This is a genomic window from Megasphaera sp. AM44-1BH, from assembly GCF_003467125.1.
Taxonomy (GTDB): Bacteria; Bacillota; Negativicutes; order Veillonellales; family Megasphaeraceae; genus Megasphaera.
This window is the reverse complement of record NZ_QSFA01000001.1, coordinates 230,685-346,027: the sequence shown is the minus strand read 5'-3', so window position 1 is coordinate 346,027 and position 115,343 is coordinate 230,685. Positions and strand designations below refer to the sequence as shown.

General features: G+C 52.7%; 105 protein-coding genes, 4 tRNA genes, 1 riboswitch and 1 other annotated feature (2 of these 111 cut by a window edge). Of the genes, 85 read left to right on the top strand and 24 right to left on the bottom strand.

What is annotated here, in order from left to right; translation table 11 throughout:
* The 12 genes from DW949_RS01610 to DW949_RS01555 all read left to right on the top strand — a co-directional run.
* Nucleotides 1-182 carry the end of an NAD(P)-dependent oxidoreductase gene (locus DW949_RS01610; RefSeq protein WP_118021524.1) on the top strand. Its footprint begins 715 nt before the window's first position, so the window shows 182 of its 897 coding nt (coding positions 716-897); its start codon lies off the left edge, out of view; it ends in the stop codon at nt 180-182.
* A gap of 9 nt (nt 183-191) precedes the next feature.
* Complete coding sequence (locus tag DW949_RS01605) at nt 192-962, top strand: MBL fold metallo-hydrolase (protein ID WP_118021523.1); 771 nt, start codon at nt 192-194, stop codon at nt 960-962.
* A 73-nt stretch (nt 963-1,035) separates the two neighbouring features.
* Complete coding sequence (locus DW949_RS01600; RefSeq protein ID WP_118021522.1) at nt 1,036-2,007, top strand: thiamine pyrophosphate-dependent dehydrogenase E1 component subunit alpha; 972 nt, start codon at nt 1,036-1,038, stop codon at nt 2,005-2,007.
* 36 nt (nt 2,008-2,043) lie between these two features.
* The gene (locus DW949_RS01595; protein ID WP_118021521.1) at nt 2,044-3,021 is read left to right on the top strand and encodes an alpha-ketoacid dehydrogenase subunit beta; all 978 of its coding nucleotides are present in this window, start codon (nt 2,044-2,046) and stop codon (nt 3,019-3,021) included.
* Between the two features lie 38 nt (nt 3,022-3,059).
* Entirely contained in the window at nt 3,060-4,373 is a 1,314-nt protein-coding gene (locus tag DW949_RS01590; RefSeq protein ID WP_118021520.1) for an MFS transporter, read from the top strand.
* A 78-nt stretch (nt 4,374-4,451) separates the two neighbouring features.
* The gene (locus tag DW949_RS01585) at nt 4,452-5,816 is read left to right on the top strand and encodes a dihydrolipoamide acetyltransferase family protein (protein ID WP_118021519.1); all 1,365 of its coding nucleotides are present in this window, start codon (nt 4,452-4,454) and stop codon (nt 5,814-5,816) included.
* A gap of 62 nt (nt 5,817-5,878) precedes the next feature.
* Nucleotides 5,879-7,600, top strand: a complete 1,722-nt coding sequence (gene lpdA / locus DW949_RS01580; protein ID WP_233539447.1) for a dihydrolipoyl dehydrogenase — start codon at nt 5,879-5,881, stop codon at nt 7,598-7,600.
* An 87-nt stretch (nt 7,601-7,687) separates the two neighbouring features.
* Nucleotides 7,688-8,569, top strand: a complete 882-nt coding sequence (gene lipA, locus DW949_RS01575; RefSeq protein WP_199595677.1) for a lipoyl synthase — start codon at nt 7,688-7,690, stop codon at nt 8,567-8,569.
* Nucleotides 8,570-8,651: 82 nt separating this feature from the next.
* Complete coding sequence (locus DW949_RS01570; protein ID WP_118021518.1) at nt 8,652-9,638, top strand: lipoate--protein ligase; 987 nt, start codon at nt 8,652-8,654, stop codon at nt 9,636-9,638.
* Nucleotides 9,639-9,709: 71 nt separating this feature from the next.
* Nucleotides 9,710-10,696, top strand: a complete 987-nt coding sequence (locus tag DW949_RS01565; RefSeq protein ID WP_118021517.1) for a lipoate--protein ligase — start codon at nt 9,710-9,712, stop codon at nt 10,694-10,696.
* Nucleotides 10,697-10,734: 38 nt separating this feature from the next.
* A complete protein-coding gene (locus tag DW949_RS01560) occupies nt 10,735-11,790 on the top strand; it encodes an alcohol dehydrogenase catalytic domain-containing protein (protein ID WP_118021516.1) in 1,056 nt (351 codons plus the stop codon).
* A 193-nt stretch (nt 11,791-11,983) separates the two neighbouring features.
* Nucleotides 11,984-13,297: an MFS transporter gene (locus DW949_RS01555; protein ID WP_118021515.1), complete on the top strand. Its 1,314-nt coding sequence runs from the start codon at nt 11,984-11,986 to the stop codon at nt 13,295-13,297.
* Nucleotides 13,298-13,798: 501 nt separating this feature from the next.
* On the opposite strand, the gene DW949_RS13905 is transcribed toward DW949_RS01555, so the two are convergent.
* Together DW949_RS13905 and DW949_RS01545 are read right to left on the bottom strand one after the other, a co-directional pair.
* On the bottom strand, nt 13,799-13,876 hold the full coding sequence (locus DW949_RS13905) for a putative holin-like toxin (RefSeq protein ID WP_370448702.1): 78 nt from the start codon (nt 13,874-13,876) through the stop codon (nt 13,799-13,801).
* A gap of 451 nt (nt 13,877-14,327) precedes the next feature.
* A complete protein-coding gene (locus DW949_RS01545) occupies nt 14,328-16,568 on the bottom strand; it encodes a pyruvate formate lyase family protein (protein ID WP_118021514.1) in 2,241 nt (746 codons plus the stop codon).
* Between the two features lie 223 nt (nt 16,569-16,791).
* Here DW949_RS01545 and DW949_RS01540 point away from each other — a divergent pair, with 223 nt between their 5' ends.
* From DW949_RS01540 to DW949_RS01505, 8 genes are all read left to right on the top strand, one after another.
* The gene (locus DW949_RS01540) at nt 16,792-18,237 is read left to right on the top strand and encodes a sigma-54-dependent Fis family transcriptional regulator (RefSeq protein ID WP_118021513.1); all 1,446 of its coding nucleotides are present in this window, start codon (nt 16,792-16,794) and stop codon (nt 18,235-18,237) included.
* A gap of 228 nt (nt 18,238-18,465) precedes the next feature.
* The gene (locus tag DW949_RS01535) at nt 18,466-19,827 is read left to right on the top strand and encodes an acyclic terpene utilization AtuA family protein (RefSeq protein ID WP_118021512.1); all 1,362 of its coding nucleotides are present in this window, start codon (nt 18,466-18,468) and stop codon (nt 19,825-19,827) included.
* A gap of 4 nt (nt 19,828-19,831) precedes the next feature.
* Nucleotides 19,832-20,152 carry a hypothetical protein gene (locus DW949_RS01530; RefSeq protein ID WP_199595676.1) on the top strand — a complete coding sequence of 107 codons (321 nt, stop codon included), beginning with the start codon at nt 19,832-19,834 and terminating at the stop codon, nt 20,150-20,152.
* A gap of 61 nt (nt 20,153-20,213) precedes the next feature.
* Nucleotides 20,214-21,473: a hydroxymethylglutaryl-CoA reductase, degradative gene (locus tag DW949_RS01525; protein WP_118021511.1), complete on the top strand. Its 1,260-nt coding sequence runs from the start codon at nt 20,214-20,216 to the stop codon at nt 21,471-21,473.
* Between the two features lie 18 nt (nt 21,474-21,491).
* Nucleotides 21,492-21,941: a hypothetical protein gene (locus DW949_RS01520; protein ID WP_118021510.1), complete on the top strand. Its 450-nt coding sequence runs from the start codon at nt 21,492-21,494 to the stop codon at nt 21,939-21,941.
* Complete coding sequence (locus DW949_RS01515; RefSeq protein ID WP_199595675.1) at nt 21,938-23,314, top strand: tripartite tricarboxylate transporter permease; 1,377 nt, start codon at nt 21,938-21,940, stop codon at nt 23,312-23,314. The genes DW949_RS01520 and DW949_RS01515 overlap by 4 nt, the downstream gene beginning before the upstream one ends.
* 88 nt (nt 23,315-23,402) lie before the next feature.
* Nucleotides 23,403-24,695: a CitMHS family transporter gene (locus tag DW949_RS01510; RefSeq protein ID WP_118021509.1), complete on the top strand. Its 1,293-nt coding sequence runs from the start codon at nt 23,403-23,405 to the stop codon at nt 24,693-24,695.
* Between the two features lie 174 nt (nt 24,696-24,869).
* Nucleotides 24,870-25,457 (top strand): DNA-3-methyladenine glycosylase I, encoded by a 588-nt coding sequence (locus DW949_RS01505; RefSeq protein ID WP_199595674.1) that lies wholly within the window; start codon nt 24,870-24,872, stop codon nt 25,455-25,457.
* Between the two features lie 64 nt (nt 25,458-25,521).
* Here the strand turns inward: DW949_RS01505 and ychF are convergent, their stop codons facing one another.
* The 5 genes from ychF to DW949_RS01480 all read right to left on the bottom strand — a co-directional run bounded on the left by ychF (nt 25,522) and on the right by DW949_RS01480 (nt 31,207).
* Nucleotides 25,522-26,628, bottom strand: coding sequence for a redox-regulated ATPase YchF (gene ychF, locus DW949_RS01500; RefSeq protein WP_118021508.1), 1,107 nt, complete (start codon nt 26,626-26,628; stop codon nt 25,522-25,524).
* 25 nt (nt 26,629-26,653) lie between these two features.
* Entirely contained in the window at nt 26,654-27,895 is a 1,242-nt protein-coding gene (locus DW949_RS01495) for an LL-diaminopimelate aminotransferase (protein WP_118021507.1), read from the bottom strand.
* A gap of 245 nt (nt 27,896-28,140) precedes the next feature.
* Nucleotides 28,141-29,358 carry an ABC transporter permease gene (locus DW949_RS01490; RefSeq protein WP_118021506.1) on the bottom strand — a complete coding sequence of 406 codons (1,218 nt, stop codon included), beginning with the start codon at nt 29,356-29,358 and terminating at the stop codon, nt 28,141-28,143.
* On the bottom strand, nt 29,348-30,052 hold the full coding sequence (locus DW949_RS01485; protein ID WP_118021505.1) for an ABC transporter ATP-binding protein: 705 nt from the start codon (nt 30,050-30,052) through the stop codon (nt 29,348-29,350). The genes DW949_RS01490 and DW949_RS01485 overlap by 11 nt, the downstream gene beginning before the upstream one ends.
* 15 nt (nt 30,053-30,067) lie before the next feature.
* Nucleotides 30,068-31,207: an efflux RND transporter periplasmic adaptor subunit gene (locus DW949_RS01480; protein ID WP_118021504.1), complete on the bottom strand. Its 1,140-nt coding sequence runs from the start codon at nt 31,205-31,207 to the stop codon at nt 30,068-30,070.
* 228 nt (nt 31,208-31,435) lie between these two features.
* On the opposite strand from DW949_RS01480, the gene DW949_RS01475 reads away from it, so the two are divergent.
* The 7 genes from DW949_RS01475 to DW949_RS01445 all read left to right on the top strand — a co-directional run bounded on the left by DW949_RS01475 (nt 31,436) and on the right by DW949_RS01445 (nt 38,425).
* Nucleotides 31,436-33,157 carry a subtype B tannase gene (locus DW949_RS01475; RefSeq protein ID WP_118021503.1) on the top strand — a complete coding sequence of 574 codons (1,722 nt, stop codon included), beginning with the start codon at nt 31,436-31,438 and terminating at the stop codon, nt 33,155-33,157.
* A gap of 256 nt (nt 33,158-33,413) precedes the next feature.
* A complete protein-coding gene (asrA, locus tag DW949_RS01470) occupies nt 33,414-34,436 on the top strand; it encodes an anaerobic sulfite reductase subunit AsrA (RefSeq protein WP_118021502.1) in 1,023 nt (340 codons plus the stop codon).
* A complete protein-coding gene (gene asrB, locus DW949_RS01465; protein WP_118021501.1) occupies nt 34,426-35,235 on the top strand; it encodes an anaerobic sulfite reductase subunit AsrB in 810 nt (269 codons plus the stop codon). The genes asrA and asrB overlap by 11 nt, the downstream gene beginning before the upstream one ends.
* 13 nt (nt 35,236-35,248) lie before the next feature.
* Complete coding sequence (gene asrC / locus DW949_RS01460) at nt 35,249-36,298, top strand: sulfite reductase subunit C (RefSeq protein WP_118021500.1); 1,050 nt, start codon at nt 35,249-35,251, stop codon at nt 36,296-36,298.
* A gap of 10 nt (nt 36,299-36,308) precedes the next feature.
* Nucleotides 36,309-37,070 (top strand): formate/nitrite transporter family protein, encoded by a 762-nt coding sequence (locus DW949_RS01455; RefSeq protein WP_118021499.1) that lies wholly within the window; start codon nt 36,309-36,311, stop codon nt 37,068-37,070.
* 103 nt (nt 37,071-37,173) lie between these two features.
* A complete protein-coding gene (locus tag DW949_RS01450; protein ID WP_147349037.1) occupies nt 37,174-37,917 on the top strand; it encodes a hypothetical protein in 744 nt (247 codons plus the stop codon).
* 178 nt (nt 37,918-38,095) lie between these two features.
* The gene (locus DW949_RS01445; RefSeq protein WP_118021497.1) at nt 38,096-38,425 is read left to right on the top strand and encodes a helix-turn-helix transcriptional regulator; all 330 of its coding nucleotides are present in this window, start codon (nt 38,096-38,098) and stop codon (nt 38,423-38,425) included.
* A gap of 103 nt (nt 38,426-38,528) precedes the next feature.
* On the opposite strand, the gene DW949_RS01440 is transcribed toward DW949_RS01445, so the two are convergent.
* The 4 genes from DW949_RS01440 to cysK form a co-directional block, all read right to left on the bottom strand.
* Nucleotides 38,529-39,188: a Crp/Fnr family transcriptional regulator gene (locus tag DW949_RS01440; protein ID WP_118021496.1), complete on the bottom strand. Its 660-nt coding sequence runs from the start codon at nt 39,186-39,188 to the stop codon at nt 38,529-38,531.
* Between the two features lie 5 nt (nt 39,189-39,193).
* Nucleotides 39,194-40,504 (bottom strand): glutamate-1-semialdehyde 2,1-aminomutase, encoded by a 1,311-nt coding sequence (hemL, locus tag DW949_RS01435; protein ID WP_118021495.1) that lies wholly within the window; start codon nt 40,502-40,504, stop codon nt 39,194-39,196.
* 21 nt (nt 40,505-40,525) lie between these two features.
* The gene (gene hemA, locus DW949_RS01430) at nt 40,526-41,782 is read right to left on the bottom strand and encodes a glutamyl-tRNA reductase (RefSeq protein WP_118021494.1); all 1,257 of its coding nucleotides are present in this window, start codon (nt 41,780-41,782) and stop codon (nt 40,526-40,528) included.
* Between the two features lie 163 nt (nt 41,783-41,945).
* Nucleotides 41,946-42,878, bottom strand: a complete 933-nt coding sequence (gene cysK, locus DW949_RS01425) for a cysteine synthase A (RefSeq protein WP_118021493.1) — start codon at nt 42,876-42,878, stop codon at nt 41,946-41,948.
* A gap of 304 nt (nt 42,879-43,182) precedes the next feature.
* Between cysK and DW949_RS01420 the strand changes: the two genes are divergently transcribed.
* The 7 genes from DW949_RS01420 to DW949_RS01390 are packed head-to-tail and all read left to right on the top strand — an operon-like array spanning nt 43,183 to nt 47,483.
* Nucleotides 43,183-44,661, top strand: a complete 1,479-nt coding sequence (locus DW949_RS01420) for a putative sulfate exporter family transporter (RefSeq protein WP_118021492.1) — start codon at nt 43,183-43,185, stop codon at nt 44,659-44,661.
* A gap of 46 nt (nt 44,662-44,707) precedes the next feature.
* Nucleotides 44,708-44,929 (top strand): hypothetical protein, encoded by a 222-nt coding sequence (locus DW949_RS01415; RefSeq protein ID WP_118021491.1) that lies wholly within the window; start codon nt 44,708-44,710, stop codon nt 44,927-44,929.
* An 11-nt stretch (nt 44,930-44,940) separates the two neighbouring features.
* Entirely contained in the window at nt 44,941-45,150 is a 210-nt protein-coding gene (gene thiS / locus DW949_RS01410) for a sulfur carrier protein ThiS (RefSeq protein WP_118021490.1), read from the top strand.
* On the top strand, nt 45,147-45,968 hold the full coding sequence (locus DW949_RS01405) for a molybdopterin-synthase adenylyltransferase MoeB (protein ID WP_118021489.1): 822 nt from the start codon (nt 45,147-45,149) through the stop codon (nt 45,966-45,968). The genes thiS and DW949_RS01405 overlap by 4 nt, the downstream gene beginning before the upstream one ends.
* On the top strand, nt 45,965-46,381 hold the full coding sequence (locus DW949_RS01400; protein WP_118021488.1) for a M67 family metallopeptidase: 417 nt from the start codon (nt 45,965-45,967) through the stop codon (nt 46,379-46,381). Before DW949_RS01405 ends, DW949_RS01400 begins: the two co-directional genes overlap by 4 nt.
* A gap of 2 nt (nt 46,382-46,383) precedes the next feature.
* Complete coding sequence (locus DW949_RS01395; RefSeq protein ID WP_118021487.1) at nt 46,384-47,247, top strand: 4Fe-4S binding protein; 864 nt, start codon at nt 46,384-46,386, stop codon at nt 47,245-47,247.
* Complete coding sequence (locus DW949_RS01390) at nt 47,244-47,483, top strand: sulfurtransferase TusA family protein (protein WP_118021486.1); 240 nt, start codon at nt 47,244-47,246, stop codon at nt 47,481-47,483. The genes DW949_RS01395 and DW949_RS01390 overlap by 4 nt, the downstream gene beginning before the upstream one ends.
* Nucleotides 47,484-47,571: 88 nt before the next feature.
* Here the strand turns inward: DW949_RS01390 and hemB are convergent, their stop codons facing one another.
* Genes hemB through DW949_RS01370 form a run of 4 tightly spaced genes read right to left on the bottom strand, consistent with a single transcriptional unit; the run spans nt 47,572 to nt 51,676 of the window.
* Nucleotides 47,572-48,570 carry a porphobilinogen synthase gene (gene hemB, locus DW949_RS01385; RefSeq protein ID WP_118021485.1) on the bottom strand — a complete coding sequence of 333 codons (999 nt, stop codon included), beginning with the start codon at nt 48,568-48,570 and terminating at the stop codon, nt 47,572-47,574.
* Nucleotides 48,560-50,086 carry a uroporphyrinogen-III C-methyltransferase gene (cobA, locus tag DW949_RS01380; RefSeq protein WP_118021484.1) on the bottom strand — a complete coding sequence of 509 codons (1,527 nt, stop codon included), beginning with the start codon at nt 50,084-50,086 and terminating at the stop codon, nt 48,560-48,562. The genes hemB and cobA overlap by 11 nt, the downstream gene beginning before the upstream one ends.
* Nucleotides 50,083-51,030, bottom strand: coding sequence for a hydroxymethylbilane synthase (gene hemC / locus DW949_RS01375; RefSeq protein ID WP_118021483.1), 948 nt, complete (start codon nt 51,028-51,030; stop codon nt 50,083-50,085). Before hemC ends, cobA begins: the two co-directional genes overlap by 4 nt.
* Nucleotides 51,020-51,676, bottom strand: coding sequence for a bifunctional precorrin-2 dehydrogenase/sirohydrochlorin ferrochelatase (locus tag DW949_RS01370; RefSeq protein WP_118021482.1), 657 nt, complete (start codon nt 51,674-51,676; stop codon nt 51,020-51,022). The genes hemC and DW949_RS01370 overlap by 11 nt, the downstream gene beginning before the upstream one ends.
* Before the next feature lie 299 nt (nt 51,677-51,975).
* Between DW949_RS01370 and DW949_RS01365 the strand changes: the two genes are divergently transcribed.
* From DW949_RS01365 to DW949_RS01355, 3 genes are read left to right on the top strand one after another with little or no spacing between them, the layout of a single operon-like run.
* Entirely contained in the window at nt 51,976-52,815 is an 840-nt protein-coding gene (locus DW949_RS01365; RefSeq protein WP_118021481.1) for a D-alanyl-D-alanine carboxypeptidase family protein, read from the top strand.
* Nucleotides 52,816-52,840: 25 nt separating this feature from the next.
* Entirely contained in the window at nt 52,841-53,548 is a 708-nt protein-coding gene (locus tag DW949_RS01360; RefSeq protein ID WP_118021480.1) for a response regulator transcription factor, read from the top strand.
* Between the two features lie 23 nt (nt 53,549-53,571).
* Nucleotides 53,572-54,450, top strand: a complete 879-nt coding sequence (locus DW949_RS01355; RefSeq protein ID WP_118021479.1) for a DMT family transporter — start codon at nt 53,572-53,574, stop codon at nt 54,448-54,450.
* A gap of 590 nt (nt 54,451-55,040) precedes the next feature.
* On the opposite strand, the gene DW949_RS01350 is transcribed toward DW949_RS01355, so the two are convergent.
* Genes DW949_RS01350 through DW949_RS01340 form a run of 3 tightly spaced genes read right to left on the bottom strand, consistent with a single transcriptional unit; the run spans nt 55,041 to nt 56,562 of the window.
* A complete protein-coding gene (locus DW949_RS01350) occupies nt 55,041-55,484 on the bottom strand; it encodes a hypothetical protein (protein WP_118021478.1) in 444 nt (147 codons plus the stop codon).
* A 3-nt stretch (nt 55,485-55,487) separates the two neighbouring features.
* On the bottom strand, nt 55,488-56,273 hold the full coding sequence (locus tag DW949_RS01345) for a DUF1700 domain-containing protein (RefSeq protein ID WP_118021477.1): 786 nt from the start codon (nt 56,271-56,273) through the stop codon (nt 55,488-55,490).
* A gap of 7 nt (nt 56,274-56,280) precedes the next feature.
* Nucleotides 56,281-56,562 (bottom strand): hypothetical protein, encoded by a 282-nt coding sequence (locus DW949_RS01340; protein WP_118021476.1) that lies wholly within the window; start codon nt 56,560-56,562, stop codon nt 56,281-56,283.
* A 245-nt stretch (nt 56,563-56,807) separates the two neighbouring features.
* On the opposite strand from DW949_RS01340, the gene DW949_RS01335 reads away from it, so the two are divergent.
* The 14 genes from DW949_RS01335 to DW949_RS01265 all read left to right on the top strand — a co-directional run bounded on the left by DW949_RS01335 (nt 56,808) and on the right by DW949_RS01265 (nt 69,775).
* Entirely contained in the window at nt 56,808-57,020 is a 213-nt protein-coding gene (locus tag DW949_RS01335) for a DUF951 domain-containing protein (protein WP_118021475.1), read from the top strand.
* A 131-nt stretch (nt 57,021-57,151) separates the two neighbouring features.
* Nucleotides 57,152-58,369: an ATP phosphoribosyltransferase regulatory subunit gene (locus tag DW949_RS01330; RefSeq protein WP_118021474.1), complete on the top strand. Its 1,218-nt coding sequence runs from the start codon at nt 57,152-57,154 to the stop codon at nt 58,367-58,369.
* Nucleotide 58,370: 1 nt separating this feature from the next.
* Entirely contained in the window at nt 58,371-59,003 is a 633-nt protein-coding gene (hisG, locus tag DW949_RS01325; RefSeq protein WP_118021473.1) for an ATP phosphoribosyltransferase, read from the top strand.
* A 26-nt stretch (nt 59,004-59,029) separates the two neighbouring features.
* Nucleotides 59,030-60,322 carry a histidinol dehydrogenase gene (gene hisD / locus DW949_RS01320; RefSeq protein WP_118021472.1) on the top strand — a complete coding sequence of 431 codons (1,293 nt, stop codon included), beginning with the start codon at nt 59,030-59,032 and terminating at the stop codon, nt 60,320-60,322.
* Nucleotides 60,312-61,397 carry a histidinol-phosphate transaminase gene (hisC, locus tag DW949_RS01315; protein WP_118021471.1) on the top strand — a complete coding sequence of 362 codons (1,086 nt, stop codon included), beginning with the start codon at nt 60,312-60,314 and terminating at the stop codon, nt 61,395-61,397. Before hisD ends, hisC begins: the two co-directional genes overlap by 11 nt.
* Nucleotides 61,333-61,974 carry an imidazoleglycerol-phosphate dehydratase HisB gene (hisB, locus tag DW949_RS01310; RefSeq protein ID WP_370448698.1) on the top strand — a complete coding sequence of 214 codons (642 nt, stop codon included), beginning with the start codon at nt 61,333-61,335 and terminating at the stop codon, nt 61,972-61,974. Before hisC ends, hisB begins: the two co-directional genes overlap by 65 nt.
* Before the next feature lies 1 nt (nt 61,975).
* The gene (gene hisH / locus DW949_RS01305; protein ID WP_118021469.1) at nt 61,976-62,590 is read left to right on the top strand and encodes an imidazole glycerol phosphate synthase subunit HisH; all 615 of its coding nucleotides are present in this window, start codon (nt 61,976-61,978) and stop codon (nt 62,588-62,590) included.
* 4 nt (nt 62,591-62,594) lie between these two features.
* Nucleotides 62,595-63,311, top strand: a complete 717-nt coding sequence (hisA, locus tag DW949_RS01300) for a 1-(5-phosphoribosyl)-5-[(5-phosphoribosylamino)methylideneamino]imidazole-4-carboxamide isomerase (RefSeq protein WP_118021468.1) — start codon at nt 62,595-62,597, stop codon at nt 63,309-63,311.
* Nucleotides 63,312-64,076, top strand: a complete 765-nt coding sequence (gene hisF, locus DW949_RS01295; protein ID WP_059076076.1) for an imidazole glycerol phosphate synthase subunit HisF — start codon at nt 63,312-63,314, stop codon at nt 64,074-64,076.
* Nucleotides 64,076-64,792 (top strand): bifunctional phosphoribosyl-AMP cyclohydrolase/phosphoribosyl-ATP diphosphatase HisIE, encoded by a 717-nt coding sequence (gene hisIE / locus DW949_RS01290; protein WP_118021467.1) that lies wholly within the window; start codon nt 64,076-64,078, stop codon nt 64,790-64,792. The genes hisF and hisIE overlap by 1 nt, the downstream gene beginning before the upstream one ends.
* A 15-nt stretch (nt 64,793-64,807) precedes the next feature.
* Complete coding sequence (locus DW949_RS01285; RefSeq protein ID WP_118021466.1) at nt 64,808-65,932, top strand: HAD family hydrolase; 1,125 nt, start codon at nt 64,808-64,810, stop codon at nt 65,930-65,932.
* A gap of 418 nt (nt 65,933-66,350) precedes the next feature.
* The gene (locus DW949_RS01280; RefSeq protein ID WP_118021465.1) at nt 66,351-67,532 is read left to right on the top strand and encodes an amidohydrolase; all 1,182 of its coding nucleotides are present in this window, start codon (nt 66,351-66,353) and stop codon (nt 67,530-67,532) included.
* A gap of 197 nt (nt 67,533-67,729) precedes the next feature.
* Nucleotides 67,730-67,973: a binding site (T-box leader), on the top strand.
* Nucleotides 67,974-68,009: 36 nt separating this feature from the next.
* On the top strand, nt 68,010-68,864 hold the full coding sequence (locus tag DW949_RS01270) for a 4Fe-4S dicluster domain-containing protein (protein ID WP_199595672.1): 855 nt from the start codon (nt 68,010-68,012) through the stop codon (nt 68,862-68,864).
* Nucleotides 68,865-68,950: 86 nt separating this feature from the next.
* The gene (locus DW949_RS01265) at nt 68,951-69,775 is read left to right on the top strand and encodes a MetQ/NlpA family ABC transporter substrate-binding protein (protein ID WP_118021462.1); all 825 of its coding nucleotides are present in this window, start codon (nt 68,951-68,953) and stop codon (nt 69,773-69,775) included.
* Nucleotides 69,776-69,971: 196 nt separating this feature from the next.
* Here the strand turns inward: DW949_RS01265 and DW949_RS01260 are convergent, their stop codons facing one another.
* Nucleotides 69,972-71,021 (bottom strand): Fic family protein, encoded by a 1,050-nt coding sequence (locus DW949_RS01260; protein ID WP_118021461.1) that lies wholly within the window; start codon nt 71,019-71,021, stop codon nt 69,972-69,974.
* Between the two features lie 446 nt (nt 71,022-71,467).
* On the opposite strand from DW949_RS01260, the gene DW949_RS01255 reads away from it, so the two are divergent.
* The 6 genes from DW949_RS01255 to DW949_RS01230 all read left to right on the top strand — a co-directional run bounded on the left by DW949_RS01255 (nt 71,468) and on the right by DW949_RS01230 (nt 76,863).
* On the top strand, nt 71,468-71,806 hold the full coding sequence (locus tag DW949_RS01255) for a hypothetical protein (RefSeq protein WP_118021460.1): 339 nt from the start codon (nt 71,468-71,470) through the stop codon (nt 71,804-71,806).
* Nucleotides 71,807-71,989: 183 nt separating this feature from the next.
* Complete coding sequence (gene trmB / locus DW949_RS01250; protein ID WP_118021459.1) at nt 71,990-72,664, top strand: tRNA (guanosine(46)-N7)-methyltransferase TrmB; 675 nt, start codon at nt 71,990-71,992, stop codon at nt 72,662-72,664.
* On the top strand, nt 72,648-73,904 hold the full coding sequence (locus DW949_RS01245) for an FtsW/RodA/SpoVE family cell cycle protein (RefSeq protein ID WP_118021458.1): 1,257 nt from the start codon (nt 72,648-72,650) through the stop codon (nt 73,902-73,904). The genes trmB and DW949_RS01245 overlap by 17 nt, the downstream gene beginning before the upstream one ends.
* A gap of 21 nt (nt 73,905-73,925) precedes the next feature.
* Entirely contained in the window at nt 73,926-75,191 is a 1,266-nt protein-coding gene (gene uraA / locus DW949_RS01240) for a uracil permease (protein WP_118021457.1), read from the top strand.
* Nucleotides 75,192-75,203: 12 nt separating this feature from the next.
* The gene (gene hydE / locus DW949_RS01235) at nt 75,204-76,313 is read left to right on the top strand and encodes a [FeFe] hydrogenase H-cluster radical SAM maturase HydE (protein WP_118021456.1); all 1,110 of its coding nucleotides are present in this window, start codon (nt 75,204-75,206) and stop codon (nt 76,311-76,313) included.
* A 461-nt stretch (nt 76,314-76,774) separates the two neighbouring features.
* A tRNA-Ser gene (locus DW949_RS01230) sits at nt 76,775-76,863 on the top strand.
* A 55-nt stretch (nt 76,864-76,918) separates the two neighbouring features.
* Here the strand turns inward: DW949_RS01230 and DW949_RS01225 are convergent.
* Complete coding sequence (locus tag DW949_RS01225) at nt 76,919-77,524, bottom strand: TetR/AcrR family transcriptional regulator (RefSeq protein ID WP_118021455.1); 606 nt, start codon at nt 77,522-77,524, stop codon at nt 76,919-76,921.
* Nucleotides 77,525-77,684: 160 nt separating this feature from the next.
* On the opposite strand from DW949_RS01225, the gene DW949_RS01220 reads away from it, so the two are divergent.
* A complete protein-coding gene (locus DW949_RS01220; protein WP_118021454.1) occupies nt 77,685-78,479 on the top strand; it encodes an MBL fold metallo-hydrolase in 795 nt (264 codons plus the stop codon).
* Here the strand turns inward: DW949_RS01220 and DW949_RS01215 are convergent.
* Nucleotides 78,476-79,387, bottom strand: coding sequence for a helix-turn-helix transcriptional regulator (locus DW949_RS01215; protein WP_059076644.1), 912 nt, complete (start codon nt 79,385-79,387; stop codon nt 78,476-78,478). The genes DW949_RS01220 and DW949_RS01215 overlap by 4 nt on opposite strands.
* A 160-nt stretch (nt 79,388-79,547) precedes the next feature.
* On the opposite strand from DW949_RS01215, the gene DW949_RS01210 reads away from it, so the two are divergent.
* From DW949_RS01210 to DW949_RS01180, 7 genes are all read left to right on the top strand, one after another.
* The gene (locus tag DW949_RS01210) at nt 79,548-79,772 is read left to right on the top strand and encodes a cation transporter (RefSeq protein WP_118021453.1); all 225 of its coding nucleotides are present in this window, start codon (nt 79,548-79,550) and stop codon (nt 79,770-79,772) included.
* Between the two features lie 21 nt (nt 79,773-79,793).
* Entirely contained in the window at nt 79,794-81,728 is a 1,935-nt protein-coding gene (locus DW949_RS01205) for a heavy metal translocating P-type ATPase (RefSeq protein ID WP_118021452.1), read from the top strand.
* 47 nt (nt 81,729-81,775) lie between these two features.
* Nucleotides 81,776-82,192 (top strand): C-GCAxxG-C-C family protein, encoded by a 417-nt coding sequence (locus DW949_RS01200; protein ID WP_118021451.1) that lies wholly within the window; start codon nt 81,776-81,778, stop codon nt 82,190-82,192.
* Between the two features lie 60 nt (nt 82,193-82,252).
* Nucleotides 82,253-82,329 (top strand) — tRNA-Pro (locus DW949_RS01195).
* Nucleotides 82,330-82,383: 54 nt separating this feature from the next.
* Nucleotides 82,384-82,475: transfer RNA gene (locus tag DW949_RS01190), tRNA-Ser, on the top strand.
* 23 nt (nt 82,476-82,498) lie between these two features.
* Nucleotides 82,499-82,786, top strand: coding sequence for a hypothetical protein (locus DW949_RS01185; RefSeq protein ID WP_118021450.1), 288 nt, complete (start codon nt 82,499-82,501; stop codon nt 82,784-82,786).
* Between the two features lie 138 nt (nt 82,787-82,924).
* Nucleotides 82,925-84,430 (top strand): IMP dehydrogenase, encoded by a 1,506-nt coding sequence (locus DW949_RS01180; RefSeq protein ID WP_118021449.1) that lies wholly within the window; start codon nt 82,925-82,927, stop codon nt 84,428-84,430.
* 325 nt (nt 84,431-84,755) lie between these two features.
* Here the strand turns inward: DW949_RS01180 and DW949_RS01175 are convergent, their stop codons facing one another.
* Together DW949_RS01175 and DW949_RS01170 are read right to left on the bottom strand one after the other, a co-directional pair.
* On the bottom strand, nt 84,756-85,856 hold the full coding sequence (locus tag DW949_RS01175) for a metallophosphoesterase (protein ID WP_118021448.1): 1,101 nt from the start codon (nt 85,854-85,856) through the stop codon (nt 84,756-84,758).
* 224 nt (nt 85,857-86,080) lie between these two features.
* Entirely contained in the window at nt 86,081-88,096 is a 2,016-nt protein-coding gene (locus tag DW949_RS01170) for a transglycosylase domain-containing protein (RefSeq protein WP_118021447.1), read from the bottom strand.
* A gap of 379 nt (nt 88,097-88,475) precedes the next feature.
* Between DW949_RS01170 and ppsA the strand changes: the two genes are divergently transcribed.
* The 6 genes from ppsA to DW949_RS01140 all read left to right on the top strand — a co-directional run bounded on the left by ppsA (nt 88,476) and on the right by DW949_RS01140 (nt 99,507).
* On the top strand, nt 88,476-90,878 hold the full coding sequence (ppsA, locus tag DW949_RS01165) for a phosphoenolpyruvate synthase (protein ID WP_118021446.1): 2,403 nt from the start codon (nt 88,476-88,478) through the stop codon (nt 90,876-90,878).
* A 158-nt stretch (nt 90,879-91,036) separates the two neighbouring features.
* Nucleotides 91,037-91,678, top strand: coding sequence for a helix-turn-helix transcriptional regulator (locus DW949_RS01160; RefSeq protein ID WP_118021445.1), 642 nt, complete (start codon nt 91,037-91,039; stop codon nt 91,676-91,678).
* Entirely contained in the window at nt 91,679-92,500 is an 822-nt protein-coding gene (locus DW949_RS01155) for a pyruvate, water dikinase regulatory protein (RefSeq protein WP_118021444.1), read from the top strand.
* Nucleotides 92,501-92,554: 54 nt separating this feature from the next.
* Entirely contained in the window at nt 92,555-97,417 is a 4,863-nt protein-coding gene (locus tag DW949_RS01150) for a phosphohydrolase (protein WP_118021443.1), read from the top strand.
* Between the two features lie 13 nt (nt 97,418-97,430).
* On the top strand, nt 97,431-98,423 hold the full coding sequence (locus tag DW949_RS01145) for a lactate dehydrogenase (RefSeq protein ID WP_118021442.1): 993 nt from the start codon (nt 97,431-97,433) through the stop codon (nt 98,421-98,423).
* A gap of 13 nt (nt 98,424-98,436) precedes the next feature.
* Nucleotides 98,437-99,507, top strand: a complete 1,071-nt coding sequence (locus tag DW949_RS01140; protein WP_118021441.1) for a flavodoxin family protein — start codon at nt 98,437-98,439, stop codon at nt 99,505-99,507.
* A gap of 65 nt (nt 99,508-99,572) precedes the next feature.
* Here the strand turns inward: DW949_RS01140 and rpmB are convergent, their stop codons facing one another.
* On the bottom strand, nt 99,573-99,764 hold the full coding sequence (gene rpmB / locus DW949_RS01135; protein WP_059076660.1) for a 50S ribosomal protein L28: 192 nt from the start codon (nt 99,762-99,764) through the stop codon (nt 99,573-99,575).
* Nucleotides 99,765-99,899: 135 nt separating this feature from the next.
* On the opposite strand from rpmB, the gene recG reads away from it, so the two are divergent.
* From recG to DW949_RS01065, 14 genes are all read left to right on the top strand, one after another.
* The gene (gene recG, locus DW949_RS01130) at nt 99,900-101,933 is read left to right on the top strand and encodes an ATP-dependent DNA helicase RecG (RefSeq protein ID WP_118021440.1); all 2,034 of its coding nucleotides are present in this window, start codon (nt 99,900-99,902) and stop codon (nt 101,931-101,933) included.
* Between the two features lie 139 nt (nt 101,934-102,072).
* Nucleotides 102,073-102,801: a WecB/TagA/CpsF family glycosyltransferase gene (locus DW949_RS01125; RefSeq protein ID WP_199595670.1), complete on the top strand. Its 729-nt coding sequence runs from the start codon at nt 102,073-102,075 to the stop codon at nt 102,799-102,801.
* A gap of 16 nt (nt 102,802-102,817) precedes the next feature.
* Nucleotides 102,818-103,456, top strand: coding sequence for a phosphatidylserine decarboxylase (locus DW949_RS01120; RefSeq protein ID WP_118021439.1), 639 nt, complete (start codon nt 102,818-102,820; stop codon nt 103,454-103,456).
* Nucleotides 103,453-104,127 carry a CDP-diacylglycerol--serine O-phosphatidyltransferase gene (gene pssA, locus DW949_RS01115; RefSeq protein ID WP_118021438.1) on the top strand — a complete coding sequence of 225 codons (675 nt, stop codon included), beginning with the start codon at nt 103,453-103,455 and terminating at the stop codon, nt 104,125-104,127. The genes DW949_RS01120 and pssA overlap by 4 nt, the downstream gene beginning before the upstream one ends.
* A 21-nt stretch (nt 104,128-104,148) precedes the next feature.
* Nucleotides 104,149-105,399 carry a glycosyltransferase family 2 protein gene (locus DW949_RS01110; RefSeq protein WP_118021437.1) on the top strand — a complete coding sequence of 417 codons (1,251 nt, stop codon included), beginning with the start codon at nt 104,149-104,151 and terminating at the stop codon, nt 105,397-105,399.
* Nucleotides 105,400-105,407: 8 nt separating this feature from the next.
* Nucleotides 105,408-106,163, top strand: a complete 756-nt coding sequence (gene surE, locus DW949_RS01105) for a 5'/3'-nucleotidase SurE (RefSeq protein ID WP_118021436.1) — start codon at nt 105,408-105,410, stop codon at nt 106,161-106,163.
* A gap of 196 nt (nt 106,164-106,359) precedes the next feature.
* Nucleotides 106,360-106,447: riboswitch (glycine riboswitch) on the top strand.
* 130 nt (nt 106,448-106,577) lie between these two features.
* Complete coding sequence (locus DW949_RS01100) at nt 106,578-107,963, top strand: sodium:alanine symporter family protein (RefSeq protein ID WP_118021435.1); 1,386 nt, start codon at nt 106,578-106,580, stop codon at nt 107,961-107,963.
* A 157-nt stretch (nt 107,964-108,120) separates the two neighbouring features.
* Nucleotides 108,121-108,204: transfer RNA gene (locus DW949_RS01095), tRNA-Leu, on the top strand.
* Between the two features lie 678 nt (nt 108,205-108,882).
* Nucleotides 108,883-111,348 carry an S-layer homology domain-containing protein gene (locus DW949_RS01090; protein ID WP_118021434.1) on the top strand — a complete coding sequence of 822 codons (2,466 nt, stop codon included), beginning with the start codon at nt 108,883-108,885 and terminating at the stop codon, nt 111,346-111,348.
* 140 nt (nt 111,349-111,488) lie between these two features.
* On the top strand, nt 111,489-111,704 hold the full coding sequence (locus DW949_RS01085) for a helix-turn-helix domain-containing protein (protein WP_118021636.1): 216 nt from the start codon (nt 111,489-111,491) through the stop codon (nt 111,702-111,704).
* 94 nt (nt 111,705-111,798) lie between these two features.
* Entirely contained in the window at nt 111,799-112,302 is a 504-nt protein-coding gene (locus DW949_RS01080; RefSeq protein ID WP_118021433.1) for a nitroreductase family protein, read from the top strand.
* 61 nt (nt 112,303-112,363) lie between these two features.
* Nucleotides 112,364-112,567, top strand: coding sequence for a Sec-independent protein translocase protein TatB (tatB, locus tag DW949_RS01075; protein ID WP_118021432.1), 204 nt, complete (start codon nt 112,364-112,366; stop codon nt 112,565-112,567).
* Entirely contained in the window at nt 112,542-113,273 is a 732-nt protein-coding gene (gene tatC, locus DW949_RS01070; protein WP_118021431.1) for a twin-arginine translocase subunit TatC, read from the top strand. Before tatB ends, tatC begins: the two co-directional genes overlap by 26 nt.
* A gap of 168 nt (nt 113,274-113,441) precedes the next feature.
* Nucleotides 113,442-115,343 carry the 5' portion of a pyruvate carboxylase gene (locus DW949_RS01065; RefSeq protein WP_118021430.1) on the top strand. Its footprint extends 1,536 nt past the window's final position, so 1,902 of the gene's 3,438 nt are visible here — the first part of the coding sequence; the start codon lies at nt 113,442-113,444; its stop codon lies off the right edge, out of view.

Sequence of the window (115,343 nt, the reverse complement as noted above, 5' to 3'; positions counted from 1 at the left end):
ATCGAAAAGATATTCTCAATGCCAAGAGCTATGCACACAAACTGGGAATTGACCTGCCAGTGACGGATGTGACGTTGCGTATCATGGACTGGATGAATGATAACGGTTATATCGATATCGATCAGGCCGGTATGATTAAATATTTTGAAGATAAAATGGATGTTACTGTTGGGAAAAAGTAGTGAGGATATATGCAGATTGTAAATGTAGGAAATGCCGGAATTTATCTGACCGATGAGAAACAGTCCATTTTAATCGACGGGCTGTACGGCGTCAATGAATTCTTTCATGACCGGCCGCAATTACTTTTGAAAGCGGCATCGGGGCAGACGCGCAGTTTCCGGAACATTGATAATCTGCTGTTTACTCATCGCCATCAGGATCATTTTGATAGCCAGCTGGTTAATGCGTATATAAAAAACAACCAGGTTGGACATGTATATGTTCCAGCTCCCTGCCAGCCCGGACGGTCTTATGAAGATACAAAGCCCGTCGGGACGGCAGGAAATACGGAACTGTTTACCGTCGGTGCCAGTGATGAAGAAATCTTCTATCATCCTCTGAATGACACCATGTGGGCTGTCTTCTTCAAGACACGGCACATGGGAGCAGATATCTTTTCTGTCCGTCATTACAGTCTGGCTCTCGTGGGCAATGGCGAAAGCTACCTGTTCATGAGCGATGCCGATTGGAGTTGTTCTGTCCGGAATGTACAGGAAATCATCAAGGGAACAAAATTGAAAGCCTTATTCGTCAATCCCCTTTCCTATATTGATCAGGCTGGGAAATCGTGGATGCGGCGTATTCAGCCGGAATCAGTGATTGTATACCACATACCGTATACAGACCGGGGGCAGACCGGTATACGGGCTCTTGCAGAAGAGATAGCCCGTTGCCATCATACAATGCCCTGGAAACTGCACATACTGGAACACCGGCTGCAACGATTGATTATTAATTAGGCGTCAGCCTATGTGATAATACAAGCTAAACTTTTTTGAACTTCATTTTTTTGAAAAAGGAGAGAGATGTATTATGGAAAAAACGTACGACAAGAATTTGCTTTTGGAAGCATACCGGAAAATGACGACGATCCGGGCTTACGAATCAAAAGTTGAAGAAATCTTTCTTGCCGGGGAACTGCCGGGATTTACCCATCTGTATATCGGCGAAGAAGCCTGCGGTGTCGGGGTCTGCTCTAATTTAAATAATGATGATTATATTGAAAGTACACACCGCGGCCATGGCCATTGTATCGCAAAAGGTGCTGATGTCAAAAAGATGATGGCAGAATTGTACGGGAAAGAAACCGGGTATTGCCATGGCAAAGGCGGGTCCATGCATATCGCTGATTTCTCTATCGGTATGCTCGGTGCCAACGGAGTTGTCGGTGCTGGTTACAACCTGGCAATGGGCGCAGCTCTGGCAGCCAAACTGAGAGGCACGAAACAGGTTGCTGTTGCATTCTTCGGTGATGGTGCATCTAACCGTGGTACATTCCATGAATCGGTCAATATGGCGGCTGTATGGAAACTGCCGGTCCTGTACGTATGCGAAATGAACCAGTGGGCTTCGACGACACCGTATCTGACAACGACATCTGTCAAAGATATTTCTGATCGTGCCCATGGATATGGCATTCCGGGTAAACATGTCAACGGCAATGATTTCTTTGCTGTATATGATGCTGCCAAAGAAGCTATCGATTACGTCCGCAGTGGCAAAGGCCCGTATCTCCTCGAACTAAAAACCTATCGTATCAAAGGCCATTACGTAGGCGATCCGGAAAAATATCGTACAAAAGAAGAAGTACAGGAACATTTCCAGAACGATGATCCCATTAAGAATTTCCGCAAGACCGTTCTCGCCAAGAAATGGCTGACAGAAGAAGAAATGGATAAGATGGATCAGGATGCCAAAGACCTGGTACTGGAAGCTGTAAAAGAAGCAGAAGCGGCTCCGTATCCTGATGAATCGGAACTGATGCAGAACTATTATTGCGAATAATGGCAGCGAGATATTCTCCAAGGAGGTCAATATATCATGAGAAAAATTACTTTTTCCGTAGCAACGCAGGAAGCGATGAAAGAAGAAATGCAGCGTGATAAAAATGTATTCCTGATGGGTGAAGATATTGCCCGTCAGGGTGGGATTTTCGGTCAGTTTGCAGGTCTGGCTGACGAATTCGGCAAAGAACGTGTCCGTGATACGCCGATTTCGGAAACGGCTATCATCGGCGGCGGCGTCGGTGCAGCTCTGGCCGGTATGCGTCCTGTCGTCGATATGCATTTTGCTGACTTTATCGGCGTACCGATGGATGAAATCTTCAATCAGATGGCAAAGGCCCGTTACATGTTTGGCGGACAGGCCAAGGTACCTATTGTCCTGCGTGCTCCTGATGGCATGACCCGTGGTGGCGCTGCCCAGCATTCCCAGTGCGTTGAAGCCTGGTTTATGCATATTCCTGGTTTAAAAGTCGTTATCCCATCCAATCCGGCAGATGCCAAAGGTCTCCTGAAATCGGCTATCCGCAGTGATGATCCGGTTATCTATTTTGAACATAAGAAATTATTCTCCATGAAGGGCGAAGTACCGGAAGGCGAACTCCTCGTTCCTATCGGAAAAGCAAAAGTTGCCAAAGAAGGCACGGATCTGACGATTGTTTCCTATTCCTTCTATATGACCAATGTCCTCAAAGCAGCGGCCCAGCTCGATAAAGAAGGCATCCACGTAGAATGCATCGATCTGCGTACTATTTCGCCTCTCGACATGGATACCATTTATGAATCCCTGAAAAAGACGAAGAAACTCATGATTGTACACGAAGCTGTTAAACAGGGTGGCGTCGGTGCTGAAGTAGCAGCCCGTACGGCAGAAGAAATGATTGATTACCTCGACGCACCTATCGTACGTCTCGGTGCTCCGTTTGTACCCATTCCGTATACTCCGCCTCTGGAACGGCTGGTCAAGATTGAACCGGAAGATATCATCAAAGCCGTCAAAGAAATGCTTGGCCGGTAAATTAACAAATCATTCCTTTTACAGAAAGGGGTATTTATATGGATGCAAAGTATGAAAGTATTGATTTTGCACACTTGGACCGGATGAGAAAATGGCATATTATATTCCCCGTTTTCCTCGTATCCGTTATCGCGTTCCTCGACCGTGTCAACATTGCCTATGCCGGCATGACTATGACACAGCAACTGGACTGGCTGACACCGGAAGTATTCGGTGCCGGTTCCGGGATGTTCTTCCTCGGATATTTCTTCTTTGAAATTCCTGGGTCCCTTGTTGCGGCCCGGTTTGATGCCTGCAAGTGGATTGCCCGTATCATGTTTACCTGGGGCCTCGTCTGCGGCCTGCTGGCATTCATGCAGAATTCCTGGCAGTTCTATCTGTTTCGTTTCCTCTTAGGTGCTTGCGAAGCCAGCTTGTACCCCGTTATCTACGCCGTACTCTTCCCCCGCTGGTTCCTTGCCAAAGAACGGGCTGCCGCTATTTCTCTGATGCTCACATCGCTGCTCATCGCCGCTATCATCGGTTCGCCTATCGCCGGTATCCTGCTTGAATTCCGGATTTTAGGGTTTGAAGGATGGCAGTGCCTGTTCCTCATCGAAGCGGTTCCGGCTCTGGTATTCACGTTCGTATTCCTCTTCTGGGTTAAAGATCGTCCCGATAAAGTATCCTATCTGACACCGCTTGAAAAAGAATATCTGAATACGACCATCGCTGCTGAAGAAGCCGCGAAAGAAAGCGTCAAGAAGTATACTATCTGGCAGTCTCTTACAGATAAACAAGTATGGCGTCTGTGTGTCATTTATTTCACCTGGATCACTGGTTTCTGGGGTTTCAATTTCTGGATGCCCCAGGTACTGAAAGGTGTATCCGGCTGGTCCCCGTCCCTTGTCGGCTTTGCCATTATCTTCCCCATGGGCGCAGCCCTCATCGCACAGGTTCTGGTTGGTAAGAGTTCCTCCAAGACAGGTGAAAAACGTTGGCACGTAGCAGGATGCATGTTCCTCGGTGCTGTCGGTCTCATTTGTGCTCCCTTTATACATGATGGTCTTCTCAGCTTGATTTTCGTCAGCATCACGGCTATCGGCGTATATGCCCCGATGGGTACCTGGTGGTCTGTACCGACAACGTTCCTCACTGGTGCAGCTGCTGCAGGTGCTACGGCACTGATCAACTCCATCGCTAACCTCGGCGGGTATGTAGGACCGTATATGCTCGGTGTTATCAAACAGAATACGGGTTCTACTGACGGCGGCTACTTTGCCCTCGGCGCAATGCTCATTATTTCCGGTCTGGTTATGCTGACACTGCCGAAGAAGACGGCTATTGAAGAAGCAACAGAAAAAGAAAAATAATACTACTGACATGATGATTTCCGGGGCAGGCCTGTCCTGCTCCGGGAATGGATACGCATAGTAAGGAGGTTATAGCTGATGGCCACTGAAATCACGATGCCCCAATTAGGCCTGACCATGACAGAAGGTACCGTATCTTCCTGGCTGAAGCAGGAAGGCGATCCCGTCAAAAAAGGCGATGAAATCGTTGAAATCGAAACAGATAAAATCAGTAACGTTGTAGAAGCCCATGAAGATGGCGTGCTCCTGAAAATTGTTGCCCAGGAAGGCGATACGCTTCCTGTAAAAGGTGTGCTCGGCTATATCGGCCAGCCCGGTGAAAGCGTAGGAGCCCCGGCAGCCCCGGCAGCAGCTCCCGCAGCAGAAGAAAGCCCGGCCGTGCAGGCTGTACCGGCCGTAGCCGATACGACGCCGGCTGTCTCGACAGCCATTCCGGTACAGAATGTCAGCGTCAATGGCTGGGTACTGGCTACCCCGTATGCCCGCAAACTGGCGCGTGAAGCCGGCATTGATCTGGCTCTCGTATCGGGAACCGGCCCGAAGGGACGGGTAACCGGAAAAGACGTAGAAGAATATAAAGAAGATACGCATGTCCGTATATCCCCGACAGCCGCCAAAGTGGCAGCCAATCTGGGAGTAGATCCGGCCACCATTACGGCCGACGGCCGTATCATGAAAGCGGATGTACTGAAGGCAGCCGGTGTAGAACCGGCTCCGGCAGCTGTAGCAGCCCCGGCACCGGCAGTACCGGTCAAGGAAGAAAAACCGGCACCGGCCAATGGCGTCAAACTCAAAGGTATGCGCAAGGTCATTGCCCAGCGCCTGGGCGATTGCTGGCGGAATACCCCGCATGTTCATCATACCGTAGAAGTCAATATGACCGAAGCGACAGAACTGCGGAAGAAATTCATTGCCATGGACAAGAAGTTCTCCTTTACAGACCTCATCATCAAAGCGATGGCCAAAGTACTGGAAGAATACACGAATGCAAATGACAGCCTTGTAGATGGCTATCTGATTCATAATGAAGAAATCAATATGGGCGTGGCCGTTGCGATTGACAGCGGACTGATTGTACCGGTCATCCGCAATGCCAACCACCTGGGACTGATGGACATCCATAAGAAAGTAGGCGAACTGGCACATGCAGCCCGCGATGGAAAACTGTCGCCGGATCAGCTGCAGGGCGGAACGTGCACGATCAGCAATCTGGGGATGTATGGATGCGATCACTTTACCCCGATAGTCAATCCGCCGGAAGCAACCATACTCGGTGTATGCCGTACGGTAGAAAAACCGATAGTCGTCGATCATCAGATCGTCATTGCGCCGATGATGAACGTCGTCCTCGGGTATGATCACCGGGTCATCGATGGAGCGACTGCCGGACTGGTTACGACACGGCTTCGCGAATATCTGGAAAACCCGCTGCTTCTCTTATAATAGGTATGTAATGAGACCGGCCGCCAGAGCGGCGGCCGGTTATCCATAGGAGGTAATACGTGATGGCTACTGAAATTACGATGCCCCAGCTGGGTCTGACCATGACTGAGGGGACAGTATCTTCCTGGCTGAAACAAGAAGGAGATACCGTCAAAAAAGGCGACGAAATCGTTGAAATCGAAACGGATAAAATCAGCAATGTAGTAGAAGCTCATGAAGATGGCGTACTGCTCAAGATTGTTGCCCAGGAAGGCGATACGCTTCCTGTAAAGGGCGTGCTCGGCTATATCGGACAGCCCGGCGAAAGCGTAGGAGAACCGGCTGCCCAGGCTGCACCAGCAGCTCCCGCTCCTACTACACCGGCACCGGCTGCTCCTGCTGCTCCGGCGCAGGCGGGCAAGAAACGCATCGTCGTCATTGGCGCAGGCCCTGGCGGATATGTTACGGCTATCAAGGCAGCTCAGCTGGGGGCAGATGTATCTATCGTAGAAAATGACAAAGTAGGCGGTACCTGCCTTAATGTCGGATGTATCCCGACAAAAGCACTGATTCACGCCAGCTCTTTATATGAAGCGGTCATCAACGATGCTGAAAAAGTCGGTGTAAGCTTTACCGGTGTCAGTGTAGACTGGGGCAAAGCACAGCAGTTCAAAAAATCCATCGTCAATCGTCTGGTCGGCGGCGTAGAAGGGCTGCTGAAGGCCAACGGCGTAAAGAAATACGTAGGAAAAGGCATCGTCAAAGATGCGCATACGGTACAGGTCGGTGACCAGCTTATCCCCGCTGATGACATCATTCTGGCTGTAGGCTCTGAACCGGTTCATCTCCGTTTCCCCGGTGCCGATTTACCGGGTGTCATTGACAGTACGGGCGCGCTGGCCCTGGATAAGATTCCTGCTTCGCTGGTTATCATCGGTGGCGGCGTTATCGGCATCGAATTTGCTTCCATGTTTGCTTCGGTAGGTACCAAATGCACTATCGTAGAAGCGTTGCCCAATATCCTGCCACCTATCGATAAAGAAATCGTCGGCATTGTACAGGCAGATCTGGAAAAACGAGGTATTACGATCCTGACGAGTGCCAAAGTAGAATCTATCAGCCAGGCTGCGGGCGGACTGGAAGTCCATATGGATTATAAGGGACAGAAACAGTCTGTACAGGGAGAAAAAGTCATCATGGCAGTAGGACGCAGAGCTATGACTGCCGGTATCGGCCTGGAAGAATTGGGCGTTGCCATGAATCGTGGCAAGATTGTAACGGATGATCATTTCCAGACCAATATCCCAAGTATTTATGCAATCGGTGATTGCAATGGTAAATTGATGCTGGCTCACGCTGCATCGGCCCAGGGCGTAGCTGCTGTAGAATACATCCTCACAGGCAAAGGCGAATATCATGCAGAAACGGTTCCGTCCTGCATCTATCTCAACCCGGAAGTTGCCAGTGTTGGGATGAAAGAAGAACAGTTAATTGAAAAAGGCATTGCTTATAAGGCTGGTAAATTCCCGCTTTCCGGCAATGGCAAGACTCTCATCGAAAATGGCGGCAAAGGCATCATCAAGATTCTTGCCGATACGAAGTATGGACAGGTACTGGGCGTACACATGTATGGCCCGCGGGTTACCGATTTGATCGCAGCCTGCGCACTGGCTATCCGACTGGAAGCTACTGTCGATGAATTGATTACCACAGTGTGGGCGCATCCGACAGTAGGCGAAGCCATTGGTGAAGCAGCTCTGGATGTATTCCAGAATCCGATTCACTGGCCGCCCAAGAAAAAATAACATGGTATCCTTTGTCTTTGGCAAAAGCGTCCTGCAGATATATACGGGGCGCTTTTGCTTCACAAAGACAGGTAAGGGGGAATCCGTATGAATCCAATGACACAGAAAAAGCCTGTATGGCTGAAACAACATGTATGCAATGACGAAACGTATAATCAGGTACGGGAAATGGTCAAAGATCTGCGTCTCCATACGGTCTGTGAAAGTGCAGATTGCCCGAATATCGGCGAATGCTTTGGGCATAAAACGGCGACATTCCTGATTCTTGGGGGCACTTGTACACGGGCCTGCCGGTATTGTGCCGTTCATAAAGGACAGCCGGAACCGTTGTCTCCTGACGAACCCCGGCACCTGGCAATGGCGGCAGCACATCTGAAACTGAAGCACGTAGTTATTACATCTGTTACACGTGATGATCTGCCTGATGGCGGCGCAGGACAGTTCGCGGCCTGTATCCGTGAAGTGCGTAAATTCCTGCCTCAGGCAACGATTGAAATACTCATACCTGATTTTAAAGGACAACAATCGGCACTGGATACCGTACTACGCAGCCATCCGACTGTATTTAATCATAATATAGAAACGGTGGCCCGCCTGTTTCCGACGGTCCGTCCTATTGGCAGCTATGATTTGTCCCTTCAGGTCCTCCAGTATGCATCCCGATATGCCGTGCGGCCTCTCGTCAAGAGCGGCATCATGGTCGGCCTGGGAGAAACGGAAGATGACCTGATTCAGACCTTTACAGACCTGAAACAAGCGGGGTGCGATATTGTCACTATCGGGCAGTATCTCCGGCCATCTAAATTCCATCTGCCAGTTGCAGAATATGTGACTCCGGAAAAATTTGCGTATTATAAGACACTGGCTGAAAAAATCGGGATTGCCCACGTAGTCAGCGGTCCGCTGGTCCGCAGCTCATACCGCGCAGGCCTGGCTATCGAAGAAATAGAGAAATCAAAGAAACTATAAAAAGAGGTGGCATTCATGCCTGAACGTACGGGCTGACATATATCCAGGCAACCGTGCCTGGACAGGAAGGAAGGGAAATTATATGAAGTATTTAGAATTGTCTACGACGGATCCATATTGGAATCTGGCACTGGAAGCCTACGTATTTACTCATATGGATCCGGATGAATTGTATTTCCTGCTCTGGCAGATAGAAAATTCCATTTTGATCGGCAAACATCAGAATACGATAGAAGAAATCAATCAGGAATTTGTCGATGCCCATCATATCCATGTATTACGGCGTCTGACTGGTGGGGGAGCCGTCTATCATGATATGGGAAATCTGAATTTTTCTTTTATTGTCAGACAAAACACGGAAAATTCATATAATTTCCGCTTTTTTGTCGAACCCGTACTGGAAGTGCTCCATAGCCTGGGTGTACCTGCTGAATTTACAGGACGGAATGATCTGACCATCCATGGCCTCAAGTTTTCCGGCAATGCCCAATGCGCCTGGCATGGCCGTTTGCTGCATCATGGGTGCCTGATGCTCGATGCCAATGTCGATTATTTATCAGAAGCACTGCGTGTAAAAAAAGTGAAATACGAATCGCGGGGAATCAAATCGGTCCACAGCCGCGTCACCTGCATCAATGATCATCTGGAACAGAAGCTGACGATGGAGGAATTTAAGAAAAAATTACGCGATGCTGTCCTTTCCCGGGAGGACGTACAGTCATTGACGCTGCGGGAAGAAGATTATCGCGGTATCCGGAAAATCCGGGACGAACAGTTTGCTACCTGGGAATGGAATTATGGCAGGTCCCCGTCGTATAACCTGAAACGGGAACGGAAATTCCCGGCCGGACTGGTTACTGCCTATCTGCAGGTCCAGGCAGGTCATATTCAGTCGGTACGGTTTTTTGGCGATTTTTTTGGCAATCAGAATTTATCCCAGTTGGAACAAGCTATGCGGCATCTTCCTCTGGATAATCAGTTACCGGTTCTTCTCGCCCGTCTGCATCCGGAACGGTACATGAAAGGAATCGCCGCAGATGAAGTAGCATCGCTTATTTTGAATGAATAAATGACATTTTATTCTATATATAATATGTATTATATAGAATAATGCCGGGAGTACGGTTGGGAGGTAAGAGAATGAAATATATAGAAATGACCAGTACAGATCCGTATATGAATCTGGCAACGGAAGAATATGTATTTGAAAATATGGATCGACACGAATCGTATTTTATGCTGTGGCAAAATGATAATGCCATCATTATTGGCAAACATCAGAATACAGTAGAAGAAATCAATCAGGAATTTGTAGATGCCCACGGTATCCGCGTTGCACGACGCCTGACTGGTGGTGGAGCCGTTTATCATGATAAAGGAAATCTGAATTTTACCTTTATCGTCGATGAAGGTGCGGCAGAGGATTTTAACTTTCACGTTTTTGTAGAACCCGTATTGAAAGTACTCCATAAATATGATATTCCTGCTGATTTTACTGGCCGCAATGACCTGACCATTGATGGAATGAAGTTTTCCGGTAATTCCCAGTATGCCAAACATGGCCGCCTTCTCGTCCATGGCTGTGTGATGCTGGATGCCAATGCCGATTATCTGACACAGGCTCTCAAGGTGAAACAAAAAAAATACGAATCACGGGGAATTAAATCCGTACGCAGCCGTGTCACTTGCATCAATGATCATTTCAGGGAACCCATGCCTATGACGATGTTTAAGCAATTACTCCTGAAACAAGTATTTGCCGGCAACGATATAGAACAGTATATACTGAATGAAACGGATCTGGCAGCAATACAGAAATTGCGTGATGAAAAATATGCCACCTGGGAATGGAATTATGGCAAGTCCCCGGCCTACAACATGAAACGGGAAAAGAAGTTCCCTGCCGGCCTGGTAACGATATATATGCAGGCTAATAAAGGGCGTATTGAAGACATTCATTTTTATGGTGATTTCTTTGGCAGTCGTGATTTGAAGGAACTGGAAAATAAATTTACAGGTCTGCCTTTGGACGACCAACTCCTCGAAAAGATGAAATCTATGGATATTGGTTCGTACATGAATGGCATTTCTGCGGAGGACATTTATCAACTTATCCGCTATGAATAATGTACTGTGTAGTATATGGGAAAAGGAGGTAATTTATTATGCAACCGTATATGTGCGGCATTACGAAAGAAAAAGCCGGCCCCGGACTTACGTATCGTACAGATCTTCCGGTGCCACAGATTAATGATGATGAAGTTCTCATCAAAGTACATGTGACGGCTATCTGTGGTACGGACGTTCATATTTACGATTGGGATCCTTGGTCTGCCTGCCGCGTAGTACCGCCGATGATTGTCGGTCATGAAACGGCCGGAGACGTTGTTGCCATAGGCCGCAATGTAACCCAGGTCCAGGTGGGGGACCGCGTATCTGTAGAAACGCATATTCCCTGCAATCACTGCTATTTCTGCCAGCACGATCACAAGGAAATTTGCCAGCATGTGGCACTTTTTGGATGCACCCAGGATGGGGCCTTTGCCGAATATGCCAAAGTACGGGCGGATTCGGTCTTTAAACTGGATGACGGGCTCACCTACGAACAGGGATGTATGTTTGAACCTATGGGCGCAGGCGTCCATGGTGTGGAAGCAGCGGAAGTAGCCGGGAAAACAGTTCTTATCAGCGGCTGTGGCCCTATCGGACTGACGGCGATAACAGCGTCCAAGGTGTTTGGCGCGACGAAAGTCATAGCCTGTGATTTATTTGATGAAAAACTTGAAATTGCCAAAGAAATGGGCGCTGATGCTGTAATCAACAGCGCTTCCTACGATCTCGTTGCAGAAGTACATAAGCTGACAGATGACCTGGGGGTTGATGCGGCTATTGATATTACCGGAGCAGGGGCTGCCATTAACAACAGCCTTCGTTCCGTGCGCTCCGGTGGTCGTCTTGTTTGCGTAGGTCTTCCCAGTAAACCGGTCACGATGAATCTCACAGAAGACCTCATTTATCGCGAAGTAGAAATGACGGGGGTTTCGGGCCGTCTTATCTGGCGGACATGGGAAGATTTTTCCAAGGTCATGAAAGACCCACGCTATCATATGGAACTCATCATGGGGCATCGTTTTCTCATGAAGGATTTCGAGCAGGCTTTTGCTGAAATCCGCAGTGGCGTACCAGGGAAAATGATGCTCTATCCCAAGGTGATTGAATAAGACATAAGTTTATGCAAACAGGCAGATTTTGACGCTGACATCGGAGAGGTTGCTTCACTGCGTGGGACCGCCTCTTTTATGCAAGGCCGGGAAAACAACATACAACAGGGCGATACTAAGATGAGTTATCAGGCATGGCCTGATGATACGAACGTTACGTTAGTAATCTTCTCTTTCAGAAAGGAGTATAACTATGGATGCGAGATTTGAAAGTATCGATTTTTCCCACCTGAACCGGATGAGAAAGTGGCATATCATCTTCCCTGTATTCCTCGTTTCTGTTATTGCCTTCCTCGACCGTGTCAACATTGCTTATGCCGGCATGACTATGACACAACAGCTGGACTGGCTCACGCCGGAAGTATTCGGCGCTGGATCTGGCATGTTCTTCCTTGGGTATTTCTTCTTTGAAATCCCTGGTTCTCTGGTAGCTGCCAAATTTGATGCCTGCAAGTGGATTGCCCGTATCATGTTTACCTGGGGTCTGGTCTGTGGCCTGCTGGCATTCATGAAAGCTCCGTGGCAGTTCTATTTATTCCGCTTCCTCTTAGGGGCTTGTGAAGCCAGCTTGTATCCGGTTATTTATGCCGTACTCTTCCCCCGCTGGTTCCTTGCCAAAGAACGGGCAGCTGCTATTTCCCTCATGCTTACATCGTTGCTTATTGCTGCCATCATTGGTTCACCTATTGCCGGCGTACTGCTTGAATTACGGATTCTGGGATTTGAAGGATGGCAATGCTTGTTCCTCATCGAAGCGGTACCGGCATTGGTCTTCACGTTTGTCTTCATCTTCTGGGTCAAAGACCGCCCTAATAAAGTTTCCTATCTGACGCCCCTTGAAAAAGAATACCTGAATACGGCGATTGCCGAAGAAGAAGCGGCGAAAGAAAGTGTCAAAAAGTATTCCATCAAACAGTCTCTGACGGATAAACAGGTATGGCGGCTGTGTGCTATTTATTTTTGCTGGTGCACTGGTTTCTGGGGATTCAATTTCTGGATGCCACAGGTATTGAAAGGCGTGTCCGGCTGGTCTCCGTCTCTCGTCGGTTTCGCCATTATCATTCCTATGGGTACTGCGCTCATTGCCCAGGTCCTCGTCGGCAGAAGCTCATCCCGGACAGGTGAAAAACGCTGGCATGTGGCAGGATGCATGTTCCTCGGTGCTATTGGACTTCTTTGTGCTCCCTTTATCCACAGCGGGGCCCTGAGCCTGTTTTTAGTTACCCTGACCTGTATCGGAGTATATGCTCCCATGGGTACCTGGTGGTCCGTGCCGACTACATTCCTTACTGGTGCCGCTGCGGCAGGTGCTACAGCACTGATTAACTCCGTTGCCAACCTAGGCGGCTATGTTGGTCCGTATATGCTCGGCGTGATTAAACAGAATACAGGATCAACGGATGGCGGCTATTTCGTCTTGGGAGGAATGCTTTTCCTGGCAGGCCTGATTATGCTGACGCTGCCAAAAAAGACAGCTATTGATCGTGCAAAGGAACAAGAAGACTAGCAAAGAATTCCAATATTCCATTTTGGCATATAAAGTATAGAAAAACGATTTACTTGATTTTATTGACAGGTAATATATGTGAGCCTAAAATGTACTTAGTTGAGGTGTAGTATATCATCTAAGGAGGGGTTCACATGAGCGAACAGAAAAAAGGTTTGATTGCAAAAGACTATTATCGTTATTTCCCTGTAGGTATGTTGATGGTAGTTGTAGCTTGTGCTGCATTTGCTCTCTAAGAGTAATCGAGATAAAAGGGCTTGTCGTATGTGCGACAGGCCCTTTTTAGAGTGCGCTTGGAATGGATAATCTCTAATGGATGAAAGTTTCTGGACCGCCAGGCGGAGAAACTTAGGTAATGGTATATCGTTTCTCTATCTTTTTTTCCTTTCGTGTGATATACTAAAAAGGAGATAGCCCGGTGGCAGCACATCGGCGCTCCTCTATTGATGTTGATTGAAGAAGACCGTGTACCGCGAGGTATGCGGTTTTTTTCAGTTTATATTATTTGCGTACTGAAATAATCAGCACGATTAATGTAGCAAAAGCAATTATCAAAGATAACGCTTCATATACCCTCATGCTGATCACCTCACTTTCGTGAGGAAAAACCGAACACACCAGACTATCTCGCATGTCTAGTGTATCAGAAAAGAAAGAGAACTTCAATGTTTTAATATCAAACAAAATAATTTAAAAAATAGACAATGAATGTGTTTTTTATAAAAAAGAAAGAATCCCTGTCATGTGATTCGAAATTATAAGCTTCAATATATAGCGTTGAAATAGAACAAATAAAACATTTTAATATGAAATGTTTTGTTAAAAAATAAAGGCAAGAATAATATTAATGAATAAGATTATGTAAAAATATGATGAGTTATAGTAATGATATGTATATATTACATTAAATACATATACAGTATCCTATAGAAGCACTATGCACCATATGTAGATACAAATAGAAAAATAAATAGGGCTGTATATGTAGTTTTTATGAGAAGAATGAGAAATCTGCAGAGTTATTCCTGCATTACATACTATCCAGTTCAGAACGGCTGATGATTTCGTCCTGTACATCCTTGCACAGTTCTACAAAAAAGGCGGAATATCCGGCAACGCGGACGATGAGGTCGCGATATTGTCCGGGATGCTGCTGGGCTGCGCGGAGTGTTTCGTTATCGACGCAGTTGAACTGCATCTGTCCGTTGCCCAGTAGGGAAGCTGTTTTCAAAAGGCTGATTACGGCATGCTGTCCTTCGGCTGTTTCCAGGAACCGCGGGAGCAGTTTGAAGTTGTGGGTCATTCCCAGGCTCATGGATTCTACGTTGAGTTTGGAAACGGATTTGATGATAGCTGTCGGTCCTTTTTTGTCCATTCCCTGAGAAGGGCTCATGCCATCGGACAAGGGTTTCCCCGCTTTTCTGCCGTCCGGGGTTGCGCCTATCATGGCGCCCAGCGGGGTATTGAACGATTGGGACAGGGTGCCGTGTATATGGCGGGCATACAGGGACGGGTAAGAATTCATTATTTGTTCCGTATAGTCGATGCTGTCGCGGGCGATGAAATCGGCTTCATCACAGTCATTTCCGTATTTGGCAGCCTGCAGGCAGTCCCGGCGGATGTCATCGTAGCCGTCGAAGTCGGCATCGAGTGCTGTGATGAGTTCGGGCAAGGTATATTTTTTATCTTCATACACCAGGCGACGGACCGCGGCCATGCTGTCCGCATACGTTGCCAGACCGGCAAAGATGGTTCCTGGTCCTTCGTATAATACGGCACCGCCATTCATGACGTCGCGGCCTTTTTCCATGCAGCCATCGATGAACAGTGACATGTATGGTGTTGGATTCACGTCGCAGAATACGCGTTCGATGATGTTGGAACCGCGGCAGTTCATTTCAATCAGATAATCCAGCTGTGCTTTGACGGTTTTTTCAAATTCCTCATAGGTCCTGAAAGAGGCCGGATCACCGCTGGCCAGCCACTGTTTGGGACCGTAACGTGGCAATACGCCATTGTGCAGAGCCAGTTCGATACAGATGGGCCACTGGGTAAACCCGCCGGCAGTCCATTGATGGATGCGTCCGCTTTTTTGTGGTTCCACACAGCCCATGAGACTGTGATCCCGGGCATCTTCAAAAGAATATCCTTTGCGCAGCATCATGCGGATATGGGCGTCGTCAAAATGACAGGCCGGCATGCCTCCTCCGGCACGGATGACGGTGATGATTTTTTCCAGATACTCCTGGGGGGACATATTATGGATACGGCATGCCAGGGTCGGCTGATACAGCTTCATCCGGGCCACGGCATCCATGAAGAGCAGGGTCAGTTCATTGGTGGCATCCCCGCCATGACGGCCCACGCCGCCGACACACATATTGATAAAGGGCATATATCCGGCAAAGTACGTAGCCGTGGCTCCCGGCGTATACCAGATGACTTCGGAGCACTTGATTATAAAACAGCCGATGAGCTCGAATGCTTTCTGACGGGACAGCCGGCCTGTTTCTATGTCCTGCTTGTAGAGCGGGTACATGTACTGGTCTGCACGGCTCAGGGATGTACTGCACTGATTCCCTTCCAGCATGAATAAGGACAGAATCGTCCATACCGACTGCAGTGCTTCGTGAAATGTCCGGGGCGGATTGGCCGGAACCCGCTCATTGATATCGGCTATTCCCAGCAATTCCCTGCGTCGCTGTGGGTCTGATTCTTTGGCTGCCAGTTCGCGGGCGTACCGGGCCAGACGTCTGGCGTATATAAGTACACCGTCATACGTGTCGAGGGCGCCGAGATAATATTCGTGGCGGGTATCATAGCCCGGATCAGAAGGGGGCAGTGTTTTTAGATGCTGCAGTGCTTCTTCACAATGTTCTGAAAGAGATTTTCCTTTCCAGAACGGGAACAGCGTGCGCGTCATGACTTCTTTATCGGTGTCGCTGATTTCATACGGATCCTGGGGCCGGGTGCCAATATCATCCAGTTCGTCTTTTACCCATTGCCATGCTATATCCGGCGAAAACGCACCGGCACGGGCTTTGCCACAGGGATGGCCAATAATCAGTTCACCGGGCTGAATCAGCAGAGGCGCCGTTTCACAGGCCCGTTTGAAACTTCTGGCAATCCGCCGCTGCGGGGATAGGGCCGGGTACTTCCGGGCGATTTCGGTAAATGCCAGCGCCCTGTCTATGGTGATGGAAGGCACGGCTTTTAAGTAGCGCTCTTTTAATACGCGAAGGCGCTCCGTCATACCGGATGATGTATCCATAGTATCCTTCTGTGATTCGTAACGTAGTTCAAGTGTATCCCAGATAAACTCTATATGAATAGTATACGTACGAACCGCTCTCCTGTATTGAATTTTAGTTGTATGTTATTGTAGAAAATAAACTTTATGCCAGCCGGTAAAATGCCATACAACGTCCTGTCACGGCATAAATGCCATGAAAGATATGATATAATGGTAAAAAGATCTATCGGAGGTGGTCGCCGTGGCAGGAAAAGGGACTGTGCAGCGTGTCAGTCCGGATATGCTCATGGAAGCAATGGATGCCGTAACCGATGGCGTCGTCATTGTCGATACGGATTCGCGGATTGTGTATTTAAATGAAGCGTACACGCATATTTTGAATGTAAAGAGGGAAAAAGTATTGTACCGGCGCATGGCCGAAATCGAGCCGGGAGCGGTCATACTGGATACGCTCATGGACCATAAGCCCCGGCTGCACCAGTTCGTTGAGGTACGGACACGGGGAAAGAAGATTCTCGTCAATATTACACCTATTTTTAAAGAAGGTGTCTTTTGTGGTGCCGTGTCGGTGTTCAAAGATATTACAGAAATTACGGTAGTACAACGGGAACTGGAAAAGACCCAGCGCCTGAGTCATTCTATATTTAAGGCCCTGTCGGCGGAAAAGCCGTCACTACCCCGTGAGTTTTCCCATATCGTCGGCGAAGACCCGGCCTTTCTGCGCTGCCTGAAAATGGCGGAGATCGTAGCGCCTACCGATGCGACGGTCCTCATAGAAGGAGAAAGCGGAGCCGGAAAGGAAGTTTTCGTACAGGCCATCCGCATTCTGAGCGGCAAACGGAGCCGTACTTTTGTCAGCATGAACTGTTCGGCTATTCCGGAAACGCTGATTGAAAGCGAGCTTTTTGGCTATACGGCAGGATCCTTTACCGGCGCGTCCCGGGGCGGAAAAGCCGGAAAGTTTGAGTTAGCCGATGGCGGTACGATCTTTCTCGATGAAATCGGGGAAATGCCTTTATTTATGCAGTCCAAGCTGCTGCGGGTCCTTCAATCGGGGGAAATCCAGAAAATAGGGTCTGACAAAGTGCAGAAAGTCGATGTCCGGGTCATTGCGGCGACGAATCGGGATTTGAAGCAGATGGTAGCCGATGGGAAATTCCGGGAAGACCTGTATTTCCGCCTCAATACCTTTAAAATCGTCATACCACCCCTGCGGAAACGGCCCGGGGATATTCTGCTTCTGGCCAATCATTTTCTCGATATCTTTTCAGAAAAATATCACAAGCGCCTGTCTTTTTCCCCGGGCACGGCAGCTGTACTGCAGAAGAGTCCCTGGTCGGGAAACGTCCGCCAGCTGGAAAGCTGTGTGGAATATGCCGTCATCGTTGCCGGAGGGAATGTCATCCTGCCGGAAGATCTGCCGGATGAGCTGTTACAGGGACAGGATGGGGACGGATATCCGGCAGAATTACCGGAAAAAGAACAGGAAGCCCCGTCCGGCCGGGAGCGGGATGTCTCGTCGCTGCGGATGGATATTCAGCAGATTGAACGGGAACGGATGCGGGAAGCCCTGGAAAAAGCACAGGGTAATAAAACGAGAGCCATGGAACTATTGGGCATCAGCCGGCGGACCTTTTATAAGAAATATAAATTGTATGGGTTTTCAAACAACGTGTATACTAAGTAAACAATATATGTATACCTAGTATACAAAGGAAACAGCCAGTGTATACAACGGAGAGTGTATACACTGGCTGTCTGTGTGTCTGAAGGGCATATTACGCATGTTTTTCCCGTATACTACTAAAACTTAATTTTGGCATTATAATTTCATATAAAATAGTGAAAGCAATGTGTTACAGTCATGACTCGCATATACTTATGTACCAAAACTATTCAGGAAAAGAGGTTACTTATGATGAAAACAATCCGGATCGGCGGAGGCCAGGGATTCTGGGGGGATCTGAGCGATGCCCCCATTACGATGGCACGGGAAGACAATCTTGATTATATCTGCTGCGATTATCTGGCAGAACTTACACTTTCTATTATGCGGCGTCAGCAGGAAAAACGCCCGGAAGCAGGCTATGCCCGTGATTTTATTACGGCTCTCAAAGGCATGCTGCCCTACATTGCCGAAAAAGGGACCAAGGTCATTACCAATGCCGGCGGCATGAATGTCAAAGCCTGCGTGGAAAAAGCAAAAGAAGCTATCCGTGAAGGCGGCTATCATCTGAAAGTTGGCTATGTCCTCGGCGATGACGTACGCGAACTGATTCCCCAGCTGCGGGCCCAGGGCATCACCATGAAGCACATGGATACGGGTGAAGACATCGACCGCATCCTGCCCAACATGGTAAACGCCAACGTGTATTATGGGGTAGAACCGATCGTCAAATGCCTGGAAGACGGGGCAGACATCATCATTCTCGGCCGCTCGACCGATACGGCTATGTTTGAAGCGCCCCTTATTTATGAATTTGGCTGGAAACTCGATGACTGGACGGCGAAAGCAACGGGTATCCTGGCCGGTCATCTCTGCGAATGCGGGGCCCAGGCGACCGGTGGTAATTACGATTACGACTGGGAACACGTACCGAGCCCGGAAAATCTGGGATATCCCATTGCAGAAATCAGTGAAAAAGGCAGCCTTGTCCTGACAAAGACGAAGAACACTGGCGGTCTGGTTACGCCCCAGTCGGTCAAAGAACAGCTGCTCTATGAAATCCATGACCCGTCAAAATATATCACTCCCGATGTGGTCGCCGATTTCAGCAAGATTACCCTGGAAGAAATCGAACGGGATCACGTTGCCGTCCGGGGCGTTACAGGTACGCCTGCACCGGATACGCTGAAACTCTGCGTCGGCTATCTGGAAGGATACCGTACTATTGCCTACCTGCCCTATTCCTGGCCCCGCGCTTACGATAAGGCAAAGATGGCTGCCGATATCCTCGACAAACGGCTGGCTATGAAGAACGCCAAAATTATCCGTAAGAATATCAGTTATCTCGGCGTCAATGCACTCCATGGTCCGCTGGCCCCGGAAATCCAGGCGGATCTCAACGAAGTCGTTCTCCGCTACGCCATCATGACCGAATCGAAAAAAGAAGGCCTGAAACTGACGCCGGAAGTAGCGGCTGTCAGCAATCTGAACGGCCCGGCACAGGGCTGCTTCTTCGGCGGCCGCAGCCGTCCCAGTGAAGTATTCGCTCTCTGGCCGACACTGATTCCCCGTGATGCTATCAAACTTACGACATTTGTTGAGGAGGTCTGAAATCATGAAAGTACAATTAAAAGATATCGCCCATGGTCGCTGCGGCGATAAAAGCGATACATCCAATATCTGCATCTATGCACGGAAACCCCAGTATTATAAAGCCATGGAAAAACAGCTGACGGCTGATGCCGTGCGCCGTCATTTCGAAGGCCTCGTATTCGGCGATGTCGTGCGCTATGATGTGCCCCAGCTCGATGGCTTCAATTTCGTCATGCATCACGCCCTCGACGGCGGTGCCACCCGCTCCCTGCGCCTGGATACACTGGGGAAATGCATGGAAGCCGCCCTTTTACGGATGTATATTGAAATTGATGATGAATAATTAGTATACTACAAATATATCGATATGAATTTAACTTTATAACTAAAAGGAGATATGTATCATGAAAACAAATCAGTATTCCGGATTTCATAAACTTACCATGGAACAGAGAGCACAGGAAGTTGCCGAATTTGCAGGATTGACACCAGAAGAACTGGAACATATTACGAAACCTGGTGCACTTTCGGATAACGTAGCTGATAAATGCATTGAAAATGTCATCGGAACATATCAGCTGCCAATGGGTGTGGCTATGAACTTTGTCATTGATGGACAGGAACGTCTCATCCCCATGGTCGTAGAAGAAGCCTCTATCGTAGCGGCTGCTTCCAATGCCGCTAAAATGGCCAGACCCAGCGGTGGTTTTTATACGAGCTATACGGGAAATATCATGATTGCACAGGTACAGGTTGTTGGCGTTTCTAATCCGCATTTTGCCTGCCACTCTATTCTGCATCATAAAGAAGAAATTCTTGAAACTGCAAATGCCAAAGACCCGGTACTGGTCAAAATTACGGGTGGGGCCAAAGATGTAGAAGTACGGGTTATTGACACACTGATCGGACCTATGGTTATTGTACATCTGATTGTTGATACGGGTGATGCGATGGGAGCGAATGCCGTTAATACCATGGCAGAAGCAGTAGCTCCACTCATTGAACAGATTACGCATGGTACGGTCAAACTGCGGATTTTATCCAACCTGGCTGCGTACAGGCTGGCACGGGCGACAGCTACCTTTTATAAAGATGCTATTGGCGGAGAGTCTGTTGTTGATGGAATCATTGCTGCTTATGCATTTGCTGAAGCCGATCCGTTCCGTGCGGCAACGAGTAATAAAGGCATTATGAACGGCATGGATCCCGTCGTAGTTGCTACAGGGAATGACTGGCGCGGTATGGAAGCAGCGGCACATTCTTATATGTATTATAAGTACGGAAAATATACATCTATGACACGATGGGAAAAAGATTCTGATGGCAATCTGACCGGGGCGATTGAAATTCCTATGATGGTGGGCCTTGTCGGTGGTGCAACCAAGATTCATCCGGCAGCACAGGCTGCTATCAAGATTCTTGGTGTCAAGACAGCTGAAGAATTAGCCCGTATCATTGCAGCAGTAGGCCTGGCACAGAACTTTGCGGCTATGCGGGCGCTGGCAACAGATGGCATCCAGAAGGGGCATATGAAATTACATGCCAGAAATATTGCAACCGTAGCGGGGGCTACTGGTGATATGCTGGATAAAGTAGTAGCCAGAATGGTATCTGATAAAAAGATTTCTGTTGAATATGCAAAAGAGCTGATTACAAAATTGTAAAATAAGGAGGCTCCTGCAATGAAACAAGTATACTTAGCTGATATATGGGGAGATACGGTTGATCTGCATGATTTAGGCAAGGGGATTATTATTGGGATTATTATCAGCCTCAGTTGCTATTTAGGTGCCAATAAAATGATTGCGATGCAGGCGCCGGATATGGCTGAAAAATTAGTTTCTGCATATTCCCTGCTGTTTGGAATTGGGGGATGTGTCATTTCTGCCATTGTGTCTGCCAATTTGTTTAAACCGAAACGGACACTGAATGAAGAACAGTTTTCTGAGCAGGATAGAGATCGTGTATTAAAAGAACTGAATATTGATATTAAGAAGGAAAAAGAAGAATTAAAATATGCAGATCCAAAGGTACTTCAGGAAATGAAAGATTTAAAGTTATATGAATTATTTTATGGGCCGGAACGTACTGAACAAACCCCGAGCAGCCCGCCAAAAGGAGATGAGACATGATGGATGGCTTTATATTCAATGATTTGCTCTGGGCCCTGGGGATGGCCTTGGCCGGTGGGATTATATTCTCTGGTGTAGGGTTGATTTCAGGTACGGATGAAACATCAACTATTGCTCCACTAACGTTATTAATCGTATTGCTGGGGGTGCCACCTGTTGCCATTTTTTCCTGGTTCATGGCGGCTGCTATATCGAAGCATATGATCCATGCCATTCCGACAGCCCTCATGGGCGTCCCCGGTGATACTATGGCTGTTCCTATGCTGGAAGATGCATCGGTTTTGCGGAAACTAGGCGTTCCTCACATGGCACTCCGGAAGATGATATCCGGTGGTATCATCGCCGCGTTTCTGGCATTGCCTATCAGCGTTGGTTTTGCTTCTCTGCTGGCACCGTTTGCGGATATTGTTAAAGCCTGGGCTCCTGTCGTATTTACCGTAGCAGCCATCATTATTGCCTATACTTCTGGTGGGAAATGGGCGAGCCTGTTTGCATTGATTCCGTTTGCTTTCTTTGTGCAGGGATTAAATAAGATGGCTATTGCCAGCATTGGACACGGTGTATTTATCAGCATGTTCCTGGGAATTGCCATTGGTCCCATGTTTGCTGACTTGATGACTATATTGTCTCCTGGTTCCCGGCATATCCTTCAGAGAAAATCGTCACGGGAATTCTGGCTGGCTCCCGAATTAAAAACCTGGAAAGGATATTTCCCGAATCCCTTTAAAATCCTGTCCAGACATCAGCTTTTGTACAATGCTCTGACAGCCGCTGTTTCAGCACTTACATTTACCTTCAGTCCTGTAGGTATGACGGTTATGATGGGTGAGTTTGTAGGCGCTCGTATCAAGGGATTATATCAGAGAATGACATCGACTCTGGCTGTCATGAATGGCACGACGGAAGCCACCTATATTGCAGAAACGGTTATTCCTCTGCTGGCATTTGGTATTCCGCTCAGCCCTGTCGGATTGGGCCCAGCGGCGCCGCTCTTTAATGCCCCTCCTGTTTTTTCTGCACAGCCGGTGCATAATCTGCATAATTTTCTGACACCTGTAGATTATCTGTTTTATGGGTATATCGGCCTTATCGTAGCGTTTCTGGTCGCCTATCCATTCTCTATGAATTATGCCAGAAAAGCCAGTGCATGGGTCTTAAAACATGTCAGTCAGGAAGCAATCATCAGTATGTTCTCTGGTCTGATTGTAGTGATATCTTATTTCGAAGCAGGTCCGGTCGGCATAGCTATCGCCGTAACCATAGCTGTATTTGGCGGCATTTTGAATCGTTATTTCGGTGTACATACAGGTGTGCAATATATGGTATACTATGCGTCGCCATGGCTCATGTTGACATTATTGGGGATTAAGTAAAATATTTAAATGATTTAAAAGCAAATAAAGCCAGCGATCTTATCTCAAGTGGGCCAGATCGTTGGCTTTTGCTGCAGGGAGGGTTCAGATGACAGCTATTCTGGGATTTGCTACTATTTTTATTACGGTGTTACTTATTCTGAAAAAACTCATGAATCCCCTTCCTGCCTTTATTCTTGTACCTGTCATATGTGCTGCCATAGGAGGATACGGAGGGGAGATATCAGAATTTATTATAAAAGGACTATATATTGTAGCACCTATTGGTATTATGTTTATTTTTGCTACATTATTTTTCGGTGTTATCCTGACGGCAGGTACGTTAAAACCATATATACATTTTTTTGTCCGCATGGCTGGCGGGAATCCTGTGCGGATTTGTACCGGGCTGGGTTTGCTGACTTTTCTGGCTCATGTCAGTGGGAGTGGCGCTGTCACGTATATGTTGCTGATTCCAGCTATGATTCCTGTATTTGATGGACTTGGAATGAAAAGGACAACTATGACGACGATTATTGGACTTAGTGCCGGGTTGCAAAATACACAGCCATGGGGAGCAACAGCCCAGCGATGCATGGCAGCTTTTCAAATAGGTATACATGAATTATGGATTCCTTTACTCATTCCACTGGGGATAGGAATGATCTGCATCATTGGAATTGATTATTTTTTGGGGTGGCAGGAAAAAAACAGGATTTCCAGACTATCAGGTCAGGCCGTCTGTCATACTGATGAAATAAGTTCGTATGCTGATTATGAACGGCCTGGAAAGGTATATGTAAACTCATTTCTTGTTTTCTGTACAGTTGCAATCCTTGTCAGCGGGTATATGCCATCGGCTGCAGTATTTCTGATTGCATTCTCTGTTGCCCTTCTAATTAATTATCCAGATTCAAAAGATCAGAAATTTATTATAGCATTGTATGCCAAAAATGCGCTGATGATGTCGGGAGTTGTCTTTGCGACGGGCGTATTAGCGGGATTTTTAAATGAGACAGGAATGATTTCGGCGATGGCGTATGCTATGGCGGATATTATACCAGCATGGTTGGGAATACATCTTGCTCTCACAGTAGGTATTCTGTCTGTTCCCGCCAGTCTTATTTTTGATCCATCTTCTTTTTATTTTGGTGTATTGCCAGTATTGGCTGAAACGGGAAATATGTATGGTCTGGACCCTGATACTATAGTGAGGGCAGCTTTTTTAGGACAAATGAACATGGGCTTTTCGTTTAGTCCGCTTACGGGGAGTACGTTTGTATTGCTGGCATTAAGTAAAGTTAATTTGACAGATCATCAGAAATATACACTGCCATGGGCTTTTTTAGTTACGTTTGTCATGCTGATTTCAGCCGGGATAACAGGTGCAGTACAGCTTTAGATGATATATGAACGTCAGCTGTTATCAGGAATAGAATGAGTTTGATTGATTTATGTTGGTAATGAAAGGGCATCCGGTTTGAACCCGTGACCCGTTTATGAGAATTTCAGTCAGCGACAAAAAATATGGGATGTGTTACAATATAGCCATTATGTAGATGGAGGAAAATGGAAGATGGCTGTTGATACTACGTTGACCTGGCCTGACGGCAGACAGCGGTGCCGGTGGTGCAATCCACAGAATCCGCTGTATATTGCCTATCATGATGCGGAGTGGGGCGTGCCCTGTCATGACGATCACCGGTTATTTGAGATGCTGGTTCTGGAAGGGTTTCAGGCCGGGCTTTCCTGGGAATGTGTCCTCAATAAGAGGGACGGGTTCCGGCAGGCCTTTGATGGGCTCGATGCTTCGGTGATAGCCCGGTATCCCGATGAAAAGTTAGAGGCGCTACGGCAGGATTCCCGGATTATACGGAATAAGCTGAAAATCAGGGCGGCCAGGACGAATGCCCGCGTCTTTCTGGCCATCCAGGAGGAGTGGGGCAGTTTTGATGCCTATCTGTGGCACTGGACGGATGGAAAGGTCATATACGAACGGGATTGTACCCGGTCTCTTCTGTCGGATCAGATTTCGGCAGATCTCAAGAAACGGGGCATGACCTTTGTCGGTACGACCATCATCTATGCCTATCTGCAGGCTATGGGCGTCATCTATAGTCATGACGAAGGATGTTTTAAATCGATACCGCCGTCTGCCTACTAAAAAAAGAAGCTGTCGCATTATGCGTTTTTTTGCATAATGCGACAGCTTCTTTGTTCACTATGTATTACACGTTAAACCGGAAGTAGGTGACATCGCCATCCTGCATGACGTAGTCTTTGCCTTCCAGGCGGACGAGGCCTTTTTCCTTGGCGGCCTGTTCACTGCCGCAGGCAATGAGGTCATCATAGGAAACGATTTCGGCGCGGATGAAACCCCGTTCGATATCAGTATGGATTTTACCGGCTGCTTTCTGGGCTTTCGTGCCCTTGACGATGGTCCAGGCACGGACTTCGTCAGCCCCGGCAGTAAAGAAGTTGATCAGTCCCAGCATGGCGTAGCTGGCTTTGATCAGCTTATCGAGGCCGGCTTCAGGAAGTCCCAGTTCTTCCAGAAATACTTCTGCTTCATCATCGGGAAGTTCGGCGATTTCCGCTTCAATCTTGGCGGAAACGGCGACGACTTCCGCCCCTTCTTTTTCGGCAAAAGCCCGCAGTGCCTGTACGTGGGGATTGGCATCGGGATCCGATGCTTCGTCTTCGGCCACATTGGCAATATACAGGATGGGTTTGAGCGTCAGCAGATTGAGGTCGTGGACCTGGGGCAGTTCGTCCTTGGTGAGCCCTGCCTTGCGGGCCGGTTCGCCATTTTCCAGGCAGGCCAGTACTTTCTTCAGTACGTCGTATTCGGCTTTGGCTGTTTTGTCGCCGCACTGGGCGACTTTTGCGATGCGGTCGGCCCGCTTCTGTGTCGTTTCGATATCGGCCAGGCACAGTTCCGTATTGATGACATCGACGTCGCGGACAGGATCAATCGAGCCCGATACGTGGGTGATATTGCTGTCTTCAAAGCAGCGGACGACTTCGGCAATGGCGTCGGTTTCGCGGATATGGCTGAGGAATTTGTTCCCCAGACCTTCCCCTTTGGAAGCACCGGCGACGAGTCCGGCAATATCGACGAAACGGGTGACGGCCGGAATGGTGCGTTTGGGATGATACATGTCGGTCAGGACCTGGATGCGGTTATCCGGGACTTCGACGACACCGACATTGGGTTCAATCGTGCAGAACGGATAATTAGCCGCTTCTGCTCCGGCTTTGGTAATGGCATTGAACAGCGTACTCTTGCCGACGTTCGGCAGTCCGACAATGCCTATTTCCAGATTGGTACTCATGGGTGAGCAGTCCTTTCTATAATACTTATTTTATGAGGTGCAGGTCGGCAATGCGTTTTACCGCAGCGAGGGTGTTTTCCCGCGTGCCGAATGCCGTAAGGCGGAGGTAGCCTTCACCGTGGGGGCCGAATCCGGAACCCGGCGTGGTGACGACGTGGGCTTTTTCCAGGAGGAGATCGAAGAAATCCCAGCTCTTCATGCCATTTGGTGTCTGGACCCAGGCGTAGGGGGAGTTGGTTGCGCCGTATACGGTGTAGCCGGCTTCGGTCAGGCCGTCGCGGATGATGTGGGCGTTTTCCATGTAGTAATCGACATCAGCCAGGCACTGTTTCTGTCCTTCCGGGCTGTAGTACGCTTCGGCTGCGCGCTGGATGATGTACGGCGTACCGTTAAAGAAGGTGCACTGACGACGGTTCCAGAGCGGATTCAGTTCAACAGCGGAGCCATCGGCTTTATAGGCTTTGCAGGCATGGGGGACGACGACATAGGAGCAGCGCGTACCAGTGAAACCGGCGCATTTGGAATAGGAGCGCAGTTCGATAGCCACGTCTTTAGCGCCTTCCACTTCAAAAATGCTGTGGGGAACGTCCGGTTCGGTGATATACGTTTCATAGGCCGAATCGTAGATGATGACGAAATTGTTTTCTTTGGCGGCGCGGACCCAGTTTTCCAGTTCTGCCTTGCTCATGGCCGTACCGGTCGGGTTGGACGGGTTGCAGAGGTAGACCATATCGACGTTTTCTGTCGGCGGCTGGGCTTTGAAGCCGTTTTCCGGCGTGCAGGGCAGATAGACGACGCCGGCATAGCGGCCCGTGCTGGCATTGTAAAGGCCCGTGTGGCCGCACATGACGTTGGAATCGAGATATACAGGATATACAGGATCGGCTACGGCGAAGGTCAGATCGCTGCCGAAAATTTCCTGGATGCAGGCTGCATCTGTTTTGGAACCATCGCCGATGAAGACTTCGTCCAGTTCCAGATCGATGCCCCGTGTTTTATAATCGCCGTCAATGATGGCCTGACGGAGAAAATCGTAACCTTGTTCCGGACCATAGCCGCGGAAGGTTTCGGCCTTGCCCATTTCATCGACGGCTTTATGCATCGCTTCGATGATGGCCGGGGCCAGCGGACGGGTGACGTCGCCAATGCCGAGACGGATGATGTCCGCATCGGGATGGGCCTTGGAATAGGCGGCAACTTTTTTGGCAATGGTAGCAAAGAGATAATTGCCGGGAAGTTTTAAATAATTTTCATTTACGTGAGCCATAAAATGACCTCCTTTTATATGCGATAATGAGTATATATTGGCTATACAACACTATTCATTGTACTACATCCGTCACCTCTTGAAAAGGACATAGAACGCCTGCGGACGATGAGAAATTAAAATGACTATGATTTGTCCTGGTGTTCAATGAAAAACGCTGCCACACAAAGGACTCTCTGCTTCGTGTGACAGCGTTGTTTGCCGCTTGTCGTTCGTCGTGGCCCGGGCAGGTACTATATCATGCCTTATTCGTAGCGCAGGGCCTCGATGGGATCGAGCCGGGCTGCTTTCCGTGCCGGATAGATGCCGAAAAACAAGCCGATGCCGACGGAGAAACTGAAGGAAATGATAATCGGCGCTGCCGTGATGACCGTCTGGAAGAGCCCCGCTTTGGCAATGGCCAGGGCGATGCCGACACCGCAGGCGATACCCAGGAGGCCGCCGATGACACCGATGACGACCGATTCGATGAGGAACTGCATCATGATATTCTGGAAGGTGGCCCCGAGAGCCTTGCGGATGCCGATTTCCCGTGTCCGTTCCGTTACCGACACCATCATGATATTCATGATGCCGATACCGCCGACGATGAGGGAAATGGCGGCGATGCTCCCCAGAAACAGTGTCAGCATGGTCGTCGTGCTGGTCATGGTTTCCATGAGGCTGGTCAGATTGCGGACCGTGAAGTCGTCTTCTTTATCGCCCGTGATGTGGTGGCGCTGTCGCAGCAGCGTTTCCACTTCGCTCTGGACCTGTTCGATTTTATCGGAGCTTGAGACCTGGATGTTGATGGACCGTACGTAGGTGATGCCCATGAGGCGTTCCTGGGCCGTCGTGAGAGGGACGATGACCATATCATCCTGGTCCTGCCCCATGGATGACTGGCCCTTGCTTTCCAGGACGCCGACAATCCGGTAGGGCTGGTTGTTGATGCGGATCGTTTTGCCTACGGGATTGGATGTATCGAACAGATTGGAAGCGACGGTCGTTCCGATGACCGCCACGCGGTTCCGCGATTTCAGGTCGCTGTCGGTGATGAACGAACCGCTCTGGACGCTGAGAGACCGGATGTGGAGATATTCCGGCGTCACGCCGTATACAGAAGTATTCCAGTTTTGGTTGCCGTTGACAATCTGATAGGAGCTGTTGACCGTCGGCGAGACGTAATCGATGTTCTTGATTTTCTTCTTGATGGCCTCGGCATCATCATATTTCAGCTTCTGGCTGGAACCAGCTGCGGAACGGACGCCGCCCTGATTGGTCGAACCCGGCGTGACGATGAGCATATTGCTGCCCAGGCTGGCAATGGAATTGGTGACGTTCTGGCGTACGCCCATGCCGATGGAAATCATGGCGATGACGGCGCCAACGCCGATGATAATGCCCAGCATGGTAAGAATGGAGCGCAGCTTGTTGGACAGGAGTGCCGTAATGGCAATCTGTACGCTTTCACTAAACAACATCCATGACGACCCCCTTTCCGGCATCCTTGGTAATCATGCCGTCGCACAAGAGGAGCTGCCGGCTGGCACAGGCGGCAATTTCCGGTTCGTGCGTGACCAGGATGATGGTCTTGTGTTCTTCATGAAGGGCTTCGAAGAGTCCCATAATATCACGCGTCGATTTCGTATCGAGATTGCCCGTCGGTTCGTCGGCCATGATGATATGGGGATTGTTCACCAGGGCCCTGGCAATGGCGACGCGCTGGCGCTGGCCGCCGGAGAGCTCATTGGGCTTGTGATGGGCCCAGGTCTCCAGCCCCACGGCTTTCAGTTTTTCCATGGCCCGCCGGGTCCGTTCTTTGTGGCCTACACCGGCATAGACCAGCGGCAGCGCTACGTTGTCGAGGGCGGAAATGCGGGAGAGGAGATTGAAATTCTGGAAGACGAAACCGATGTGTTCGTTGCGGACCGAGGCCAGTTCGTCGTCGCTTAGATTGGCTACTTCTTTGCCGCCCAGTTTGTATGAACCGGACGTAGGCCTGTCGAGGCAGCCGAGAATATTCATGAGCGTCGATTTACCGGAACCCGACGGTCCCATGAGGGCAGCGAATTCCCCTTCCTTGATATTCAGGGTAATCCCTGCCAGGGCTGCAAAATCCTCTCCGCCGATATGATATATCTTTTTGATGTCCTGTAATTCAATGACATATTTCATGGGCGTGACTCCTCGTTACATGGGCGGCGGTCCCTGTCGTCTGTTGGAACTGGATGATTTGGAAGAGGACTTGGATGTGGCGTTATAGGAAACGGAAACGCGGTCCCCTTCGGAAAGGCCCGACAGGATTTCTACGTATTCATCGCTGTAGATCCCCGTCGTGACCGGCACCTGTTCGGTCTGGCCGCTGGCATTGACGCGCAGTACATAGGAACCGTTGTCATTGGTCTTGAGGGCGGCAATGGGGACGACCAGGGCATCTTCTTTTTCGGCCGTATTGATTTCTACCCGGGCGGTCATGCCGAGACGCAGCACGTCATCGGGATCATCGACGTCGAGGGTAACGTAGTAATAAATGACGCTGGCCGACGATGAGGAAGACGAGCTGGATGAGGTACTGGTACCGTTCGTATCCCACGTATTGCTCGTATCGGTCTGGGAAATCTTGGATACGTGGGCCGTAAAGGTCCGGTTCGTATAGGTATCGACGGTGAAAGTGGCATCCTGGCCGACCTTGATATTGCCGATATCCGTTTCGTCGATCTTGGCCATAATCTGCTTCTGGCTCGTGTCGGCGATGCGCATGATGACCGTCGGATTGCTGTTGCCCTGGACGGCCATGGTGCCGGCAGGCTTTGGTTCGCCGACGACGATGCCGCTCATGGGGGCCGTAATCGTCGTTTCTGCCAGGTCCGATTCGGCGGCAGTCAGGTTGGAAAGGGCTGTGTTATACTCGTATTCGGCGTTGTCCAGGGTCTGCTTGGTGCCGGCGCCCTGGTCGTAGAGCATCTTATACCGTTCGTAGTCGAGGCGCGTATTGGTGACTTTATACTGTGCCTGATCGTACTTGGCCTGATAGTCCTTGCCATCCAGTGTGGCGACGGTCTGGCCCGCTGTGACCCGATCATTTTCCTTTACAAGGACCTGACTGATACGGGCCGTGATTTTTGGTGAGACTTCGACGGAATCGACAGGGCGGATCGTACCGGTCGCAGAGACTTTGGACGTGAGATTCATGCGTTCTACCTGGGCCGTTTCGACGGCGGCTGCCTGCTGGGCCTGCTGCTGTGTCTGGTGGTAATACCAGCCGCCGCCGGCACAGGCGGCGATGACGATGACAGCGATGGCGGCTGTGATTTTTTTATTCAGCTTCATGGGATCACCTTTTGAAAATAGGAATGAGTTACGATATAACAGAAACATACGTGGTTACTGTATGTTTTACTAAGTATATCATAGAAAAAAGCAGTAAAAAAGACAGAACAGGCTGTATGGAAAAGATTACTAAAAATTGTGACAAACCTGTCTTTTTTCTATGGTATACTACATCATGGAACGAATTAAATATAATTCTCAATATATAAAATACATGGAGGAATAGGTATGAAGAAACAACTTACGGCAGCCGTGATGGCAGCGATGCTGTGCACCGGGGCCGTATACGCAGCCGATACGACCGGGGCCGTCGCCGTTCCGGCGCAACAGCCAAAACAGATACAGCAGGCACAGCAGACTGCGCAGCAACAGGCAGATCAGACGACGCAGCCATCGCAGCAGACATACAGCCTGAATCTGGACGTGTCGGACTATGCCGTCGATACGATGCAGTACGAAGGGAAAAGCGTCGTGTTCCGGGCCTATGAAAACAAAGTCTACGTCGCACACCCCGTCGATACGACGTATCAGTCTATGAATATCTACGTGCCGGAAGAATATTTTGAAGGAAAATCCGTTCATGGATACACGGCACAGACGGCCCCCATATTCCTGCCCAATACCGTCGGTGGCTATATGCCTGGCAAGGCCGGCCAGCCGTCGGAATACGATCAGCGGCAGGGCGGTCCCAATGCCATACTGGCCGCACTGGCCCGGGGCTGTGTCGTAGCGGCTCCAGGTGCCCGAGGCCGGACGAATCAGGCTGCCGATGGCACCTATACGGGCAAGGCACCGGCTCTTATCGTCGATATGAAAGCCGCCATCCGCTACCTGCGTCACAATAAGGGGGTCATTCCCGGCGATACGGAAAAAATCATTTCCAACGGTACCAGTGCCGGCGGCGCCCTTTCGGCCCTCATCGGGGCGACGGGGAACAGCAAAGAGTACGAACCGTATCTCAAAGCTCTGGGGGCGGCAGACGAACGGGACGATATCTTTGCCTCCAGCGATTACTGCCCCATTACCGATCTGGAACATGCCGATATGGCCTATGAATGGGTCTTTGGCGATGTGACGGACTATCATCAGAATAACGCCATAGGGGCGATGCCGGCATTTCTCCGGGCTGGTGGCCAGACGATCCCCATGGGGCCAGGACCGGTCGTTGCCAGCCCGGGCAGTACGGACAGCAATAATCAGAATATGCTCGTCATGGACCGGCCTGCCGATGCCCCGGCAGAAGAACAGAAGGGCACGGAAATGAGCGACCAGCAGAAGGCCGTTTCTGCCGTCCTGCGCAAGGCCTTTCCTGCCTACGTGAACAGCCTGCACCTTACAGCTCCTGACGGAACGGCCCTCACACTGGACAAGAACGGCGAAGGGACGTTCAAGGATTACATTAAGAAATTATACATGAAATCTGCCCAGACGGCTCTCGATTCGGGAACGGACCTGTCCGGTATGGACTGGCTGATCATCCAGAGTGGCACCGTAACCGATATGGATCTGGGAAAATACGCCGTGTACGCAACCCGTCTCAAGGCGGCGCCTGCCTTCGACGCGCTGGATCTTTCGGCCGGGGAAAACAGCGAATTCGGTAGTGAAATCATCAATGCCCGTCATTTCACTTCCTGGGGGAAGAAATATAATACGGCCGGCAAGGCGTATCAGGCGGATAGTAAACTCATCCATCTCCTGAATCCGCTCTATTTCATCGGCAAAAAAGATGTCACCACTGCTCCCCACTGGCGGATCCGCCACGGCAGCAAAGACCGCGACACGTCTCTGGTCGTACCGGCCATCCTGGCCCTGCGTCTGCAGCAGACCGGACATGACGTAGATTTTGCCGTTCCCTGGAATCGGGGCCACGCCGGGGACTATGACCTGGACGAACTCTTTGCCTGGATCGACACCATTTGCGGGAACACACGGATTGTAAATAAATCGTAAAATAATATAATCTGCCTGCCGGATAAATCAATAAGAAATAAAGATTACCTATACGCAAATTAAAATGGTTAAATATGAAATATAGATATAGGTAAATAGCAAAATGAGCTCTTTTCGTTGCCATAGCAACAGAAGGAGCTCATTTTTTCTGATAGCATAAGCTTGTCAATAGGATAAAGTACTATTACAACATAGTATGTGAAAAATTTCTTTTGGTTATGATTTCTTGTACGTACAAGAGAAAGAAGGTAACAGAATGGGGTATCAATTGAGCAGACAGGCTCTGGCCGACGCCTTTAAATCCTGGTCCGGGAAGTACGATGTGTACGCGCCCACCGTCTTTGCCGGTACAGGGCGTTTTTCCGAAACCGATGTCATCCGCTATGGCAAAGTGACCGACCCTGCTGATATTGTCTGGGACGCACGTTCCGATTATTCTTTTAAGGAAATCCTGACACCTATATGCCAGGTATTGTTTTACTTTACGGAGCACAGTGTACGGGAATCGGAATTTCCTGAAAAAGGAGCTGTCATCTTCCTGCGCAGCTGCGACCTTCACGCCGTGAAGCGCCTCGATTACATGTTCCTCCAGAACGGGCCGGAAGATTACTATTATAAAACGCTGCGGGATAAAGTAAAGTTTGTCCTCATGGGTTGTGACCATCCCTTTGAGGGCTGCTTCTGTGTGTCCATGGGGACAAACGTCAGCACCAATTATGATGCGGCCGTCAATTTCAAGGATGGCACGTACTATGTGGACTGTCCCGATGCCGATCTGGCCGCTGCCCTGAAAGACCACGCCGAAGGCACCTGCGACGTAACGGCCGATCATGTGGAAAAAGACGCCGTGGAAGTCCATATCCCGGAAAATCTGACATCGGCGATTGCTAAAAGCTCTATCTGGGACGAATACGACAAGCGCTGCATCAAATGCGGCCGCTGTACCCTGGCCTGCCCGACCTGCACCTGCTGGTCCATGCAGGATCTGTTCTACACGGAAGACGGCAAGGCCGGTGAACGGCGCCGTGTCCAGACCAGCTGCATGTTCGACGACTATACGCTCGTTGCCGGCGGCGGCTGTTTCCGTCAGAAAGCGGGCGAACGGATGCGCTTCAAGGTACTGCATAAAGTCCTCGATTTCAAAAAGCGGGCCGGTTTCCAGATGTGCGTAGGCTGTGGCCGCTGCGATGCTATCTGTCCGGAATATATTTCGCTTACCCACTGCATTAATGAAAAGCTGCCCCAGGGCATGAAGGAGGTACTGGAAAATGGTAAATAATGAATATATGCCCTTCCGTTCTGAAATTCTGGAAGTCATCAAACATGCCGAACTGGAATACACATTCCGTATGTCCTATGACCGTGGCGACGAACATCCGGTCAAACCGGGCCAGTTTTTTGAAATCTCCATCCCGAAATATGGGGAAGCGCCTATTTCTGTCAGTGGCATTACCGACCACTCTCTGGACTTTACCATCCGCCGCGTCGGTTCGCTGACCGATGAAATCTTTGAAAATTACGTCGGTGATTATTTCTTCATGCGCGGGCCCTATGGCAACGGCTTCGATGTCAATATGTTCAAAGGCAAGGAAATCATCCTCGTCGCCGGCGGGTCGGGACTGTCGCCAATCCACGGCGTCATCGATTACTTTGCCGATCACATGGACGAATGTAAGAAGCTGACCGTCATCGTCGGCTTTAAATCGCCGGACGACATCCTCTTTAAGGAAGACCAGAAACGCTGGGCGGAAAAAGGGATTTCCCTCATCACCACCGTCGATCACGCACCCGAAGGGTACACGGGCCACGTCGGCATGGTCACCAAATACATTCCCGATCTTACCTTTGAAGATATGCCTAATGCCATTTCCGTCGTCGTAGGTCCGCCGCCGATGATCAAGTTCTCTATCCTGGAATTGAAGAAAATCGGCTTCGACGTGGAAAATATCTGGCTGTCCGAATCGCGCAAGATGTGCTGCGGCCTGGGAAAATGCGGTCACTGCCGCATCGGCGACATTTATATCTGCCAGGACGGACCGGTGTTCAAATATACGAAAATCAGCTCGATGATTGACTAGGAGGGATAGAGCCATGGATATGAATTGTGGTAAGTTAAAGAAATACGCTTTCCGGGTAACAAAACACCGTAATGTGGCTTCGGCCCGTGTACGTGTCCCCGGTGGCTCCCTGAATGCCAAGGTATTGGGCCAGGTCCAGTATATTGCAGAAACATACGGCAATGGCGAAGTCCATCTGACCATCCGTCAGGGTTTTGAAATCATGGGGATTCCCTTTGATAAAGTAGAAGAAGTCAAGAAAGCACTGCAGCCGATCATTGATGAACTCGACATCAATCAGAGCGAACGGGGCGCCGGTTTTGAAGCTTCCGGTACACGGAACGTCATGGCCTGTGTAGGCAACCGCGTCTGTCCCTTTGGCAATTACGACACGACGGCTCTGGCTAAACGCATCGAAAAGGCCATTTTCCCCAACGACCTCCACGTCAAGGTCGCTCTTACGGGCTGTCCTAACGATTGTGACAAAGTGCGTATGCATGACTTCGGCGTCATGGGCATGACCGAACCCCAGTTCGACGCCACGCGATGCGTCAGCTGCGGCATGTGTGTCCGCAAGTGCAAACAGCTTTCCGTCGAAGCCCTGCAGATGAAGAATTTCCGCCCGGTCCGCAATGTGGAAAAATGCATCGGCTGTGGCGTATGTGCCTGGGCCTGCCCGAACCGTGCCTGGACGCGCAGCAAGGAACAGTATTTCCGCATTACTCTCCTTGGACGGACCGGCAAGAAGAACCCGCGCATGGGCATCGACTTCATTAAATGGGCCGATGCGGACAGCGTCGTAAAAATTGTCTCCAACGTATATGCCTTTGCCAAGAAATATATTGATCCGACGGCTCCCGGCGGCAAGGAACACATTGGTTACATGGTAGACCGTACGGGTCCGGAAGAATTCATCAAATTCATCCTCCAGGACGTGAATTTACCGAAAAAGGCAGAAATTTACCGTCCCCTCAACTGGTCCGGTATCCGCTATGTCGGCCTGAAATCGGAACCGTTCTATGTCGGCAAAGATGTAAACCCGGCTGATTTAGCCGTATTCCAGAAGCCGCTGCCGCTCAAATAAGGAGAAACGTATGTACAACGACGAATACACTGCATCGGCTGCCGGTGCGGCAGCGAAAGCGTCTATGCTGCGGAAGAATCCCCTGGGATATTTCCTGCTTTCGGCACTGGCCGGAGCTTACATCGGATTTGGCATCCTCTTATCCTTTACTGTAAGCGGCACCTTAGGGGCCATGCCATTTACCAAAGTCGCCATGGGCCTGTCCTTCGGCGTCGCCCTGAGTCTGGTCGTCATTGCCGGGGCAGAACTCTTTACAGGAAATGCCTTCGTCATGTTCAATGGCCTGCGTCTCAAGACGGTGACGGCCGGTGAAGTCGTGAAGTTGTGGATCGTCTGCTTCCTGGGCAACTGGTTCGGCGCCATCGTCCTGTCGCTGCTGTTTCTGGCGGCTGCCGGACCGGTGGGGGCGACGGGAAAGGCTCTGGCTGGTGCCGCTGCCATGAAGATGGGCCTGCCGCCACTGGTGCTATTTACCAGAGGCATCCTGTGCAATGTCCTCGTGTGTCTGGCTGTCTGGTGCGGTTTCCGGACCAAAAACGATGTGGCCAAACTCATCATGGTATTCTGGTGCCTCTATGCATTCTTTACCTGCGGATTTGAACACAGCATCGCCAACATGACCGTCCTCACCGTCGGCGTGCTGGCACCGTTCGATGCTGCCGTCAGCCTCAGCGGGTATGCCTATAATCTGTTTTTCGTTACGCTGGGAAATATCGTCGGGGCCGTCCTGTTCCTGTCCATCCCTTATGGAATCGGGGCGCTTAAGAAATAAATCCCTTTGGGCAGTGCTGCTGGTGCAGTACTGCCCTGTTTGTTTACTCTGAACAGGCGTCGTGCCTGCAGGGCCTTATGGTCTTCCTGTCAAAGGAGGTTTTATGATGAACACGTATTATATTGCCAGTTGTGTTTTTACCTGGCATTATCCGGAACTGAGCCAGATGATCCAGCAGTATATGACGGCCCACGGCATCCAGGTCGTGCGCTGCTGCGTGCCGAAATACAAGCTGCCCCATTTTACCGGCCTCATGCCCGATTCGTACAAAGAGCAGTGGCAGAGCCTGCCGGACTGCGCTGATTTCCAGCCCGGCGATATGGTGTATTCACTCTGCCACAACTGTTCGGCCATTCTGGAAGAATCGAAGCCCGGCGTCACCGTTACGTCCCTCTGGGAATACATCGCATCTGACGGGGCATTCCCTCTGCCGGACCTTACGGGCCGGACGATGATCCTTCAGGACTGCTGGCGGGCCTTCGACCGCCGGGGAGAACAGGATGCGGTCCGGTCGCTGCTCCGGCGTATGGGCATTTCCATAGAAGAACTGCCCGACAACCGGGAACAGACGAACTTCTGTGGCGTATCAGTCCTGCGCCCGGCGCCACCGCGCAACCTGAAACTGGCACCGCAGCGTTTTTCGCGCAATGCCAATGCCAAAGACAAGTTCCGCGATTGTACGCCGGATGAACAGAAACAGCTGATGACGGAATACTGCCAGCGCTTCCATGGAAATGAAATTGTATCCTATTGTCATTATTGCATGGAAGGACTGCTCCTAGGCGGTGCCCGGGCTGTCCATCTGGCAGAACTGCTGTTCCAGCACCGGGAATCTTTCCGTACGTAAGGACGGGGATTCCGGCAGTTGTTATAGAACGAGGAGCGTTTCCATACGGATCAGACACCGTATGGAAACGCTCCTCGTTTTCTCTTTATATTGACAAATATATTCAATAATAGTACACTACAGATAAAAGAAGTTATAAGTATCAATATCATTTATGCGTAGCGGGAGGCCGTGTGACATGGAGTATGGAGAGACAGCGAAATTATTCAAGGCATTGGGCGATGAGAACCGCCTGCGTATTCTCTCGATGCTGCAGTCTGGGGAACGCTGTGCCTGCGTCCTTCTGGAATACATCCATCTGTCCCAGCCCACCTTGTCCCATCATATGAAGATATTGTGCGAAGCCGGTCTGGTGACAGGCCGGAAAGAGGGAAAATGGGTGTATTACTCCCTGAACCGCGTCCGGGCCGGACTGGCAGAACAGGCACTCAAAGAATTATTCCAGGAAAAAGAGCCCATAGCCGATGACTGCCACTGCCAGAAAGAACGTCTGCCAGAAACAGACTAACCACATCAAACCTCAAACATCAAATACCAACCCAAAACATCAAACATACCACAAAGGCTGTCCCATAGCGATTTTTTTGCTCAATGGGGACAGCCTCTGCTTTTTATAAAAGCGTAAAGGTGTTTTTGTCGAAGTCGATGCGGCCTTCCTGTTTCATCCGGGCTAGTTCCCGCGAGACAGCCGTGCGGTCGGCGCAGAGGTAGTCTGCCAGCTGGGTGCGGCTCATGGGCAGTTCAAAGGTCCGGCTGTCCTGATGCTCTGCCTGAAAGGACAGGTAGGTCAGGATTTTGCGGCGCAGCGTCTTCTTGGAGACGATTTCCAGCTTTTCCATGAGCTGGGCATTTTTGTCGGCTGCCATATACAGCATATTTTCGATGAGCCGGTAGTGGAAGGGGCAGGAATTCTGGCACGTATGCAGGACTTTGTGGAACGGCAGCGCCAGGATGCGCGTTTCCCGGACAGCCTGGAAGGTGACCGACGACCGGCGCATAGCTCCACAGGCAAAGGTTTCGCCAAATAAATGGCCCGGCCCCAGATCGGACAATATAGCCGTATCGCCCCAGGCATCTTCATGGATCATGTGGATCCGCCCTTTGAGGATGATGCCTACGTAGGGGACTTCGTCCTTGGCCAGTATGGGAAATTCCCCTTTGTGGAGTGTCTGGAACCAGCTGCCGAGGCATTGCAGCATGACTTGTACGTTTTCGGCACTGATTCCGGAAAACAGGGGGAGCCGGGATAGCATGTCATAATCGGAATGCATGGCCATCACCTGCTTTGCCGGTACGATGCGACGGCGGTAAAGGCCGTGCCGGCGGCTTCGATGGTCCGTCTGATGTCATCATCCGTATGGGCGCCGGAGACGAAACACGTTTCAAACTGGGATGGCGGCAAGTAGATGCCCTGTTCCAGCATGGACTGGAAATAGACGGCGAAGGCCTCCTGATCAGCCGCGGACGAATCGGCGAAATTCTTCACGTCTTTGTCCGTAAAGAACAGGCTGAACATAGATCCCGACTGGTGAACGCAGACTGGTACGCCTGCTCCGGCCGCTTTCTGGCGCAGCCCTTCTGTAAGGGCTGTCGTATGGGCCGTCACCCGGACCGTATAGGACGGGTCTTCGGTGATGATACGCAGTGTTTCGATGCCGGCCGTCATGGCCAGAGGGTTGCCCGAAAGGGTCCCGGCCTGATAGATGGGGCCGGCCGGGGAGACGCAGTCCATGAGATAGGCTTTGCCGCCATAGGCCGCCGCCGGCAGGCCGCCGCCGATGATTTTGCCGAGGCAGGTCATGTCCGGTGTAATGCCGTAATAGGCCTGGGCACCGTGGAGGGCCGTACGGAATCCGCACATGACTTCATCGAAAATGAGGATGGTGCCGTGGGCCTGGGTCTGGTTGCGCAGGGCCTGCAGGAACGATTCCTCCGGCAGGACCAGCCCCATATTGCCGGCGACGGGTTCGACGATGACGGCGGCGATGTCGTTGCCGAAGCCGTCCATGATGCGGTTGAAGGACTTGCTGTCATTATAGGGAAGAGTAATCGTGTCGGCAGCCGTCGCAGCGGGGACGCCGGGGCTGTCGGGCCGGCCGAAGGTGGCGGCACCGCTGCCGGCGCTGACCAGGAGACTGTCGGCGTGGCCGTGGTAGCAGCCCTGGAATTTGATGATTTTATCGCGGCCTGTAAATCCGCGGGCGACGCGCAGGGCGCTCATGGTAGCTTCCGTGCCGGAATTGACCATGCGCAGCTTTTCGATAGAAGGATAGATGGTTTTGATGAGACGGGCGATTTCCGATTCAAGCAGGGTCGGCGCGCCGTAACTCGTGCCGCGGGCAGCCGCTTCCTGCAGGGCCTTGACGACGCGGGGATGGGCGTGGCCGGCGATCATTGGTCCCCAGGAACCGACGTAATCGATATAGGTATTGCCGTCGATATCGGTGATGGAAGAGCCTTTGGCCGATGCGATGAATGGCGGCGTACAGTGGACGCGCCCATACGAACGGACGGGACTGTTGACGCCGCCGGGCATGAGGGCCTGGGCGTCCTTGAATGCGGCTTCCGAATGAGTCAGTGTAAGCATGAGTAAAGCCTCCTTGATCGGTTATAGTTTGAATAAATCTGAAAGAGAGCGGACCGTTTCTTCTTCTTTATCGGTCCGGGCCGCGCCGACGGTCTGCATCATAGGATCGCGCAGGAGCTTGCGCACAATCATATGGGTCATGGTTTCGATGATGCGGTACTGGTCGTCTGTGAGCCCCGGCAGCTTGTTCATGGCCCGGCGGAATTCCCGTTTCCGGGCCTTTTCGGCTTTTTCCGACAGGCGCAGGAGTGCCGGCCGGACCGGCAGATAACGGAAGCGCTGCAACAGTGCCTGCGTGTCTTCCCGGACGATGTTTGCAGCCAGTGCCGCTTCGCGCTGCCGGGATTTTTCATTTTCTTCTACCGTCGTCGTCAGGTCGTCGATATTATACAGGGAAATACCGGGAAGATCTGCGGCTGACGGCTCGATATCCCGGGGAACGGCGATATCGATGAGAAGAAGCGGGCGCCCTTTACGGGCCTTCATGATGGCAGCCAGCCGTTCCTCCGTCAAGACGTAATGGGGCGCTCCGGTCGAAGTGACGATGATATCGGCCAGGGCGGCGGCGTCATCGCCCTTCTGGTAATGGACGGCCGTGCCGGAAAGAAGAGAGGCCAGCTTCTGCGCCCGTTCGATGTGACGGTTGACAATATACAGCCGGGTAAGACCTTTCCCTAAAAAATTGCGGGCTGCCAGTTCGGCCATCTGTCCGGCGCCGAAGAGGAGCAGTGTCTTTCCTGACACGTCCCCTAAGAGACGCTCTGCCAGCTGGACGGCGGCATAGCTTACGGAAACGGCGTTATAGGCGATGTGCGTATCCGTCCGGACCCGTTTGCCCGTGGCGATGGCCTGATGGAAGAGGAGATTGAGGACAATCCCCGTGGCACCGCAGTCGTGGGCCAGCAGATAGGCCTGCTTGACCTGGCTGAGAATCTGGCCCTCGCCGATGATCTGGGAATCGAGACTGGAAGCGACGCGCAGCAGGTGGACCATGCAGTCTTTCCCTTTGTACGTATAGAAATAATCCGGCCGGACGTCAGGCTTTTTGTCCAGCAGGGACAGGAAGAAATCCTTCAGCACGTCTCCTGTCGTACCGTCGGGACAGACTGCATAGATTTCACTGCGGTTGCACGTAGAGAGGATGACCGCTTCCTGGATTGTATTGTATTGGCTGCTTTGCGACAAGGCAGCGCCGATGCGTTCCGGCGGTACAGCGAACTGCTCCCGCACGGAAACAGGGACCGTCTTGTGATTCAGGCCCCAGACGAGTAATTCCATATTGGTACTCCTTATAGTTGTTCTCAGTATTAGTGTAGACAATTCTCTATAACAATACAAGAGGGAAATAGAAAATGAGGCTGGCCTATTACGTATTTTTACTTAATGCGTAATGGGACAGCCTTTTTTGTTTGATGTTTGAAGTTTGGTGTTTGAGGTTTGATTATCGCAGGAATCCGGGGATGGTCAGGTAACGGTTTCCTGAGTCGGGCAAGAGGGTGACGATGGTCTTTCCGCGGTATGCATCCTGCCGGGCATACGAGACGGCGGCGGCCAGAGCGGCTCCCCCGGAAATGCCCGTCAGGATGCCTTCCGTGCGGGAGAACTGCCGGGCAGCCGTAAAGGCCTCTTCGGTGGTGATAGTCTTTATATCATCGTATACGTGCGTATCCAGCGTGTCGGGGATGAAATTGGCCCCGATGCCCTGGAGCATGTGCGGCCCGGCATGGCCCTCGGAGAGCAGGGGCGAGTCGGCCGGTTCGATGGCGACGATGTGCACCGACGGGATGACCCGTTTCAGATAATGGCCGATGCCGCTCAGGGTGCCTCCCGTACCGACGCCGGCGAGGAACACATCGACCTTGCCGTCTGTGTCCTCAAAGATTTCAGGGCCCGTCGTTTCTTCATGGATCCTGGGATTGACGGGGTTGGTAAACTGGCCGGGGATGAAGGCATGAGGGATTTCCCGGGCCAGTTCCTTTGCCTTTTCGATGGAGCCGGTCATGCCCTTATAACCTTCAGTCAGGACGATTTCCGCTCCGTAGGCCGCCATGAGGTTCCGCCGTTCGATACTCATCGTATCTGGCATGACGAAAATGGCCCGGTATCCCTTGGCGGCAGCGGCAGCAGCCAGGCCGATTCCCGTATTGCCACTGGTCGGTTCGATGAGGACTGAGTCCGGCTGGAGGATGCCCTGCTGTTCCGCATCTTCGATCATGGCCAGGGCGACCCGGTCTTTGACGCTGCCGGCGGGGTTCAGGTATTCCAGTTTTACGAGAAGGCGGGCGGCCAGATTGTGGCTTTTGTTGAAGCGGACCGGTTCCAGCAGGGGCGTATGACCTACGAGGCCGGTCATGCCAGTGTACACTTTTTTCATAGTATATTATTCTCCTTTGTAAAATGTATAAATTAGGTATTGATTTAATTAAGCCCATTATAACTCAATTTTATCGCCTGTCAAACAATTAGAATTAAATTCTAAAATTTTTATTTCAAAGGGGCGGATTTCCTTGACAGGAGAAAAATTAAAGTGTACTATTTGCGTAAACATTGCAGTGCTTTTACTCATTCTGTATTTCCTGACATCAGACGGTGAGGGAAATCTAAAGGGAACCGTTTTCCTGATGACGGGGCGGTCTCCTGTTCCATCATTTCGTATTTTCATGTCAGAGGTGATTTGCATGACCGATACACAACTACATACGCGGAGCCGTTCGGCCTTTCTTTCCAGCGAGGACTGGTGGGCCGTGTGGCTGGGATTGTTCATTTTTGCCCTCGGTGCCGGACGCATCTGGGATGCCAACCTTCTGGGCTGGGCTGCCAAATTCGGCGTCTGGATGGACCCGGCCAAAGCCGCGGCGGCCAATTCCCCGGCCTTTGCCTGGCTTGGCGGTGCCGGAGCCGTCGTCGTTACCTATCTGTTTGTCCTTATTCTTACGACCATAGGCGCCTGGTTCATGGGGGCCCGGATCAAACGGTTCATAGCCGGTTTCTCCGTTCTCTACTGGCTTACCGTTGCAGCCAATATACTCGGCAATTATGCTTATCTGGCAGCGACGCCGGATAAACGGGCGGCTTTTCACATCACCTGGTCCCTGAGCCTGGGTGAACTGGGCTTCGTCTTTGCCCTTGTGGCAGGACTCATCATCGGAAATTTCTTCCCGTCGGCGGCCCGCTTCCTTTCCGTGGCAGCTAAACCGGAATGGTATATCAAGACGGGCATCGTCATCCTCGGCGCCAATATCGGCATCCAGGCTATCAGCGCCATGAGTCTGGCCGGGACGGTCATCGTCCGGGGACTGTGCGCTGTCGTCGAAGCCTATCTCATCTACTGGCCGGTAGTCTATATCATCGCACGCAAGTTTTTCCATTTCACGCCGGAATGGGCGGCACCCATGGCCTCCGGTATTTCCATCTGTGGCGTAGCTGCCGCTATTGCTACGGGCAGTGCCATCCGGGCCCGGCAAATCATCCCGGCTATACTGGCTTCGGTCATTATCGTATTCGTCGCCGTGGAACTGCTGATTCTGCCCTTTGCCGCCGCTTTCTTCCTTTCCGGTGAACCGATGGTAGCCGGCTCCTGGCTGGGACTGGTCGTCAAGAGTGATGGTGGTGCCGTCGCTTCCGGGGCCATTGCCGATTCGCTCATCCGCAGCCAGGTACTGGAACAGACCGGGGTAGCCTATCAGGAAGGGTGGATCCTCATGGCGACGACGACGGCCAAAGTCTTCATCGACATCTTTATCGGTGTCTGGTCCTTTATTCTGGCCGTCGTCTGGTCGGTGTGGCACCTGAGCAGCTGCGATGGCGTGAGCCGTCCTGCCGGCAGTGTTTCCAAACGGGAAATCTGGAACCGGTTCCCGAAATTCATCATCGGCTTCGTAGGACTCCTGGCAGTGGTCTTTTTCTCCGGCCTCGTCCGTCCTGACCTGATTGCCGGACTCAAAGCCGGCGCCGGCCAGGCCAATCTCCTGCGGGCGGTTTTCTTCGGACTCTGCTTTTTCTCCATCGGTCTGGTGACCAATGTCCGCAAATTATGGAATGCCGGGCTGGGCCGCGTGACCGGTGTCTATGCCGTGGCACTTCTGGGATTCATCATCTGGGTCGGCCTCGGTATTTCCTGGCTCTTTTATCAGGGCATCGTCCCGCCGACCATATAAGTGTATATGGGATATGTATCGTGATATAGGAAAGGTGTGATCGTATATGGCAACAGAACTGACATCGCGTCAGCTGCCACAGGCTGACGAATATTATTACAAACAGACGAACAATCATATCAGCCGCAAGGATAACGAAACGGAAATAGGGGCCGATGCCGACGCCTACTTCCCCCTCCAGCCCATCGAAAAGAAACTCTGCGCCTATACATTCGGATTGGGTATCGTCCTGCTCTTTGTGTTCGTAATTCTTTTTAAAGTCCTGTAGGAGGGATAACTATGACGATTCAGGTAAATGGTGACCCATTTCAGACAGAAAAGCCGCTCAGTGTGACGGAACTGCTGAAAGAGGCCCGGGTGGAAGCCCCGGAATATGTGACGGTCCAGCTCAACCAGCAGTTCATCCGCCGGGACGATTTTGATACGACCGTTCTCCACGATGGCGACGCCGTCGATTTCCTGTATTATATGGGAGGCGGTTCCCGGTGAAACTGACAAATGAGCAACTGGAACGGTATTCCCGGAATATCATTCTCTTCGGCGGCAAAGGACAGAAGAAGCTCCTGGCCGGCAAGGTGCTGGTCATCGGTGCCGGCGGACTGGGTGCACCGGCTGCTCTCTATCTGGCAGCAGCCGGCGTCGGCACCATCGGCATCGTCGATTACGACGTGGTCGATCTTTCCAATCTGCAGCGCCAGATTATCCATTCCACGGCATCGGTAGGGCAGCGCAAGGTCGATTCGGCCCGCCATACCCTGGAAGGACTCAATCCCGACGTCCATGTCGTCACCTATAATGAATGGGTCAATTCCCAGACACTGCCCCAGATCATCGACGACCAGCACTACGATTTCATCATCGACGCGACGGATAATTTCCCGGCCAAATTCCTCATCAACGATGCCTGCGTACTGGGGGGACATCCCTTTTCCCATGCCGGCATCATCCGCTTTGGTGGTCAGACCCTGACCTATGTGCCGGGAAAAGGGCCGTGCTACCGCTGCATCTTCGACACCATGCCGCCGGCCGGAGCCGTGCCGTCGTGCAAGGAAGCGGGCATACTGGGCGCCGTCGGCGGCGTCATCGGCTGCATACAGGCCACAGAGGCCATCAAGTATCTCCTCGGCCAGGGTGAGCTGCTCACGGGGGCTCTTCTCACCTATGACGCGCTGACCATGCGCTTCCGCAAGATTCCCATCGGCCATAATCCCCATTGCGCCATCTGCGGCGATGACCCGGCCATTCATGAGCTCATCGATTATGAGCAGCCTGTCTGTGAAAGCAAAGTGGGGAAGGGGTCGCTATGATACATCTGACACGGTCTGATTATGAGGCCATGACGGCCTATGCCAGAGACGGGCTGCCCAATGAATGCTGCGGCCTTCTGGCGGGAAAACAAAATGGTGACGACGCATTCGTTGAGAAGGTATATTACCTGAACAATACTGATGCCAGCCCGGAACATTTTTCCATGGATCCGGCAGAGCAGTTTGCCGTCCTGCGGGATATACGCCGGCGGAATCTGGCCCTCATCGGCAATTTCCACAGCCACCCGGAAACGCCGTCCCGGCCGTCGGACGAAGACAAACGGCTGGCCTTCGACCCGTCCCTGCGCTATCTGATCCTGTCGCTGGCGGAAGAAAAGCCGGTCCTGCGCAGTTTCCGTATCCGCGACGGTGAGGCCACAGCAGAGCCACTACACATCGAAGAGGAGGAGTAACATTGGCAGATGCAAATTTCAAGGAACTGAAAAAAGGCGGCTTCATGAAACAGAAGCAGAAAGACCGTTTCTCCATGAGGTTGAAAACCATAGGCGGACAGGTGACAATCCAGCAGCTGGAAACCATCCGCCACGTCGCCGGGACCTATGGGCACGGGTATATCCATCTCACGTCCCGGCAGGGCATTGAAATCCCCTTTATCGCCCTGGAAGACATCGATACGGTAAAAAAAGAACTGGCAAAAGGGGGCGTACAGAACGGCGTCTGCGGCGCCCGGCTGCGCACCATTACGGCCTGTCAGGGCAATGCCGTCTGTCCGTCGGGGCTGATCGATACGCAGCACATAGCAAAAGAATGTGAAGCCCGCTATGGCGGACGGGAATTTCCGGCCAAATTCAAAATAGGCATCACGGGCTGCCCCAATAACTGCCTGAAGACCGAAGAAAATGACCTGGGCATCAAAGGCGGCATCGAACCGCAATGGCATCACGACGACTGTATTTTCTGCGGTCTCTGTCAGGCCGTCTGCCCTTCTTCGGCCATTACAGTGAATAAAAAGGAAAAGACTCTTTCCTTTTCCAAAGACCAGTGCATCTTCTGCGGCAAGTGCGTGACCACCTGCCCGACGTCGGCCTGGACGGGACAGGCCGGGTACAACGTGTCCCTGGGAGGTCTCTATGGCAAGCAGATCACCATCGGGCGCCATTTCCTGCCACTCCTTCACTCGGAAGACGAATTATACCGCGTCATCGATGTGGTCCTCGACTTTTTTGAAAGCCACGCCAAACCGGGGGAACGCTTTGCCAGAACGGTAGAGCGGATAGGCTGGGACAAAGTGGAACAACTCGTTCGGGAGGTATTATGAACATAGACAACACCATCGATATTACCGATGTCGTCTGCCCCGTGACCTACGTCAAGGTAAAGGTCGAACTGGAAGATATGGAACCGGGACAGGTCCTGTCTGTCCGGCTCAACAGCGGCGACGCCATGCAGAACGTTCCGCGGAGCCTGAAAAACGACGGACACCGCGTCTTCGACGTGACAGACAACGAAGACGGAACCTATACGATCCTCGTCGAACGGGGACAGGACGACTAAAAAAACGGATTCTCCTATGAAACAGATGATTTCAAAGGAGAATCCGTTTTTTGTCAAACGAAAAACATCAAACACTAAACACCAAACATCAAATTTCAAACTCCAGACTATCTTTTTCACCAAGCCAGCGGGCTACGTCCAGGGCGTGATAGGTGATGATGATATCGGCACCGGCCCGTTTCATGGACAAAAGCGATTCCAGTACGATACGCTTTTCGTCGATCCATCCGTTCCGGGCGGCGGCCTTGACCATGGCGTATTCGCCGCTGACGTTGTAGACGGCAATGGGGCGGTCGATGCGGTCCCGGGCCTGACGGACGATGTCGAGGTAGGTCATGGCCGGTTTGATCATGATGATGTCGGCTCCTTCGTCGAGGTCGAGGCCGATTTCCTTCATGGCTTCCCGGGAATTGGCCGGATCCATCTGATACTGGCGGCGGTTACCGAACTGCGGGGCCGAGTTGGCGGCATCGCGGAAGGGACCGTAAAAAGCCGAGGCGTATTTGACGGTGTAGGACATGATGGATACGTTCTGGAAGCCGTTTTCATCGAGGGCCGTGCGGATGGCGGCGACACGGCCGTCCATCATATCCGAAGGGGCGATGATATCGGCGCCGGCCTTTGCCTGGCTGACGGCCGTCCGGGCCAGAAGGGGCAGGGTCGCGTCGTTATCGACGTAATGGCCGCAGAGCTTGCCGCAATGGCCGTGGCTGGTGTACTGGCAAAGACAGACATCGCCGACGATGACCAGACCGGGCAGTTCCTTCTTGATGGCTTCCATGGCCCGCTGTACCGGGCTCTTTGGGTCCCAGGCCGACGAGCCCGTTTCGTCCTTGTATTCAGGCAGACCGAAGATTTCGATGGCCGGGATGCCGAGGGATGCGGCAAGGCGCGCCGTTTTTACGGCTTCATCGACAGACAGGTGGTAACAGCCGGGCAGGCTGGGGATTTCTTCCCTTACATGGCTGCCGGGAACGACGAAGATAGGATAAATCAGGTCCGATACGGACAGGTGGTTTTCCCGTACCATGGCGCGGACCGGGGCAGAAATGCGCAGACGGCGCGGACGTAAAGCGTTATATTTCATGATGAGTTCGTCTCCAATCGAGTATGTTCTGAGTAAGGCCTTCTATGGTATAGGTAGAAGCAACGAGGGCCGGCGTGAGCCCTTCGCGGGTGCAGGTGGCGGCGGTCACGGGGCCGATACAGGCCAGTGATACCCCTTCCAGAAGGCCGCGGCGGTCTCCCAGCAGATCCAGCAGGGACGTAACCGTCGAAGAACTGGTGCAGGTAATGAGGTCCAGAGCGTGTTCTTCCAGAAGCGGTATGAGGCGGTCTCTGGTTTCCCTGTCGGGCAGGGTCCGGTAGGCCGGGGCGATGGTCACTCTGGCACCGGCACTGCGCAGGCGGTCGGGCAGGACGTTGCGCGCCTGTTCGGCCCGGACGAGCAGAATTTTAGAGGGCCGGGAAAGGTGGGGAATGAGGCTGTCTGCCAGCGATTCGGCACGGTACTCGGGGGGAATCAGGTCTGCCCGCAGTCCGTAGGTGCTGAGGGCCTCTGCCGTGGCGCTTCCGATGACGCCCAGCCGGATGCCTCCCAGGGACCGGCTGTCTTCCTTAAATTCACAGAGGCGGTGGAAGAAACGGTGGACGCCGTTACTGCTGGTAAAAAGCAGCCAGTTATAGGAGGACAGATGGTAAATGGCCTGATCGAGGACGGCGTAGTGGTCCGATGGTTCGTCCAGGCGGATGGTCGGAATTTCGATGCACGATGCGCCGAGTTCTTCCAGCCGGGCCGAAAGGGCCGATGCCTGACGGCGCGTGCGCGTGATGCCGATGGTAAGGCCCGAAAGCGGCCGGTTTTCAAACCAGCTCAGGCGGCTGCGGCAGCGGACGACGTCGCCGACGATGAAGATGGCCGGCGGCGTGATGCCCTTGCGGGCGGCTTCATAGGCGGCACTGCCCAGGGTCGTCACGATGGTCGTCTGGTCGCTGCGGGTGCCCCAGCGGATGATGGCCGCCGGCGTTTCGGCACTGCGGCCACTGGTCATGAGCCGGGCCGTGATGTAGGGCAGGTTGCGGACGCCCATGACGAAGACCAGCGTGTCTGTGCCGGTCGCCAGTTTTTCCCAGTCGATGGCCGATTCTTTCTTCTGCGGGTCTTCGTGACCGGTAACGACGGCAAAGGACGAGGCCATGCCCCGTTCGGTCACAGGAATGCCGGCATAAGCCGGTACGGCAATGGCCGAGGAAATGCCCGGAACAACTTCAAAGGGAATGCCGGCCCGGGACAGGGCGGCACCTTCCTCCCCGCCACGGCCGAAAACGAATGGGTCGCCTCCTTTGAGGCGTACGACCGTGCGGCCTTCCCTGGCTTTTGCGATGAGCAGTTCGTTGATTTCTTCCTGAGGCAACGTATGATGGCCTGCCGTTTTTCCTACATAGATGCGTTCGGCCTCCGGTGGGGCAAAGGCCAGAAGCCGGTCGTCGGCCAGATGGTCCGTGACGACCGTATCGGCCCGTTCCAGCAATTCTTTTCCCCTGAGGGTGAGCAGCCGCCAGTCTCCGGGACCGGCGCCGACGAGATAGACGGTTCCTGTCATAATATATCTCCTTTTATGGTAGTTCGAAGTGACCGCAGCAGGGCTTCGCCGCCGCCTTTCAGCATATCTTTTCCGAGCTCATAGCCGAGCTTCTGGGCATCTGCTGCCGGAGACGATGCGCTGCGGCTCAGGCAGGTGCGGCCGTCGGGGGATGCGATGAAGGCCCGGAGGAGCAAGTCGTCTCCCTGCCAGGAGGCAAAGGCCCCGGCCGGGATCTGACAGCTGCCGCCGATGGCCGCAGCATAGGCCCGTTCGGCCGTGACGGCCGCCGCTGTCCGGGCGTCATGAATGGTCCGGAGCAGCGTAAGTACCGGTTCGTCGCCTTCCCGGGCTTCGATGGCAAGAGCGCCCTGTCCGGCAGCGGGCAGGAACTCGTCCGGCGGAAGAAGGGAGGTGATACGGCTTTCCAGGCCCAGGCGTATGAGGCCGGCGGCGGCCAGGATGATGGCATCGTATTTCCCTTCATCGAGACGGGAAAGGCGCGTATCGACGTTGCCCCGGAGGTCTAAGACCACAAGGTCCGGCCGCAGGTGCAGCAGCTGGGCTTTACGGCGCAGACTGGACGTACCGACGACGGCGCCTTCGGGAAGGTCAGCAAGACTCTGGTAGCGGACGGAGACGAAGGCGTCTTTTTCGTTTCCCCGCTCCGGGACAGCACCCAGAATCAGGCCGCGGGGGAGTTCTGACGGCATATCTTTCAGGCTGTGTACGGCCAGATCCAGCGTGTGACCATAGAGGTCGCGTTCGATTTCTTCTGTAAACAGCCCTTTGCCGCCGATGGCGCTGAGGGGCCGGTTGGTGATGCGGTCGCCGCGGGTGGTGACGCACTGCAGGGTAATGGTAAGACCGGGACAGGCCTTTTGCAGGAGCTGGCGGACGTATCCGGCCTGCCACAGGGCCAGACGGCTGCGGCGGGTCCCGATGACGAGAGAATCAGGAAGCATGGGGGCCTCCTTTCCCGATGAGCCAGAAGGCCAGTTTCTGCCAGAGTACCTGTTCGGCTTCTTCCATCTGTCCGCCCAGGGCCTGTTCCATGAGCTCGTCCGTAAGGGACGAACGCCAGAAGGCCTGCCGGTCTTTGCTGGACGGAATCTGGGAGCGCACTTCTGCCCGGATGACGGCCAGACGGTCCAGCCACTGGCTCCAGGCCGGCGTGATTTCCTGTTCCAGATGGTGCCGCAGCCAGCGGGTAAAGGCCGGCGATTTCCCGTTGCTCGATACGCTGCAGAGAATATCGCCGCGGCGGACGACGGACGGCGTCGTCCAGTTGCTTTCCGAAGGGGCGTCGCAGACATTGACCAGCTTGTGCTGGCTGAGGGCCGCTGCGGCACAGGCGCTGTTGGCTTCGTTGTCGCCGGAAGCGCAGATAATCAGGTAAAAGGGGCTTTCATCGCCGTCTTCATATAATTTCTTCAGCCACGTAATGTCCCCCTGATCGGCCAGTTCCTGAAGGGACGGGCAGAGTGACGGGGACAGGACAGTAATGACTGCACCGGCGTCGAGCAGGCCCTTTGCCTTCTGCGCGGCTACGGCCCCACCGCCCAGGATGAGGCATTCTTTGTCATCGAGAATCAGATTTATGGGGTACATGAACTACGGTCCTTTCTCTATATTTTATAGTTGATTTATATGGAAAATGGCATATACACCTTATTATAGCACATCTTTATAGACATAGGCGTTGCCGGAACAACAATCCATGAAAATAATGACACCGGACAGGAGCAGGGAATAGATATTTTTTATTGACAATCCTCCCGATTTGCATAATAATATGTGAGAGATTATAAAAAATATAAACTGAGCCGGAATAATTTCTAACGTTGGAAAAATCATTTTGTTAGAGTCCGGATACAATCAGACACAAAACGATTTAAAGGAGAGATTGGATGTTTTCTGCATGTAAAAAATTAATATTTTCGTTATTTGTCATCCTGCTCGTTTCCATCAGCGGTACGGCAGGTTCCGTCCAGGCCGATGTGCCGCCTACGTCGGCAGAGGCAGCCTGTCTCATCGATGCCGATACGGGGCGCATCCTGTACCGGGTCAATCCCGATAAATGGGTCCACCCGGCCAGTACGACAAAAATCGTGACTATGATCACCGCCCTCGACCAGGGAAAAGACAAGCTCGACAAACCGCTGCACATATCCTGGGAAGCGGCCAATACGGAACCGTCCAGCCTGGGCATTGCCCCGGGCGACCAGATTACCCTGAAAGAAGCGTTGCGGGGGATGATGGTTGTTTCCGGCAATGATGCGGCCGTAGCCGTAGCGGAAACGGTCGGCGGCTCGGTTGCCGGGTTCGCCGATATGATGAATGCTGAAGCCGTCAAGATGGGGGCGACACATTCCCACTTCGTCAACCCAAACGGATTGACGGCGGCGGGACATCATACGACGGCCGTCGATATGGCCCGTATGGCAGCTTATGGGCTGAAACATTATCCGGAATTTGCCTATACGGTGGCCCTGCCGTCGTATCAGATGCGGTACATCGATGGTCATACTAAATACGTCACGACGACCAATCATTTCCTGACCAGCGGCTACGAGGGAGCCAGCGGAGTCAAGACGGGATATACCCAGGCCGCCGGGGACTGCCTGGTCGCATCGGCGACCCGCAATGGCCATACGCTGGTCGTGGCCCTTTTTAATGATGACGACCGCTGGGAAGATGCGCCGGCCATTCTGGACTATGGCTTCCGCCGGATCCAGACCGGGCGCTGATACGTAAAACAGAGGGGGAGAGACTATGAGTCGCATATTAGTCATAGAAGATGATGAATTGATTGCCGCGCTGGAGCGGGATTTTCTGCAGAATAATGGATTTGAGGTCACGGTGGCCCGCGAAGGCCGGCCGGGACTGCGGGCACTGGAACAGATGGCCATCGACGCCGTGGTCCTCGACGTCCATCTGCCCGATGTCAGCGGTTTTTCCCTGTGCCGTGCCATCCGGGAAAAATACGATATACCGATTATTTTTGTGACTGCCAGCGGCAGTGACGAAGACCAGATCAAAGGGCTCGGCCTGGGTGCCGATGACTATATCGTCAAACCTTTTAACCCGTCGGTCATGGTGGCCCGCGTCAAGGCTCATATGGCCATGCATGAACACCTGCTGGCCGGGGCCCATCTGACAAAAGACGAAGCCGTACCGGATATCCAGAGTGGGGATATGCGCATTTATATCCGGCGCCGTCAGGTATTCCGGGGCAAGACGGAAATCCCTCTGACGGGCAAGGAATTCAATCTTCTGTTATATCTGGCCCAGCATCCCAATCAGGTCCTTTCCAAGAAAGAACTGTTTGAAAAGATATGGCACCTCGATGCCCTGGGAGAAATGGCCACGGTCACGGTCCACGTAAACCGTCTCCGGGACAAAATGAATCTGGTAGAACCTGAATTTACAGCCATTGAAACAGTGTGGGGCAATGGCTACCGCTTCCGTCTCGAAAATTAAGTTTCCGAAAAGGAGTGAGGCCTATGACGGCAGGAAAGGCCAATGCCTGCGTGCTGGCTGCCGGAGCCATGTGGGGAACGATCAGTATATTTGTCCGCCACCTCGACGGGGCCGGGTTGTCGGCGCTGCAGATCTGCCTCATCCGTACCTTTCTGGCCTGGGTCATGACCGGGGCGTTCCTGACCATTGTCTCGCCGGGGCGGCTTTCCATCCGCCTGCGCGACAGCTGGTGCTTCATCGGCACGGGCATCATCAGTTATGCCCTGTTTAGTACGTGCTATTTCATGGCCGTCGCCATGAGCCAGGTATCGGTGGCCGTCATGCTGCTGTACACGTCCCCGGTCTTTGTCACGCTCCTTTCGGCAGTGCTGTTCCATGAATCCATGACGCGCCGGAAATGGCTGGCCCTGGTGTGTACCGTCACGGGCTGCGTCCTCGTGGCCGGCGTCCTTCAGGGGCATCTGACCGTACCGCTTCCGGCACTGGCCCTGGGACTGGCGTCGGGGTTCCTGTACGCACTCTATTCCATTTTTGGACGCTTTGCCCTGCGCCGCTACGATCCGCTGACCGTCACCTTCTACACCTTTACCTTTGCCACGGCGGCCATGCTTCCCCTGGGACAACCGGGATATATCGTAGAAATCCTCATGGGGGACCCGTCTCTCTGGCTGTGGGCTATGGGGATTGCCATCGTTTGTTCCGTCCTGCCGTACTTCCTCTACACGAAAGGTCTGCAGCATATGGAATCGGGAAAAGCCGCTATCATGGCGACCATCGAACCTTTCGTAGGATCGGCCATCGGCATCTTCTTCTTTGCCGAACCTCACGGCCCGCTGAAACTCATCGGCATGGCCCTCATCCTTGAGTCGGTCATTATATTGAATAAGAGAGAGAAAAGATAGTGATTAGTGATTAGTGGTCAGTGGTTAGTTTGAAGGGAAAAGAGAGAAAAGATAGTGGTTAGTGATTAGTGGTTAGTGGTTAGTGGTTAGTGATCAGTGGCCAGCAGGAAAAAGATAGTTTGATGTTTGAAGTTTGAAGAGAAAAGATAGTTAAAAGATAGAAAAAAGATAGTTTGTAGAGAAAAAGATTGTTAAACTTATAACCCCCGGGGAGCTGTCCAAGAGTAGACAGCTCCCCGGGGGTTGTGGTTTTCACTGCATGTCGGACCGGCTTTGTCCCTTGCACGGGAAAGCGGACTCATGAATAGGCCTCGCTATTTAAGTAAGAACCCTTCCGCCACTTCGTGGCTCTCCTTCATCTCTGCTCTCCGTTTTGGCAGCCAGCCTGCACCTCCCTTTGGTCGATACCTGCTGGGCCAAAAAGGGCCTTATCAGGGACGGCAAAGATACCCGGCCCGTCGAACTGTTCTTTTCATCAAACTACAAACTATCTCTTCCAGCCACTGGCCACTAATCACCAGCTGCCGTTCTTCGATGAACGACGAACGACCTACGGCTTTTTCTACAAACTGCAAACTGCAAACTATCTTTTATCTTCTATTCCCATTCGTATTGCTGTTTTTCTGGGTCTGTTTGTTCTGCTGGGCCTGTTGCTGGCGCAGTTGTTCCCTTTCTTTCTCGAGGCGTGCTTTTTCTGCTGCCAGTTCGCGGCGGTGGGCTTCGACTTCGGACTGGGCCCGTTCGTCAGCTGCAGCTTTTTCTTTTTCTGCTTTGGCTTTGGCCTCGAGGTCGCCAAATTCTTCCTTGAATTTGGTTTCATATATGGCTGCCTTTTCCGGGTACATGGTGCGCAGTTTGTTGAGGAGCGTCATTTTGGCGTCGTCGCTGCGGTCTCCCAGGGTCTTCAGTGCCTGGTATTCTTCGTAATAGGCCATCCACTGGCGCATGCACGGGGCATCTGTATCGGCATAGGAGCTCAGGCTGAGGAAGGCAAAGACGGCTGTCAGTACGAGACAGATAATGGTTTTGGCCATGGCTCAGGATCTCCTTTCCGATTGCGGTTTTTTGGCGGCGGCGTGCAGGGCCGATGAGGCCGAGCCGGCCGTCATGCCGGCAAAGAGAATCGTCAGGAGGACGAAAATCATGGTCTTGCCGGAAATGGGCGGCATGGGGACGAGTCCGAAGAACAGGTACGACGGCATGGCGAAGAGAAACAGGCAGGCGACGATGGCCAGGAAGAAGACGGCGTAGATCATGCCGCTCAGGACGCCAAACAGTGTCCCGATGATATCGAGGACCGGCCGGGCCGCAGCCTTTCCGGCGCGGCTGATGGAATTGTCCTTGTCCCATTCAAAGTCTTCCCCTGTAGACGGACGGTGGGTGCGGCGGCTTCTGCGGGATTTCCGGCTGTCGTAGTATCCGTCGTCGTAGGAACGGCCGTCCTGCGGTGATCCTGCATCGTAAAACGCGTCGTCCCAGCTCTTGCCATCGCGGTAATATTGCTCGCTCTGGGCGCGGCGGCGCAGCCGGTCCGGGTCTTTTTCCCAGTCGTAGGGTGCGGCGTTGCGACGCTGGCTGCGGGGCGTATCGTAGTCGTCCCCGGGAAGGCGGGGATTGTCTTCGGGGATGATGGGTTTTCCTATATAATAACGATAAATATTTTTCGGTGAACCGAGCTCGACGCATATTTCCTCTTCCGATTTCCCTTCTTTGGCACCGAGGCGGAACTGTTCCTCACAGTCCTCGATGATGCCCTTCAGGTCGTCCTTATCGGCCTTGCGGAAATAGTATTTCAAGAGGTCCATAAATTCAGACTTTCGCATGTATTCCTTACCTCTGCTTTAAAACATACTCTTCGTAACGCTGATGGAAACGGGCGCCCCATTGCCAGCAGACGACTCCCAGGACCATGATGGCCAGGATGAACAGCAGCACGACGGCGGCCGGGACGTGGGGCAGGAAAGCGACAGCGGCCAGCGGTTCTTTTTCCATTGCAATACAAAAAGCGACCCAGGCCAGAAGGGCGACACAGACGGCGGTACAGCAGCCGCCCAGTGTATACAGCGCAAGATAGGCTGCGCGCAGGGTCCGGGGACGGGGTGAATCTGCCATAACAGGACTACCTCCCATAACGATAATATAATACATCAGATTGAGCGTACGGTTTGTTGTATGGCGTACGCCGCTCACCCTATACTATCACATAACGGCCTTCGTTTCCAGTATTCAGAGGAAAGGCAGGAGACGGGCTGCCCGGAAAGGGTCCCGTCTGCAGTTCTTCTAGCTTGCATCCCGCCCGTATTTGAAGTAACATAATGTATCATAGACTGCACAAGGCAGCAAAGGAGGTACATGTTATGGCAGATTTTGTCCGTTATCAGATTGGGGATGTGGTCCAGCTCAAGAAATCCCATCCCTGCGGATCCAATGAATGGGAAGTGCTGCGCATCGGCGTCGATTTCGTCATCCGCTGCTGCGGCTGTGGTCACCGGGTCATGGTGCCGCGCCCGAAGTTTGAAAAATCGGTCAAAAAAATCATCCGCCGGGCCACGCCGGAAGAGAATGAGTAAATTTTTTGCAAAAGGGCTTTTTATTTGCTGTGATTTGTGCTACAATTCTAATCAGTCGTTCTTCATTACTTTACTTTGGTAAAGAGATAAAGAAGTAAAGCAAATACTTAGTATGCAGGGAGTGTATAGGGATGCTCAGTAATACACTGGATGGAGTCAAGATGCTCCACCATGATGAAATGAGAAACTATGACCGCATTCAGGGGAAACTCGTGTCGGTCATCATGAATCACGGCTGTAAAATCATCGAAACGCCGAGTTTTGAAGATTATGATGTATATCAGCATTACTTTCCCCAGCTGCGTCAGCAGATGGTCAAGACCATCGATACGGATGGCCGGGTCCTCGTTTTGCGGCCCGATGTGACCGTTCCCCTCGTCGAAACGGCGGCGCGGGAATTTCCCCGGGCCAACCAGCTCCTCAAATTCGGCTATGTGAGCACGGTATTCCGGGAATATTTCGGCCGCTCCACCTATGGCAAGGATTTCCTCCAGGGCGGCATCGAAATCCTCGGCGATTCCAGCCCCGAATGCGACGGCGAAGTCATCGTCATGGCGGCGGAGATCCTGAAAACCGTCGGCGTGGAACGCATCCGCATCGACATGGGGACGGCGGCCTACACGCAGGCCCTGTTCGACGGTCTGCCCCTGGAAGAAGAACAGAAGCAGACGTTGCGCCAGTACATGGCGGCCCGCAATCTTGTCGCCTTTGGCAAGTATCTCTCGGGGCTTTCCCTCGACAGTGAGGCCCGCAAGGCTCTGGAAGCCATCCCGGTCCTCTTCGGACCCTATGCGGAAACGCTCAGCAAGGCCCGCGGCTACTGCATCAACAGCGGCATGCGCAATGCCCTGACCCGGCTGGAAAAGATATACGATTATATTCTCTATGCCGGCTATGCCGATAAGGTACAGCTCGATTTCGGCTTTACCAGCACCCTGGGGTATTATACCGATATGGTGTTCAAGGTCTACGTGGACGGCGCCCTGTACGATGTCATCGACGGTGGCCGCTACGACAAATTGTCGGCTCAGTTCGGCGTGGACCGGCCGGCCTGCGGATTTGGCATGAACATCAATCTTCTCTATGAATTTATGAGTGACGCCGGCCTTCTCGAAGACGCCCAGCCCAGTTTCCAGCTGGCCGTTTCCTATACCGACAGTGACCAGACCCTGATCCGCGACCTCATGCAGTGGCGCCAGCGGGGATTCCGCGTCGCCGCTTATCCCGACTCGTCCTTTATCGACAGCGGCGATTACAGTATCCATGCCGTATACCGCAATCACAGTTATTATAAAGACGGCCGCGAAATGAGCGCGCACGATCTGGAAGACATGATGAGGGGGCTTTGAGATGTCCATACATATAGCGCTCGCCAAAGGGCGCATCCACAAAGTAGTCATGAAGTATCTCATGGAAAGCGGTTATGAGTTTCCGGCCTATTCCGAAGACAGCCGCAAGCTGATCTTTGAAGACGCCGGCCATACGCTGAAACTGACACTGGTCAAATCGCCTGATGTGGCCGTCTACGTCGAACGGGGCGCTGCCGACATCGGTATCGTCGGTGAAGACGTCCTCATCGAAGACAATGCCGGCGCCAACGTCTACGAAGTACTCGACATCGGCATCGGCCGCTGCAACATGGCCGTAGCTGGCGTCAAGGGCAAGAAAGTGGACATGTCCCGGCGCATCACCGTGGGGACGAAATACCCGCGCATCGCCCGGAAATATTTTGAAGAAAATCATCACAGTGTCGATATCATCAAGCTCAATGGCTCAGTGGAACTGGCGCCGCTGGTCGGCCTGTCCGATGTCATTGTCGATATCGTCGAAACGGGGAACACCCTGCGGGCCAACGGGCTGGAAGTCCTGGATTACTTCATGGATTTCAGCGCCCGCATGATCTGCAATCCCGTTTCCTTTAAAATGAAATACGATGAAATACATACGCTGATCGACGTCATCAAAAAGAAAGAAATCCGATAAGACCGGTATCAGAGGGGGAGATAAACATGGAATGGATAGAAGTGCCCGATAACGGGCTGACGCTGCAGGAAATACGGAACATCACCAAACGGAGCCAGGCAGAAAATGCCGGTATCCGCCGGAGTGTGGAAGATATCCTCACGGCCGTACAGGAAGAAGGCGACCGGGCCCTGCGGGAACTGACAGAAAAATTTGACGGCGTGCGCCTTGATAGTTTCCTGGTCACGGCAGAGGAGATCGACGAAGCCGTAACGAAAGTCGGGCCGGAATTCATGGATATCCTGACGGAAGCGCGGGATAACATCCGGGCCTATCACGAACGGCAGAAACAGGAATCGTGGATGGACACCTTCCGCGACGGCGTCCGCCTTGGCGCCCGCTATACGCCCATCCAGCGGGTTGGCGTGTACGTGCCGGGCGGTACGGCAGCCTATCCCTCGACGGTCCTCATGGATGTCATCCCTGCCGAAGTGGCCGGCGTGCCGTCCATCGCCGTCTTTACGCCGCCTGCCAAAGACGGGTCGGTCAATCCCTACATCCTGGCTGCCGCCCATGTAGCCGGCGCCACGGAAATCTACAAAGTCGGCGGCGCCCAGAGCATCGCCGCTGCCGCCTTTGGCACGGAAAGCATCCCGCCGGTCTTTAAGATCGTCGGCCCGGGCAACGCCTACGTCGCCATGGCCAAACGCCTCGTATTCGGCACCGTCGGCATCGATATGATCGCCGGCCCCAGTGAAGTGGGTATCCTGGCCGATGAAAACGCCAACCCCGTGTGGGTGGCAGCGGACCTTCTGGCTCAGGCCGAACACGACCGCCGGGCCGCCGTCTTCCTGGCTACGCCGAGCGCGGCCCTGGCATCGGCAGTGGAACGGGAAGTGGAAAAACAGCTGGCTGAACTGCCACGGCAGGACATTGCCGGCGCGTCCGTTGCCGACCACGGCAAAATCTTTATTACCAGAGACCGTCAGCAGGCCATCGACATCATGAACCTCATCGCACCGGAACATCTGGAAATCGATTTCCCCGATGCAGAGCAGTATGTGGATAAAATCCAGAACGCTGGCGCCATTTTCATCGGGCCCTATACGCCGGAACCCATCGGAGATTATTTTGCCGGCCCGAACCATACTCTCCCGACTATGGGGACGGCGGCCTTTTCCTCGCCCCTGGGAGTCTATGATTTCGTAAAACGGAGCAGTCTCCTGTCGTATAATAAAGAAGCCTTTGACAAGGTGGCTGAAAAAGTCATCCGCTTCGCCAATGTAGAAGGATTGCAGGCTCACGGCCTGGCTGTAAGGAGGAGAATCGATGAAAACTGAATGGCTGCGTCAGACCATACGCGATTTTGAACCATATAAAGTACCGGAAATACAGGAACATACCATCATCAATGCCAACGAAAGCCCGTACAACATCCTCGATTTCCCGTCGGTCCGGGAGGATTTCCTCAAAGGGCTGGCGGAGCTCAAAAGCTACCGCTATCCCGACCCCTTTGCCGAAGACCTGCGCAAAGCCCTTGCGGAATACGTCCAGTGCCGGCCCGGCCAGATTCTGGCCACCAACGGCGGCGATGAAACAATCAGCCTCATCCTGAATACGTTTATCAACCCCGGTGATACCGTGCTCGTCCACACGCCGACCTTTGACATCTACGGCATCGATGCCACGGTCCTCGGCGCCCGCGTCGTCCACGTACCTGACGACGACGGATACTGCCGCAGCGCAGAAAAGCTGCAGCAGGCCATCGCCGATATGCAGCCGAAAGTGACCTTCGTCTGCAACCCCAATAACCCGACGGGCAGCATCTGGCCCGTTTCCGTCATTGAAAAGCTGCTCCAGACGGCAGACAACATCGTCGTCGTCGATGAAGCCTATCTGGAATTTTCCGGACAGGACAGTGTCATTCCCCTCATGGAACAGTACGATAACCTCATTGTCATCCGCACCCTGTCCAAAGCCTTCGGCCTGGCAGGGTTCCGCCTGGGCTACGGTGTGGCCCGGGAAGACATCATCGATGCCCTGTCGCTGACCAAACTGAGCTATAACCTCAACAGTGTCACCCAGCTCATGGGCTGTGTGGCCATGAAGCACCGTGACGAAATACTGGGCCACAACCTTCCCCCTACCATTGAGAACAGGGACTATCTGGAACGGGAACTGAACGGCTTTGATGGTGTCACGGCTTATCCCAGCGCCACCAATTTTATCCTCGTCCGCGTCCCCGACGGTCCGGAACTCATCGGCGCCATGAAAGATGCCGATATCTGCGTCCGCTTCTACAGCGCCAAAGACCTGCAGAATTGCATCCGCCTCACCGTGACGACACGCGATGTGGCCGACCGTATTGTCGCTGTCTTCCGCAGTCACTACAAGGAGGTGTCCCGTCGTGCGTAATGCATCTGTCAACAGGGAAACAGCAGAGACACAGATTGCCGTTTCCCTTGAACTCGATGGGGAAGGGACCTTCGTCGGCTCGACGGGCATCGGCTTTTTTGACCACATGCTCAACCTCCTGGCCTGCCACAGCGGCATGGACCTGTCGCTCCACGTCCACGGCGACCTCGACGTCGATACCCATCATACGCTGGAAGACCTGGCCATCGTCCTGGGCGATGCCCTTACACAGGCTCTGGGGGACAAGAAAGGCATCAACCGCTACGGCATGTTCTACTGCCCCATGGATGAAGCCCTGACCCGGGTCGTCATTGACCTCAGCGGCCGTCCCTATCTGGTATACGATGTAAAACTGGCCGTTGAACGGATCGGCACCTTTGAAACGGAAATGCTGCAGGACTTCCTCTATGCCCTGGCCGTTCATGGCAAAATGAACCTCCACGTGGCCAACCTGTACGGCACCAATGCCCACCATATCGTCGAATCGGTATTCAAGGGACTGGGCCATGCGCTCCGTCAGGCCGTTGCTATCGAAGGCAGTGCCGACAGCGTACTTTCTACCAAAGGGGTGTTATAAGATGAAAATAGCCATCATTGATTATGAAATCGGCAATCTGGCCAACGTATACAACGCCTGGCGCCGCCTTGGCCAGGATCCGGTTATCACCCGCGATCCGGCGGTCATCCGCGACGCCGCACTGGTGGAACTTCCCGGTGTCGGTGCCATCCGCGACGCCATGGCCAATCTGCAGAAATTCGACCTCATCCCCCTTTTGACCGAACAGGTACGGGCGGGAAAATTCTTTATGGGCATCTGCCTCGGTATGCACGCCCTCTTTGAAACCGATTACGAAGGCGGGAAATACCAGTGCCTGGGCTTCCTTCCCGGCGAAGTCGTGCCCTTCCAGACGAAGCTCAAAGTACCCCACATGGGCTGGAACGAACTGGAGTTCCGTCAGCCCCACTGGCTGCAGAAGAACCTGCCGGCCCATCCCTACGTCTATTTTGTCCATTCCTACCACAAGACGCCGGCCGCTACACCCGATGTCATTGCGACCGCTGACTACGACGGCCCCGTTCCGGCTATCTGCGGCAGGGACAACGTCCTGGGCATGCAGTTCCATCCGGAAAAGAGCGGTCCCGTGGGGGCACAGCTCCTGCAGAATGTCTTAGATTACGTACAGAAGGGATGATAGCATGATCGTACTTCCGGCTATAGATATACAAAACGGCCATGCCGTCCGCCTGCGCCAGGGCGTAGAGACGGACAGCACGACCTATTTTGACGATCCCGTCGAAGCGGCACAGAAATGGGCTGACGGCGGGGCACAATTTCTCCACGTCGTCGATCTCGACGGGGCCTTCAAGGGCGACCGCTGCAATGCTTCGGTCATCGGCCGCATCTGCGACGCCGTCGATATCCCCGTAGAAGTGGGCGGCGGCATCCGCAGTGAAGAAGCCATCAACACCTATCTCGAACAGGGCGTGGCCCGGGTCATCATCGGTTCCAAGGCCGTCGAAGACGAAGCCTTTACCCGCGAAATGGCAAAGAAATACGGCTCGGAACTGGTCGTTTCCATCGATGCCAAAGGCGATACGGTCGCGACCCGCGGCTGGGTGGAAGGGAGCGATAAAAAAGTCCTGCCCTTTGCCAGTTTCCTCATTTCCATTGGCCTCCGGACTATCGTCTATACCGATATCAGCCGCGACGGCATGCTTACCGGCCCCAATCTGGACATGATGGAACAGCTGCAGCACCTGCCGTACATCCGCCTCATTGCATCAGGCGGCATCAGCAGCATAGAAGATCTGAAGACGCTGCAGGATATGGGCGTCTACGGGGCCATTACAGGCAAAGCCCTGTACGAAGGCCGGATCACGATGGAACAGATCAGAAGTCTGGGGGGACAGTAAATGCTGGCAAAACGGATTGTACCATGCCTCGATGTGCGCGACGGACGCGTCGTCAAGGGCAAACAGTTTAAGAACATACAGGACGTAGACGACCCGGTGAAGCTGGGGAAATTCTACTCCGATCAGATGGCGGACGAACTCGTTTTCTACGATATCACCGCCTCATACGAAAAACGTCATATCTTTATCGATGTCGTCCGGGCCGTGGCGGAAGAAATCAACATACCCTTTACCATCGGCGGCGGCATCAGCAGTATCGATGACTTCCATCAGGTCCTGCGGGCCGGCGCCGACAAAGTTTCCGTCAATTCGGCAGCGGTGCGGCGGCCGGAACTCATCCGCGAAGCAGCAGAACGCTATGGCAGCCAGTGCGTCGTTTTGTCTATCGACGCCAAGCGCGACGGCCAGGGGAGCTGGCAGGTCTATGTCGATGGCGGCCGGAAAAATACGGGTCTCGATGCCATCGCCTGGGCCAAACAGGGCGTTGCTCTGGGAGCCGGTGAAATCTGCATCAATTCCATGGATTCGGACGGCGAAAAGTCGGGCTTCGACCTGGCTCTCAACCACCGCCTGTCCACGGAACTGCCCGTGCCCATCATCGCATCCGGCGGGGCTGGCACGATGAAAGATTTCAAGGACGTCTTCGACGCCGGTGCCGATGCCGCTCTGGCTGCGTCGGTATTTCACTTCGGCCAGATCGCCATCCCGGACCTCAAAGCGTACCTTCAGGGCGAAGGAATTCCCATGAGAGGGGCAGAAAAATAATGGAATATGTAGATATACAGAATATCAAATTTGATAAAAAAGGCCTCGTGCCGGCCATCGTACAGGAAGGCCGGAGCGGCAAAGTCCTGATGATGGCCTATATGAACGAAGAATCGCTGAAAAAGACACTGGAAACGGGGCGGACCTGGTTCTACAGCCGCAGCCGCCAGAAGCTCTGGAACAAAGGCGAAGAATCGGGCCATTTCCAGGATGTGCAGGCTATCGCCGTCGATTGCGATGCCGATACGCTACTCATCACCGTCGATCAGACGGGTGCCGCCTGCCATACAGGGCACAAATCATGCTTTTACCGTGGCCTTTCCGGCAAAGACGAAACATCCTATGCAGGCAGCTTGTCCATGATGGCCGACCTGCAGGACGAAATAAAGGAAAAACGGGTCCATCCGACGGAAAAATCCTACACGGCCTATCTGCTGCAGACGGGCATCGATAAGATCGGCAAGAAAATCGGCGAAGAAGGGGCAGAAGTCATCATCGCCGCTAAAAACGCCGATCCCGTGGCAGGAGAACAGAGTGAAGAAGCCGGTAATCTGCGCCTTGAAGTGTGCAAGGAATCGGCGGACCTCCTGTACCATCTGGCCGTCCTCTGGGAAGATACAGGCGTGACCGTCAACGATGTCATGGCCATCCTCGAAGGACGGAGCCATGTCAAAGGCAATAAAAAGACCGTCGGCCATCTGGACAAGACATTCTGATTCAAGGTGACAGTTATGAATAAAGTAATTTTTGATGTCGATGGCGTACTCCTCAGCGAAAAGCGCTATTTCGACGTATCGGCCCTGACTCTCTGGGAATGGTACAACAGTCCTCTGTACATGGGCCTTTCACAGGAACCGGTCCGTCCGGATCCGACAGAAGAGGAAATCCGGGACCTGCGGGCCCGTTACTGGAAAGATGATGAAATCCTGCAGTGGCTCAAGGGCCATGGCGTCAACGACAACTGGGATATGGTCCACGCCCATATTTTTGTGACCCTCTGGCTCATGCTGGAACAATATGCGGCGACGACCGGGCAGATCCGCCGCCTGTCCTTTGATACCCTGCGCGGCGTCCGGCTGGCCGGCATTTTCCTGAGAAACTGTGATATGCCCACGGCCGGCGACGTACTGGATGTACTCAAAGACGCCGTGCCCGACGGCGCCAGCAAGGACCAGGTCTTTGAATACCTGGGAAAGGCCGCCGGCGAATCGAAAGGCGGACAGGCCCTCGTGCCCTATGCCTCTCTCGATTCCCCCTTGTGGCATCTTCATGTAGATTGCTTCCAGAACTGGTATTTCGGCGATGACCTGTACCGGGAAACGTACGGAAAAGAACCGGATAACCCCGGAAAGAAGGGATTTCTTACTAACGAAGACCCACTGGCCGCACCGGAAGACATCCGTCATCTCTTTCAGGAACTGAAGCACCGTGGCTACGACATCGCCATCGCTACCGGCCGCAGCCGCCGGGAAATGGAAATCCCCTTCCGCCATTACGGCTGGTACGACGAATTCGACCCGCTCTACATCTCGACCTCGACCGACGTCGATGAAGCGGCGGCCCTGCTCCACCGGTCCCTGGACAAACCTAATCCCTTTGCCTACTACCTGGGAGCCTTCGGACACTATCCGGAACGCTATGCCGATTATGCAGACCATCCGGACCAGTTCAAACAGGGAACCTACTACGTCGTAGGCGACTCCCTGGCCGACGTATGGTGCGCCAGAGCCATGGGCGCCGTCATGATCGGCACCCTCACAGGCCTCGAAGGCCAGAACGCCCGTCCCATGTTCGAAAAAGAAGGAGCCGGCTACATCGTAGACAACGTCATGGACGTACTGGACGTGCTGAAGTGAAGGGCCGTTGGTCGTAGGTCGTAATTCGTTCGTCGTTCATCGAAGCCGGTTCGACGAACTGACTATTTTTATACAAAAATCAGCAATTTAGCGCCGCGACGGCTGGCGTTTTACGTGATGAATCGTCGGCAGGGCCGTCAGATGCAAGGAGGATGGAAGGGCCGTAGTTCGTTTGTCGTAGTTCGTTCGTCGAAGCCGGTTTGACGAACCGACTATTTTTATACAAAAAATTTAGCAAATAGGCCGCACGACCGGAAGCGGTTCCCATCCTGAATCGTCCGGGGTGGTATCAGATGCGAGGCGGAAGAAGGAGGCGTAGTGGAGCTACGCCGACTGATGACAACGAAGCAGATGGTGCCAGATCGGACGAGGCAGGGGGAACAAGCTTCCGGCCGTGCGGCCGGAGAGGGTGGTTGTTATGAATCAGATTCAGGAACTGGCAAGGAAGTATCAGGATACGGTCGTAGCGTTGCGGCGGGAGTTCCACCGCCATCCGGAGCTGAGTTTCCAGGAAGTAGAAACGACGAAGCGGATTGCTGCCGAGCTGGATAAGCTGGAGATTCCCTATGAAATCAATCCGGAAAAGAATACGGGCCTCGTAGCCTGTCTCAAAGGCGGCAAGCCCGGCAAAGCCGTAGCGCTCCGCGCCGATATCGACGGCCTGCCGGTCAAAGAAATGACGGGCCTTCCCTTTGCTTCGGAAAACGATGGCAAAATGCATGCCTGCGGTCATGACAACCACATCGCCATGCTGCTGGGGGCGGCGTATATCCTCCGTGACTTACAGGACCAGATTTGCGGCACCGTCTATTTCGTCTTCCAGCCGGCAGAAGAGCTCTGTGCCGGTGCAGAATACATGCTGCGTTTCGGCGACTGGTATGATAAAATCGGCTCCATGTACGCGGCCCACGTCTGGTTCGACATGCCTGCCGGCAAGGTCAATATCCAGGCCGGTCCCCGCTTTGCTGCCGGCACCCATTTCTATATTGATGTCCACGGCACGGGCTGCCACGGGTCGCTGCCCCATCAGGGCGTCGATGCTTCGGTCGTAGCGGCGGCCATGCTACTCAATATCCAGACCATCGTATCCCGCCGGGTCAGCCCCCTCGATTCGGTTGCCCTGACCATCGGCACCATCCAGAGCGGTACGGCCTTCAATATCGTCTCCGGCGAAGCCCATATGGAAGGGACCTGCCGGTATTTCCTGCCGGAAACGGGGAAACTGCTGGAAACGATGCTCAGCGACATGGTTCACGATACGGCCCATCAGTACGGCGCGACAGCCGATTTCCACATGGACCTCATCGCCCCGCCGACCATCAATGACGCGGCCTGCGCCGGACTGGGAGCCCGGGCGGCGGCCAAGGTCGTAGGCGAAGACAACGTGGTCCCCATGGAACACACTATGGCCTGCGAAGATTTCGCCTTCTATACAGAAAAGAAGCCCTGCTGCTACGGCATCGTCGGCATCCGCAATCCCGAAAAGAATGCCATGTACCCTCAGCACAGCAACCGCTATACCGTCGATGAAGACGTCCTGGGAAATGGCGCCGCCATCTTTGCCCAGTATGCCCTCGACTGGCTGGAAACCAATAAATAATAGAATTTGATTCAATCCACCGTCTCTGCATAGCTCCGGAGATGGTGGATTTTTTATTTTCTGCCATCAGAACGGGAATATAACAGGGGATAAAATGCTTTGTGTAAATAATAGCATGAGAAATAAAAATAGAATAAAATTCTAAAAATGTGTTGACAACAGACACCGTCCATGATAGACTTACACCATCAACAGAACAATAGGCAATGAAGAGAAGAGTACAGGAGCAGGAATGGCCCAGAGAGTCTCCACAGGGTGGGAGGAGATGCACGATTGCTTCTGGAAGATGGCCTCTGAGCCGGCAGGTCGAATAGTGAGACCGCCCGGGTGCACCCGTTACCGTGCTGGAGTATTGAGGGCCTGTGGCCTGCGTACTCGAGAAGGCCGGCTTTGTGAGGAGCCGGTGAAATTGGGTGGTAACACGGTACTTCCGTCCCTTTGCGGGGATGGAAGTTTTTTTTATTCTGAGGTGATAACATGGAACGACAAAGCATGACGGGGCAGCAGCGGAGCGCCCTGAAACAACGGATCAAACGGCAGGCACAGCGCCTGGGGGCCAATCTGGTGGGATTTGCCAGTGTGGACCGCTGGCCACAGCAGAAAGAAGTAGCCGAAGCGTACTGGCCCCAGTCCATCTGGCCATGGAGCCGGACGGTCATCGTCCTGGGCGTGCAGATTTACCTGCCCATGATCGAGACGACGCCGTCGGTCGTCTATTCCGAATGTTACAATACGACGAACCGTCTCCTCGACGATACGGCGTACCGTCTGGCTAATAAGCTCAACCAGTGGGGATTCCGGGCCCATTGGTTCCCCCGCGACTGCTACGGCGACATTTCCGTACTGGTCAAAAAGCCGGAAGCGGCCTTTTCCCACGTCTTTGCCGGAAAATACGCCGGACTGGGGACGCTGGGCCTCAACCACACCCTGATTACTCCCGAATATGGCCCGCGGGTGCGCCTCGTATCGGTCATTACCGACGCCGACGTACCGCCTGACGCCTTGCAGGAAAAAGACCTGTGCATCCAGTGCAAGCGCTGCGTCTTCAACTGTCCGACCCACGCCTTTACGCCCAGGAAAGACCGGCTCATCGCCGATATGGCCAAAGCGCGCTGTGCCGGCTATCATCAGAAACTGAAGACGGAATTCCGCTATCCCTGCGGCGTCTGCATCGCCGTCTGTCCTGTCGGAGCCGACCGCAAACGTTATGGCATGCATTCCGTCACGGCAGACGGGGCAGCGCACTGCCGCGATTTCGGATCGGCCAATGCCGTAGAAGGCCGTGGCGTGCCGGAAGAAGCACAGAAGATCATCGATACGGCCATCCGCTGATTACCGCTTACGAGGATACGCATCACCGTATCCCTAAGCATAGAAAATATACCAATTTTGTATACAAATAAAAGGAGGAATATGACATGCATATTCAATGGAAAAAAATCATCACCCTGACTCTTACCGCTCTGGCCCTGACCGCTGTCCTTGCCGGTTGTGGCAGCACCCAGAATAGTAGTGCTGAAAAGAAAGAAATCACCGTAGGTGTCAACCCCGGCTCAGGGGAACAGATCATGGAACAGGTCGCCAAAGTCGCGGAAAAGGACGGCCTGACCGTCAAAGTCAAAGTATTCTCGGACTACATCACACCGGACAAGGCCCTGGCCGATGGCGATATCGACCTCAACTCCTATCAGCACGTGCCGTTCCTCAATACATTCAATGAAAAAAATGGCACCGACCTCGTTCCCATCGGCGATACGTATCTCGCACCGATTGCCCTCTACTCCCACCGCTACACCAATATCAAAGACGTGCCGGACGGTGCCCGTATCGCCATCCCCAATGACCCAAATAACGGCAGCCGGGCACTCCTGCTCCTGAGCAAACAAGGCTGGATCACCCTCCGCGACGGCGCCGACCAGACCAAACTGACGACCCAGGACATTACATCCAATCCCAAAAACATCGACATCGTAGAACTGGAAGCCGGCCAGCTGCCCCGTTCCATCGATGACGCAGACGGCGCCATCATCAACGCCGGATACGCCATCACCGCCGGCCTGCGTGTCAGTGACCGAATCGCTACCGAAGACGACACCAGCCCCTACGTCAACGTCATTGCCGCCCGTGCCAAAGACAAAGACAACCCGGCATACCAGAAATTCGTCAAAGCCTTCCAGTCACCGGAAGTCAAACAATACATCGAAGAAAACTTCAAAGGCGAACTCCTGCCAGCCTGGAAGTAAGAGACAGCCGCCAGCTGATAACAGCTGGCGGCTGAGTGGTTAGAGGGAAGGGAGAGAAAAGATAGTTTGTAGTTCGTAGTTCGTTCGTCGTACATCGAAGGGGAAAGGCTGGTGGTCAGTGGGAAGGGAGAGAAAAGATAGTTTGTAGTTTGTAGTTCGTAGTTCGTAGGTCGTTCATCGAAGCCTGTTTTCCTTTTTAGTGCTTGCGGATATATGCCGTGGCCGGACCGGAGCCGACTTTGATGATATAGCCTTCTTTTACCAGGTTTGACAAAGTGCGTTCTATGGTTCCCTGGCTGATATCCGGGCAGCGTTCCATCAGATCTTTTTTGCTGATTTTCCCTAGTGTCTGGGAAATGATGGCCTTGATCCGGTCAGGCTTGGAAATCTTTCTGGTTATCAGGTATTGAATCCGGTCTTCGAATTCATCATATGCTTTTATGATGATTCCCAAATAGTATTTTACAAAAGGTGCATAGGCATTTTGATTTTCGTGCCAGCCGGAAGAACTTGCTTGAAGGGCTTCATAGTACGTTGTCTTTGTCTTTTCAATCAGCATTTCCAGACTGATGTATTTACCGACGATGTAACCAGCACGATATAAAAGAAGGAGTGTCAGGAGCCTGCTCATCCGTCCGTTCCCGTCAGTGAAAGGATGAATACAGAGAAAATCCAGGATGAACATAGGCGTCAGCAGTAATTTATCAATCACGTTTTCCTGCCAGGCATTCTGAAACGATTGGCATAAAGAATCCATAGCGTCGGCTGTCTGAAAAGCAGGAACGGGAATGAACCTTGCCTTTTGATGCCCTTGTGCGTCTGTTTCTGCAATGACGTTATCTGCGTTTTTGTAGTCTCCGCCTATGGCTCCTGTCGAGTAAGCGTACAGGTCCCGGTGGAGCTGTCTGATGACATTAGGAACGGGAGAAATATAGTCATGATTTTCGTGAATCAAGGTGAGTACTTCACGGTACCCGGCAATTTCCTGTTCAGACCGATTGCGCGGTTCAGCTTTTTGGCTGACCAGAGCTTCCAATCGTTTGTCACTGGTGCGTATTCCTTCAATACGGTTGGAAGCCCCTGTACTCTGAATCATGGCAACATCCACCAGCGTTTTTAGTTCATCTGTATTCGCTTCCAGAAATAAATCCTGCCGTCCTTTGTGTTCATGGATACAGGTAAGAAGCTGGACGATTTCAGGTGTCAGTAAATTTTGTATTTCTTGCGAGTAGGTAAAGGTCCGCATAAAAATCTCCTTCATTTTTTCATTATCTGCCACATTTTACCATTAAATAAGGCAGATAGCAAGGCGATGAGGCAGATGAAAATCAGTACCATGCCGGGAAGGGCAGCAGTCAGCAGCCAGTAGCTGGCAGGAGAAGCTGCAGTTCGCCGTTTGCAGGAAGGGCGGCTAGTGGCTGGTTTGCGACGTTATACGGCGTCCCCGTGAGGGGAAGCTGGCGCCGTAGGCGTCTGAAGGGGCTTTACTCCAATCCAGAATCCTATTCATGAGTCCGCTTTCCCGTGCAGGGAAGATGGCCAGTCCGACGTGCCGTGTCCTCGGATTCAGAAATTAGAACTCAGATGATAAAAAGCCGGAAACGGATAGATTGACACATATGTTCGATGACGGTATCATATTATGTAACAACAAGAGTAATCGAACGGTGTATAGAATAGGAGGAATGGAGTATGGGACGATATAATGTTGCGGTCATTGGCAATCGTAAAAACATAATGGATAGGATGTGTGCATTCATACCAGAGTATATTGACTATTTTGAAGAAGAGACGTACCGTGCTATACGTACCGTTGGCAAACATACCATCATTTCCTGGCCTAAGTCGAATAAGCCGAAGCAGATTATACCTGTAGAAGAACTGAATCCCGACAATGAATATGAGAAATTATATCTAGGGGCCGTGGTGGATCAATACGATAATTTCCTCATGGACGCAGAGGACGGTAAGAGACGGCTGTTAGAAATGAATTGCCGTGATTGGATTTATGTTTTTGAATGTCATATGTAGAAACCTATTGGTATATCCCTGATGATATTCGGTATTCTTTTGAAATAGAGGCCGGTCCGGCATCTGCTGCCTGCATCCCCCTTCTTGACAGTGCCTTTTATATTACCTATAATAGTACAAGTAAATTTATGTCTATGGCTGATTTCGTGTGATGGAATCAGCCTTTTTTAAAGGAGTTATGCTATGCGCTTACGAAGAAAACCCTGGATTGACGATGCCATCCGGGAGTATGACGCGTTTGTCCATCTGTCCGGGGCGGAGGAATATAAGGGCCGCTGGCGGTCTGTGTTTGCCCGGCCCGATGCGCCGCTCTGGGTAGAGCTGGGGACGGGAAAGGGGAATTTCATTTCCCAGATGGCCGTGCTGCACCCGGAAGTGAATTTTATCGGGATCGAGATCCAGACGGGGGTCCTGTATTATGCCGGAAAGAAATGTGCCGAAGCGGAGGTTTCCAATGTACATCTGCTGAAGTATGATGTGGCGAAGATCGAGGATTTGTTTGCTCCCGGCGAAGTGGACCGGTTTTTCATCAATTTCTGTGATCCCTGGCCCAAGTCGCGCCACGCCAAGCGCCGGCTGACGTACCGCCTGTTCCTGGACCGGTATGCCCGGCTGCTGGCTCCGGGAGGCATGGTGCTGTTCAAGTCCGATAATGCCGGCCTGTTCGATTTTACGTTGGAAGAATTCCGGCAGCGGAACTGGCCCTTGTCAGAGGTGACCTATGATCTGCATCATAGTGATATCGTCAATGAAGCGATGACGGAGTATGAAGCGAAATTCAGTGCCAAAGGGCAGCCGATTTTCCATTGTGCCGCCACCCGTCCGGCGGAGGTGAAGGCTGATGAGTCCGCACACTAAGGAGATGCGACGCAATTTCTGGATGCTCCTCATTGCTTTTTCTCTGCTGATTATCATCGGTACGTCCAATGTATTCAGTTCGACCTTCGTTGAGGATATGGCAGAAGGGGGCAGTGCTTACGGACATCTCATCCGTCAGGGTGTGTATCTGGCTCTGGGGCTGGCTCCGGCCATATTTGTCTACAAAAAGGACTATCATATGTGGAAGAAATGGTCCGTCCGCCTTCTCCTCTTTACAGCCGTACTGCTCATAGCCGTTCTGTTTGCCGGCATCGTCGTAAACGGCGCCCGGCGCTGGCTCGGGGCAGGGGGATTTACCTTCCAGCCTTCGGAAATCGCCAAGCTGGTCATCATCCTGTTTACGGCGGACAAGCTGGCGCCGCTGTGGGACAAGAAAGGCCATATCGAATTTTTCTCGCCTTTGTCGGCTTTTTTTCCGGCAAAATCCGGGAAGCCGCCGCGGTGGAAACGGATCCGTTTCGTTCCCCATCCGCTGCTGCTGCCGCCGCTCGCGCTGGCTATCCTCGTGTTCCGTCAGCCTGATGCCGGTACGGCTCTGGTCATTTTGTTCCTGCCGCTGGTCATGTTCTGGGTGAGCGGTGCCAGTATCCTCAAGGCCAGGGTGCCCCTGCTGGCCACTCTGGCTGTCGGCATCGTGTACCTGCTGTCGGCACCGTACCGCATGAACCGCATTATTTCATGGTACGATCCCTGGTCCTATGAAAAGACTCTGGGCTATCAGACCGTACAGGGGCTCATCGCCATCGGGTCCGGCGGCGTCATGGGACAGGGTCTGGGTGAAGGCATCAGCAAGTTCAGCTACCTGCCTGAAGCCCATACGGACTTTGCTTTTGCCGTCCTGGCCCAGGAATGGGGCCTGCGGGGGTCCGTGTTTATGCTGGTTTTGTTCAGTATGATTATTTATTTCGGCTGCAACTGCGCCTGGAATACGCGCGATACCTTCGGGAAACTGCTGGCCGTGGGCATTACCATGTATTTTGGCGGTCAGGGGATGATCAATCTGGCCATGGTCAGCGGAATCCTGCCCGTCGTCGGCGTGCCGCTGCCTTTTATCAGCTATGGCGGTACGTCCCTTCTGCTCAACATGGTCGCCGCGGCGCTGCTCCTCAATATTGCCCACCGCAATTACCGCGAGGCCGTGATCGATGCCCGCCTGCGGGAGCAGCCGGTCCTGCATTCGATGAAAGAGGAGACGCGCAGCCGTTTCCCCTTACGATGATATAGTTTAGGAGGCTTTTTCATGGAACGAAGAATTATACAGGTAGACGAACGGTTGCCGCTCCTGCCCACTATCCCGCTGAGTCTGCAGCATTTGTTTGCTATGTTTGGATCGACCGTACTGGTGCCGTTCCTGCTCCACGTCGATCCGGCTACGGCCTTGTTTATGAACGGTATCGGCACGCTCTTGTATCTGACTATCTGCAAATGGCGGCTGCCGGCTTATCTCGGCTCCAGCTTTGCCTTTATTTCCCCGGTCCTGGCCGTATGCGCTACGCCGGGCATGTCCTATGGCGACGCCCAGGGCGGGTTCATCGTCTTCGGCTTGTCGTTCATGGTACTGGCGGCGATTGTCGATAAAGTGGGGACGAAGTGGATCGATATCCTCTTCCCGCCGGCAGCTATGGGAGCCATCGTGGCCATCATCGGGCTGGAACTGGCGCCCCTTGCCATGACTATGTCGGGCTATCTCGGCGATGCCCAGGGGATGAGCAATGAAACGGCCATGATCATTTCGACGTTTACTCTCGTCGTCACCATTCTGGCGACGCTCCTTGGCCGGGGTTTCATCGGCATTATCCCTATCCTCATCGGCGTCGTATCCGGCTATATCCTGTCGTACTTCATGGGCGTCGTCGATCTGACGGCTGTGGAAGAAACGCCCTGGTTTGCCGTGCCGACGTTCTACAAACCGGAATTTAATTTCAGTGCCATCATGATGATCATGCCGGCTCTGTTCGTCGTCTTTGCCGAACATCTGGGGCATCTCTTTGTCACCAGTGATATCGTCGGGCGGAATCTCATCAAGGATCTGGGCCTGCACCGCAGCCTCTTTGCCGACGGCCTGTCCAACGTCCTGTCCGGTCTGGTCGGTTCGACGCCGAATACGACTTACGGGGAAAATATGGGCGTCATGGCCATTACCGGCGTATACAGCACGTGGGTCATCGGCGGTGCCGCTGTTTTTGCCATCCTGTTTTCCTTCATCGGCAAGATCGCCGCGCTCATCCACGGCATCCCGACGCCGGTCATGGGCGGGGTATGTATCCTGCTCTTTGGTTTCATTGCCGCATCGGGCATCCGCATGCTCGTTGAAAAGAAAGTCGATTATACCCGTTCCAAGAACCTGATCCTCACGGCTGTCACCATGATTACGGGCCTTTCGGGCGCGACTATCGCCGTCGGTCCGGTACAGCTGAAAGGGATGGGTCTGGCTACGGTCGTCGCTATGGTTCTCAGTCTGGCTTTCATCGTCTTTGAAAAGACGGGACTGGAAAACCGGAATTAAAGGAGGATGTCTATGGCAGTATCACCGGCGCTGCGCGCGCTTCTGGCCAAAGGTCCGGCTATGGACCGGAATGATCTGGTAACGCTTCTCGGCCTCACCGACGCCGATGACCGGCAGGCCTTGTATGATGCGGCTTATGCCGTAAAGGCGGAAACGGTCGGCCGCGTCGCTTATTATCGGGGGCTCATCGAGTTTTCCAACCGCTGTATCAAGAACTGCCGCTACTGCGGAATCCGCCGCGGTAATGAGGAAGTAGAACGGTTCGATACGGACCGGGACGATATTCTGGCCATGGCCCGCTGGACCTATGAGGCCGGGTACGGGTCGCTGACCCTGCAGTCAGGGGAACGGCAGGATGAGGAATTTATTTCTTATATCGAAGACCTCGTGCGGGACATCAAGAAGATTGGAAATGGCGGCCTCGGCCTGACCTTGTGTGTCGGGGAGCAGACGGAAGAAACGTACCGCCGCTGGTTTGAGGCCGGTGCGCACCGTTATCTGCTGCGCATCGAGACCAGCAATCCCAATCTCTATGTCCGTCTCCATCCCCAGGACGGCCATCATAAATGGACCGTGCGCCGCGATTGCCTTCTGGCGCTGGGGCGGATCGGCTATCAGGTAGGGACGGGGGATATGATCGGCCTGCCGGGACAGACGCTGGAAGACCTGGCAGACGACATCCTCTTTTACCGGGACATGAATATCGACATGATTGGCATGGGTCCTTACGTCGTTCATCATCAGACCCCCATCGGGAAGGAAGTTCTCGCCGCCGGACGTGATTCAGAGGAGGATAGACTGCACCGTCTCCATCTGGGCCTTGCCATGATCGCCGTGACGCGCCTTTTCCTGCGGGATGTCAATATCGCGGCGACGACGGCCCTGCAGGCTCTCCATCCCCTGGGCCGGGAACTGGGCCTCAAGGCCGGGGCCAATATCCTCATGCCCATCGTGACGCTGCCCCAGTTCCGGTCCCAGTACCTTCTCTACGACAACAAACCCTGCGTAGATGAACAGGCCGAACAGTGCCGCAATTGCCTGAGCGGCCGCGTGGCATCGGTGGGGGATACGGTCGGTCTGGGAAAATGGGGCGATGCTCCTCATTTCTTTCACAAAAAATGACCTTTCTTTTTTCTTCATTCTATGGTACAGTGAATATGGAATCCCTGGTTATGGTAATCGGGATTCTTAAAATAGTATCTCCTGTACGCGCGATTAGTGTAGGCGTACGGGTAGTAGCTGCAGGTGAATCAAATCTTTCACTGCAGGCGCTACTATTTTAGGGTGCCGGTCCTTTACATGGGTGTTCGCAGCGGAGCAACTCCACCTTTATTGTTGCTCCCTGCCTGCAAGTACACCGTTGGTGGATACGGGGGCGGAGGCTCACTCCCGCCAAAAGGATCTGTACCTTACCAAAGGCAGTCTTCTACGTGCGGCTTGTTTCGTACAGGCACGGTTAAAAAGAAGGCTGCCTTTTTTGTGCCCTGACGGCAACCGGAGGCGGTAGAGAAGAGCCGGGGAGATGGCGGACGTCTATTGCTATTTTGGAAAAGTTCTGCTATACTATTTTGGTAGCACTACATGGAAAGGTGTCCGAGTGGTTTAAGGAGCTAGTCTTGAAAACTAGTGATGCGGCAACGCACCGTGGGTTCGAATCCCACCCTTTCCGCCATACTGTAAAAAGGACTATCTCATGAAGGCATCTGCCATCATGAGATAGTCCTTTTTTATTTTTTCAACCCTTGGATGCCATGGTAAATGAGACGCAGCAGCATAGCCTGAATCTGGAACCATGATTCGTCTTTTTTCCATTTATGATGCTGGTTGATGGTAAAAGCCCCGCTGACCAGGAATAAGTAGAGATTTTCCGCTAATGTTGCATCAATCTGAAGTTGATTTTGTAAAAATGAAATCATTTGAGCTTTTTCATGTGTGAAAATATATTCTAAGATGTAAGGCCCTAAGGTCTTATCTGAAAAGAGTGCTTGGTAACAAGGGGAATCTGCGATGCGTTGACAGGCGGGCAGCATAGTATAGTTATTCTTGATGAAAGAGTCCCCTTCATTTGATTGACTGGTTTGGTAAAGAAAATCGGCCAAGGATTTATCAGGATTTGTATTTTCGGATAAATGCAGCGCTTCCTCAAGGATGGCGTCTAACAAGGCATAGATATCCATATAATGCAAGTAGAACGTAGCCCGTGTAATTTCCGCCTTTTTGCAGATAGCCGTGACTGTGACTTTCGGAAAGGGATACTTTTGGAGCAGTTCCAAAAAAGATTGCTTGATAACAGAACGCGTATAGCGGGTGCGACGATCTAACTTTTGCGTCATGAAGGATACCTCCTTACTTTCTAGACAATTTGGGAGATGTGTCCATTATCAGACACTTCCTCGAAGGTGACTGTTGAATGTTTTCTTGCGTTTAATATAATAGATATTGAACATAGTGGCAATAAAAATATTTATTGTAAAGAATAAAGGAGAGAAAATAATGGACATTCAGCAGATTCGCAATGCTACACTTAAAATTGTATATCAAGGGAAGACCTTTTTAATTGACCCCTGGCTTTGTGGAAAAGGAAGCCTTGGTAGTTTCGGAGATATTCCGGGGAAGCCATACATGATTCCGGACCCGGTTAAAATGGAAATTGCCATGCCGATTTATGGACTGCCTAGGACGCCGCATGAAATTCTGAATGGTGTCGATTATTACATCGTAACGCACATCCATCCAGACCATGTTGATATAGCTGCCGATGGGACCGTAGGCCAGCCTTTGGATAAGTCCATTCCTGTCTTTGTGCAGAATGAACAGGACGCAGCCATTTTTGAAAAGTCTGGATTTCAAGATGTACAGGTTTTGTCTAAGTCTCCGTTGACACTCGAGGGCCTTACCCTTCAACATATGCCGGCACGCCATGGTACCATCGTTCCTTGCGGTGACGCTATGGGGATCCTCTTCCAGAGCGCAGACGAACCTACCCTTTATGTCGCTGGTGATACCGTATGGTATCCTGAAGTGGAAAATACGCTGAAAACGTATCGCCCTGATGTCGTCGCATTAAATGCTTGTGCGGCTGAAACTGTAGAAAATGGCCGGCTCATCATGGGCGATGAAGATGTAGCTTGTGTAGCAAAGACTGTTCCGCAGTCTCAGCTTCTTCTTACTCATCTGGATAATGTAGCCCATGCCTCTTTGACGAGATATACTCTGCGCAGCCGGCTCATGGCCCGTGGGGTGGACCATTATATTATGCCCGATGATGGAGAATGGGTTTCTTTCTAATGTGTTTTCCGATATTGCGTAGGTAATTCACCGAAACGTTTTTTGAAAGCTGCAGAAAATCGGCTCTGGCTTTCATACCCGACTTTGGCTGCGATTTCTGCCATTGAATCTTGACTATGGCAGAGAAGTTCCGCAGCTTGCAGCAGCCGGTGCTCTTTGATATGGGCTGCCAGAGAAGTACCATAGACTGCTTTAAATACGTTTTTTAAAGTCGTCTGATTTATGAGATATTGTTGGGCCAGTGTGTCAATTGTGATGCGCTGGTCCAATTTTTGTAATAAATCGTAGTGGATTTTTTGTACTAAGGCCACTTGTTCCGATGGATAAGCAGATAAATGTTGACGCTTATGAAGGGGAAAGCGGCTTAAATGGAGCAACAGTTCTAAAACTTTTAACTTTTCATAAGCGTTCGAGAGAAGGGCTGGCTGGTCCCAAAAAAAGGAAATAATCCGCTGTAATTCCGTATCATTTTGCCAGAAAGCCTCTCCAGATTCGTCAGGAAAGCATGCAGCGAGAAGCTGAAATGAATGCAAACCGGCTTCCTCGAACAGCGATGGCGGCTGTTCTTTTATTACGGGAAGATTGAAAAAAAGAGATAGGCCCTCATAAAAACCGTTTGGCAGGGAAAGGATTGCTTGGGTACAGGCTGATGCGGCATGGCAGGCAAAAGCCTGGCGATGCAGATAAATTTGTTTGCCTGAATTTAACTGCCAGCCCATACTTCCTTCACGACCGTTGCTGAAAATATAAAGACCGGGCCAGCTTGAATGTTGAACCGTACAGGTCGCTCCTTGTAGCCGATATCGGGCCAGGAGGATGCCTGGGAATAGAACTTGATGTTTCAGTGTACTGTCTGGAGGAAGGGAATTTTTGATTTCATAAATGAGGGTATTGGTCGGATCGTTCATATGGTACGTCTCCTTTTTCGCCTGTTTAGACATTCCTTTATCCCTTTTAGCAGGAACCAGGAAAGGGACATTGACGATTTTGATTAGGCATATTATACTTCAAGCACAACGATTGAACAAATGAGCAATCGTTCATATTATTTTTAGAGGAGAGATTATCATGAAAAAGAAAACGTATAAGATCGATGTAGATTGTGCTAATTGTGCCAACCTGATGGAAGATGCTGCCAGAAAAACAGAAGGGGTAGCTGAGGCGACGGTAAATTTCATGTTACAAAAGATGATTATTAAATTTGAAGAAAACTACGATCCGGAACAGGTGATGCAACAAGTCGTCAAGGACTGCAAAAAAGTCGAACCGGATTGTGAAATTCACGTAAAATAAAGCAGGAAGAAGGGACAACTGATGAATGATAAACAGAAACGGATGCTCTGGCGCATCGGGATTACGGCTGTTTGGCTTATGGCACTTCAATTTATCCCGGTACAGGGGTGGCTGCATTTGGCCCTTTATCTGGTTGCTTACGGTATCATCGGCTATGATATCCTGCGGAAGGCTGGAAAGGGAATCGTGAATGGCCGCATTTTTGATGAAAACTTCTTGATGACCATTGCTACGCTGGGCGCCTTTGCTTTAGCCATTTATGAGCAGAGCGGTGATTACCTGGAAGGTATTGCTGTCATGTTGTTCTACCAAATCGGTGAATGGTTCCAAAGCTATGCTGTTGGCCGCAGCCGGAAGAATATCGGTGCCCTCATGGATATCCGTCCTGATTATGCGAATATAGAACGGGATGGTAAACTGGAAAAGGTCGATCCGGATGATGTAGCTTTAGGTACGACGATAGTCGTCCAGCCCGGTGAACGGGTGCCCTTGGATGGCGTGGTCCTTCGTGGGACATCGAGCCTCAATACGAGTGCCCTGACAGGAGAAAGCCTGCCCAGAGATGTGCAGCAAGGGGATGAAGTCATTAGTGGCTGTATCAATATGACTGGCGTCCTTTACGTGAAGACCACGAAGGAATCCGAAGAATCGACAGTTTCAAAAATCTTGGAACTAGTTGAAGATTCTAGTTCGCATAAGTCGCAATCAGAAAATTTCATCACTAAATTTGCCAAGGTCTATACACCAGCTGTTTGTCTGGGTGCCTTGGCTTTGGCTATCATCCCTCCTGCCATTCAGCTGATGTACGGCCATGCTGATCCTCAATGGGAAAATTGGATTTATCGTGCTTTAATCTTTTTAGTCATCAGTTGTCCTTGTGCTTTAGTTATCAGTATTCCTCTCAGCTTTTTTGCCGGTATTGGTGGTGCTAGCAGAGAAGGCATCCTCATCAAAGGATCCAATTATATGGAAACACTGGCGCAGACGAGATATATCGCTTTTGATAAGACCGGGACTTTGACGAAAGGTAATTTTGAAGTTAATGGAGTCCACCACAACCAGATGGAAAAAGAAGAATTGCTTGCTTATGCCGCCATGGCCGAATGTGCTTCTTCACATCCCATCAGTAAGAGCTTGCAGCAAGCGTATGGTAAACCCATTGACCGTAACCGTGTCAGGAATATTCATGAAATCAGCGGACACGGTGTCAAGGCTGCCGTAGATGGTCATATCGTGGCCGTTGGCAATGATAAATTGATGAAGCAGATGAAAATTTCTTATGTGCCTTGTCATAGCATGGGAACCATTCTTCACGTGGCGGTTGATGGAAGATATGCGGGTCATATCGTCATATCTGATGTCATCAAGCCTCACGCGCGCCAGGCCATTGCAGCGCTTAAACGAAACGGCATCAAGCAGACCGTCATGCTGACTGGGGATACTCGTCGGGCAGCCGAAAATATTGCCAAGGATGTCGGTGTCGACCAGGTATACAGTGAATTATTACCTGCCGATAAAGTGAATAAAGTGGAACAGCTGTTGGCCCGTAAAGGAGAAAAAGAAAAATTAGCGTTCGTTGGCGACGGAATTAATGATGCGCCTGTTTTGACCCGGGCTGACATCGGTATTGCTATGGGAGCCATGGGCTCTGATGCAGCTATTGAAGCAGCCGACGTCGTACTCATGGATGATGATCCCTTGCAGATTGCCAATGCTATCCTTTTATCGCGGAAATGTCTGCGTATTGTTTATGAAAATATCGTTTTTGCACTGGGGATAAAATTCCTTTGTCTGGGATTAGGGGCTGTCGGCATTGCTAATATGTGGTTTGCCATTTTTGCGGACGTTGGCGTCATGATCCTGGCTATTCTCAATGCTATCCGGGCCCTTTATCCCCCATCAGTATCCATTAAAAAGGATAGCAGGAAAATGGTTTTGCAACCACAAAGTGAATAAAATAATGTATAATAGATTATATAATATGTTTTCAAGAAGGTCTTACGATGGAAAAGGTAAAAGAACTGGCGGCACAATACCAGCAGGCTGGGAATAATTGTGCTGAAACGGTGGTCAAGGTCTGCAATGATTGTCTGGATTTGAAGCTGCCGCCGGAAACGCTGCGCATGGTATCCGTCCTCGGCGGCGGGGTGGCCGGTTCGGGCTGTATTTGCGGGGCCTTGAATGGGGCCTGCCTGATCCTGGGCTGTCTTGCCGGCCGGACGACGCCAGAAGAAAAGACGAAAGCCGAAATCAATCAGCCTGTACGGGAATTTCAGAAAATCTGGCTCGACCGCTTTAAAGCGACGTGCTGCCGCGTCCTCAAGAGTCCGGCCAATGGCGGTCCCGTATCGTGCGGTGACCTCATGGCCGACACGTCGGTTATGCTCCTCGATTTCATCCGGGAAAAGAAACTGGCTTGATTTTACGCTTTTTCTCTTGACGTTTTTCGTGGATATGGTATTACGTATAAGTCGGGGCTACGGGGCGTAGCGCAGTTTGGTAGCGCGCTTGGTTCGGGACTAAGCGGTCACAGGTTCAAATCCTGTCGCCCCGACCATACTTTACATATCGGCATTTATCCCGAAGATGTCAGCAAAGATATGTAAGACGCGGAGAGCTGTCCGAGCGGCTGAAGGAGCATGATTGGAAATCATGTATAGGGCGAACGCTCTATCGTGGGTTCGAATCCCACCCTTTCCGCCATTGATTTGTGGGAGCAATGAGAAATGTTTCCTAACGTTTATAATCGCTTAATCATGCGGATTGTGGGCGATTTTGATAACGAAAGAATGTTTCCCATTGCTCTTTTTTTGTACCCTTTTTGCGCACTTTACGGCAGGAAAGGCCAGCCGTCGGCAGCTGGCGGCTGGCAGCCGGCTCTGCGGACAGAGATTCTTTGCCGTCCCTGTGAAGGGAAGGTGCCCGTCAGGGCGGAAGGTATGATGAAGAAAGGCCATCGGCGCTGTCAGAAAGAATGGGATCTCTTGCTGTCAGCTTATAACAAACATGCATAAAATGGTACAATTATACTACTTGATTTTGTCCATACAGGGGGTATAATGATATAAATATCCCATACGGGGAAAAGAGAATGAGAGACCGGCAGATACAGGGTCCGGTTTAGAGTTGTCGTATTGATAAGGAGGATAAACATGGCTATTTATATCAACGAACCATCACACACTTTTAATGAATATCTTTTGATTCCCGGGTATTCATCGAGTGAGTGTATGCCGGCGAATGTATCTCTCAAAACGCCTCTCGTAAAATATAAAAAAGGGGAAAAGCCCGCTATTGAAATGACGATTCCCATGGTTTCCGCTATCATGCAGTCCGTTTCTGGTGAAAAACTGGCCGTTGCCCTGGCAAAAGCCGGCGGTGTGTCGTTTATTTACGGCTCCCAGACCATCGAACAGGAAGCGGCTATGGTCGCTAAAGTCAAAGCCTATAAATCGGGCTTCGTACCCAGCGATTCCAACGTCAGCCCGGACATGACCATGGCGGATGTAGTCGCTCTCAAGAAAAAGACCGGCCATTCCACTGTCGCCGTTACCTCCGATGGCACAGTCAATGGCAAACTCGTCGGTATCGTCACCAGCCGTGATTACCGCGTGAGCCGTATGGATCCGGCCACTCCCGTCAAAGACTTCATGACGCCGCTCGAAAAGATGATTTATGCCAAAAACGGCGTTACCCTCGGTGAAGCCAATGACATCATCTGGGACAAGAAACTCAATGCCCTGCCGATCGTCAATGATGACGGCACGCTCAATTCCTTCGTATTCCGCAAGGACTATGCCGATCATAAAGAAAACCCGGGCGAACTCCTCGACGAAAAGAAACGCTATATCGTCGGCGCCGGGATCAATACCCGCGATTATGCCGAACGGGTACCGGCCCTTCTGGCTGCTGGAGCGGATGCTCTCTGCATCGACTCCTCCGAAGGCTTCTCGGAATGGCAGAAACTGACTCTCCAGTGGATCCGCCAGCATTATGGCGATTCGGTCAAAGTCGGTGCCGGCAACGTCGTAGACCGGGACGGCTTCAACTTCCTCGCCGAATGTGGCGCTGATTTCATCAAAGTCGGTATCGGCGGCGGTTCCATCTGCATCACCCGTGAAACGAAAGGCATTGGCCGCGGCCAGGCGACAGCCCTTATCGAAGTCTGCAAAGCCCGTGACGAATACTTCGAAAAGACTGGCGTATACATCCCGGTCTGCTCCGACGGCGGCATCGTATACGATCACCACATCACACTGGCACTGGCCATGGGCGCCGATTTCGTCATGCTCGGCCGGTATTTCGCACGCTTCGACGAAAGCCCGACGGAAAAAGTTATGATCGGCGGCACCTACGTCAAAGAATACTGGGGCGAAGGTTCCAACCGTGCCCGCAACTGGCAGCGCTATGACCTGGGCGGCGACAAGAAACTGTCCTTCGAAGAAGGCGTCGATTCCTACGTCCCCTATGCTGGTCCGCTCAAAGAAAACGTAGAAAAGACGACGAGCAAGATCAAATCGACCATGTGCAACTGCGGTGCCCTGACCATTCCGGAACTGCAGCAGAAAGCCAAGATTACCCTCGTTTCGGCAACGTCCATCGTAGAAGGCGGCGCCCACGACGTCATCCGCAAGGAAAAGAATACAACCGATAAATAATCCGGTAACATCAACAGGCCTGTCTGATGACAGGCCTGTTTTTTTAGGGGAAAAAGATAGTTTGAAGAGAAAAGATAGTGGTCAGTGGACAGTGGGAAGGGAGAGAAAAGGCAGTTTGATGTTTGAAGTTTGACGAAGCCGGTTTGCTGAACCGACTATTTATACAAAAATCAGCAATTAGGACCCACGACCGGTGACGGTTTCCATCCTGAATCGCCGGGGAAGGTATCAGATGCAAGGAGGATGGAAGGAGGCGTAGCGGGGCTACGCTGACTGACGACGACGAAGCAGATGGTGCCTTCCCAGTCGAGGCAGGGGAAACAAGTCACCGGCCGCGGGTCCTATTTATTTCTATCATCACAATCTCCGGCGAGGGGCCGGTTCGAAAAGGGAAGCCCCAGGAGCCGTAGCCGCTGGAAACGACGGCTGTCAGCAGGTTAAAAACCTTACTACCGTAATTTACTAAATACATCCGGTTCGTAATCCAGGTGACCGGGAAGAATTGTCCTGCATGGGTATGACCGCCGAGATAGAGGTCATACCCTTTTTTTACGGCTTCCTGGATGCGTAGCGGTTCGTGGTCCATGATGATGTTGAAGTTGGCTGTGTCGCAGTTGGGGATGGTTTCCGATGGGAAATGGATATAATCGTTCAGCCCCGTAAGGATGATGCCCGGCGCTAGGAATTCCTGCTGGTGCCGCAGGAAGTGAATGGGTGCTAGAGCTTGTTCTTCTGTATCAATATCGCCGTCGTAGAAGTCGTGATTGCCGAAGACGGCCCAGATTCCGTACGGAGCCTGGAGCTGCTTTAGCTGCTGGTAGCTGCCATCGCGCAGGACAAAGCCCAAATGCGCATCAATGAGGTCGCCGCCGAAGAGGACGGCATCGGGCCGGAGCGCCATGACGCGGCGGACGAGGCGCCGCGTGTACCAGTGGCTCTGCAGGGGTCCCATATGGATATCCGTAAGGAAGGCCAGACGGACCGGCGTGACTGCTTTTTCCGTCTGGATCACGACGTGACGGATGACAGGGTGGACGGCTTTATAGATGCCCCGGGCCATGATAGCGAGGACCAGGAGGAGCAATACGAGGGCAAGACGCCCATTGTATGTCTGCCAGAGCGGATCATATCCCAGGAAAAGGCCCAGAAGATACAGTACGGCATAGACACAGGAACCCATGGTGGCATAGATGGTAAAGATAAACCAGAATCCCCCGGTCCAGGAGAACAGTTTTGCGATGGACACGGGGACAGAATGGATGGCATTATAGGCCAGAGAAAAGCAGAACGGAAGCACCAGAAAGGGGATGAGGGCTGCATATGAGACCGCTGCAGGCAGGGCCTCCTTATATACATACCAATTGGGCAGTCCCAGTAAGGCGCCGAGACAGCCGATTTTCCAGAAAAAAACAATGCGGTTGAACATGAGGGTACTCCTTTATGTGGGAAAGATAGCAGGCCGGGAAAGATAGTTTGAAGTTTGAAGTTTGATGAAAAGGGCTGTTGGTCGTTCATTGTAGTTCGTTCATCGAAGCCGGGAAGGCAGCTGTTCGCTAGCTGCTGGCAGCTGTAAAACGCTGGCGGCCTTTACTTATCGATAACGCAAGCGGAGGCTGCCCATTGTGGCAGCCTCCGGTTCGTGTTTTCGTGTTACTGATTTTTATTGTTGCGGGCCGCCTGCTGTTTTCCCTGCTGCGTGTCCTGCTTTGTTTTTTCTTTCGTCGTTGTAGATTTTGTGCTCTTTTTCTCCGTTGTTGTACTCTTTGTCTCGCTGGCGCGGCTGGCTTTCTGCATGCCTGCCGGGACGGAGAAATCCGACGAGTCGCTGCTGGCAGCCTGTACCATGTAGTCGTGCCAGATCCGGGCCGGTACGGTACCGCCGTAGATTTCGCCCAGGCTGTGGGCTCCCGTGTCGTCGCCGACCCAGACGGCGGTGACGATGGTCGGGGTGTAGCCGACGAACCAGGCGTCTTTGTTGTCATCGGTCGTCCCGGTCTTACCGGCTGCCGGCTGGCCGATAGCCGCTGCCGTACCGGTACCGCTTTCGATGACGGCTTCGAGCATGCTGGTCATTTCATAGGCTTCCCGTTCGGAGAGGACCCGTGTTTCTTCCCCTTTGCCGGAGCTGTTGTCTTCGATGACATTGCCGTTGCGGTCAAGGATTTTGGTGATAGCCACCGGTTTGACGTGGACGCCTTTATTGGCAAAGGTCCCGTAGGCACTGGCCATTTCCAGAGGAATGACGCCCCTCGTCAGGCCGCCGAGGGCCATGGCCAGGTTGTTGTCGTTGGTACTGCCTTTTTCCACGAGGGTTGTAATGCCCATCTTCTTGGCGTTGCTGATGATCTTGGACGTGCCAACTTTATCGGCCAGCTGGACGGCGATGGTATTGACCGAATGGGCCAGAGCCTGCCGCAGGGTCATGGTCCCGGAATAGGATTTTTCTGCGTTCTGGGGGCTCCATCCGCCGTAGGTGACTTTCTTGTCTTCCATAGTCGAGTCAGGCGTCATGTCGTCCTGCAGGGCCGTCATGTAGACGAAGGGTTTGAATGCCGACCCGGGCTGGCGGACGGCCATGCTGGCCCGGTTGAAGCTGTCCTGTCCGCGTCCGCCGACCATGGCCAGGATGTGACCGTTGCGGGGATCGATGGAAACGAGGGCGCCCTGTGGCTGGGTCAGGCCGTTCTTGTCGGTGTAATTGTCGGGCAGGTTCTTCATGGCCTGTACGGCTGCATGCTGTTTTTCCGTATCGAGGGTCGTATAAATCTTGAGCCCTTCTTTATACAGGGCATCGTCGCCGTATTTGGCGGCTACCTGCTGGGATACATAGTCGATGAACGATTCCGATTCAGAGTTTTCCGCTACCTGCTTGTTGTGGGACAGGTGGAGATCGGCGTTTTTGGCTTCCGCTGCCTGATCGGATGAGATGTAACCGTATTTCACCATCTGGTCGAGGACGACATTTTTACGGGACTTGGCTTCTTCTAGATTATTGAAAGGCGAATAATAATTCGGGCTCTTGGGAAGGCCTGCCAGCATGGCGCACTGGGCCAGCGTCAGGTCGTTGACGTCGCGGTCGAAATAGGTTTTGGCCGCTGTCTGGATGCCGTAGGCGCCCTGACCGAAATAAATCTGGTTCATGTACATTTCCAGAATTTCTTTTTTCGTATACTTGTGTTCGATTTCCAGTGCCAGCATGGCTTCCTGTACTTTTCGTTTCAGTGTCTGTTCCTGGGACAGGAAGGCGTTTTTGGCCAGCTGCTGCGTAATCGTACTGCCGCCCTGGGCGATACCGCGGTTGGTCAGGTTGGTGACGATGGCGCGGAGAATGCCAATGGGATCGATGCCGATGTGTTCGTAGAAACGGTTGTCTTCGGCGGCGATGAAGGCGTTCTGCAGGTTGGCCGGTACTTTGTTGATATCGATGGGAAGACGGTTCTGATCGGAGTGCAGAGTCGTGATCAGGCGGCCGTGGCTGTCGAATACCTGGGATGAAACGGCTGGCCGCATGTTGTTGCTTACGGGCGGCAGACTCTGGTAGGCGGCAAAAATATAGCCAAAACCGAGTCCGGCTGCGACGACGAAAAGAAAGATGATGAGCACGCGCAAGCTGTGCAGGGGTCCTTTCTTTTTGGCGTGTTTCGCCCGGCGTCTGGGTGTATACATAGTTTTTCCTGTGACTCCTTTTGTGATGGATTTTGTATTAAAAACATCTATTATATATAGGACTTTACTAATTTCTAATTATAACACACCTCTGTCCGGTATGAATAGAGGAAAGACGCGTCATTTTCAGTCTCTGCCGGGCCATACGGGTCATGAGGGGTGCTGCTGTGCGCGTAGTGTATACAACTAAATCAGGATAAACGATATACGCTACATTATTGTAGTGTTTCAGGAGAACAAGTATAAGTAGAATATCTTATATATCAAAAAATATACTAAATACCATAAATCTGTTGACTTTCCATAGGAAATAATGTACTATAAATGAGAAATCACTAAAATTAGCATATATGATTTGCACGCTTCAGGAGGTAGGAACATGGACAGAGATAAAGCATTTGTATTATGGTTTGATGAATTGCGCCGTGCCGATGTGGCACTGGTCGGTGGCAAGTCGTCGTCACTGGGCGAACTGACTTCCCAGACCAAAGTCCCCGTACCCTATGGATTTGCGACAACGGCAGAAGGATACCGTCATTTCATGCATGCTACCGGTCTGGATACGACCATTAAGGAACTGCTCAAAGGCCTGACCGACGTAGAAGATCCGGTACAGCTCCGCGATGTCACGGCATCTATCCGCAAGGCCATCTGTGACGCCGATATGCCGCAGGACCTGGCAGATTCCATCCGTACGAGCTATGAAGAACTGGGCCGCAAGATGGGCGTCAGCGATCCCTTCGTAGCCGTCCGTTCCAGCGCTACGGCAGAAGACCTGCCCGATGCCAGCTTTGCCGGCCAGCAGGACACCTACCTCAATGTCAAGGGTGCCGATATGGTCATCCAGAAAGTCAAAGAATGCTATGCTTCTACCTTTACGGACCGCGCGACCTACTATCGTACGAAACAGGGATTCGACCATCTGTCTGTCGCCCTCAGTGCTGCTGTTCAGATGATGGTATTCTCCAAAGCGGCCGGCGTCATGTTCACCGTCGATCTGGTGACCGGCGACGATTCGACTATTACCATCGAAGGGGCCTGGGGCCTCGGCGAATACGTCGTACAGGGCACGGTTACGCCGGATAATTTCCGCGTACGCAAAGATGACCTGTCCATCATTTCCAAGATGATCAATACGAAACCCATCAAACTGGTCCGCAAGGATACAGGCGATGTGGAAGAACAGGTCGTACCGGAAGACCAGCAGAAACAGCCGGCCATTACGGACGAACAGGTCAAAGAACTGGCAGGATATGCCAAAGCCATTGAAAAACACTACGGATGCTATATGGATATGGAATGGGGTGTCGATGAACGGACCAATAAGATCTGGCTCCTCCAGGCCCGTCCCGAAACCGTATGGTCCAAGAAGAATAAAGAAAAGAAATCAGCCAGTGCAGAAAGCGGTGTCAGTGCAGCTATGACGAAAGACAGAGTTACGATTGTAAAAGGCCTTCCGGCCAGCCCGGGCCATGCCGCAGGCAAAGCCCATGTCATCCTCGATCCGTCCAAGATCGAAGAATTCAAAGATGGTGAAATCCTGGTCACGACCATGACGGCCCCGGACTGGGTACCGGCTATGAAAAAAGCCAAAGCCATCGTTACCGATGCCGGCGGTATGACCTGCCATGCATCCATCGTCAGCCGTGAACTGGGCATCCCCTGCATCGTCGGTACCAAGAGCCGCAGCCAGGAAGCGACGACGACTATCCAGGACGGCCAGGAAATCACCGTCGATGCGACGAACGGCATCGTCTATGAAGGCATCGTAGAAGATATTGTCAAACCGGCTGCTGCTGCCCCGGCCGCTGCAGGTACCACCGTCGTTGCCGAAGCGGCTCCTGTTACGGGAACGAAGATTTACATGAATCTGGGCAATCCCGATCTGGCAGAAAAATACGGCGTCCTCCCCTGCGATGGCATCGGCCTCATGCGGGAAGAATTCATCTGGACGACCTTCATCCATGAACACCCCTTATACCTCATTGAAATCGGTCATCCCGAACGCGTCGTAGACCAGCTGGCCGACGGCATGCGCAAGGTCTGCCAGGCCCTGGCTCCCCGCCCGGTCACGTTGCGTTTCAGCGATTTCAAATCGAGTGAATACCGCAACCTCAAAGGCGGCGACAAATACGAACCTCAGGAAAGCAGCGCTCTCCTCGGCTGGCGCGGTGCATCCCGCTACTATGATCCGAAATACATTGAAGCCTTCAAACTGGAAATCAAGGCTGTACGCAAGGTCCGGGAAGAATTCGGCTTCAAGAACCTCAATGTCATGATTCCCTTCTGCCGCCGTGTCGATGAAATGGAAAAAATTGTCAACCTCATGGCACAGGAAGGCCTGCACCGCGGACCGGACTTCAAAGTATGGCTCATGGCAGAAATCCCGTCCAACATCATCCTCGCCGACCAGTTCAACAAGTTCGTCGATGGCTATTCTATCGGCTCCAACGACCTGACTATGCTGATCATGGGCTGCGACCGCGACAACGACACCGTTGCGCCTCTCTTCGATGAACGCAATCTGGCCGTCAAACGCGCTATCCGCCATCTCATCAGCGTCGCCCATAAAGACGGCAAGACCGTTTCTATCTGCGGCCAGGCGCCCAGCGTCTATCCGGACTTCACGGAATTCCTCGTCAAGAGCGGCATCGATTCCGTATCGGTCAACCCCGATGCTGTCGTAGCGACGAGAAAGAATGTAGCCCAGATCGAACAGCGGATCCTCATGGATTCCCTGACCGGCAAGGGCCGTGCTGATACAGAAGATTATACATGGTAATACGTTCCTGACCAGGGCGGCCCTAAAAGTATAAACTACTCAAAAGGGCCGCCTTTTTATATTTTCTATTTCAGCCTATTGTATATCCTATACATATAGTATATAATTATTGGTGTATACTTATAGACTACGTGTGGTCCGGGAGGTGACGAGAGGACATGTTATCGGAACGCCAGGAAACTATTTTGAATATCGTAAAGGATCAGAGCCCTATTACGGGCCAGCATATCGCCGCGCAGCTCCACGTGACGCGGGCGGCACTGCGATCGGACCTGGCAATACTCACTATGTTGGGATTGATTGATGCGCGTCCAAAACTGGGGTACTTTTTTACGGGCAATAAGGAAAAAGATCTGCTGGCACGGATTATTACCAATATCCGCGTCGAGTCCTGCCTGTCCCAGCCGGTGATCGTGGGCGAGCATACGAGTGCCTATGATGCGGTCATTGCCATGTTCACCGAGGACGTGGGCACCGTATTCGTGGGGACGGACAATATTCTGGCAGGTGTCGTCTCACGGAAAGACCTTCTGAAAACGGCTCTGGGCAATAATGACCTGAAGGCCCTGCCGGTGCGCATGGTCATGACGCCGTCGAGCAAGCTCATTTATGTGGAACCGCAGGAGCAGGCTCTGGTAGCGGCACAGCGGCTCATGGAATATGAAGTGGACTGTTTGCCCGTCGTCCACGTCCTGGACCGCGATGAAGAAGACCGGAAAGAACTCCAGATCGTCGGACGTATTTCAAAAACTAATATTACCCGTCTCTTTGTAGAATGTGGCTTGGGGAGGAGATCATAAGTGGCCAGACCGATTGTCTATGCCTGCTCGGATTCACTGGGGGAAACGGCGGAACGCGTAGCCCGCGCCGCTGCCAGCCAGTATAATCAGGAAGAATTTAATATTGTCCGCGTTCCCTACATCCGTTCGGAACAGCAGATTGAAGACATTGTAAAAAAGGCGGAAGAAAATCACGCCATGATCTGCTATACCATCATTTCACCGGTCCTGCGGCGCAAGCTGAAGACGCTGACGGCGAATTCCGATGTGACCGTCGTCGATATCATCGGCCCAATGATGGATGGCATCGGCAAGATTGCGACGACGGAACCGACTATGAAGGCCGGCATGATCCACCGCCTGGATGAAGAATATTTCAAACGGGTCGAAGCCATCGAGTTCGCCGTCAAGTACGATGACGGCAAGAATCCTATCGGCTTTTTGAAGGCCGATATCGTCATCGTCGGCGTATCCCGTACGTCCAAGACGCCTCTTTCCATGTATCTGGCCCACAAGCGCATCAAGGCCGCCAATCTGCCTCTGGTGCCGGAAGTGGCCCTGCCGCCGGAACTGTTCCAGATTCCGGCCCGGAAAATCGTAGGCCTCATCATCGATCCCTTTAAACTGAACTTTATCCGCAGCGAACGGCTCCGCAGCATGGGGCTCGATTCCAATGCCAGCTATGCCAATATCGACCGCATCAATGAAGAACTGACCTATGCCCGCGGCGTCATGCGCCGTCTCCATTGCCCGGTCATCGATGTGTCTTCCAAAGCTATTGAAGAAACGGCGAACCTTGTGCTGGATATTGTCAAACGCAATCGCGAACTGTATGATGAGTAATATATAGCAAAAGACGCCGTCCTGGCGTCTTTTTGCGTATGAGGAGGAAATCCTATGATCCGTGAAAGCTCCTTAACTATCCAGGATGCCCTGCGCCACGCCCTGAGTGACAAATCCTTTGCCCGGCAGCCCCTGTACGAGTCGGAGCTGCTCCGGAACCTGCGCCAGCCGGCCATGCTGGCGCCCCTTTCGGAGGAGCTGGCCCATACAGCGGATGAAGACGGCCGGTTTTATGCGCCCGCTGTCGCTGACTGCCTGACAAAGTATCTGGACGTCTTTGCTGCCGTGCCCGAAGGCGGCTGGCTGTCGTACTGCTATTATTCCATCCTGGCCCGGTTGTTCCCAGAAAATACAGCGGCCTGGGACGAACCGGCCATGACGGTTGTACTGGACGATGCACCGCCGTACCGCATCGGCCGGATCCTGCTGCTGCAGATCCTGCGCGGCCTCTATCTGTATGAACGGTATACCCTGCCCTTTGACCCGACGAAGGATATGAAGCTCCTGTCCCGCGATGAAATCCGGGCCAACGGCTTCATTCCGGAATATCTCCACATGAAGGAACTCATATGGGATAATTACATCTATGAATTCATGCGCATCGGCATCGACATTACGCCCTTTAATACACTGGGGCATATCGGCGGCGTCCATTATGTGGCCATGTACATGGCCCGCCAGTTGCGCCAGTGCGATGTCCCTGTGGACCTGGGCCTCATTTCCGGGGCCGCCGCCTGCCATGATATCGGGAAATACGGCTGCCGCAAGCAGGAAGAGCGGCGCGTCCCGTACCTGCATTATTTCTATACGGGATTGTGCTGCAACCGCTTTGAACTGCCGGCTATCGGCCATATTGCTGCCAACCACTCCGTATGGGATCTGGAACTGGAAAATCTGTCTGCCGAGTCGCTGCTGCTCATCTATGCCGATTTCCGCGTCAAGAGCAGCCGCGATGAACAGGGCCGGGAAATCGTCCATTTCTATACCCTTTCCCAGGCCTTCGACGTCATCCTGGGAAAGCTCGATAACGTCGATGAAAAAAAGAAGCAGCGCTACCAGAAAGTCTACGCCAAACTGGCGGACTTTGAAGCGTTCATGAAAGAACGGGGCGTCATTACGGACCTGCCGGAGGATTTCTCCCAGGCGCCGCTCTTTCCGCCGGAACGGATCCACCGCGAACGGGTCCTCATGGAAGGGAACGATGTCGTTTCCGAGCTGAAATATGCCGCCATCGATCACAACCTGCGCCTCATGGCCATTTTCCGCAGCGAAAGCGATTTTGGCAATCTCATCGAAGCCGCCCGGAGTGAACGGAACTGGAAAAACGTGCGTACGTACATCAGCATTTTCCGGGAATATTCGACGTATATGACAGAGCATCAGAAGATGATGACCCTGAAATACCTCTACGAGCTCCTGTCCCACCGGGAAGGGGATATCCGCATGGATGCGGCGGCTCTCATGGGCTCTATCGTAGCCGATTTCAATGACCGCTATACGAAGGAGCTGCCCGAAGGCGTTTCCCTGCCCCAGAAGGAAATCACCAATCTCGTCCTGTTCCGCCATTACCTGTCGCTCATCATCAAGCCGGGACTGCGCTTTACGGCCCAGCACCGCATGTGGATCGGCTACTGCCTGGGGACCTTTGTCAGCACGGTCCTTCAGGACTGCTACGTCCCGGACCGGCCGGCCTATATGGACATCCTGCGCTCGTACTATGAACGGACGAACTACATGACCGAGCTGTACATCATCCTTCTGAAAGCCCTGAGTGATGTGGGGCCGGCCTATATGGACGATATATTCCTCCAGGCCGCCGGCTCGTTTATTACGGCAGCGGCCGGCGCCGGCGATACGAATCTGCAGATTGCGGCGCTCTACTGCCGTCACAGCCTCAGGCTGTGTCCGGACGAAGAATTCTGGCAGGACCTGCTGACCGTCAAAGGTCTGCCGTCCGAGCGGGAGGCGTTTTATCAGAAAGAGGGGAGCCTCTATCTCGATGACCTCAAGATGGGCACCCACTGGATCGTCAAAGTGGCCAATATCGACCTCATGATCCATTATCTTGACGACAGCTGTGACAGCGGCACGGTCATGCACTTGTGCATGCATCTGACCAACCTGCTCAAAGTGAGCGAATCCCTCTTTGTCCGCCAGGCTGCCGGTCAGGCGCTCATGTCTATTGCCAGCCGCATGACCTATGCCCAGCGCAACGAAATGGCGGTGGAACTCTTCAACGGCCTTGAGATCGGAGACCTGCAGATTTCCAAGTACGTGCCGGAATACCTGGGCCGCATGATCCTGAAACTGCCGCCGCAGGAACTGGATGAATTCGTCATCACCCTGGATCAGCAGATACTGACGGCCAGCACCCAGGTGGCGTCTTCCATGGTCAGCACCATCGGCGTCATTCTGGAACATTTCCGGGAATTCATGGCGGCCTTTCCCAATTATGAGGAAAAGAACAAAGAACGGCAGCGCCATCTCCTGTATATCATGATCAAGGCTTATGCCCATTACGATAAGGAACGGAGCCGCGATGCCTTCCGCGATATCGGCCGCTTCGTCTTCAACAGCCCCTGCATGCCTCAGAAGCAGACGGATTTCCTCTTTGCCCATTCCTACAAGAAACTGCTGGTCACGCTCTTTGAAAACAGCGAAGGGACACTGGATTTCTACAGCAATGCCGCCGTGCTGAACCACATCTACCGCTATATCAGCCGTCACCAGTTCCTCTGCGGCCCCTTCCAGTTCCCGCGCCATCATAAGGCCTGCTTTTATCCCGGCACCTTCGACCCCTTCAGTCTGGGCCACAAGGCCGTGGCCTGCCGGATTCGCGACCTGGGATTCGATGTCTATCTGGCCCTCGATGAATTTTCCTGGTCCAAACATACTCAGCCGCGGCTCATGCGCCGCAAGATCATGAATATGTCCGTGGCCGATGAAGAGGACATTTATCCCTTCCCGGACGACGTGTCGGTCAATATTGCCAACGAGGCCGACGTGCGACGCCTGAAGGAAATCTTTGCGGGAAAAGAGCTGTATATCGCCGTCGGGACCGACGTCATCGAAAACGCTTCGGCCTATAAAGCCGTGCCGACAGCCGATTCCATCCATACGGTGAACCACATCACCTTTGCCAGAGAAACGCGGGAAACGAAGAACAAGAAAGGAACTGGCGGCTATCCCATTACGGGCAAGGTCATCCCGCTGCTGCTGGATAAATTCTACGAAGATATCAGCTCGACCCGTATCCGGGAAAACATCGACCTCAACCGGGATATTTCTAACCTCATCGACGCCGTGGCCCAGAATTTCATCTACGATAATAACCTGTACCTGCGCGAACCGGCGTACAAACACGTCCTGGAAGCCAGGGAAATCGGCATCGGTGCCTTCCGGCCCAGAGGGGCAGAAAGTCTCTGGCCCATTTACAGCCGCCTCGGCGCCCTGGGCTACGATATCGACGTAGTGGACCGCTATATCGAACGGGACCGCAATATCGACAAGGAACGGGTCTGGACGATTTACATTGACAACGCAGGGAAGCAGAAGCAGATGATTGCCTATGCCGCCGTCCACAACGCCCACAGCCGGGACCTGCTGTCCGAATTCGGCGACATGCAGACGGCAGACCATATCCGCCGCCATGCCGCCGGCAGCATCGCATCCATCGGCTTTTTGTACATTGCCGACGATTCGGATATTTCCAATGCTGGCCAGATCATCATTACGGAAGTCCTGACGGAACTCATCGCCCGCGACTATGCCTATGCCGTGTATCATCCCGTCGATGAGGCCGGCTATAACGATACGGTCCTCGATGCGCTGGTGAAACAGGGATTCGTCAATATCGCCCCGCCGGGGGCTTCTCATCCCCTGTATGCTGTCGATATGAAAGACCCTATCGTCATTTTCCGCGACGTGGAAACGATCATCAAGAATCCCTTCAATAAGAATCCCCGGGTCCTGCAGGCTCTAGAACAGGCCCATACCAATCTGCTGGCCGTCATGCGGCGCATTTATCCCGGCAAGCTGCTCCTGTCGTTCAATACGAGCGCCATGCATCATAAGATCATTACCAAGATGGCCCATATCAACGGCGTTTCCATCGTCGATGATCCGAAAAAGCGGCGCGGCCCCTATATGTCGGTTCCCTTCGGCAAGGCCCTGAGTGACGTCCTCGTGCCCAATACGGTCACGAAATCGCTCCATATCGAAAAGTATTTCAACCGCGCCGTCAAAGGCTTTACCATTGCCGAAACCCATCATTATTCGTCGGTGGAAAACCAGGTCCGGACAATCAAATCGTTCAACCGGCCGGTCATCCTCATCGACGACCTGCTCCACAAGGGGCACCGCATGCGTATGCTGACGCCGTATCTCATCAAGAACCAGGTGGAAATCAAAGAGGTCCTGGTCGGCGTCATGACCGGCCAGGCCATGGATATGATGGCAGAAAAGCACATCAAGGCCGAATGCGCCTATTATCTGCCCACACTGGAAGTGTGGCTCAATGAACGGGACTGCTATCCCTTCATCGGCGGCGACAGCATCGACAATGCCCACGATTACAGCGGATACGACCGCAATCCGTCGGTCAATCTCATCCTGCCCTATGTCAAGCCGGCCTTTATCAAGCACAGTGACCCCGATGCGGCCTTCCTCTATTCTCTGACGTGTCTGAAAAACGCCCGGCTGATCATGAAGACCCTGCAGGACGTATATCAGGAAACGTATGAAAAGAGGCTGACATTGAAGCGCCTCGGCGAAGTCGTCACCTATCCCCGCTACCCCGATATCGACGTAGGGGTCGCTTTCGATCAGAATATGGACCTGACGCGGTTCATAGAAAACGACATAGAACGGCTCATCCGCCTGCGCTGGGGTGAATACTGGAAACTCGATGAATCATAAGGAGGAACGGCACATGAAAGAGGTATATTATATCCATGAACTGCCGGAAAGAGCCGGTATTACGGCGCCCCTGACGCTTTCCGACCGGCCCTTTGAGCCGGGAAAGAAAGCGCGCGTCCATATACTGGCCCTGGGCGATGTGGGCACGACCATGCTCATCGGCCTGCGCCTCCTCGGGGCAGCAGACATCGCCTCCATCGGCATCTGCGACCTCAATGGGAACAATCTATCCCGGCTGGAAATAGAAATCAACCAGATACGCTATCCCTTTGCCGCACAGGGGGACGGCCCCGTCCTGCCTCCCGTCCATATCGTTACGGAAGAGCAGCTCTTTGACTGCGACCTCTTCATCTTCTGTGCCAGCAAAGGCGTACCACCTCTTTCGGCAACGGGAGACGTGCGCATGGCCCAGCTGGAAGCCAATAAGGGCCTTATCGGCCATTTTGCCGGGCTTGCCCGGAGCGCCGGGTACAAGGGGCTGGTCTGCATCGTTTCCGACCCCGTAGACCCCCTGTGCGCGGCTTTTCTGGACGCATCGGGTATCCGGCCCTGGCAGATACGGGGCTATGGCCTTGGCGTCATGAATGCCCGGGCCTGTTACTATGCCGAAAAAGACGGGCGGCTGGCCCATTACCTTACGGAAGGCCGGGCATTCGGACCCCACGGGGAAGATCTGGTCATTGCCGACCGCATCGAAGGCTATGACGACACTCTTTCGCGGGAACTGACAAAAAAGGTCGTAGAAGCCAATCACGTCGTCCGGAATCTGGGCTATAAGCCGTATATCGCGCCGGCCCTGTCGTCGGCGGCTCTGTCCATTCTCCTGACGCTCCGGGGATGCTGGCATTACGGGTCGGTATATCTGGGAGACAAGGACCGGGGAGCCTTCCTCGGCGTACGCAGCCGCTATAGTGAAGAAGGGCTGGTATACGAGGACCGGCCCCTTCCCAGGGCGCTATACGACCGCATCGAATATGCTTATCTCCGGTTATGCGCGTTACGATAAGAAGGGATGTACCATGCTGTATGTTGTTAAAATGGGCTGGCAGGAGCCGGGCCATCCGGAACGGGTAGACGGCGTCCTGCGCTACGCCCTCCGGGGCGTAGCGCACACTGTGATCGATAGTCTGGAACCGTTCGTATCACTCTGCACGCGGCGCAGCGGCGGGGAAGACCTGCGCTTCCTCTTTGCCGTCAATCTGGCCCGGGGCGGCCTCAATATGGCCTATGCCCGTATGATTTCTTTCCTCTCCCAGCATGTCCACTGCCTCGAGGGCTGCTGCGGCGCCGTCGTCGTCGATGGGGCCGATGAGCTGTTTACTAAGAAAATCGGCAGGGAAATGATTTTTATGGCCAACCGGGCCGGCTGTGCCTTTCCGGGAAAGCCCCTGGTAGAGGCCACGGGCTCACTGTACAATTTCACCATACAGGCCCGGGTACGGGGCGTCGATAATCTGGGGGCCTATGAGGAAGGCGTCCGCCAGCTCGTACAGAAACTGATTTCCTTTGCCCCGCCACCAGAACGGGGGCGCCACGTCCTGGCTCTTCACGCCAGCAGCCGCCGGACCAGCAATACCCTCCTTTTGTGGGAAATGGTGCGTCGTCATCTCACGGCGTCCCGTGTAGAGGAGATATCACTGCGCAACGGTACCGTCGTGGACTGCCGGGGCTGCAGCTACGAGGCCTGTCTGCATTTTGGCGAACGGGGGGACTGTTTCTATGGCGGCATCATGGTGGAACAGGTCTATCCTGCCGTGCGTCAGTGCGATACGCTGGTTCTCATCTGTCCCAACTACAACGATGCCGTCGGCGCCAACATCATGGCTTTTTTCAACCGCCTGACGGCTCTGTTCCGCACGGACTGGCAGACTTTTTCGAAGAAACGGGTCTTTGCCCTGGTCGTTTCCGGATACAGCGGCGGCGATATCGTGGCGGAACAGATCATAGGTGCCCTGAACTGCAACAAGAACTTCATCCTGCCCGGTCATTTTGCCCTCATGGAAACGGCCAACGAACCGAAAAGCATTCTCCGCTGTCCCGGTATCGAAGAGCGGGCGGAACTATTGGCCTGTCATATCGATATGAAATGATGATATATAAAAAAAGGGTATAAAAAAAGATGATTCACAGAAGAATCATCTTTTTTTATACCGGATTATACATCACGCTGTACTTTGCCGGAACGGAGGCAGCGGGTGCAGACGTTTACGCGTTTGACTTCGCCGTCTACGATAGCGCGTACTCTCTGGATGTTCGGCTTCCAGGTTCTTTTGGTTTTTAAATGGGAATGGCTGACATTCATGCCCGTTACGGTACCTTTACCGCAGATTTCGCAATAATTTGCCATGGGTTACACCTCCTAGTACTTTCGCAGTACAACATACAAATCTTATCATAAAATATAGGGTAAATCAAGGATTATTTATAAAAAGCCTACAAAATATGATACAATAAATAGTATCAAATTACAAGGAGTATTTTTATGGATGTTTCAATTCGCCGGCTGCCCGGCATCGGCATACGCCGGGAGAAGCTCTTTGCCCGTCTGGGCGTTACGACGATCCCCGGGCTGCTCCAGTATTTCCCCCGCGATTATGAGGACCGGAGCCACGTCGTCCCCATCGGCCGGGCAGATCTGGAACGGAAGGAACCGGTCCTGGTCTGCGGCCGCGTCGGGACCATACAGGAACTGCGTCCCCGCCGGGGGATGACGATTTTAAAAGTCGTGCTCCACGATGAAACGGGAGCCGTAGAAATGACCTGGTTCAATCAGCCCTTCAAGAAAAAACAGTTCCATACGGGCATGACTGTATCGGCCTTTGGCCGCATAGAGTGGAATTATGGCAGGCGCCAGATGAATACGCCCGATGTGGAGGAAGGAGAGCTGCAGGACCGGGGATTGGTGCCCCTCTACGGCCTGACCGACGGGCTGCGCCAGTCCGACGTGAGAAAAGCTGTGCGTCAGGCCCTGACCCTGGCCCGGAAGGAACCGGATCTTCTGCCGGCACCATGCACGAAGACGGGCCATTCCCGCTTTCCACTTATCGAGGCTTATGAACGGATGCATTTCCCAAAAAGCAGGGAAGAACAGGAAGAGGCCCGGGAGCAGCTGGCCTATGAAGAACTGTTCGACATGCAGGCCGGCCTGTGCCTCCGGAGGCGACGGGAAAGCCGGAAACAGGGCATCAAGTGCGGCCCCAACGGAGCGCTTCTGAAACAATTTTTCGACCGGCTGCCCTTTACCCTGACCCGGGGCCAGACCGGTGCTTTCCTCGATATCCAGAGCGATATGGAAGGCGAAGTGCCCATGCAGCGCCTCGTCCAGGGCGACGTCGGCTCCGGCAAGACCGTCGTGGCGGCCCTGGCCCTGGCCAAGATTGTGGAAAACGGTTATCAGGGAGCTCTCATGGCGCCGACAGAAATTCTGGCAGTCCAGCATTATGAAGAATTCTGCCGCCTCTTTCAGGGGCTGCCCGTGTGCATCGCCCTGCTCACGGGACGGACCGGGGCAAAGGACCGGGCGCAGCTTCTGGAAGACCTGCGGGACGGAGCCGTGCAGATCCTCATCGGCACCCACGCCCTCATCCAGGACGACGTACAGTTTGCGGCTCTGGGGCTCGTCGTGACCGATGAACAGCACCGTTTCGGCGTGCGCCAGCGGGAAGCCCTGCAGAAAAAGGGCCGGGCGCCGCACACGCTGTACATGACGGCGACGCCCATTCCCCGCACGCTGACGTTGTCGCTGTACGGCGACCTCGACGTGTCCTCCATCCGCGACCTGCCACCGGGACGGCAGGTCGTCAAGACCTATGCTGTAGGTGAATCCATGCGCCGGCGCATCTATGCGTTCATGGAAAAGACGATGAAAGCCGGTCAGCAGTGTTACGTCGTCTGTCCCCTCGTGGAAGAATCGGAAAACGTGGACCTCCAGGCGGCCACGGCCCTGTATGACCAGCTGCGGACGGCGGTATTTCCCCGGTTCCGCTGCGGCCTCGTCCACGGAAAGATGGCCGGGAAAGAGAAAGAAGCCGTTATGGAAGCCTTTTCCCGCGGTGATATACAGCTTCTGGTGGCTACCAGCGTCATCGAAGTCGGCGTCAACGTGCCCAATGCGACAATCATGCTCATCGACGGGGCCGAGCGGTTCGGACTGGCCCAGCTCCACCAGCTGCGGGGCCGCGTCGGCCGGGGCAGCCTGCAGGCATACTGCATCCTCCTTTCCAAACAGGGCAGTGAAGAGACGAGACAGCGCCTGCACTATATGGAAACCATTCATGACGGATTCGTCCTTTCGGAAAAAGACCTGCTCCTGCGCGGGGCGGGCCAGCTGTTCGGCTATGCCCAGCATGGCCTGCCGGATCTGCACGCCGCCGATATTATCCGCGACGTGGCCCTTCTGTCGGAGGCCCGCGATGAAGCGGCATCCTTTGTGGACGGACCTGCCGCAGAGGAACAGGTCCTTTCAGCCCTGAAGCGGCGGTTTGGCGGGTCATTCCAGAAACTGCTGAATAACTGAATGGAGAGGGCAGGGAATTTCTGCATAAAATATGTACAGAACCGGGCGAATCAGCTATAATAAAGAATACAGTGCCAATGCGGCACGGTCCTGCTTGTTATGGCAGAACAGACTATTATAGAATAAGGCGGAGATGGAGTTGTCTAGTAAAATCGATATATTATCCGTTCCCATTGCCAATATCAGTTTGGCGGAAACGAAGGATTTTGTATTCCGTTGCATCGCCGAAGGCCGTGCGGCATCGATTGCGACGGCCAATGCGGAAATGGTGATGCGGGCCCAGAAAGATAACGAACTGGCACAGGCACTGCTGGAAGCCGATCTGGTGATTCCCGACGGCGCCGGCGTTCTCTGGGCTGCCGAGCAGAAAGGACAGAAATTCAAGGAACGGGTCACTGGCTGTGATGTGGCGGAACTGCTGCTCAAAGAGGCGGCAGCGCGCCAGACTCCGGTCTACTTGTTCGGCGCAGCTGCCGGCGTAGCAGAAGAAGCAGCGGCCAATATTGAAGCGCGCTATGGAAAACTGAATCTGGCCGGAACCCATTCGGGCTTTTTCAGTGCAGATGAAGAACAGGATATCATCGGCGACATCCGCAGCCACGGCACGCGGATCCTGCTGGTGGCTCTTGGCGTCCCCAAACAGGAAAAATGGATCCGCGATCACTTGTACGACCTGGGACCCTGTGTGTGCATGGGCGTCGGCGGCACTTTTGATGTGCTGGCCGGCCGCGTGGGCAGGGCCCCTGTCTGGATGCAGCAGAACCGTCTGGAATGGCTGTACCGTCTGTGCAAAGAACCGAGCCGCTTCCGGCGTATGCTGGCGCTGCCGCGCTTTATGGCTGCCGTCAAATTCGGTGGCCGCTCATGAAAGGAGCCGTGGTTACGTGAAAAAACCGCTTATTATAGAAGACGGTTATGTATTTATCCTGGTACCGGCCCTGCTGGCTGTACTGGCCTGGCATTTCCTCAGCCCCTATATAGCCGTACTGCCGGGAGTACTGGCACTGTATTTTGCCTATTTCTTCCGCAATCCGCCCCGTCGTATCCCCGACGATGAGCTGGCCCTCGTATCGCCGGCCGATGGCACGGTCGTATCGGTAGAGGAAACATTCGAAGATCTCTACCTCAATCAGAAATGCCGGAAGATTACCATATTCCTGTCTATTTTCGATGCCCATATCAACCGCACGCCTCTTTCAGGAATCATCAAGTTCCAGCAGTACACGTGCGGACGCTTCCGCCCGGCCTATGAAAAAGGCGTAGGCTATGAGAACGAACGGTATTCCCTGGGCATTGAAAACGAGCGCACGAATATCCTCGTGACGCTCATTGCCGGTGTACTGGCCCGGCGGGTCGTATCCTGGGTGACGCTGGGGGACGAACTGAAGCACGGCCAGCTGTACGGCATGATCAAGTTTGGTTCCTGCATCGAAGTCTTCGTACAGGATAATGTAGATATATACGTCACAAAAGGCCAGAAGGTCCGTGGCGGAGAAACCATCATAGGGAGGATTCAAGAATGAAAAAAGTAATTCCCTGCCTGTTTACCTCAGGCAATCTGGGATTCGGCGTCCTGAGTATCATGCTTACATCCCAGGGTTATCTTACATGGGGCGCTGTCTGCATCCTGCTGGCTATGGTCTGCGATGCCCTCGACGGGCGCACGGCCCGGGCACTGGGGGTACAGGGCGAATTTGGCAAAGAACTGGATTCCCTGTCGGACTGTGTATCCTTCGGGGCGGCGACGGGATTCCTCATCTATTCCTATTCACTCCATGAACTGGGCTGGATTGGCATGATACCGCCTGTCCTGTATGCCTGCTGCGGCGGCCTGCGCCTGGCCCGTTTCAATCTGAATACGACCGTCGTCCACGGGTATTTCCAGGGTATGCCCATCCCGAACGGCGGTTGCATCGTGGCGACCTATGTCCTGTCCGGCGTCCATCTGCCGGCCTGGATCATCGCCATACTGACCCTGGCTCTGGGATATCATCTGGTCAGCAAGGTCCATAATCCCGATTTCAAAGGCGCCAGCCCCGATGTGCTGCACAAGTCGGCCCTGGCCATCGCCATCCTCTGCGGTGCCCTGGTCCTCTGGCTGGTAGACTGGCATCTGGTCCTCATTATGCCTTTCTTCCTGTATATCATTTTTGGTCTGGTCAATACGGCCATGAATGCCGCTGCTTCTCACTGAGTTCGTTAGGGAGAGTCGTGTATGGAACATCTTTTGGATATCATCATGATACCCATACAAGTAATCATCGTTTTTTATTCGCTATACTATTTTATCCTGGCCTGCTTCGGCCTTATGAAAAAGAGAGACCGGGTCATGATGCCGCCAAAACATACCTTTGCGGCGGTCATCTGCGCCCATAATGAAGAACGGGTCGTGGGCAACCTCATCGACAATCTGAAGGAACTGAATTATCCGAAGGACATGTACGATGTCTACGTCGTGGCCGATAACTGCACCGATAAGACCGCCGACGTTTGCCGGTCCCACGGGGCCTTTGTCCGCGTGCGCACCAATAAGGAACACGTCGGCAAGGGCTATGCCATGGACTGGATGTTTACCCAGATGCTGGCCCAGGAAAAACAGTATGACGCCTTCGTCGTCTTTGATGCCGATAATCTGGTCCATCCGGAATTTTTGCGGGAAATGAACAATCACCTCTGCAAGGGCGAACAGGTCATCCAGGGATATATGGATTCCAAGAATCCGACGGACACGTGGATTGCCGGGACGTTTTCCATTGCTTTCTGGCTCATCAACCACATGTGGCATCTGGCCAAGTACAATATCGGCCTTTCGACGGCTCTGGGCGGTACGGGTATGTGCATCGCCACCGATATTGTCCGCAAATATGGCTGGGGATGTGACTGCCTGACAGAAGATATGGAATTTTCCATGAAGGTCCTCCTCGAAGGGGTGCGCACCTGCTGGGCCCACGATGCCATCATTTATGACGAAAAGGCCCTGGGTTTCATGCAGTCCTGCCGGCAGCGCAAACGCTGGGCCCAGGGACAGTGCGACTGCGGCGAGCGGTTCATTCCCAAGCTCTTTGCCAGAGGCATCAAAACGGGGAATATCCGCATGCTCGACGGCATCATCACCCTGTCGCAGCCTTTTTTCATGATGATGTCTACGATTTATGCGGGCATTGCCATGGTCAATTCCTATATTCCCTTGTACACGAATATACTGAATCAGCTCATTCCCGTCCAGATATGGACGGTTCTCGGCATCGGGCAGTATCTCATACCGGTCATCGTGCTGCTGCAGATCAAAGTACCGCCCAAATCGTGGCTGTACCTCATCGTCTATCCCCTCTTCATGTACAGCTGGATCCCTGTCAATTTCCTGGGATTCAAGGACCGTCATAAGATGGAATGGAGCCATACCCTGCATACGAGGGCCGTTTCCTACGATAATGCCGCCTTGCTGCGCAAGCAGAATAAAGAATAGGAGAGTCTATGCATATATTACTTACCAATGATGACGGCCTGCAGGCAAGGGGCCTGCAGATCCTGAAAGAAGAACTGATGGACTATGCCGGAAAAATCACCGTCGTGGCCCCGGCGGGGCAGCGCAGTGCTGCTTCCCATTCCATGACCATCAACCGTACCCTTTATTGCCACGAACATGGCGGGACCGGGGAAAAGGTACGGGAAATTTCCGTGTCCGGCACGCCTGTGGACTGTGTCAAAATGGCTATGGAATACTTTCTCCGCGATGACCGGCCGGACCTCATCATTTCCGGTATCAACGATGGCTTTAATCTCGGCAGCGATGTCCTCTATTCCGGTACCGTTTCGGCGGCCATGGAAGGACCATATTATCAGGTGCCGGCCCTGGCCGTGTCCATGGGAAAGATGGACGAAGACCGCTGCCGGGAAACGGCGCGTCTGGTGAAGGCCCTGGTGGAACAGGTCTTTGTCTGTGGCAAATTCCCGGGCATACTGAATGTCAACATACCGCGGGAAGGGGAGATATCCCTGAAGAACGCCCGGGTCGTCCCCCAGACGGTGCAGATTTATCACAATGTCATCGCCGAGAAGCGGGACATTGATGGCAGTCTCTGCTACAAGATCGTCGGCGACCTGGACCTGACGACGGCGCCGGAAAACAGCGATGTTGCCTGCATCCGCAGCGGCCATATTGCCCTGACCCCGCTGAAATGGCAGCAGACAGCAGACCGGGCTATGGAATTGATACAGCAGTATATCTGATAAAATCATGTATACATGGTACAAAATGCAAGCCTCATATGGACAAATTTCCATACGGGGCTTGCATTTTTTGTAGGAAGTGCGTATAATAACAAATACATCATACATATTGCGTGGATGAAGCATGCGGGAGAAGGTACAGACCTACCGAAGGAGTCAAACTCTCAGGTATCCGGATCCGGATGGGACCGTATGCAGACACGACTCTGGAGAGTCCCTATTGGGCGCCGAAGGTGCACGGAAGTCATTCCTTATCTCTCAGGCAAAAGGACAGAGGCTGTAAAAAAGCGCAGATGCGTATTTGTGCTGTTATATTTGGCCTGTCTCCGGAGACATGATGGAGACAGGCTTTTTTTGTCATCATTTTTCTTTTTATTCGTTGTCATACTATGGGATAGAGAAAGGGAGAGAGTCATGAGTTTAGACACATTAAATGCGATTGACAGTTTTATCTGGGGGCCACCGTTACTGATCCTGCTGATTGGCACGGGCATCATGCTGACTGTCCGGCTCCGGTTGTTACAGGTGTTCCGTCTGCCGCGGGCTTTGAAACTGATCTTTACGGCGAAAAATCAGGGGGAAGGCGATATCGATAGTTTCAAAGCTCTCTGCACGGCTCTGGCCGCAACGGTCGGGACAGGTAATATCGTCGGCGTCGCCACGGCTGTTCATGCCGGCGGGCCAGGGGCGATCTTCTGGATGTGGATGGCGGCCTTCGTCGGTATGGCGACGAAATACGCCGAAGGGTGCCTGGCTGTGCGCTACCGGACCATCGATAAGAACGGCGAAGTCGCCGGCGGTCCGATGTACTACATCGAAAACGGGCTGGGAAAGAAGTACAAGCCCCTGGCCGTCCTCTTTGCTTTCTTTGGCGTACTGGTTGCCTTCTTTGGCATCGGTACCTTTGCACAGGTCAATTCCATCGTCGAAATTACCCGCCTTACGGCAGATGTCCCCGTCGAATATACGGCAGTCGTTCTCACTATCGTCGTGGCTGCTGTCACCATCGGCGGCCTGCAGTCCATTGCCCGGGCGGCTTCCAAAATCGTCCCGGCCATGGCTGTTATCTATGTCATCTCTACCGTCGCCTTTCTGGCCATCTTTTATGAACAGATTCCGGCGGCCATCTATGAAATCATTCACGATGCGTTTACACCGACCGCTGCTGCCGGCGGCTTCCTCGGTGCTACGGTCCTCGTCGCCATGCGCAACGGTGTCGCCCGCGGCGTCTTTTCCAATGAATCCGGTCTGGGCAGTGCGCCTATCGTAGCGGCTGCGGCCAAGACGAAATGGCCGGCCGAACAGGGGCTTATTTCTATGACCGGTACGTTCATCGATACGATCATCATCTGTACCCTAACGGGGTTGGTCCTCGTCGTGAGCGGTGCCTGGATGGGTGATGTCAACGGAGCGGCTCTGACCAATGCAGCCTTCCTGCAGGCTTTCCCGACCTATGGCAGTCTCATCCTCTGCGTCGGCCTGACGCTCTTTGCCTTTACGACTATCCTTGGCTGGAATTACTACGGCGAACGCTGCATGGAATATCTGGTCGGTGTCAAGGGCATTATGCCATACCGTATCGTGTTCATCATCCTCGTCGCCTGCGGTGCCTTCTTGAAACTGGACGTCATCTGGATCCTGGCGGACATCGTAAACGGCCTCATGGCTATTCCGAACCTCATCGCACTCATCGGCTTGTCCGGTGTCGTCGTAGCCGAAACCAAAGCCTACTTTGCTCATGTCAAAGCCGAAGAAATGGCGGCGGAAGAAGCGGAAAAAGAAACGGTCAGCGGCGACTGAGGCAGAAGCTGTCATCGCTCTGACAGGATAATCAGAACGATACTCCTGATGGAGCTGCCCGGCAAGGCAGCTCCATTTTTTTTATCGCCGGAATGTAAGGATACCTCTTGACGTATGGATACAGTATGGTATAATTATCTTTGTTCCAGTATTTTATGCCGGAGTGGCGGAATGGCAGACGCACCTGACTCAAAATCAGGCGGGTAACACCGTGAGGGTTCAAGTCCCTCCCCCGGCACCATAATCAGAAGGACTGTGCCTGAAGGTCTATGCTTTCAGGCACAGTCCTTTTTTATCGATCGTTGAGGCACTGATGAAAAAGTTATTCCCTCTCATATCGGACTTCCCGCTTCAGACTCTGAACGAGGCCATAGCACTACGTGTTTTTTGTATATTGCTATGGCCTTTTCTTTTTATGATTTTATTGCATAGACCATACAGAATAAACTGTTCTAATTTTTGGCAAAAGTGATAAATACAACAGTTCTGCAACGATAATAACCGAATGTAAAAATTACGTAAAGAATAATTATGCATATTTAACAAATTATAATCCGATTAAAGAAAAATATGTAAATTTTTGTACGTGGTTGCATATCTATAAATAATGATTATTTTTATGCATTTTGTTATGGTTAATTTTTAATTTTATCCGATGACGAAAACATTCTATTATGGTGATAATTATATGGTTTTCGTGATAGAAAACAAATTAAATTCCGTTCATATGAATGGAATAAAATATAAAATCACTTTGTATTTATATTTAAATATTTTATAAACAATTTATAGTTTTGCAAGAACTTATATTGATTTTTCTATGCCAATACATGTATGATTACAAGTAGTATTAACGCCTATAATTGTAAAATAAGTTAATATTATTAGTCGGATCGTCATGTAAAGGAGACCATTAGCTATGACAAAAAAACATTCATGGATTCTCAGCGCCATGCTCGTCAGCTCGTTCTGGAGTGGAACCGTTATGGCAGCGCCAGCAGCCAATCCTGCCGGGGATGGGCCTGGCGTGGCTATCGGTACGGGCAGTAGTGCCGCAAGAGATACGAGTGTGGCCGTAGGAAAGAATGCAAAGACGATGGATAGCAACGGTGAGGCCAATGGCGGCGGTGATGTGGCCATCGGGAGCAATGCCAGAGTCAATAATTACGTCAATCAGGGCGGAAGCGTCGCTATGGGAGAAAATTCCTTCGCCGAAAATATGGCAGGGAGACAAGAAAAATTGTTCAATTTTAATCAGACAACATTTACCGGTTCAGGATTTCTTGGGTTGCGGTCTCCCTTCATTCCGGCTGATCCATCGAAAGTAACGGGAAGCATTGCCCTGGGGCAGAACTCCTATGCACGGTCCGGCGGAACCGTAATCGGCGTCCACAACTACAAAGGCGCATTGGGCGACATGACGATCGACACCAGTACGGAGGCGAACAGGCGCAGCTACGGCATTAACGTGAATGCGACGACTATCGGGACGAACAGCTTTAACAATGCCGCCTTTGGCGTCGTAAACGGGGCCTATTCTATCATTTCCGGTGCCTATGACGGCAGCTCCTATTCGTCCAAAGCGGGGCAGAATTTTGGAGCTACCATCACGGGGGCTTTGAACAGTATCGAGTCCAAAACGGCAGAAAGCGACTACTCCGGCGTGGCCAACAGTATCGTCGGCACGGCGAACCGCACCTTTAATTCCAATGGGTCCCTCATTTTCGGGGCCGGCAATGAAATCACCAACTCTGTTACGACGATTGCGGCGCCATCAGGAGGCGGAAATTCAGCTAAAGAGCTGGCAGAGACGCTGCGCGGGATCATCCGCGATGCCGATGGCGGCGGGGCTACTCTGGCGGTAGGCGGTGGTAATAAAGCCGATTATACACGGGCTTCCCAGCTCATCGGCGTGAACAATACCCTTACGGGGACGGCCGGCTCGGTCAGCGACTACAACATGATCAACGGCTATAAGAACACGGCGTCCCAGGTCAGCCACGTATCAGTAACGGGATCGGAAAATACGGTGACTAATACGAAAGATGCCGTCGTTATGGGGAACAAGCGGGACCTTTCCGGTGCATCCGGCAGCATCGTGCTGGGGTCGGCTGACAGTACCATGACCACGGGGGTAACCGATGCCGTTTCTATCGGCCACAATGCCAATGTAACAGAAGCCGGCGGTGTCGCATTGGGAGCACAGTCCAAAGCCTCTACGGCTGCCGGTGTGGCCGGTTACGATCCATCGTCTAGGGCTCTGTCCCAGGATACGTCTTCTACGTGGAACGCCACGGCAGCCGCTGTTTCCGTCGGTGACGGGACGACCATTACCAGGCAGATTACCAGCGTGGCAGCCGGTACGAACGATACGGATGCGGTCAACGTGGCCCAGCTGAAGCAGGCCGTGTTGTCTGCCGGTACAGGCACCGATACGAGAAACACCGTAGTGGCAGGCGACCATGTGACCGTAGACGAAGCGCCGAACGCCGATGGCAGTTCGACCTACACGGTGAGCGTGAAGGCCGATGGGAAGGTAGAAAGTGGCAATACGGGCATCGTGACAGGAAGTACCGTATACGGTGAAGTACGGCCGGCAGCCGATGGCACTTATGTAAAGGCGGACAGTACGACCGGTCAGAACCTGACTGCTCTGGATAATCAGGTCAAGAGCAATGCTGATTCTATTTCCCATATGAGCGGGTCCATAGACAGACTGGGGACCCGTGTCAATCGTGTAGGTGCCGGAGCTGCGGCACTGGCAGCACTGCATCCGCTGGATTTCGACCCTGACAGCAAGTGGGACTTTGCCGCCGGATATGGGAACTATAAAGATGCCCATGCCGTCGCGGCCGGAGTCTATTACCGCCCCAATGAAGACACCATGTTCAGCGTCGGCGGCAGTTTCGGTGGCGGTGAGAATATGGTCAACGCCGGACTTAGTCTGAAACTGGGACAGGGGAATCACGTCTCCACGTCCCGCGTGGCTATGGCGAAAGAAATCAAAGACCTGCGCAGCGATGTGGAAAATCTGCGCAGTGCCATTGCCAGTATGGCTGCGGGAAACGCCCTCGATCCGGGGAAGACAAAATTATTCCCCGATATTCCGGAAAATCACTGGGCCTACGACGAAATTGCCCAATTGTATGGCAATGGTATCGTAAAAGGGTATCCTGACGGACGATTCGACGGAGATCGCATGATGACGCGGTATGAATTTGCCTCTCTGGTCTATGAGCAGATGCAGAAAGGGGCCGCACTGAGCAATCGCGTGGTGACGGAATTTATGCCGGAACTGGAACGCATCCGCGTCGATACGGTGGCAAAGACCCGCGATGGCAGGCCGGCGATCCAGCGTGTCCGGGTCATTAAAGACAGGGGATAATAGAGATAGTTTCAGAGTAACAGGCCCGGACATCACGAGTACTGGCAGTCCGTTTGCCGTACAGAATGAAAACGACAGGCCCAGGCATTAACAGGGGGACAGCGATGTTCGTCTGTATCTTTGACAGGCAGGTGAACGATATGAAGTATCAACGTCGCATGAAAGAGTTACGGCAGGAGAATAATATGTCTCAGGCTGACTTAGGAAAAGTTTTGAAATGTACACAAGTAGCGTATGGGATGTATGAAAATGGCAAACGACGGCTGCCTATCTGCGGCCTCATTACACTGGCACGGTTTTACGATGTATCGGCAGATTATATTCTGGGACTGACTGATCATAAAGAAAAAAAGTGAGGGAGAGATTCCGGCCGGGGCTATTTTTGTTTCGAAGTACTCTGCTTTTATGATATAATACAGATGTGAGCCTATATTGGAGGGAGTGGAGTAGATGAATGAAATTTTTGAACGGCGCAGTGTGCGCAAGTTTCTGCCCCGGCCGGTAGAAGAAGAAAAAATTGAAAAAATGCTGCGGGCCGGCATGGCAGCACCGTCTGCCGGCAATCAGCAGCCCTGGGAATTTTACGTAGTCCGCGATAAGAAAATATTGCAGGATTTATCCCACTGCAGTCTCTATGCCGGATGTGCCGCCAAGGCACCAGTCGCAATCGTCGTCTGCAGCCGCGATGACAACATGCGCTTCCGTGCCTTTGCCAACCTGGACCTCAGCGCCTGTGTAGAAAATATTCTGCTGGAAGCTGTCTGTCTGGGCCTGGGTGCTGTATGGCTCGGAGTTGCGCCATATGCCTCCCGGGAATTGAACGTACGCCGGGCTGTCGGTATTCCCAAAGGTCTTACGGCCTTTGCCGTCATTCCGTTTGGCTATGCAGCCGATACGGTAGAAGAACGGGCGAAAGAAGACCGCTTCGACCCGGACCGGATTCATTACGTGTAAAAAAGACTCCTGCTCAGGCAGGAGCTTTTTTATAAGCTGTCACAGGGGGAAGAAACGAGATATGTTTAACGTAGGATTTAGTGAAATGCTGGTCATCGGCATCGTAGCCCTGGTTGTATTCGGCCCGAAAAAGCTGCCCGAAATCGGACGGGCTCTGGGACGGGGACTGCGTGAATTCCGCAAGGCTGCGTCGGACGTGATGGAAGAAACAGAGGGAGACATGACGGAGGGAACAAAAGATGGATCCAAGGGAAAAGAACGATGAGGCAGTGCTGCCGCTTACGGGCCATCTGGAAGAATTCCGGCGGCGCCTCATATACTGCCTGATTGCCCTGACGCTGGCAAGTGGTGCCTCCTATGCGTATATAGAAGATATTATTGCCTTTATTTCCGCTCCGGCAGGGAAATTGTACTTTATGCAGCCTGCAGAGGTGTTTTTTTCCTATCTCCATACGGCCGTCTTTACGGGCTTTCTGGTCACCATGCCCGTGTGGGCCTTCCAGCTGTGGTGTTTTATCCGGCCGGCCCTTACGGACAAAGAACGTCACTGGGTACTGTTTTTTGTACCGGCAGCGGTCCTTCTCTTTTATGGCGGAATGGCCTTTTCGTATTTTCTGGTCCTTCCGGCAGCCATCCAGTTTTTCATGGATTTTTCCAGTCCGTCCCTGCAGCCCATGTTTTCCCTGTCGGCGTACCTTTCTTTTTTTATGTCCTTTACCCTGCCTTTTGGACTGGCCTTTGAACTGCCCCTGGTCCTTCTGATCCTGTCCCGCCTTGGACTGGTCACGCCCCAGGGACTGCGCCGGAAGCGCAAGGCTTTCATCGTTCTCGATTTTATCTTTGCCGCGGTCATTTCCCCTACAGGAGATGCCTTTACCCAGACGATGATTGCCGTGCCGGTGCTGATACTCTATGAAGGCAGTATATGGATCATGAAATGGCTCGACAGGAACGGTCCTGCAGAGCCGTAACCATGTACAGGAAAGGCTCTTATATTGTATACAGTATTTATATTGTTCAGCAGCCGCCTTTCTCTTGTAAAGTTGCAGGCATTTGTTATAATTAAAGATGCAGTGATTTGTCTATGGGGAGATAATGAAGGCAGGCGCTGCCATCCAACATAACAGGAGGGACTATTCATGAAAAAAATTCGTTCGGTTTTAGTGGCCAACCGTGGTGAAATCGCTATCCGCGTATTCCGGGCCTGCAATGAACTGGGAATCCGGACCGTAGCGATTTACTCCAAAGAAGATTCGCTTTCCCTGCACCGCTTCCGTGCAGATGAATCCTATCTGGTAGGCCAGGGGAAGAAACCGGTTGATGCATATTTAGATATTGAAGATATTATCCGCATCGCACATGAACACGATGTCGATGCCATCCATCCGGGCTATGGCTTCTTATCGGAAAATGCCGATCTGGCCAAACGCTGCCAGGAAGAAGGCATTATCTTCATCGGGCCAAAAGTGGAACATCTCATCATGTTCGGCGATAAGATCAATGCCCGTATCCAGGCCAAAAAAGCCGGTATCCAGTATATCCCCGGCAGTGACGGCCCGGTCATGAATTATGCCGAAGTAGAAAAATTTGCCAAAGACGTGGGCTTCCCGATTATGCTGAAAGCCGTCAATGGCGGCGGCGGCCGCGGCATGCGTATGGTAGACCGTATGGCTGATCTGCGCGATGCCTACGACCGTGCCAAGTCAGAAGCCAAACTCGCTTTTGGCAGTGACGAAATTTATCTGGAAAAATGCATTGTCAACCCGAAACACGTCGAAGTACAGATCATGGGCGACGAACACGGCAATGTGGTCCACCTCTACGAACGGGACTGCTCCATCCAGCGCCGTCACCAGAAAGTCGTCGAAATTGCGCCGGCCTTTGCCCTGCCGCAGCAGCTGCGCCAGGATATCTGCAACGCCGCTCTCAAGCTCATGCGCAACGTCCATTATGTCAATGCCGGGACGGTCGAATTCCTGGTTACACCCGATGGCAAGTTCTATTTCATCGAAGTCAATCCCCGTGTCCAGGTTGAACATACAGTTACGGAAATGATTACCGGTATCGATATTGTCCAGACGCAGATCAAAGTGGCCGAAGGCTATGCTCTCAACAGCGACGAAATCGGCATCAAATCCCAGGACGATATCGAATGCCGTGGCAATGCCATCCAGTGCCGTATCACTACAGAAGATCCGACCAATAACTTCATGCCTGATTCGGGCAAAATCATCGTATACCGCAGCGGCGGCGGCTTTGGCGTCCGTCTCGACAGCGGCAATGCCTTTGCCGGTGCCATCATCACGCCGTACTATGATTCGCTCCTTGTCAAGGCGACGACCTATGGCCTGAATCATGCCCAGGCCGTACAGAAGATGCTCCGCGTCCTCGGCGAATTCCGTATCCGCGGCGTCAAGACCAATATCGGCTTCCTCATCAACGTCTTGAAGCAGCCGTCGTTCGTCAAGGGTGATTACAACGTCAATTTCATTGATGAACATCCGGAACTGTTCAATCTGCCTGTCGTCCATGACCGTGGCACGAAGCTCCTGAAATATATCGGCGATACGACGATTAACGGTTATACCAATGCGGGACCGCAGGAAAAACCGGATTTTGAACGGCTCGAACTGCCGCAGCCCGTCGATGGCCCTTATCCTGATGGGACGAAACAGCTCTTTGATTCCATGGGACCGGAAAAATTCTCCCAGTGGATCCTCGACCAGAAGAAAGTCCTCATCACCGATACTACTATGCGTGATGCCCACCAGTCTCTGATGGCAACGCGGGTGCGCTCCATCGATATGCTCCGCGTACTGGAAGCGGCTTCCAAAAAGTTGCCGGGATTCTTCTCCTATGAATGCTGGGGCGGTGCCACCTTTGACGTAGCCTATCGTTTCCTCTATGAAGACCCCTGGGACCGTCTGCGCCAGATGCGCAAGAAAGCACCGAATATCCTGCTGCAGATGCTCATCCGCGGCGCCAACGCCGTAGGCTATACAAGCTATCCTGACAATGTAGTCAAGAATTTCGTACAGCTC

Coding starts and splice junctions, on each gene's coding strand:
- DW949_RS01415 (WP_118021491.1), top strand. CDS start 44,708: ATGGCAACAGAACTGACATCGCGTCAGCTGCCACAGGCTGACGAATAT.
- DW949_RS01560 (WP_118021516.1), top strand. CDS start 10,735: ATGCAACCGTATATGTGCGGCATTACGAAAGAAAAAGCCGGCCCCGGA.
- DW949_RS01210 (WP_118021453.1), top strand. CDS start 79,548: ATGAAAAAGAAAACGTATAAGATCGATGTAGATTGTGCTAATTGTGCC.
- hisIE (WP_118021467.1), top strand. CDS start 64,076: ATGGAATATGTAGATATACAGAATATCAAATTTGATAAAAAAGGCCTC.
- DW949_RS01160 (WP_118021445.1), top strand. CDS start 91,037: ATGTTATCGGAACGCCAGGAAACTATTTTGAATATCGTAAAGGATCAG.
- DW949_RS01370 (WP_118021482.1), bottom strand. CDS start 51,676: ATGTACCCCATAAATCTGATTCTCGATGACAAAGAATGCCTCATCCTG.
- hemB (WP_118021485.1), bottom strand. CDS start 48,570: ATGAAATATAACGCTTTACGTCCGCGCCGTCTGCGCATTTCTGCCCCG.
- DW949_RS01555 (WP_118021515.1), top strand. CDS start 11,984: ATGGATGCGAGATTTGAAAGTATCGATTTTTCCCACCTGAACCGGATG.
- hisF (WP_059076076.1), top strand. CDS start 63,312: ATGCTGGCAAAACGGATTGTACCATGCCTCGATGTGCGCGACGGACGC.
- DW949_RS01200 (WP_118021451.1), top strand. CDS start 81,776: ATGGAAAAGGTAAAAGAACTGGCGGCACAATACCAGCAGGCTGGGAAT.
- lipA (WP_199595677.1), top strand. CDS start 7,688: ATGAATCCAATGACACAGAAAAAGCCTGTATGGCTGAAACAACATGTA.
- DW949_RS01525 (WP_118021511.1), top strand. CDS start 20,214: ATGAAAACAAATCAGTATTCCGGATTTCATAAACTTACCATGGAACAG.
- hisG (WP_118021473.1), top strand. CDS start 58,371: ATGTCCATACATATAGCGCTCGCCAAAGGGCGCATCCACAAAGTAGTC.
- DW949_RS01480 (WP_118021504.1), bottom strand. CDS start 31,207: ATGAAGCTGAATAAAAAAATCACAGCCGCCATCGCTGTCATCGTCATC.
- DW949_RS01085 (WP_118021636.1), top strand. CDS start 111,489: ATGAAGTATCAACGTCGCATGAAAGAGTTACGGCAGGAGAATAATATG.
- DW949_RS01445 (WP_118021497.1), top strand. CDS start 38,096: ATGGAGTATGGAGAGACAGCGAAATTATTCAAGGCATTGGGCGATGAG.
- DW949_RS01490 (WP_118021506.1), bottom strand. CDS start 29,358: ATGTTGTTTAGTGAAAGCGTACAGATTGCCATTACGGCACTCCTGTCC.
- tatC (WP_118021431.1), top strand. CDS start 112,542: ATGGATCCAAGGGAAAAGAACGATGAGGCAGTGCTGCCGCTTACGGGC.
- DW949_RS01455 (WP_118021499.1), top strand. CDS start 36,309: ATGTACAACGACGAATACACTGCATCGGCTGCCGGTGCGGCAGCGAAA.
- DW949_RS01365 (WP_118021481.1), top strand. CDS start 51,976: ATGTTTTCTGCATGTAAAAAATTAATATTTTCGTTATTTGTCATCCTG.
- DW949_RS01440 (WP_118021496.1), bottom strand. CDS start 39,188: ATGCATTCCGATTATGACATGCTATCCCGGCTCCCCCTGTTTTCCGGA.
- DW949_RS01255 (WP_118021460.1), top strand. CDS start 71,468: ATGGGACGATATAATGTTGCGGTCATTGGCAATCGTAAAAACATAATG.
- DW949_RS01420 (WP_118021492.1), top strand. CDS start 43,183: ATGACCGATACACAACTACATACGCGGAGCCGTTCGGCCTTTCTTTCC.
- DW949_RS01280 (WP_118021465.1), top strand. CDS start 66,351: ATGAATCAGATTCAGGAACTGGCAAGGAAGTATCAGGATACGGTCGTA.
- DW949_RS01515 (WP_199595675.1), top strand. CDS start 21,938: ATGATGGATGGCTTTATATTCAATGATTTGCTCTGGGCCCTGGGGATG.
- DW949_RS01330 (WP_118021474.1), top strand. CDS start 57,152: ATGCTCAGTAATACACTGGATGGAGTCAAGATGCTCCACCATGATGAA.
- trmB (WP_118021459.1), top strand. CDS start 71,990: ATGCGCTTACGAAGAAAACCCTGGATTGACGATGCCATCCGGGAGTAT.
- DW949_RS01180 (WP_118021449.1), top strand. CDS start 82,925: ATGGCTATTTATATCAACGAACCATCACACACTTTTAATGAATATCTT.
- DW949_RS01205 (WP_118021452.1), top strand. CDS start 79,794: ATGAATGATAAACAGAAACGGATGCTCTGGCGCATCGGGATTACGGCT.
- DW949_RS01175 (WP_118021448.1), bottom strand. CDS start 85,856: ATGTTCAACCGCATTGTTTTTTTCTGGAAAATCGGCTGTCTCGGCGCC.
- asrC (WP_118021500.1), top strand. CDS start 35,249: ATGGATATGAATTGTGGTAAGTTAAAGAAATACGCTTTCCGGGTAACA.
- cysK (WP_118021493.1), bottom strand. CDS start 42,878: ATGAAAAAAGTGTACACTGGCATGACCGGCCTCGTAGGTCATACGCCC.
- DW949_RS01260 (WP_118021461.1), bottom strand. CDS start 71,021: ATGCGGACCTTTACCTACTCGCAAGAAATACAAAATTTACTGACACCT.
- DW949_RS01335 (WP_118021475.1), top strand. CDS start 56,808: ATGGCAGATTTTGTCCGTTATCAGATTGGGGATGTGGTCCAGCTCAAG.
- lpdA (WP_233539447.1), top strand. CDS start 5,879: ATGGCTACTGAAATTACGATGCCCCAGCTGGGTCTGACCATGACTGAG.
- tatB (WP_118021432.1), top strand. CDS start 112,364: ATGTTTAACGTAGGATTTAGTGAAATGCTGGTCATCGGCATCGTAGCC.
- hisD (WP_118021472.1), top strand. CDS start 59,030: ATGGAATGGATAGAAGTGCCCGATAACGGGCTGACGCTGCAGGAAATA.
- DW949_RS01285 (WP_118021466.1), top strand. CDS start 64,808: ATGAATAAAGTAATTTTTGATGTCGATGGCGTACTCCTCAGCGAAAAG.
- DW949_RS01390 (WP_118021486.1), top strand. CDS start 47,244: ATGAACATAGACAACACCATCGATATTACCGATGTCGTCTGCCCCGTG.
- pssA (WP_118021438.1), top strand. CDS start 103,453: ATGAAAAAAGTAATTCCCTGCCTGTTTACCTCAGGCAATCTGGGATTC.
- DW949_RS01605 (WP_118021523.1), top strand. CDS start 192: ATGCAGATTGTAAATGTAGGAAATGCCGGAATTTATCTGACCGATGAG.
- DW949_RS01485 (WP_118021505.1), bottom strand. CDS start 30,052: ATGAAATATGTCATTGAATTACAGGACATCAAAAAGATATATCATATC.
- DW949_RS01080 (WP_118021433.1), top strand. CDS start 111,799: ATGAATGAAATTTTTGAACGGCGCAGTGTGCGCAAGTTTCTGCCCCGG.
- DW949_RS01355 (WP_118021479.1), top strand. CDS start 53,572: ATGACGGCAGGAAAGGCCAATGCCTGCGTGCTGGCTGCCGGAGCCATG.
- DW949_RS01150 (WP_118021443.1), top strand. CDS start 92,555: ATGATCCGTGAAAGCTCCTTAACTATCCAGGATGCCCTGCGCCACGCC.
- DW949_RS01350 (WP_118021478.1), bottom strand. CDS start 55,484: ATGGCCAAAACCATTATCTGTCTCGTACTGACAGCCGTCTTTGCCTTC.
- DW949_RS01505 (WP_199595674.1), top strand. CDS start 24,870: ATGGCTGTTGATACTACGTTGACCTGGCCTGACGGCAGACAGCGGTGC.
- hemL (WP_118021495.1), bottom strand. CDS start 40,504: ATGCTTACACTGACTCATTCGGAAGCCGCATTCAAGGACGCCCAGGCC.
- hydE (WP_118021456.1), top strand. CDS start 75,204: ATGGCAGTATCACCGGCGCTGCGCGCGCTTCTGGCCAAAGGTCCGGCT.
- surE (WP_118021436.1), top strand. CDS start 105,408: ATGCATATATTACTTACCAATGATGACGGCCTGCAGGCAAGGGGCCTG.
- DW949_RS01215 (WP_059076644.1), bottom strand. CDS start 79,387: ATGAACGATCCGACCAATACCCTCATTTATGAAATCAAAAATTCCCTT.
- DW949_RS01590 (WP_118021520.1), top strand. CDS start 3,060: ATGGATGCAAAGTATGAAAGTATTGATTTTGCACACTTGGACCGGATG.
- DW949_RS01450 (WP_147349037.1), top strand. CDS start 37,174: ATGATGAACACGTATTATATTGCCAGTTGTGTTTTTACCTGGCATTAT.
- ychF (WP_118021508.1), bottom strand. CDS start 26,628: ATGAGTACCAATCTGGAAATAGGCATTGTCGGACTGCCGAACGTCGGC.
- asrB (WP_118021501.1), top strand. CDS start 34,426: ATGGTAAATAATGAATATATGCCCTTCCGTTCTGAAATTCTGGAAGTC.
- DW949_RS01090 (WP_118021434.1), top strand. CDS start 108,883: ATGACAAAAAAACATTCATGGATTCTCAGCGCCATGCTCGTCAGCTCG.
- hemC (WP_118021483.1), bottom strand. CDS start 51,030: ATGCTTCCTGATTCTCTCGTCATCGGGACCCGCCGCAGCCGTCTGGCC.
- asrA (WP_118021502.1), top strand. CDS start 33,414: ATGGGGTATCAATTGAGCAGACAGGCTCTGGCCGACGCCTTTAAATCC.
- DW949_RS01360 (WP_118021480.1), top strand. CDS start 52,841: ATGAGTCGCATATTAGTCATAGAAGATGATGAATTGATTGCCGCGCTG.
- DW949_RS01535 (WP_118021512.1), top strand. CDS start 18,466: ATGATGAAAACAATCCGGATCGGCGGAGGCCAGGGATTCTGGGGGGAT.
- uraA (WP_118021457.1), top strand. CDS start 73,926: ATGGAACGAAGAATTATACAGGTAGACGAACGGTTGCCGCTCCTGCCC.
- DW949_RS01510 (WP_118021509.1), top strand. CDS start 23,403: ATGACAGCTATTCTGGGATTTGCTACTATTTTTATTACGGTGTTACTT.
- DW949_RS01170 (WP_118021447.1), bottom strand. CDS start 88,096: ATGTATACACCCAGACGCCGGGCGAAACACGCCAAAAAGAAAGGACCC.
- hemA (WP_118021494.1), bottom strand. CDS start 41,782: ATGGAATTACTCGTCTGGGGCCTGAATCACAAGACGGTCCCTGTTTCC.
- hisB (WP_370448698.1), top strand. CDS start 61,333: ATGTGGCCGACCGTATTGTCGCTGTCTTCCGCAGTCACTACAAGGAGG.
- DW949_RS01270 (WP_199595672.1), top strand. CDS start 68,010: ATGGAACGACAAAGCATGACGGGGCAGCAGCGGAGCGCCCTGAAACAA.
- DW949_RS01570 (WP_118021518.1), top strand. CDS start 8,652: ATGAAGTATTTAGAATTGTCTACGACGGATCCATATTGGAATCTGGCA.
- hisA (WP_118021468.1), top strand. CDS start 62,595: ATGATCGTACTTCCGGCTATAGATATACAAAACGGCCATGCCGTCCGC.
- hisC (WP_118021471.1), top strand. CDS start 60,312: ATGAAAACTGAATGGCTGCGTCAGACCATACGCGATTTTGAACCATAT.
- DW949_RS01545 (WP_118021514.1), bottom strand. CDS start 16,568: ATGGATACATCATCCGGTATGACGGAGCGCCTTCGCGTATTAAAAGAG.
- DW949_RS13905 (WP_370448702.1), bottom strand. CDS start 13,876: ATGAGGGTATATGAAGCGTTATCTTTGATAATTGCTTTTGCTACATTA.
- DW949_RS01565 (WP_118021517.1), top strand. CDS start 9,710: ATGAAATATATAGAAATGACCAGTACAGATCCGTATATGAATCTGGCA.
- DW949_RS01530 (WP_199595676.1), top strand. CDS start 19,832: ATGAAAGTACAATTAAAAGATATCGCCCATGGTCGCTGCGGCGATAAA.
- DW949_RS01475 (WP_118021503.1), top strand. CDS start 31,436: ATGAAGAAACAACTTACGGCAGCCGTGATGGCAGCGATGCTGTGCACC.
- DW949_RS01600 (WP_118021522.1), top strand. CDS start 1,036: ATGGAAAAAACGTACGACAAGAATTTGCTTTTGGAAGCATACCGGAAA.
- DW949_RS01345 (WP_118021477.1), bottom strand. CDS start 56,273: ATGCGAAAGTCTGAATTTATGGACCTCTTGAAATACTATTTCCGCAAG.
- DW949_RS01520 (WP_118021510.1), top strand. CDS start 21,492: ATGAAACAAGTATACTTAGCTGATATATGGGGAGATACGGTTGATCTG.
- rpmB (WP_059076660.1), bottom strand. CDS start 99,764: ATGGCAAATTATTGCGAAATCTGCGGTAAAGGTACCGTAACGGGCATG.
- DW949_RS01100 (WP_118021435.1), top strand. CDS start 106,578: ATGAGTTTAGACACATTAAATGCGATTGACAGTTTTATCTGGGGGCCA.
- recG (WP_118021440.1), top strand. CDS start 99,900: ATGGATGTTTCAATTCGCCGGCTGCCCGGCATCGGCATACGCCGGGAG.
- DW949_RS01220 (WP_118021454.1), top strand. CDS start 77,685: ATGGACATTCAGCAGATTCGCAATGCTACACTTAAAATTGTATATCAA.
- DW949_RS01400 (WP_118021488.1), top strand. CDS start 45,965: ATGATACATCTGACACGGTCTGATTATGAGGCCATGACGGCCTATGCC.
- DW949_RS01140 (WP_118021441.1), top strand. CDS start 98,437: ATGCTGTATGTTGTTAAAATGGGCTGGCAGGAGCCGGGCCATCCGGAA.
- DW949_RS01145 (WP_118021442.1), top strand. CDS start 97,431: ATGAAAGAGGTATATTATATCCATGAACTGCCGGAAAGAGCCGGTATT.
- DW949_RS01495 (WP_118021507.1), bottom strand. CDS start 27,895: ATGGCTCACGTAAATGAAAATTATTTAAAACTTCCCGGCAATTATCTC.
- DW949_RS01265 (WP_118021462.1), top strand. CDS start 68,951: ATGCATATTCAATGGAAAAAAATCATCACCCTGACTCTTACCGCTCTG.
- DW949_RS01110 (WP_118021437.1), top strand. CDS start 104,149: ATGGAACATCTTTTGGATATCATCATGATACCCATACAAGTAATCATC.
- ppsA (WP_118021446.1), top strand. CDS start 88,476: ATGGACAGAGATAAAGCATTTGTATTATGGTTTGATGAATTGCGCCGT.
- cobA (WP_118021484.1), bottom strand. CDS start 50,086: ATGACAGGAACCGTCTATCTCGTCGGCGCCGGTCCCGGAGACTGGCGG.
- thiS (WP_118021490.1), top strand. CDS start 44,941: ATGACGATTCAGGTAAATGGTGACCCATTTCAGACAGAAAAGCCGCTC.
- DW949_RS01245 (WP_118021458.1), top strand. CDS start 72,648: ATGAGTCCGCACACTAAGGAGATGCGACGCAATTTCTGGATGCTCCTC.
- DW949_RS01225 (WP_118021455.1), bottom strand. CDS start 77,524: ATGACGCAAAAGTTAGATCGTCGCACCCGCTATACGCGTTCTGTTATC.
- DW949_RS01185 (WP_118021450.1), top strand. CDS start 82,499: ATGTTTCCTAACGTTTATAATCGCTTAATCATGCGGATTGTGGGCGAT.
- DW949_RS01585 (WP_118021519.1), top strand. CDS start 4,452: ATGGCCACTGAAATCACGATGCCCCAATTAGGCCTGACCATGACAGAA.
- DW949_RS01340 (WP_118021476.1), bottom strand. CDS start 56,562: ATGGCAGATTCACCCCGTCCCCGGACCCTGCGCGCAGCCTATCTTGCG.
- hisH (WP_118021469.1), top strand. CDS start 61,976: ATGAAAATAGCCATCATTGATTATGAAATCGGCAATCTGGCCAACGTA.
- DW949_RS01595 (WP_118021521.1), top strand. CDS start 2,044: ATGAGAAAAATTACTTTTTCCGTAGCAACGCAGGAAGCGATGAAAGAA.